The organism is Streptomyces sp. NPDC044984 (genome assembly GCF_040646935.1).
Taxonomy (GTDB): domain Bacteria; phylum Actinomycetota; class Actinomycetes; order Streptomycetales; family Streptomycetaceae; genus Streptomyces.
The window spans coordinates 1-112945 of record NZ_JBEZBE010000019.1 but is presented as its reverse complement, the minus strand read 5'-3'; the positions used below and the strand labels follow the sequence as shown (position 1 = coordinate 112945).

The 112945-nt window shown below is 72.7% G+C and carries 105 protein-coding genes, 1 tRNA gene and 4 pseudogenes (1 of these 110 cut by a window edge); 61 read left to right on the top strand and 49 right to left on the bottom strand.

Annotated features, from left to right (window positions below; translation table 11 throughout):
- The 3 genes in view from AB0A94_RS21660 to AB0A94_RS21650 are tightly spaced (at most 28 nt apart) and all read right to left on the bottom strand, a layout consistent with a single transcriptional unit that may run on beyond the window.
- A protein-coding gene (locus AB0A94_RS21660) for a diacylglycerol kinase family protein (protein WP_361746578.1) crosses the window boundary here: on the bottom strand, positions 1-1079 show its 5' portion. 226 nt of this gene lie to the left of the window's left edge; 1079 of the gene's 1305 nt are visible here — the first part of the coding sequence; the start codon lies at positions 1077-1079; its stop codon lies off the left edge, out of view.
- A gap of 11 nt (positions 1080-1090) precedes the next feature.
- On the bottom strand, positions 1091-1540 hold the full coding sequence (locus AB0A94_RS21655; RefSeq protein ID WP_361746576.1) for a hypothetical protein: 450 nt from the start codon (positions 1538-1540) through the stop codon (positions 1091-1093).
- Positions 1541-1568: 28 nt separating this feature from the next.
- The gene (locus AB0A94_RS21650; protein WP_361746574.1) at positions 1569-2039 is read right to left on the bottom strand and encodes an SHOCT domain-containing protein; all 471 of its coding nucleotides are present in this window, start codon (positions 2037-2039) and stop codon (positions 1569-1571) included.
- A gap of 172 nt (positions 2040-2211) precedes the next feature.
- Here AB0A94_RS21650 and AB0A94_RS21645 point away from each other — a divergent pair, with 172 nt between their 5' ends.
- A complete protein-coding gene (locus AB0A94_RS21645; protein ID WP_361746573.1) occupies positions 2212-3618 on the top strand; it encodes a DUF2252 domain-containing protein in 1407 nt (468 codons plus the stop codon).
- 18 nt (positions 3619-3636) lie between these two features.
- Here the strand turns inward: AB0A94_RS21645 and AB0A94_RS21640 are convergent, their stop codons facing one another.
- From AB0A94_RS21640 to AB0A94_RS21625, 4 genes are all read right to left on the bottom strand, one after another.
- Entirely contained in the window at positions 3637-3834 is a 198-nt protein-coding gene (locus tag AB0A94_RS21640) for a hypothetical protein (RefSeq protein WP_361746571.1), read from the bottom strand.
- 109 nt (positions 3835-3943) lie between these two features.
- On the bottom strand, positions 3944-4447 hold the full coding sequence (locus tag AB0A94_RS21635; RefSeq protein ID WP_361746569.1) for a hypothetical protein: 504 nt from the start codon (positions 4445-4447) through the stop codon (positions 3944-3946).
- Entirely contained in the window at positions 4444-6063 is a 1620-nt protein-coding gene (locus AB0A94_RS21630; RefSeq protein ID WP_361746566.1) for an MFS transporter, read from the bottom strand. The genes AB0A94_RS21635 and AB0A94_RS21630 overlap by 4 nt, the downstream gene beginning before the upstream one ends.
- A gap of 13 nt (positions 6064-6076) precedes the next feature.
- Positions 6077-8746, bottom strand: coding sequence for a LuxR C-terminal-related transcriptional regulator (locus AB0A94_RS21625; RefSeq protein ID WP_361746564.1), 2670 nt, complete (start codon positions 8744-8746; stop codon positions 6077-6079).
- On the opposite strand from AB0A94_RS21625, the gene AB0A94_RS21620 reads away from it, so the two are divergent.
- From AB0A94_RS21620 to mmuM, 4 genes are all read left to right on the top strand, one after another.
- Positions 8745-8906, top strand: coding sequence for a hypothetical protein (locus tag AB0A94_RS21620; RefSeq protein WP_361746562.1), 162 nt, complete (start codon positions 8745-8747; stop codon positions 8904-8906). The two genes, AB0A94_RS21625 and AB0A94_RS21620, sit on opposite strands and share 2 nt — an antisense overlap.
- A 143-nt stretch (positions 8907-9049) precedes the next feature.
- Positions 9050-9931: an ABC transporter ATP-binding protein gene (locus AB0A94_RS21615; RefSeq protein ID WP_361746560.1), complete on the top strand. Its 882-nt coding sequence runs from the start codon at positions 9050-9052 to the stop codon at positions 9929-9931.
- Positions 9928-10584: a hypothetical protein gene (locus AB0A94_RS21610; protein ID WP_361746558.1), complete on the top strand. Its 657-nt coding sequence runs from the start codon at positions 9928-9930 to the stop codon at positions 10582-10584. The genes AB0A94_RS21615 and AB0A94_RS21610 overlap by 4 nt, the downstream gene beginning before the upstream one ends.
- Positions 10585-10717: 133 nt before the next feature.
- Complete coding sequence (gene mmuM, locus AB0A94_RS21605; protein ID WP_361746557.1) at positions 10718-11629, top strand: homocysteine S-methyltransferase; 912 nt, start codon at positions 10718-10720, stop codon at positions 11627-11629.
- Here mmuM and AB0A94_RS21600 read toward each other — a convergent pair.
- The gene (locus tag AB0A94_RS21600) at positions 11514-12143 is read right to left on the bottom strand and encodes an ATP-binding protein (protein ID WP_361746556.1); all 630 of its coding nucleotides are present in this window, start codon (positions 12141-12143) and stop codon (positions 11514-11516) included. The genes mmuM and AB0A94_RS21600 overlap by 116 nt on opposite strands.
- On the opposite strand from AB0A94_RS21600, the pseudogene AB0A94_RS21595 reads away from it, so the two are divergent.
- From AB0A94_RS21595 to AB0A94_RS21575, 5 genes and pseudogenes are all read left to right on the top strand, one after another.
- Positions 12142-12960: pseudogene (locus tag AB0A94_RS21595) on the top strand (helix-turn-helix transcriptional regulator). The gene AB0A94_RS21600 and the pseudogene AB0A94_RS21595 sit on opposite strands and share 2 nt — an antisense overlap.
- A complete protein-coding gene (locus AB0A94_RS21590) occupies positions 12957-13220 on the top strand; it encodes a DUF397 domain-containing protein (RefSeq protein WP_361746555.1) in 264 nt (87 codons plus the stop codon). The pseudogene AB0A94_RS21595 and the gene AB0A94_RS21590 overlap by 4 nt, the downstream one beginning before the upstream one ends.
- A gap of 106 nt (positions 13221-13326) precedes the next feature.
- Positions 13327-14700, top strand: coding sequence for a hypothetical protein (locus tag AB0A94_RS21585; RefSeq protein ID WP_361746553.1), 1374 nt, complete (start codon positions 13327-13329; stop codon positions 14698-14700).
- Between the two features lie 77 nt (positions 14701-14777).
- Positions 14778-14850: transfer RNA gene (locus AB0A94_RS21580), tRNA-Gln, on the top strand.
- Positions 14851-15041: 191 nt separating this feature from the next.
- Positions 15042-15497: a hypothetical protein gene (locus AB0A94_RS21575; protein WP_361746551.1), complete on the top strand. Its 456-nt coding sequence runs from the start codon at positions 15042-15044 to the stop codon at positions 15495-15497.
- A 283-nt stretch (positions 15498-15780) separates the two neighbouring features.
- Here AB0A94_RS21575 and AB0A94_RS21570 read toward each other — a convergent pair whose 3' ends face one another.
- Entirely contained in the window at positions 15781-15957 is a 177-nt protein-coding gene (locus AB0A94_RS21570; protein ID WP_361746548.1) for a hypothetical protein, read from the bottom strand.
- A 119-nt stretch (positions 15958-16076) separates the two neighbouring features.
- Here AB0A94_RS21570 and AB0A94_RS21565 point away from each other — a divergent pair, with 119 nt between their 5' ends.
- The gene (locus AB0A94_RS21565) at positions 16077-16904 is read left to right on the top strand and encodes an MOSC N-terminal beta barrel domain-containing protein (RefSeq protein WP_361746546.1); all 828 of its coding nucleotides are present in this window, start codon (positions 16077-16079) and stop codon (positions 16902-16904) included.
- Positions 16905-16927: 23 nt separating this feature from the next.
- On the opposite strand, the gene AB0A94_RS21560 is transcribed toward AB0A94_RS21565, so the two are convergent.
- Complete coding sequence (locus AB0A94_RS21560) at positions 16928-17896, bottom strand: LysR family transcriptional regulator (protein WP_361746544.1); 969 nt, start codon at positions 17894-17896, stop codon at positions 16928-16930.
- A 222-nt stretch (positions 17897-18118) separates the two neighbouring features.
- On the opposite strand from AB0A94_RS21560, the gene AB0A94_RS21555 reads away from it, so the two are divergent.
- The 3 genes from AB0A94_RS21555 (at position 18119) to AB0A94_RS21545 (ending at position 20646) form a co-directional block, all read left to right on the top strand.
- A complete protein-coding gene (locus AB0A94_RS21555) occupies positions 18119-18961 on the top strand; it encodes a serine hydrolase (RefSeq protein WP_361746542.1) in 843 nt (280 codons plus the stop codon).
- Between the two features lie 83 nt (positions 18962-19044).
- Positions 19045-20109, top strand: a complete 1065-nt coding sequence (locus AB0A94_RS21550) for an MBL fold metallo-hydrolase (RefSeq protein WP_361746540.1) — start codon at positions 19045-19047, stop codon at positions 20107-20109.
- 108 nt (positions 20110-20217) lie between these two features.
- Positions 20218-20646: a VOC family protein gene (locus AB0A94_RS21545; protein WP_361746538.1), complete on the top strand. Its 429-nt coding sequence runs from the start codon at positions 20218-20220 to the stop codon at positions 20644-20646.
- Between the two features lie 208 nt (positions 20647-20854).
- Here AB0A94_RS21545 and AB0A94_RS21540 read toward each other — a convergent pair whose 3' ends face one another.
- The gene (locus AB0A94_RS21540) at positions 20855-22402 is read right to left on the bottom strand and encodes a carboxylesterase family protein (protein ID WP_361746536.1); all 1548 of its coding nucleotides are present in this window, start codon (positions 22400-22402) and stop codon (positions 20855-20857) included.
- Positions 22403-22577: 175 nt separating this feature from the next.
- On the opposite strand from AB0A94_RS21540, the gene AB0A94_RS21535 reads away from it, so the two are divergent.
- Both AB0A94_RS21535 and AB0A94_RS21530 read left to right on the top strand, forming a co-directional pair.
- The gene (locus AB0A94_RS21535) at positions 22578-23639 is read left to right on the top strand and encodes a substrate-binding domain-containing protein (RefSeq protein ID WP_361746534.1); all 1062 of its coding nucleotides are present in this window, start codon (positions 22578-22580) and stop codon (positions 23637-23639) included.
- A gap of 434 nt (positions 23640-24073) precedes the next feature.
- A complete protein-coding gene (locus AB0A94_RS21530; protein WP_361746532.1) occupies positions 24074-25300 on the top strand; it encodes an MFS transporter in 1227 nt (408 codons plus the stop codon).
- Here AB0A94_RS21530 and AB0A94_RS21525 read toward each other — a convergent pair.
- On the bottom strand, positions 25275-25982 hold the full coding sequence (locus AB0A94_RS21525; RefSeq protein ID WP_361746530.1) for a ThuA domain-containing protein: 708 nt from the start codon (positions 25980-25982) through the stop codon (positions 25275-25277). The genes AB0A94_RS21530 and AB0A94_RS21525 overlap by 26 nt on opposite strands.
- 102 nt (positions 25983-26084) lie before the next feature.
- On the opposite strand from AB0A94_RS21525, the pseudogene AB0A94_RS21520 reads away from it, so the two are divergent.
- A pseudogene (locus AB0A94_RS21520) lies at positions 26085-26372 on the top strand (NADAR family protein); the annotation flags it as partial.
- A gap of 24 nt (positions 26373-26396) precedes the next feature.
- Positions 26397-26801, top strand: coding sequence for a VOC family protein (locus tag AB0A94_RS21515; RefSeq protein WP_361746528.1), 405 nt, complete (start codon positions 26397-26399; stop codon positions 26799-26801).
- Here the strand turns inward: AB0A94_RS21515 and AB0A94_RS21510 are convergent.
- Positions 26796-27470 (bottom strand): annotated as a pseudogene (locus tag AB0A94_RS21510) (helix-turn-helix transcriptional regulator); the annotation flags it as partial. The gene AB0A94_RS21515 and the pseudogene AB0A94_RS21510 overlap by 6 nt on opposite strands.
- A gap of 9 nt (positions 27471-27479) precedes the next feature.
- A complete protein-coding gene (locus AB0A94_RS21505; RefSeq protein ID WP_361746526.1) occupies positions 27480-28415 on the bottom strand; it encodes an AraC family transcriptional regulator in 936 nt (311 codons plus the stop codon).
- Positions 28416-28496: 81 nt separating this feature from the next.
- Between AB0A94_RS21505 and AB0A94_RS21500 the strand changes: the two genes are divergently transcribed.
- Positions 28497-29330 (top strand): NmrA family NAD(P)-binding protein, encoded by an 834-nt coding sequence (locus tag AB0A94_RS21500; protein ID WP_361746524.1) that lies wholly within the window; start codon positions 28497-28499, stop codon positions 29328-29330.
- 117 nt (positions 29331-29447) lie between these two features.
- Here AB0A94_RS21500 and AB0A94_RS21495 read toward each other — a convergent pair whose 3' ends face one another.
- On the bottom strand, positions 29448-30587 hold the full coding sequence (locus AB0A94_RS21495; protein ID WP_361746523.1) for a YihY/virulence factor BrkB family protein: 1140 nt from the start codon (positions 30585-30587) through the stop codon (positions 29448-29450).
- A 90-nt stretch (positions 30588-30677) separates the two neighbouring features.
- On the opposite strand from AB0A94_RS21495, the gene AB0A94_RS21490 reads away from it, so the two are divergent.
- The 18 genes and pseudogenes from AB0A94_RS21490 to AB0A94_RS21405 all read left to right on the top strand — a co-directional run bounded on the left by AB0A94_RS21490 (position 30678) and on the right by AB0A94_RS21405 (position 48101).
- Entirely contained in the window at positions 30678-32312 is a 1635-nt protein-coding gene (locus tag AB0A94_RS21490) for an acyl-CoA dehydrogenase family protein (RefSeq protein WP_361746521.1), read from the top strand.
- A gap of 243 nt (positions 32313-32555) precedes the next feature.
- Positions 32556-33845: a GAF domain-containing protein gene (locus AB0A94_RS21485; RefSeq protein ID WP_361746519.1), complete on the top strand. Its 1290-nt coding sequence runs from the start codon at positions 32556-32558 to the stop codon at positions 33843-33845.
- A gap of 199 nt (positions 33846-34044) precedes the next feature.
- Positions 34045-35316 carry a hypothetical protein gene (locus tag AB0A94_RS21480; protein ID WP_361746517.1) on the top strand — a complete coding sequence of 424 codons (1272 nt, stop codon included), beginning with the start codon at positions 34045-34047 and terminating at the stop codon, positions 35314-35316.
- 188 nt (positions 35317-35504) lie between these two features.
- Positions 35505-36773, top strand: a complete 1269-nt coding sequence (locus tag AB0A94_RS21475; RefSeq protein WP_361746515.1) for a hypothetical protein — start codon at positions 35505-35507, stop codon at positions 36771-36773.
- Between the two features lie 3 nt (positions 36774-36776).
- A pseudogene (locus tag AB0A94_RS21470) lies at positions 36777-36947 on the top strand (IS630 family transposase); the annotation flags it as partial.
- A gap of 243 nt (positions 36948-37190) precedes the next feature.
- On the top strand, positions 37191-37652 hold the full coding sequence (locus AB0A94_RS21465) for a suppressor of fused domain protein (RefSeq protein WP_361746664.1): 462 nt from the start codon (positions 37191-37193) through the stop codon (positions 37650-37652).
- 300 nt (positions 37653-37952) lie between these two features.
- Positions 37953-38525 carry a GNAT family N-acetyltransferase gene (locus tag AB0A94_RS21460; protein ID WP_217134631.1) on the top strand — a complete coding sequence of 191 codons (573 nt, stop codon included), beginning with the start codon at positions 37953-37955 and terminating at the stop codon, positions 38523-38525.
- 127 nt (positions 38526-38652) lie between these two features.
- Entirely contained in the window at positions 38653-38736 is an 84-nt protein-coding gene (locus AB0A94_RS21455) for a putative leader peptide (protein ID WP_310887545.1), read from the top strand.
- A 129-nt stretch (positions 38737-38865) separates the two neighbouring features.
- Complete coding sequence (gene sirA / locus AB0A94_RS21450; RefSeq protein WP_361746513.1) at positions 38866-40581, top strand: sulfite reductase SirA; 1716 nt, start codon at positions 38866-38868, stop codon at positions 40579-40581.
- Positions 40578-40757, top strand: coding sequence for a hypothetical protein (locus AB0A94_RS21445; RefSeq protein ID WP_361746511.1), 180 nt, complete (start codon positions 40578-40580; stop codon positions 40755-40757). The genes sirA and AB0A94_RS21445 overlap by 4 nt, the downstream gene beginning before the upstream one ends.
- Positions 40754-41464 (top strand): phosphoadenylyl-sulfate reductase, encoded by a 711-nt coding sequence (locus tag AB0A94_RS21440; RefSeq protein ID WP_361746509.1) that lies wholly within the window; start codon positions 40754-40756, stop codon positions 41462-41464. Before AB0A94_RS21445 ends, AB0A94_RS21440 begins: the two co-directional genes overlap by 4 nt.
- A 43-nt stretch (positions 41465-41507) precedes the next feature.
- Positions 41508-42044 carry an adenylyl-sulfate kinase gene (cysC, locus tag AB0A94_RS21435; protein WP_361746507.1) on the top strand — a complete coding sequence of 179 codons (537 nt, stop codon included), beginning with the start codon at positions 41508-41510 and terminating at the stop codon, positions 42042-42044.
- Entirely contained in the window at positions 42041-42976 is a 936-nt protein-coding gene (cysD, locus tag AB0A94_RS21430; protein WP_361746504.1) for a sulfate adenylyltransferase subunit CysD, read from the top strand. The genes cysC and cysD overlap by 4 nt, the downstream gene beginning before the upstream one ends.
- A 2-nt stretch (positions 42977-42978) precedes the next feature.
- Positions 42979-44313: a GTP-binding protein gene (locus tag AB0A94_RS21425; RefSeq protein ID WP_361746502.1), complete on the top strand. Its 1335-nt coding sequence runs from the start codon at positions 42979-42981 to the stop codon at positions 44311-44313.
- A 230-nt stretch (positions 44314-44543) separates the two neighbouring features.
- On the top strand, positions 44544-45647 hold the full coding sequence (locus AB0A94_RS21420) for an aliphatic sulfonate ABC transporter substrate-binding protein (protein ID WP_361746500.1): 1104 nt from the start codon (positions 44544-44546) through the stop codon (positions 45645-45647).
- A gap of 36 nt (positions 45648-45683) precedes the next feature.
- Positions 45684-46472: an ABC transporter ATP-binding protein gene (locus AB0A94_RS21415; RefSeq protein ID WP_361746498.1), complete on the top strand. Its 789-nt coding sequence runs from the start codon at positions 45684-45686 to the stop codon at positions 46470-46472.
- Positions 46459-47355, top strand: coding sequence for an ABC transporter permease (locus AB0A94_RS21410; RefSeq protein ID WP_361746496.1), 897 nt, complete (start codon positions 46459-46461; stop codon positions 47353-47355). The genes AB0A94_RS21415 and AB0A94_RS21410 overlap by 14 nt, the downstream gene beginning before the upstream one ends.
- Before the next feature lie 8 nt (positions 47356-47363).
- A complete protein-coding gene (locus tag AB0A94_RS21405; protein ID WP_361746494.1) occupies positions 47364-48101 on the top strand; it encodes a sirohydrochlorin chelatase in 738 nt (245 codons plus the stop codon).
- Positions 48102-48103: 2 nt separating this feature from the next.
- Here the strand turns inward: AB0A94_RS21405 and AB0A94_RS21400 are convergent, their stop codons facing one another.
- Positions 48104-48655, bottom strand: coding sequence for a DUF1697 domain-containing protein (locus AB0A94_RS21400; protein ID WP_361746492.1), 552 nt, complete (start codon positions 48653-48655; stop codon positions 48104-48106).
- 269 nt (positions 48656-48924) lie between these two features.
- Here AB0A94_RS21400 and AB0A94_RS21395 point away from each other — a divergent pair, with 269 nt between their 5' ends.
- On the top strand, positions 48925-51180 hold the full coding sequence (locus tag AB0A94_RS21395; protein WP_361746489.1) for an MMPL family transporter: 2256 nt from the start codon (positions 48925-48927) through the stop codon (positions 51178-51180).
- 203 nt (positions 51181-51383) lie between these two features.
- On the opposite strand, the gene AB0A94_RS21390 is transcribed toward AB0A94_RS21395, so the two are convergent.
- The 5 genes from AB0A94_RS21390 to AB0A94_RS21370 all read right to left on the bottom strand — a co-directional run bounded on the left by AB0A94_RS21390 (position 51384) and on the right by AB0A94_RS21370 (position 57053).
- Positions 51384-52577 (bottom strand): glycosyltransferase, encoded by a 1194-nt coding sequence (locus AB0A94_RS21390; RefSeq protein ID WP_361746487.1) that lies wholly within the window; start codon positions 52575-52577, stop codon positions 51384-51386.
- A 180-nt stretch (positions 52578-52757) separates the two neighbouring features.
- A complete protein-coding gene (locus tag AB0A94_RS21385) occupies positions 52758-54038 on the bottom strand; it encodes a sugar ABC transporter substrate-binding protein (RefSeq protein ID WP_361746485.1) in 1281 nt (426 codons plus the stop codon).
- Positions 54038-54871, bottom strand: a complete 834-nt coding sequence (locus AB0A94_RS21380; protein ID WP_361746483.1) for a carbohydrate ABC transporter permease — start codon at positions 54869-54871, stop codon at positions 54038-54040. Before AB0A94_RS21380 ends, AB0A94_RS21385 begins: the two co-directional genes overlap by 1 nt.
- Positions 54868-55806 carry a sugar ABC transporter permease gene (locus tag AB0A94_RS21375; RefSeq protein WP_361746481.1) on the bottom strand — a complete coding sequence of 313 codons (939 nt, stop codon included), beginning with the start codon at positions 55804-55806 and terminating at the stop codon, positions 54868-54870. The genes AB0A94_RS21380 and AB0A94_RS21375 overlap by 4 nt, the downstream gene beginning before the upstream one ends.
- An 83-nt stretch (positions 55807-55889) precedes the next feature.
- Complete coding sequence (locus AB0A94_RS21370) at positions 55890-57053, bottom strand: transposase (RefSeq protein ID WP_361746479.1); 1164 nt, start codon at positions 57051-57053, stop codon at positions 55890-55892.
- 112 nt (positions 57054-57165) lie between these two features.
- Here AB0A94_RS21370 and AB0A94_RS21365 point away from each other — a divergent pair, with 112 nt between their 5' ends.
- On the top strand, positions 57166-57324 hold the full coding sequence (locus tag AB0A94_RS21365; RefSeq protein ID WP_361746477.1) for an Arc family DNA-binding protein: 159 nt from the start codon (positions 57166-57168) through the stop codon (positions 57322-57324).
- A 244-nt stretch (positions 57325-57568) separates the two neighbouring features.
- A complete protein-coding gene (locus tag AB0A94_RS21360; RefSeq protein ID WP_361746475.1) occupies positions 57569-58432 on the top strand; it encodes an aminoglycoside phosphotransferase family protein in 864 nt (287 codons plus the stop codon).
- Between the two features lie 28 nt (positions 58433-58460).
- Here the strand turns inward: AB0A94_RS21360 and AB0A94_RS21355 are convergent, their stop codons facing one another.
- Both AB0A94_RS21355 and AB0A94_RS21350 read right to left on the bottom strand, forming a co-directional pair.
- Complete coding sequence (locus AB0A94_RS21355) at positions 58461-59183, bottom strand: 3'-5' exonuclease (RefSeq protein WP_361746473.1); 723 nt, start codon at positions 59181-59183, stop codon at positions 58461-58463.
- A gap of 116 nt (positions 59184-59299) precedes the next feature.
- Positions 59300-60571: an SAV2148 family HEPN domain-containing protein gene (locus AB0A94_RS21350; RefSeq protein WP_361746662.1), complete on the bottom strand. Its 1272-nt coding sequence runs from the start codon at positions 60569-60571 to the stop codon at positions 59300-59302.
- A gap of 271 nt (positions 60572-60842) precedes the next feature.
- Between AB0A94_RS21350 and glgX the strand changes: the two genes are divergently transcribed.
- The 3 genes from glgX to AB0A94_RS21335 all read left to right on the top strand — a co-directional run bounded on the left by glgX (position 60843) and on the right by AB0A94_RS21335 (position 66781).
- Complete coding sequence (gene glgX, locus AB0A94_RS21345; protein ID WP_361746471.1) at positions 60843-62981, top strand: glycogen debranching protein GlgX; 2139 nt, start codon at positions 60843-60845, stop codon at positions 62979-62981.
- Positions 62982-63101: 120 nt separating this feature from the next.
- Positions 63102-65465 (top strand): malto-oligosyltrehalose synthase, encoded by a 2364-nt coding sequence (treY, locus tag AB0A94_RS21340; RefSeq protein WP_361746469.1) that lies wholly within the window; start codon positions 63102-63104, stop codon positions 65463-65465.
- Between the two features lie 65 nt (positions 65466-65530).
- Positions 65531-66781 (top strand): M14 family zinc carboxypeptidase, encoded by a 1251-nt coding sequence (locus AB0A94_RS21335; protein WP_361746467.1) that lies wholly within the window; start codon positions 65531-65533, stop codon positions 66779-66781.
- Positions 66782-66812: 31 nt separating this feature from the next.
- On the opposite strand, the gene AB0A94_RS21330 is transcribed toward AB0A94_RS21335, so the two are convergent.
- From AB0A94_RS21330 to AB0A94_RS21320, 3 genes are all read right to left on the bottom strand, one after another.
- Positions 66813-67223: an SSI family serine proteinase inhibitor gene (locus AB0A94_RS21330; protein WP_361746465.1), complete on the bottom strand. Its 411-nt coding sequence runs from the start codon at positions 67221-67223 to the stop codon at positions 66813-66815.
- A gap of 11 nt (positions 67224-67234) precedes the next feature.
- A complete protein-coding gene (locus tag AB0A94_RS21325) occupies positions 67235-68623 on the bottom strand; it encodes a M14 family zinc carboxypeptidase (RefSeq protein ID WP_361746660.1) in 1389 nt (462 codons plus the stop codon).
- A gap of 83 nt (positions 68624-68706) precedes the next feature.
- Entirely contained in the window at positions 68707-69258 is a 552-nt protein-coding gene (locus AB0A94_RS21320) for a DUF1707 and FHA domain-containing protein (RefSeq protein WP_361746463.1), read from the bottom strand.
- A gap of 175 nt (positions 69259-69433) precedes the next feature.
- On the opposite strand from AB0A94_RS21320, the gene treZ reads away from it, so the two are divergent.
- On the top strand, positions 69434-71179 hold the full coding sequence (gene treZ / locus AB0A94_RS21315) for a malto-oligosyltrehalose trehalohydrolase (protein WP_361746461.1): 1746 nt from the start codon (positions 69434-69436) through the stop codon (positions 71177-71179).
- A gap of 276 nt (positions 71180-71455) precedes the next feature.
- Here the strand turns inward: treZ and AB0A94_RS21310 are convergent, their stop codons facing one another.
- From AB0A94_RS21310 to AB0A94_RS21280, 7 genes are all read right to left on the bottom strand, one after another.
- Complete coding sequence (locus tag AB0A94_RS21310; RefSeq protein WP_361746460.1) at positions 71456-72421, bottom strand: aminoglycoside phosphotransferase family protein; 966 nt, start codon at positions 72419-72421, stop codon at positions 71456-71458.
- A gap of 47 nt (positions 72422-72468) precedes the next feature.
- The gene (locus AB0A94_RS21305) at positions 72469-73602 is read right to left on the bottom strand and encodes an aminopeptidase P family protein (RefSeq protein WP_361746458.1); all 1134 of its coding nucleotides are present in this window, start codon (positions 73600-73602) and stop codon (positions 72469-72471) included.
- 227 nt (positions 73603-73829) lie between these two features.
- The gene (locus tag AB0A94_RS21300) at positions 73830-74267 is read right to left on the bottom strand and encodes a PDZ domain-containing protein (RefSeq protein WP_361746456.1); all 438 of its coding nucleotides are present in this window, start codon (positions 74265-74267) and stop codon (positions 73830-73832) included.
- Positions 74268-74448: 181 nt separating this feature from the next.
- Positions 74449-76608, bottom strand: coding sequence for a germacradienol/geosmin synthase Cyc2 (gene cyc2 / locus AB0A94_RS21295; protein ID WP_361746454.1), 2160 nt, complete (start codon positions 76606-76608; stop codon positions 74449-74451).
- 94 nt (positions 76609-76702) lie between these two features.
- Positions 76703-77881, bottom strand: a complete 1179-nt coding sequence (locus tag AB0A94_RS21290) for a damage-control phosphatase ARMT1 family protein (RefSeq protein WP_361746452.1) — start codon at positions 77879-77881, stop codon at positions 76703-76705.
- A 41-nt stretch (positions 77882-77922) separates the two neighbouring features.
- The gene (locus AB0A94_RS21285) at positions 77923-78570 is read right to left on the bottom strand and encodes a ScbR family autoregulator-binding transcription factor (protein ID WP_361746450.1); all 648 of its coding nucleotides are present in this window, start codon (positions 78568-78570) and stop codon (positions 77923-77925) included.
- Positions 78571-78825: 255 nt separating this feature from the next.
- Positions 78826-80628 carry a S8 family serine peptidase gene (locus AB0A94_RS21280; RefSeq protein ID WP_361746448.1) on the bottom strand — a complete coding sequence of 601 codons (1803 nt, stop codon included), beginning with the start codon at positions 80626-80628 and terminating at the stop codon, positions 78826-78828.
- Between the two features lie 756 nt (positions 80629-81384).
- Here AB0A94_RS21280 and AB0A94_RS21275 point away from each other — a divergent pair.
- Genes AB0A94_RS21275 through AB0A94_RS21255 form a run of 5 tightly spaced genes read left to right on the top strand, consistent with a single transcriptional unit; the run spans position 81385 to position 86249 of the window.
- A complete protein-coding gene (locus AB0A94_RS21275; protein WP_361746446.1) occupies positions 81385-82395 on the top strand; it encodes a substrate-binding domain-containing protein in 1011 nt (336 codons plus the stop codon).
- 51 nt (positions 82396-82446) lie between these two features.
- A complete protein-coding gene (locus tag AB0A94_RS21270) occupies positions 82447-84837 on the top strand; it encodes a nitrate- and nitrite sensing domain-containing protein (RefSeq protein WP_361746444.1) in 2391 nt (796 codons plus the stop codon).
- Between the two features lie 36 nt (positions 84838-84873).
- Entirely contained in the window at positions 84874-85305 is a 432-nt protein-coding gene (locus AB0A94_RS21265; protein ID WP_217134567.1) for a roadblock/LC7 domain-containing protein, read from the top strand.
- A 1-nt stretch (position 85306) separates the two neighbouring features.
- Positions 85307-85666 carry a DUF742 domain-containing protein gene (locus AB0A94_RS21260; RefSeq protein WP_361746442.1) on the top strand — a complete coding sequence of 120 codons (360 nt, stop codon included), beginning with the start codon at positions 85307-85309 and terminating at the stop codon, positions 85664-85666.
- The gene (locus AB0A94_RS21255) at positions 85653-86249 is read left to right on the top strand and encodes an ATP/GTP-binding protein (protein WP_361746440.1); all 597 of its coding nucleotides are present in this window, start codon (positions 85653-85655) and stop codon (positions 86247-86249) included. Before AB0A94_RS21260 ends, AB0A94_RS21255 begins: the two co-directional genes overlap by 14 nt.
- A gap of 43 nt (positions 86250-86292) precedes the next feature.
- Here AB0A94_RS21255 and AB0A94_RS21250 read toward each other — a convergent pair whose 3' ends face one another.
- From AB0A94_RS21250 to AB0A94_RS21235, 4 genes are all read right to left on the bottom strand, one after another.
- Positions 86293-87252: an ABC transporter substrate-binding protein gene (locus AB0A94_RS21250; protein ID WP_361746439.1), complete on the bottom strand. Its 960-nt coding sequence runs from the start codon at positions 87250-87252 to the stop codon at positions 86293-86295.
- A gap of 74 nt (positions 87253-87326) precedes the next feature.
- A complete protein-coding gene (locus AB0A94_RS21245) occupies positions 87327-87992 on the bottom strand; it encodes an ABC transporter permease (protein ID WP_361746437.1) in 666 nt (221 codons plus the stop codon).
- Positions 87989-88690 carry an ABC transporter permease subunit gene (locus AB0A94_RS21240; protein WP_361746435.1) on the bottom strand — a complete coding sequence of 234 codons (702 nt, stop codon included), beginning with the start codon at positions 88688-88690 and terminating at the stop codon, positions 87989-87991. Before AB0A94_RS21240 ends, AB0A94_RS21245 begins: the two co-directional genes overlap by 4 nt.
- Positions 88687-89811: an ABC transporter ATP-binding protein gene (locus tag AB0A94_RS21235; protein WP_361746433.1), complete on the bottom strand. Its 1125-nt coding sequence runs from the start codon at positions 89809-89811 to the stop codon at positions 88687-88689. The genes AB0A94_RS21240 and AB0A94_RS21235 overlap by 4 nt, the downstream gene beginning before the upstream one ends.
- Positions 89812-90056: 245 nt before the next feature.
- Here AB0A94_RS21235 and AB0A94_RS21230 point away from each other — a divergent pair, with 245 nt between their 5' ends.
- The 5 genes from AB0A94_RS21230 to AB0A94_RS21210 all read left to right on the top strand — a co-directional run bounded on the left by AB0A94_RS21230 (position 90057) and on the right by AB0A94_RS21210 (position 94480).
- Entirely contained in the window at positions 90057-90317 is a 261-nt protein-coding gene (locus AB0A94_RS21230) for a hypothetical protein (protein WP_361746431.1), read from the top strand.
- 387 nt (positions 90318-90704) lie between these two features.
- A complete protein-coding gene (locus tag AB0A94_RS21225; protein ID WP_361746429.1) occupies positions 90705-91547 on the top strand; it encodes an aminoglycoside phosphotransferase family protein in 843 nt (280 codons plus the stop codon).
- A gap of 139 nt (positions 91548-91686) precedes the next feature.
- A complete protein-coding gene (locus tag AB0A94_RS21220) occupies positions 91687-92271 on the top strand; it encodes a TetR/AcrR family transcriptional regulator (RefSeq protein ID WP_361746427.1) in 585 nt (194 codons plus the stop codon).
- 78 nt (positions 92272-92349) lie between these two features.
- Positions 92350-93696 carry an MFS transporter gene (locus AB0A94_RS21215; RefSeq protein WP_361746425.1) on the top strand — a complete coding sequence of 449 codons (1347 nt, stop codon included), beginning with the start codon at positions 92350-92352 and terminating at the stop codon, positions 93694-93696.
- 25 nt (positions 93697-93721) lie between these two features.
- Positions 93722-94480 (top strand): SDR family oxidoreductase, encoded by a 759-nt coding sequence (locus tag AB0A94_RS21210; RefSeq protein WP_361746423.1) that lies wholly within the window; start codon positions 93722-93724, stop codon positions 94478-94480.
- A gap of 513 nt (positions 94481-94993) precedes the next feature.
- Here AB0A94_RS21210 and AB0A94_RS21205 read toward each other — a convergent pair.
- From AB0A94_RS21205 to AB0A94_RS21195, 3 genes are read right to left on the bottom strand one after another with little or no spacing between them, the layout of a single operon-like run.
- Positions 94994-95734: an FAD:protein FMN transferase gene (locus AB0A94_RS21205; RefSeq protein ID WP_361746421.1), complete on the bottom strand. Its 741-nt coding sequence runs from the start codon at positions 95732-95734 to the stop codon at positions 94994-94996.
- 1 nt (position 95735) lies between these two features.
- Complete coding sequence (locus AB0A94_RS21200; RefSeq protein WP_361746419.1) at positions 95736-96134, bottom strand: FMN-binding protein; 399 nt, start codon at positions 96132-96134, stop codon at positions 95736-95738.
- Between the two features lie 28 nt (positions 96135-96162).
- Positions 96163-97503 carry a ferredoxin reductase family protein gene (locus AB0A94_RS21195; protein ID WP_361746417.1) on the bottom strand — a complete coding sequence of 447 codons (1341 nt, stop codon included), beginning with the start codon at positions 97501-97503 and terminating at the stop codon, positions 96163-96165.
- A gap of 149 nt (positions 97504-97652) precedes the next feature.
- Here AB0A94_RS21195 and AB0A94_RS21190 point away from each other — a divergent pair, with 149 nt between their 5' ends.
- Both AB0A94_RS21190 and AB0A94_RS21185 read left to right on the top strand, forming a co-directional pair.
- On the top strand, positions 97653-98342 hold the full coding sequence (locus AB0A94_RS21190) for a response regulator transcription factor (RefSeq protein WP_361746415.1): 690 nt from the start codon (positions 97653-97655) through the stop codon (positions 98340-98342).
- A gap of 38 nt (positions 98343-98380) precedes the next feature.
- Positions 98381-99784: a HAMP domain-containing sensor histidine kinase gene (locus AB0A94_RS21185; RefSeq protein WP_361746413.1), complete on the top strand. Its 1404-nt coding sequence runs from the start codon at positions 98381-98383 to the stop codon at positions 99782-99784.
- Positions 99785-99879: 95 nt separating this feature from the next.
- Here AB0A94_RS21185 and AB0A94_RS21180 read toward each other — a convergent pair whose 3' ends face one another.
- The 3 genes from AB0A94_RS21180 to AB0A94_RS21170 all read right to left on the bottom strand — a co-directional run bounded on the left by AB0A94_RS21180 (position 99880) and on the right by AB0A94_RS21170 (position 101446).
- Positions 99880-100059 (bottom strand): hypothetical protein, encoded by a 180-nt coding sequence (locus AB0A94_RS21180; protein WP_361746411.1) that lies wholly within the window; start codon positions 100057-100059, stop codon positions 99880-99882.
- Positions 100060-100151: 92 nt separating this feature from the next.
- Complete coding sequence (locus tag AB0A94_RS21175) at positions 100152-100913, bottom strand: hypothetical protein (RefSeq protein WP_361746409.1); 762 nt, start codon at positions 100911-100913, stop codon at positions 100152-100154.
- The gene (locus AB0A94_RS21170) at positions 100910-101446 is read right to left on the bottom strand and encodes a sigma-70 family RNA polymerase sigma factor (protein WP_361746407.1); all 537 of its coding nucleotides are present in this window, start codon (positions 101444-101446) and stop codon (positions 100910-100912) included. Before AB0A94_RS21170 ends, AB0A94_RS21175 begins: the two co-directional genes overlap by 4 nt.
- A gap of 428 nt (positions 101447-101874) precedes the next feature.
- On the opposite strand from AB0A94_RS21170, the gene AB0A94_RS21165 reads away from it, so the two are divergent.
- Positions 101875-103383, top strand: coding sequence for a DUF4246 domain-containing protein (locus AB0A94_RS21165; RefSeq protein ID WP_361746405.1), 1509 nt, complete (start codon positions 101875-101877; stop codon positions 103381-103383).
- A 91-nt stretch (positions 103384-103474) separates the two neighbouring features.
- Here AB0A94_RS21165 and AB0A94_RS21160 read toward each other — a convergent pair whose 3' ends face one another.
- From AB0A94_RS21160 to AB0A94_RS21135, 6 genes are all read right to left on the bottom strand, one after another.
- Positions 103475-104587, bottom strand: coding sequence for a HAMP domain-containing sensor histidine kinase (locus AB0A94_RS21160; protein ID WP_361746403.1), 1113 nt, complete (start codon positions 104585-104587; stop codon positions 103475-103477).
- 2 nt (positions 104588-104589) lie between these two features.
- The gene (locus AB0A94_RS21155) at positions 104590-105318 is read right to left on the bottom strand and encodes a response regulator transcription factor (RefSeq protein ID WP_361746401.1); all 729 of its coding nucleotides are present in this window, start codon (positions 105316-105318) and stop codon (positions 104590-104592) included.
- Between the two features lie 205 nt (positions 105319-105523).
- Positions 105524-105931, bottom strand: coding sequence for a peptide-methionine (R)-S-oxide reductase MsrB (msrB, locus tag AB0A94_RS21150; RefSeq protein WP_361746399.1), 408 nt, complete (start codon positions 105929-105931; stop codon positions 105524-105526).
- A gap of 14 nt (positions 105932-105945) precedes the next feature.
- Positions 105946-107334 carry a UDP-N-acetylmuramate--L-alanine ligase gene (gene murC / locus AB0A94_RS21145; protein WP_361746397.1) on the bottom strand — a complete coding sequence of 463 codons (1389 nt, stop codon included), beginning with the start codon at positions 107332-107334 and terminating at the stop codon, positions 105946-105948.
- Positions 107335-107414: 80 nt separating this feature from the next.
- Positions 107415-107888 carry an indole-3-glycerol phosphate synthase gene (locus AB0A94_RS21140; RefSeq protein ID WP_361746395.1) on the bottom strand — a complete coding sequence of 158 codons (474 nt, stop codon included), beginning with the start codon at positions 107886-107888 and terminating at the stop codon, positions 107415-107417.
- Between the two features lie 202 nt (positions 107889-108090).
- Positions 108091-108885 carry a pyrimidine reductase family protein gene (locus tag AB0A94_RS21135; protein ID WP_361746393.1) on the bottom strand — a complete coding sequence of 265 codons (795 nt, stop codon included), beginning with the start codon at positions 108883-108885 and terminating at the stop codon, positions 108091-108093.
- Positions 108886-108922: 37 nt separating this feature from the next.
- On the opposite strand from AB0A94_RS21135, the gene zapE reads away from it, so the two are divergent.
- The 4 genes from zapE to AB0A94_RS21115 all read left to right on the top strand — a co-directional run.
- The gene (zapE, locus tag AB0A94_RS21130) at positions 108923-110026 is read left to right on the top strand and encodes a cell division protein ZapE (RefSeq protein ID WP_361746391.1); all 1104 of its coding nucleotides are present in this window, start codon (positions 108923-108925) and stop codon (positions 110024-110026) included.
- 394 nt (positions 110027-110420) lie between these two features.
- Entirely contained in the window at positions 110421-111002 is a 582-nt protein-coding gene (locus AB0A94_RS21125) for a carbonic anhydrase (RefSeq protein ID WP_361746389.1), read from the top strand.
- A gap of 8 nt (positions 111003-111010) precedes the next feature.
- Positions 111011-112477: a SulP family inorganic anion transporter gene (locus AB0A94_RS21120; protein WP_361746387.1), complete on the top strand. Its 1467-nt coding sequence runs from the start codon at positions 111011-111013 to the stop codon at positions 112475-112477.
- Between the two features lie 154 nt (positions 112478-112631).
- Positions 112632-112945, top strand: a 314-nt coding sequence (locus AB0A94_RS21115) for an SPFH domain-containing protein (protein WP_361746386.1), incomplete at its 3' end; no start/stop codon positions are given.

Below are 112945 nucleotides of genomic sequence, written 5' to 3'. Positions count from 1 at the left end.
CGCAGCAGACCGGCCGCGCGGGGACCGCGGGCCAGCCCCGCGGCCCGCACCGCGCTCTCCACCCGTACACCCAGTACCCCCAGCCGTCCGGAGTCCAGCCGCTCCCTGCGCCCCGGCCGGGACGCGTCGACCGCCCGCCGGTACGGGTTGTTGCTGACGAGCAGGGCCTGCAGCCCGTCCGCCCGGGCCCCGTCCGCCCGCATCCGCAGCCGGGGCGCCGACGGGCCGGACAGCAGCCCGGGCATCATCCGGAGCGTGGTCTGCCGCTTCTCCTCCCGGTACCCGGGCTCGCCCACGACCGCCGCGTACGTGCCGAAGGAGGCGTTGTTGACGAACACCCGGTCCGCGGCGAACCCGAGGTCGACGCGGAGTTCGACGCCGTCCGCCAGGGCGTCCAGGGCCTTCGCCGGGTCGTTCCGGTCGAGCCCGAGGTCGAGCGCGAAGTGGTTGCGGGTGCCGGCCGGGATCACCATGAACGGCACGTCGTGCCGGGCGGCCACCTCCGCCACCAGGGCCTGGGTGCCGTCCCCGCCGGCCACCGCCAGCAGGTCGGCCCCGTCGCGCACGGCGTCCTCGGCGAGCCCGGCCACGTCCTGGTGCCCGTCCCCGAGCAGCACCACCCGGACGCCCGCCGCGCGCGCCCGGTCCGCCAGCCGGAAGCGGTCGACCTTGCCGCCGCCGGAGCGCGGGTTCATCACCGCCCAGGGACGGCCGGGCGGCGGGGCGGACACCGGCTCGGCGCGTCCGGGCGCCACCGCCGTCCGCGCCGCGCCGACGGCCAGCGCCCACAGCGCCAGGGACAGCGCGGCCGGTCCCAGCATCCCGCCCGCGGCGTACAGCGCCAGCACCGTCAGCGGAGCCGCCGCGCACAGCGCCGCGCCGGCGATCCGCACCGCGCCGGAGTGGGCGAGGGTCCACCACAGTCCCACGGCCGCCAGGGCCAGTCCGGCGAGGCCGAGCAGCGCCCAGAGCACGCTGCGCAGACCGGCGGCCACGAACGGGACCAGCACGCCGGCCGCGAGGGCGAGCAGGGCCAGCCGCGCCCACGCCGTGTCCCGCCGGACGCCGGTCCGGGACACGGTGCCGTGGCTCAGTGCTCGGCGCGGGTGCCCGAACGCGGCGCGCACAGTGCCCAGATGATGAACCCGGAGAAGGCGATCATCACGACGGACCAGACCGGGTAGTACGGCAGGGACAGGAAGTTGGCGATGACGAGGAGCCCGGCGATCGTCACGCCGGCGACGCGGGCCCACATGGCTCCCCGGGCCAGGCCGAGGCTGACGAGCACCGCGAGGACGCCGAGCGCCATGTGGATCCAGCCCCAGGCGGTGAGGTCGAACTCGAAGACGTAGTTCCGCGTCGTGACGAAGACGTCGTCCTCGGCGATGCCCATGATGCCCCGGAGGATGTCGAGCACCCCCACGATCATGAGGGTGACGGCGGCGAAGACCGTCAGGCCTTCCGCCCACTGCCGCTTCGCCGACGGCGCGTGCGCGCCGGTCGCGCCGCGTGCGCCGTGTGTCGGGTGTGTCGCTGTCATTGCGGTGCCTCGATTCGGTGTCGTGCGGTCAGCGCCCTGCGGACGAAGCGAACGGACCCGCGTGTTCCGCCGGGCCGTGGCCGCTCAGGACCAGTTCCTTCGCCCTGCGGAACTCGTCGTCCGAGATGTCGCCACGGGCCTTGATCTCGGACAGCCGGGCGAGTTCGTCGACGCTGCTGGTGCGGCCGCCGGTGCCCCTGGCGGTCTCGCGGACGTAGCTGTCGAACGCCTCCTGCTGGGCGCGCGCCTGCGCGATCTCGCGGCGCCCCATGTTCTTGCCGCGGGCGATCACGTAGACGAAGACGCCCAGGAAGGGCAGGACGACCGTGAAGACCAGCCAGCCGGCCTTGGCCCAGCCGCTCAGGTCGTCGTCGCGGAAGATGTCCATGACGACCCGGAAGAGCAGGACGAACCACATGATCCACAGGAAGAAGACCAGGATGGTCCAGAAGGCGCTCAGCAGCGGATAGTCGTACGCGAGGTACGTCGCACCACTCATCTCATTCCTCCGTTCCGGGCCGCCCGTGCCCGACATGTCATCCGGCCCCGTGCTCAGCGTCCGCTCGACGGGCGCCCACCGCCTCACCCACGACGGGTGATCCGGTCGGGGCGCGGGCGCGGTGGGATGGGCGGCGGGCAGTCTTCGTTCGCGGTGCAGGCGGGAGACAGTGATGGCCGTACCGAGCAGCGCGTTCGGCACCTGCCCCTCCCCGGCCGAGCGGGCCGCGTACGGCAGGGAGGCGCGCGGCCGGGTGCCGCGCTCGTCCCACGGCCGGTTCGAGGCGGCCCAGGACCGGCCGGACCCCGTCGGCGTGATCGAGCGGCAGTCGGCGACCCGGCTGCCCGAACTGGTGCCGGTCCGCCACGGCAGGATGCTCGAGTCCTCCTTCCGGTTCTACCGGGGAGCCGCGGCGATCATGGCGGCGGACCTCGGGGCCGTCCCGGACACCGGCCTGACCGTGCAGCTGTGCGGAGACGCCCACCTGCTCAACTTCCGCCTGCTGGCCTCCCCGGAGCGTCACCTGGTCTTCGACATCAACGACTTCGACGAGACGCACACCGGTCCCTTCGAGTGGGACGTCAAGCGGCTGGCGGCGAGCTTCGCCGTCGCCGGCCGGGCGAACGGCTTCCCGGTCGAGGCGCAGGACGAAACCGTGCGGGCCTGTGTGAAGGCCTACCGCCGGCGCATGCGGGAGTTCGCCGGCATGCGCACCCTCGACATCTGGTACGCGCAGGACGACGCCGACCGGCTGCGGGAGCTGATGTCGTCGTCGACGGACCGCGAGGTCCGGCGCCGCGCCGCCCGGGCGGCGGCACGCGCCCGGACCCGCACCCACCTCCAGGCCTTCGAGAAGCTCACCCGCGTCACGCCCCGCGGGCGGCGCATCGCCCCGGATCCGCCGCTGATCACCCCGCTGCGCGACCTGTCGGCCGACCTCTCCACGGAGGAGAAGGCCCTGCGCGAGGTCCTGGACGGGTACGCGCGCTCGCTGTCGTCGGAGCGCCGGCACCTGCTGGGGCGCTACCACCTGGTCGACGCGGCCCGGAAGGTGGTGGGCGTCGGCAGTGTCGGCACGCGCTGCTGGATCGTGCTCCTGCTCGGCCGGGACGACGACGATCCCCTGCTGCTGCAGGCCAAGGAGGCGCAGGAGTCGGTGCTCGCCCCGCACACGGAGGGCGAGCGGTACGACAACCAGGGCCGCCGGGTCGTGGCGGGTCAGCGGCTGATCCAGACGACCGGCGACATCCTGCTCGGCTGGACGCACGCCGTGGGCCTCGACGGACGCCCCCGGGACTTCTACGTACGGCAGCTGCGCGACTGGAAGGGCATCGCCCGGCCGGAGACCATGGACCCGGGGCTGCTGCGGCTGTTCGCGCGGCTGTGCGGGGCGAGCCTGGCGCGTGCCCACGCCCGTTCCGGCGATCCGGTCGCCATCGCCGCCTACCTGGGGCGCGGCGACCGCTTCGACCGGGCGCTCGCCGGGTTCGCGCAGGACTACGCCGACCGCAACGAGCGGGACTTCGAGGCGCTGGGCGAGGCCGTGCGGTCCGGCCGGGTGCGCGCCGAGAGCCCGTGACCCGGCCGGCCGGGGGTGTCACTCCGGCGTCTGGCGCATCTCCAGGACGCGCAGGCCCAGGGACTGGCAGCGGGCCAGCAGCCCGTACAGGTGCGCCTCGTCGACGACGTGCCCGAACAGCAGGGTCTGGCCGGACATCGTCACGTGGTCGAGCTCCGGAAAAACCTTGATCAGCGGTTCCGAGAGATGTCCTTCCACACGGATCTCGTAGCGCATGAGCCGCTCCCCGGGTGGCCTGGGACGGGCGGGCCGTGCCCGTACCCCGCGATCGTCCGCCGCCGGGCGGCGGCCCGGCTCACCCGGTACAGGTGAGAGGCCGCTCCTCTCAGTGCTTCAGCCAGAGCTTGCACGAGAGGATCACCAGGCCGAGCACGAGGTTCACCGCCGCCGACAGGGCCATCAGGCGCCGGCCGGCGCCGGCCCGGCGGGCGGCCGCCGCCGACCAGCCCACCTGCCCCGCCACGGCGACGGACAGCGCGAACCACTGGGTGGCCTGCACACCGAGGCCGAGCACGGGGCTGACGGCCACGGCGGTCGCAGGCGGCACGGCGGCCTTGACGATCGTCCACTCCTCCCGGCACACCCGCAGCACGACGTGCCGGTCCGGGGTGCGCTGCGCCAGCCGTGCCCCGAACAACTGCGCGTGCACGTGCGCGATCCAGAACACCCCGCCGGTGAGCAACAGCAGCAGCACCATCTCCAGCCGCGGGAACGAGCCGAGCGTGCCGGCCCCGACGATCACCGAGGCCGCGAGCAGGGATCCGTAGACGCCGCCCGTGTAGTCGGCGTGCGCCCGGTGCCCGGCGGCCCGCCCGGTGCCGGACGTCACGGCGTCCTCCGGCCGGTCCCGTTCCGCCCGCCGGTCCTGGTGTGCCCGGGCGGCGGGCCCGGCAGCCGGGGCGTGACCAGGAAGCTCGCGAGGGTGATGCCGCCGGTGGCGAGGACCGCCGCCTTCAGGCCGTCGAGCTGCGCCGACGCGTAGGAGTCCGTCACGGCGTCCACCTCGGACGGCGGCAGCCCGGCGCGGGTGGCCGCCGCGCGCACCTGCTCGGTGGGCACGAAGGTGACCCCGGCCTCCAGGGCGACGCCGACCTGCTGCCGGGCCTCCCGCGACAGCCGGGGGTCGTCCTCCACGTGCGCGGTGAAGGCGTGCGCCAGAGAGCCGACGAGCAGCGATCCGATCAGCGCGGTGCCGAGGGCCGAGCCCAGGTTCTGCGCGGTGTACTGGAGCCCGCCGGCCTCGCTGCGTTCCTCCTCGCCCGCGGCGGACTGGACGACGTTGCCGAGCTGCGAGGCGAACAGGCCCATGCCGACGCCGAGCAGGGCCATCGCCCCGGCGAAGTTCGCGTCGTCGATGACCGGGTCGATGGTGGCCAGCAGCCACAGGACGGCCGCCGCGACGGTGAGCAGGGCCAGCCGGACGACGCGCCGCGGTCCGACCGTGCGCCCCAGCCGGGCCGCGCCCAGCGAGGTCACCAGCATCGTCGCGGACACCGGCAGCAGCCTGAGCCCCGTCTCGAAGGCGTCGAAGCCCTGCACGACCTGGAGGTACAGCGGGATGGTGAAGAACAGCCCCAGCAGGATCAGGTTCTGGCTCACCAGCGACATCAGTCCGGAGCCCAGGGCGGGTCGGCGCAGCAGGGACAGGTGCACCAGCGGCTCGTCGCCGCGCTCGTCCCGGTGCCGCTCCCACCGGTGGAAGAGCGCGAGGACGGCCACTCCGGCCCCGACCACGAACAGCGTCGGCGCGAAACCGAGGACGGTGAAGGGTGGATTGCGCGGTCGCACCCAGCCCCAGGTGCCGCTCTGCAGCACCCCGAGCACCCCGAGGGCCAGGCCCGCCGCGGAGAGCACGGCGCCGACGCCGTCCAGCCGGGGCCGCGCCCCGGTCCTCGGCGCCTCGGTGATCGCGCGGCGCAGGAGGAGGACGGCCAGGACGACCACGACCTCCCCCGCGAAGACCAGCCGCCACGTGAGGTACGTCGTCACCCAGCCGCCCAGCAGGGGGCCCACGGCGATACCGGCACCGGCCAGTCCACCGACGACGCCGTACGCGACGGCCCGGTCGCGGCCCCGGTAGGACTCGGCGACGAGGGCCGCCATGGCGGGCAGCACCAGCGCGGCGCCGAGTCCCTCGACGACCGACCAGCCGAGGAGCAGCACCCACAGGGTGGGCGCCACGGCGGTCAGGGCCGAGCCCGTGGCGTAGACGACGAGCCCGCCGAGGAAGACGCGCCGCCGCCCGAGGATGTCCCCCAGCCGCCCCCCGATGATCATGAAGGCCGCCATGACCAGCGCGTACAGGGTGATGACGGCCTGGATGGCGGTGACCTCGGTGTCGAAGTCGTCGACCAGTTGGCTGATGGAGACGTTCATGACCGAGGTGTCGAGGACCATCAGGAACTGCGCGGTCCCCAGGACGATCAGCGCCCGCCAGTGGGCCATGGCATTCCCTTCGTCACAGCAGGTCCAGTTCGCGGGCGCGGCGCACCGCCTCGTTGCGGCGGTTGACGGACAGCTTCCGGTAGACGCTCTTGAGGTGGGTCTTGACCGTGTTCACCGACACGTACAGGTCGGCGGCGATCTCCTCGGTGGACATCGTCAGGGCCAGGCGGCGCAGGACGTCGCACTCGCGCCCGCTCAGATCCTCGACGACCGGTGGCGGCGGTTCGGGCCGTCGCGGGGAGGGGCGGCCGGTGCCGGGGACGAGCCGGCCGTCCGTCAGCCAGTACGGCGACGCCGTGCCCAGATAGGGCCGGATCCACGGCCCGGCCTCGCGGAAGGGCCGGCGCAGCCGCTCCCGGCGCGCCTCCGCCAGCGCCCGCGCCACGAGTCCGCGCGCGGTCGCGCCGTCCCCCGCCTCGTCCGCCGCCTGCGCCCGCACCAGCGCGGCCCGGACGGTCACCGCGGGACCGGCCCGCCCCTCCGGACGCACCCGGTCGAGCAGCCGTACGGCCGCCGCGGTCCGACCGGTGGCGAGCTGGACCCGCGCGACCCTCACCGCGCACGCCGGCCGATCGTCGGGCACCTCCCGCAGCAGCCCGGCGGCCGTCTCCGTACGGCCCTCGGCGAGATGGGCGGCGGCCGCGACGAGCGCCGTCTCCCCCCGCGCCCACGGCGAGACGACGTCGGCCGGCACCTCCGGTTCCACCGCCTTCAGCGCGGCCCCCGGATCGCCGCGCGCCAGATGCAGGCGCGCGGTCGTCAGCGCCCGTCCGGCCTCCAGTACGGGGTCCCGCATCGCCGGGTGCGAGTCGGCCGACGTGTCGAGCAGGGCCTGGGCCCGCCCCAGTTCGTCGCGGTCCACGGCGACGGCGGCCAGGACGAGCCGCTCGACACCGGAGCCGGACGGCCGGGGCAGCCCGAACCGCTCCGTCTCCAGGAGGGCCTCGCGCGCCTTGCGTTCGGCCCTGCCGAGCCAGCCGTTCAGATAGTCGATCAGGGCGAGCCGGCCCAGCGAGTCCTCGCGCGGGAGTGCCGTGGCCGCGCCCGGGGCACAGTCCGTCACCGTGGACAGGGCGGCCCGGGCCTCCTCGAAGTGCCCGGCCCACAGCCGTGCGGAGCCCAGGTGGTCCAGCAGCAGCGCGCCGAGTTCGGGATGCCGCTCCAGCAGGTCGTCGGGAACCGCCTCCCACAGCCCCTCGGCCGCCCGGACCGCGCTCTCCGCCCGGTCCGGCGCACCGGCCAGCCGGGCGGCGAGGGCCTCCAGCAGGGCGCAGCTCAACCGGGCCGCCGCCGCGCCGTCGTACTCGGCCGGCACCGCCAGCTCCTGTTGCGCGCGGCGCAGATGGACCAGTCCGCCGTCGACCTCGCGCCGGGCCAGCCGGCCGGCCGCCCGCACCAGCTCCGGGGCCGGCCCCGTGTTCTCCCGCCCCATCCGGGAGAACAGCCCGGTCACCACGTCGGAGCGCGGCCCCGTGAAGAACTGGCCGATGGCGAGGTCGTCGACCAGGGCACCGGCGGTGAACTCCCAGTCGTCGGCGGCGGCCCCGTACCCCAGTGCCTCCGGAAGGTGTCCGGACCGCCGCAGCCACTCGGCGGCCCGCCGGTGCAGCCCGGGTTCCAGACCGGGTCGCCACATCCGCAGGTGGGCGCGGAGGATCTCGGCGAACAGGGGGTGGAGCCGGTACAGCCCGTGCCCGAGGTGCTCGACGAAGGCGTTGTCCCGGCTCAGCCGGGCCAGAATGGCCTCGGCGTCGTCCCGTCCCGTGACCGCGTTCGTCAGGCCGGGGCAGAACCGGTCGAGCACGCTCACCCGCAGCAGCAGGTCCTGGGTCTCGGCGTCCTGCCGCTTGAGCACCTCCGCCAGCAGGAAGTCGGCGATCGTGCTGCGGTCCGCCTCGAACTCCTCGAGGTACGCCTCCGGGTCCGGGCTCTGTCCCGCCGCCAGGGCCGAGAGCCGCAGCCCGGCGGCCCACCCCCGGGTGCGCTCCACGAGCGCGCGGACGGCGGCCGGGGGCAGCCGCAGCCCGTGCAGCTCCATCAGCCCGGCGGCCTCGTCCGGGGTGAAGGCCAGCTCCGCGCCCCTGATCTCCGTCAGCTCGCCCGCGGCCCGGTAGCGGTGCAGGGGCAGCAGCGGCTCGGTACGGGTGACGAGGACCAGCCGCAGTCCCGGCCCGGCGTGACGCAGCACGAATTCCAGCTGCCCGGCGATCTCCGGGGAGGTGACCCGGTCGAACTCGTCGAGCACAACGACCACGGGCCGCTCCCGGGCACTCAGCCCGGCGGCGAGCCGGGCCGGCAGGACGGGGCTCACCCGGTTCGCGTCCGCCGGGACACCGATGTCCGCGGGCAGCGGGACACCGACGGTGTGCAGCGCCCGCAGCAGGTACGCCCAGAACATCCCGGGCCCGTCCCCGGCCGCGTCGGTGGTCAGCCAGGCGACCGGCTGCCCGTCCAGCCGCTCCGCCCAGTCCGCGACCAGCAGGGTCTTCCCCGCGCCCGCCGCGCCGTTGACCATGGTCAGCGGCGTCCGCAGGGCCTGGTCGAGATGCCTGGTCAGCCGCTCCCGCCGCAGGTACGTCACCGGGAGCGCGGGCACGGCGAACCGGGTGCGCAGGAACGGGTCCCCGTGTGGGTCGGCGCGTTCGTCCGCAGCGGGCGGGACGTCCTCTTCAAGCCCCGTCATGGCACTCACCGCCCTGTCCGGCTGGGCTTTCTCCCAGCATCCCAGCGCCGGGGCCGAAGGGCGCGCCGTGACCGGTGCCCCGGCGGCCGTACCGGTGGACGGCGGTGGTGCCACCACCGGAGCCGGCCGCGCGCTGGACACGTCGGCACCCGCCGGGTAGACAAGCACCCGAGGCCTCCGGTGGAGACGGTTCTCCTGGTCGGGAACCCGTCCACCAGGGGCTTCATCCGCCTGTCGGCTGCACTGCCGCACTCGCTCGCCAGGCCGGAGGAGCCGGCGCGCAGACCACGTCGAGGAGTCGGGTTGTTACGTTGTGAGGCGGTCGGCAAGCGTCACGGCGGAGGACGGTGGGTCCTGCGCGACGTGAACCTGCGGGTCTCGGCCGGCGACGTCCTCGCGGTCGTGGGCGCCAACGGTTCGGGGAAGTCGACCTTGCTGAGGATCCTCGCCGGACTGTCGCGGCCCACCACCGGGAGCGTGTCGGGCCGGCCACCGCACATCGGTTACGTACCGGACCGCTTCACCGCCCACGACCGCATCTCGGCGATCTCCTATCTCACGCACCTGGGGCGTATCCGTGGTCTGTCGGCCTCCGCCGCCCGCGCCCGGGGCGAGCACCTGCTGGAGCGGCTGGCCCTGGTGGGCGGGCGGAACGCGTCGCTGCGCACGCTCTCGAAGGGCAACGCGCAGAAGGTGGCGCTCGCCCAGGCCCTGCTCGTCCGGCCCGACCTGCTGGTCCTCGACGAACCCTGGTCGGGTCTCGACGTCTCGGCCCACGGTGTCCTCGCCGAGTTCATCGGCGAGGTGGCCGGGCGGGGCGGTGCGGTGGTCTTCACCGACCACCGCGAGGCCATCGCCGAGACGCACGCCAACGGCACCTGCGTCATCCACGACGGCCTGCTCACCCGGCGCGGCGCCCGGCCTGCCCGAAGCCGCGCCTCGACGGTCGAGCTGGTCCTGACCGTGCCGCCCGACGGTGCCGTGCCGGACAAGGTGAACTGGTCCGCGTTGCCGGGTGTGATGGCCACCTCCCGGCGCGACGGAGAGGTCGTCCTGCGGGTGACGCGGGAGCACTCGGACGCCGTACTGCTGACGGCGTTGCGGCACCGGTGGTCGGTGGCCGGCCTGACCGGAGCCGCGGACGGACCCGCTTCCCGGGTCGATGGGAGAAGGCCCGCTCCGTGATCGCCCTGATCCGCTACCTGTCCACGGTCCTGCTGCTCTCCCAGCGCTACCTCGCGCCGCTGCTGCTGTTCCTCGGCCTGGTGGCCGTGCTGACCAGCAGCGACAGCGGGCCGCTCACCGCGACCTACGCCTCGGTGGCCGGGGCCATGCTGCCGTGCTCGGTCTGGCTGACCATGGCACTGACCGGTCTTGAGGACCGGGCGCACCGCTCGATCGTCGCCGTCAGCGCCGGCGGCCATCTGCGCGTCCTGCTCGCGACGGCCGGAACGGCAGCCGTGTGGTGCCTGCTGCTCACGGCCACCGGCCTGGTGCTGCCACTGCTGTCCGGGACCCACGCACCCGGCCTTGCGGACCTGGTACTGGGGACCGTGGCCCAACTCGTCTGCGCCTTCACCGGCATGGCCGTCGGACTGGTCTGCTCACGGCTGGTGTTCCGGCGCCGGGGCCACGCACTCGTCCTCGCCCTGGTGCTCCTGCTGGCCCTTCTCCTGGGCAAGGGCGTCTCCCCGGTCAACATCATGCTCACCCGCCTGCAGAACGCGCCGGACGCGGCGTCCGCGGTGGCGCCCACGAGCGTCCAGCTCACCGTCGCCGCGGGCCTGTTGGCGACCGCGGTGGCCGTCACACAGGCGATCACCCGCAGAAAGGCATGAGCCCCATGGGGGTGCGCCCCCGCCGGTGCGCGCCCGACGATGCCGCGTGCGGCGGACATCACCGCACGGATCAGCACGCCCTCCCGGCCGACGGACCGCAGTGCACGGAACCACCTCGACTAGCGTCGTCGGTATGAGCACCTCTCCCGCCCTCGCCGAGGCACTCGCGGACGGCACGGTCGTCCTCGACGGTGGCATGTCCAACCAGCTCGCGTCGGCCGGACACGACCTGAGCGACGAGCTGTGGTCGGCCCGGCTGCTCGCCGAGGACCCGGAGGCGGTGACGACGGCCCACCTCGCGTACTTCGAGGCGGGCGCGGACGTGGCGATCACGGCGAGCTACCAGGCGACGTTCGAGGGGTTCGCGCGGCGCGGGACCGGCCGGGAGGAGGCCGCCGGTCTGCTGGCCCTGAGCGTGGAGTGCGCCCGTACGGCGGCCCGGCGGGCCCGGGTGACGCGCCCGCTGTGGGTGGCGGCGTCGGTCGGCCCGTACGGCGCGATGCTCGCGGACGGCTCGGAGTACCGGGGCCGGTACGGGCTGGGCGTGACGGAACTGGAGCGCTTCCACCGCCCGCGCATGGAGGTCCTGGCGGGGGCCGCCCCGGACGTACTCGCCCTGGAGACGATCCCCGACACGGACGAGGCAAAGGCCCTGCTGCGTGCGCTGCGCGGCCTGGACGTACCGGCCTGGCTCTCGTACTCGGTGTCCGGCGACCGCACCCGCGCCGGCCAGCCACTGGAGGAGGCCTTCGCACTGGCGGCGCGGGCGGACGAGGTGATCGCGGTCGGCGTGAACTGCTGTACCCCGCAGGACGCGGACCACGCCGTCGCCCTCGCGGCCCGCGTCACCGGCAAACCGGTCGTGGTCTACCCCAACAGCGGTGAGACGTGGGACGCCGGGGCGCGGGCGTGGACCGGCCGGTCGACGTTCAGTGCCGGGCAGGTGAAGGGCTGGCGTGAGGCGGGGGCCCGGCTGATCGGAGGGTGCTGCCGGGTGGGACCGGAGACGATCGCGTCGGTGGCGTCGGTACTGCGGACCCCGTAGCGAACTCGCACCACACGACCTTCCCGGGGGCCCGCTCCCCCACCCCCCACGTGTCCGCCACCCCGGCCACGAGCAGCAGCCCGCGCCCGCCCTCGTCGAGTTCCCCCTGCGGCACGGCGGGCACACCGCCCCCGCTGTCGTGCACCTCGACGCGGACGCCGTCGGTGTACGGCAGGAGGCGCAGGAGGAATCCCCGGCCGGGCGGTACGCCGTGCAGCAGGGCGTTGGTCGCCAATTCACTGACGCACAGCAGCACATCGTCCGTGCGCCCGAGCGCGCCCCAGTCCTCCAGCACCCGGCGCGCGAACGCCCGCGCACCGGGCACGGAGCGACGCTCACGGCCGAAGAAACGCTCCCGTGGGGAGGGGGACGGGATCGGGGGTGAAGTTTCCTGATTCACGGGACGAGAATGACTCTCCGTACCCACCATGGAACAGTCCGCGCACCCGTACGGCCCGTAAGTACGCGTACGCGACAGTGAACGTACGCGCACGGGTGGGGAGTTCGACCTCATGGGCACCACGACACGGCGGAACGCCTCGGCAATGAAGATGGTGGGCGCACTGCTCGCCCTGTACCGCAATGCCGCCGGCCACACCCAGCGCTCGCTGGGCGAACGGTTCGTCATCAGCGAGCAGCAGATCGCGTCGATCGAACAGGGCAGACGGCCGTTGAAGCCGGACCTCGCCGAGCAACTCGACGAACTCCTCTGCACCAAGGGCGCGTTGTCGGTCGCGCTGAGCCGGATGCCCGAAGTGGACCTGGTTCCGCTGTGGGCGGAGGAGTTCCTGGACAGGGAACGGGAGGCCATCGCGATCTCGTCGTACGAGAACCAGGTGCTGCCCGGATTGCTTCAGACGGAGGCGTATGCGTGGGCCGTGTTCCGCAGTCGTGTGCCGTTCTACGACGACGACACAATCGCTCGGCTGACGGCAGCCCGTATGGAACGTCAGGCGATCCTGCGGGGCAGAGAAGCGCCGATCACCTGTTTCGTCATCTGGGAACCGGTGGTACGCGCGCCTATCGGCGGGAAGGACGTCTGGACCGAGTAACTTCGCCACTTGCGAGCATGCTCGGAACTACCCGGCGTCATGATTCAAGTCCTGCCTCTGGACCGGACAAGTCACGCAGGTCTCAACGGCCCGTTCGTGCTGCTGGAGACACCGGAGCACCAGCGACTCGCCTACACGGAGAACCAACGCGGCAGCCAACTGATCGCGGACCCCGATGAGGTGGCGATCCTCACGCAGAAGTGTGCGATGCTGCGGTCACAGGCCCTCACCCCCGAGGACACAAGGGATCTGCTGGACCGTCTTCTAGGAGACCAATGAGTGGCACCGCACTGAGGTGGTTCAAGTCGAGCTACAGCGGCAGCGACGGCGGCAACTGCGTGGAAGTCGCCTACACCTGGCGCAAGTCGAGCTACAGCGGTGATGAAGGCGGCAACTGCCTCGAAGTCGCCACCCACTCCACCGCCATCCACATCCGCGACTCCAAGACCCCGGACGCTCCCCACCTCACCGTCACCCCGAAGGCCTGGGCGGCCTTCCTGTCCGTACCCTCGGAGGACACCGGCCCGGCGTCGGCGTAGAGCGGGATCGCTCCTGTCCAGGAGATCCCCGGAACGTCGAGCCGACCACCGGCGGCATGCGGATAAGTAGTGGAGGCCTGGTCATGGGAATGACAGGGTGAGGCTCATGCCGTCGCCCGCATTCGAACAGGTCCTCCGTGAGCTGCACGCGTCGCTCACACTGCGCAAGCGTCCGGAAGACGTGGCCCGGCTCATCCAGGACATGTACGCCGCCCAGGGCACGGACCTCGATACGGCGACGGAGGCGGCGCTCGCCAAGGCCGCCGAGCACTCGCTGCGCAACCTCTGGCACGGCTACACCTCCATGCGGGAGGAGTTCGCCCGTCCGGTCGGCGCACAACGCCAGCTCGCCCGGGCGGCAAGCCTCTTCACGAACGTACCGGAACTCCCGGACGGCGCCGGGGACGATCCGGCCCGGATCGAGGCGGTGATCCGGCGGGCGGGTGAGGAGATAGGCCGCTCGTACGGGCAGAACGACTTCGGCATGGACCGCCTCAACCGAGCCGGGCGCACGGCGGCGGGCCTCGGGGAGATCTCAAAACGCCAGTACAACAAGCGTTTCCGGCTACTGCGCCGGATGGAAGCCAAGCTGGCCCGGCTCATCCACGAACAGCACCGCCGCGAGGTGACCGTCACCGGCAAAGGCGCCCTCGCCCACGCCCTGCCGTACGAACTGTTCGCCACGGACCCGGACACGGCGGCCTTCATCGCCTACGTCACGGCGCGCGGCTACATGCGCAGCGTCTTCACCAACGGCCGGCAGCGTCGGGTCTACGACGAGGTCGCCGAGGCCCTGTTCCAGCGCCTGAGGGATCTCCCCGAGCGGACCTGCTGGTACGCGGTAGCGCATGTGCACCCCACGACCGAAGTGCTGGCCCACGTGTCCGACCGGGACCTCACCCGGCTGCTGGTCCGGTGGAACGGATTCCTGCGCCAGGTCGCGGATCTGCTGGAGGACGCCTGGAACCGGCATCCGCTGGAACGCGACACGATGATCGTGCGCCGCGGAGACGACTCGTCGACGTGGAACCAGGCCGCACAGGCGTGGAACACGGCCCGCGCCCACTGGTTCGCGCTGCTGACCGAGCTGGGGCAGGACGAGGTCCTGGACCGGATCTGCCCGGGCAAGGTGCCCCGCCTGATGGCGGCCGACGTGGCGTACTGGCACCGCATGAGCGGCGGCGGGCTCCACCCGGACACCTACGTCTGGGCAGAGCTTCCCCTGCCCTGGGAAGTGCTCCGGGGGGAGAAGGAATGCCCGCGCTCGCTCGTCGAAGCGGTCTGCGCCCGGCATCGGGTGGACCCGGTGGCCGGCGCCTGGACCGCTCCCAGGCCGGCGGCCGAGGCCGTCGCCTTCCGGCGGACGCCCGAGCTGGTGCACGGAGTCGCCGTCGCCGACCCGCTCATGGCCGGCGCCCTGCGGTCGGCAGGAGTCTTCTCCGGCAAGGACAAGCGTGCCGCCGCCCAGGAGTGGACGTGACCGGTAGCAGCCCCTGCGCGCGTCCGCCCTGTAAATCAGTTGACCCGCACAGCGGCCCAAACAATGATCACGGTGGCGACGGGGAAGCTCTGCGGAGGAGCGCCCGGCTCTGATCCCGGGTGGACGCAGGTTCGAATCCTGCCCTCGTCGCCTCCTCACCCACTCCCCCGAACACGACGTCGCCTGCGTCACTTGGGCGGCCGGGGGCTCCAGCCGGACACGGTCGAGGGCCGCCGTCGGGGCCGTCAGGACCGCATGCGCAGCCGAGGTGGTCCGTCGATCAGACGGCTGAGACCGACCACGCAGCGCCCTCGTCTGCCGCGGGCTGCCATCATGCTCGAATGGCCCACGACGTAGTGTTCTTCCTCGCCCCTGACGACGAGACGGCCGCCTTGACGCGCCTGCAGGGACCTGGCGAGAGCTTTGAGTCTGTGACCTGCCGTTTTATTGAGCCGGACAGCGCCATCGCCGAGTGGGACATGTACTTCGAGGCGCCTTCGGCCGAGATCCCGCCGCTTGAGCAGCTCCATGCGTGGCGGCCGTGGCCGGAGTGGGTCACCGCCCCCTTGAACGATGGCGTCGAGGTGTTCGCTCTGCCGAAGCGGCTGACCCGAGCGCTCGGCAAAGCGAGTCCCGCCGAACTCGAGGAGCTCGCAGGGCGCTGGACTACGCGGCTCCGGTCCGAGGACGGCGACGATATGACCGACGATGACCTCCTTGCGGTCTTGCAGGGCGTTGCCCGCCTCGCAGCGTCTGCGGTGAATACGGGTGGCGGCCTCTACAGCTGGAGCTTCTGACCTTCCCCCCGCGTGGGCCGCTCGTTCCTGACGCCGCTGCGCGCCGGGCCCATGGCGGGACAGGTGCAGTGGTCACAGGACGTGTAGGGGTAGGTGGCAACGCACTGCTGGTCATGAGGCCGACTCCCTTTTCGTGGACCGGTTGTGACATCCCGGAGGCTGTCACGCACCCTCGCGCGGACACATCCGTCCCCAAAGTGGGAGTACATGCACCTTTGGGTGCATGCGCCCAAAACGGAGTCAGACCCTGGAGTCAGGAACAGTCATACGCCGGTCGGAGTACTCACGCCGCGCTGAGCTCGGGACGTTCGACGAGCTGACCGCCTTCGAAGCGAGCGCCGACCCGGACGGTCTCGTCGATCAGGGAGCCGTTCGGCGTGGTGTCGTCGTCGTTTACTACGCTGAGCACGAGCGTGCCTTCCCGATCAGCGCTGCGAACGCCGACCTGCTCGATGACCACCAGTCGATCACTCGGGAAGGTACGCCCTTCGCGTGCTCCCCGATCTCGATCCACAGGTCTTGAGCATGGCTCCTGCTGATGCAGTCGGCGAAGCAACGGAACAGAACGGAAACGCCACCATGGCCAGCGTTGTCGAGCTGACGTACTACCCGATCAAGGGCTGCGCCGGGACATCGGTGGGCGAGGCGCTGCTCACCCCCGCCGGGCTCGCGCACGACCGCACGTTCATGGTCGTCGGCGAGGAGGGGGTGGGGCGGACCCAGCGCCGGGATCCCCGGCTCGCCCTGGTCCGGCCCGCGGTCGGTGACGGGGGCGAGCGGATCGCGCTGCACGCACCGGGCGTCGAGGCGCTGGAGCTCCGTGTGGACACGGCCGGGGCCCGGCGGAAGGTGGACCTGTTCGGGGCGGTCCACCAGGGCATCGACCAGGGTGACGCGGCAGCCGACTGGTTCTCGGAGGTGCTCCGCGCGCCGAGCCGGCTCGTGCGCGTACCGCCGGAGCACGACCGGGTGACCGACGGCCGGACCCCCGGCACCTCCGCCTACGCCGACAGCTGCGCCCTGCACGTCCTCTCCCGCGCCACCCTCGGCCTGCTCGACCGCGAACTGGCCGGACGCGGCCTCCCGCCCCTGCCGATGAACCGCTTCCGGCCCAACATCGTGATCGACGGCTGGGACGAACCGCACACCGAGGACCGCGCCCACCGCCTCCGCATCGGCGACACCGAACTCGGCTACGCCAAGCTCGCCATCCGCTGCGCGGTCCCCCTGGTCGACCAGGGCACGGGGCGGCGGGCCGGCCCGGAGCCGCTCCGTACCCTTGCCGACTACCGACGCGCCACCGAGGGCGGCGTCGCCTACGGGACCAAGTACGCCGTCGTCCGCACCGGCAGGCTGTCCGTCGGGGACACCGTGCACGTCACCTCGTGGGGTGAGTCCGAGCTGTAGGGCACCGGCCGGTGTGCGGGTGTTCAGCCGTACACCACCGACCACGGACGCGGGGTGTCGTCGGGTGGGTGCGTGGTGCTCCCGCGCCGTGGGGTGGCGGTGTGGTGGCGGGCCAGGACCTCGGCGGCGAGTTCGGCGAAGCGGCGGGCGGCCGGGTGGGCTCCGCGGCCGGCGGGCCAGGCGCCGCCGATGCGCAGGGTGAGGGGGCGGCCCGCCAGGGGGGACCAGGCGACGCGGGGTTCCTTGCGGGCCGCCGGTCCCTGGTCGAAGGCGACTCCGTGCCCCGCCGTCACGAGGGCGAGCAGGAACTCGGGGTTGGAGGCGTGGCGGAGGCGGCCGGGGACGAAGCCTTCGGCACGGCACACGTCGAGGATGCGGTCGTGCCAGCCGGGGGCGTGCGCGCGGGGGAAGAGCACCAGGTCGTGGCCGGAGAGGTCGCCGAGCGTCACTTCCGGCAGCCGGGCCAGGGGGGAGGTTCGGGGGAGGACGACGCCCAGGTCCAGTGAGACGGCGGGGCCGAGCCGTAGTTCGGTGGCGTCGACGGGGTGGTGCACGAGTCCGACGTCCAGGCCGCCGGAGGCCAGCAGCCGCAGCTGCTCCACGGTGGTGACCTCCTGCAGGTCGACGGAGAGCTCCGGGGCGTGTTCGGCGCAGGCGGAGAGCAGCGCGGACAGTACGGCGGCCGTGGTGTCGGGCGGCACGCCCGCGCGCAGGGTGCCGAGGCCGCCGTCGGCGGCACGGCGGGCCAGGGTGCGCAGCCTCTTCTCCCGGGCGAGGAGTTCATGGGCCTCTTCCAGCAGCGCCGCTCCGGCGGCGCTGAGCCGGACGGCGCGCTGCGAGCGGTCGAAGAGTTCGGCTCCGAGTTCCTTCTCCAGTCGGCGGATCGCCTGGCTGAGCGGCGGCTGGGCCATGCCCAGCCGCTCGGCGGCCCGGCTGAAGTGCAGCTCGTCGGCTACGGTGACGAAAAGACGCAGGTGGCGCAAGAGATCCACGGTCAAGGATCCTATGCGGAAGCCGCCGCAAGGGGGACGGAGCGGTCGGCCGGAGGCCCGACCGCCCGATGACGGGGAACACGCATGTCCGAGGATGCAGTGATCAGCACGCGAACAACGGCCGAAACCAGCACGCGAACAGCGACCGAGAACCGAATCCGGCGGGTCTTCGCCGAAGCGGGCGCGAGGGGGCAGTTGCACGCCGTTCCCGTCCGTACGCGCATGCCGGCCGCCGGGGAGGCCGGTGGCGAGCGGGAGGCCCGTGAGGTCGCCGTGGGCGCCGACGACGACGTCGTCATCGCTTCGATCTTCAAGGTGCTGCTGGTGCTGGAGTTCGCCCGGCAGGTCGTGGCCGGCCAGCTCGATCCGAGGGAGCGGGTGCGGGTGACCTCGGCCGACCGGCTCGGCGGCTGGGGCACCGCCGGCTGCCTGGACGACGTCGAGCTGTCGTTGCGCGACCTGGCCTACTTCGCGATGTCGGTCAGTGACAACTCGGCCGCCGACCTGCTGCTGGACCGGGTCGGCCTGGACACGGTGAGGCTGCTCGCGAAGGAACTCGGCCTGGACCGGACACGGATCGTGGGCGGCCCGCGGGACCTGCTGGAGTCGATGCTCGCGGAGGTCGGGGCACGCGACGAGAGGGAGTTCGCCGTGCGCTACCCGGCCCTGCCGGACGAGAGGAAGAGACGGTTGGCGGTGCTGGACCCCCGCCACACCACGGCCTCCACACCCCGTGAGATCACCCGGCTGCTCCGGCTCGTGTGGACCGATGCCGCCGGGCCGCCGGAGGCCTGTGCGCTCGTGCGCGATCTGATGGGCAGGCAGGTCTTCCGTCACCGGCTGGTGTCGGGTTTCCCGGACGACGTCGCGGTCGCGGCCAAGACCGGCACACTGCCCGGGCTGCACATGGAGGCGGGCGTCGCCCGCTACCCGGACGGCGAGTGCTACGCGATCGCCGTGTTCGCGCGCACCCACGATCTGACCGCGTCCCGTGCCACGGTGGACGCGGCGATCGGCCGGGCCGCCGGAATCGCGGCCGCTTTCCTCCGCGGCGACGGCCGCTGACCGGGGCACATACGCGTTCACGTATCGGAAGTGCCGGACTCCGGTCTTGGACACGGGACTTCACCTCTTGATCTGCTGACGCCATGACCCAGGACATACACGCCCCGGACGGACCAGACGCCCCCTCCGGCCGCAGGCTCGACCGCCGTACGGTGCTGCGGGGCGCCGCGCTCGGTGCGGCGTCCCCGCTGATCCCGGCCACGGCTGCCACAGCTGCCACAGCTGCCACAGCGACCACGGCGGCCACGGCGTCCGCGACCACCGGCCGCGGCGGAAGCGGTGACCGGGCCGCCCGTTCCGTGTCGTTCCGCTGGCTCGGCACCACGGGCTGGCGCATCGACGTCGGCGGCAGCACCGTGCTCTTCGACCCCTACGTCACCCGTTTCCCCACCGGGCTGTTCGGCAGCGGTCTCGACCCGGAGACCGAACTGAGGACGGACCCCGCCGTCGTGGACGCGCACATCGGCCGTCCCGAACTGGTGCTGGTGAGCCACTCCCACTGGGACCACCTCGGTGACGTGCCGTACATCGCCAGGACCACCGGCGCCCGTGTCATCGGCACCGAGACCACGTACCACCTGCTCACCGCCCTCGGAGTCGACCCGAAGCAGATCTCCGTGGTGAAGGGCGGCGAGGTGCTGGACATCGGCACGGTCACCGTCGAGGTCGTACCCAGCCTGCACAGCCGCAACAAGAACTGCTCGTACTTCGCCCCGGGCACGCTGAACGCCCCGCCCGCGACGGTTCCCCGCACCATCGCCGACCTGCCCGAGGGCGACACCCTGGCCTTCCAGGTCACGGCCGGGGAGCGCGGCCCGTCGGCGTTCCTCATGGGGGCCAGCGACTTCTCCGAGCGGGCGGTGCGGGGCCTGCGCCCCGACCTCGCGATGATCGCCCTGCCCGGCGTCACCGGCACCACCCACCGCTACGTGCCCCGGCTGCTGGACGCCCTGGACTCCCCCGGTGTCGTCGTCCCCGTCCACTGGGACAACTTCGAACTGCCGCTGAGCGGTTCCCCGGTCCGCGACCCGGCGATGGACCTCGACGCCTTCCTCGCCCAGGTCGGGAAGGTCTCTCCGGCCTCCCGGACCGTCGTCCCGGACTACCGCACCGTGTACGACGGCGACATGCGGCCCGCGAGCCGGTAGGCGGGGCCTGCCGGGCCGGTTCGGAGCCGTCGGCCCGGCCCGGGGCGTTCCCGTACGACCCTTGAAAACGGGCGGAGCCGCGGAATCCCTCTTTGGTACGGTGCGCCGATGCCGACGATCAGGAAGTTCCAGGTCACCTTCGACTGCGCCGAGCCTGAGCGCCTCGCTCGTTTCTGGTGCGAGGTGTTGGGGTACGTCGTGCCGCCGCCACCGGAGGGGTTTGCCACCTGGGACGACTTCAAGCAGTCGCAGCCCCCTGAACAGCGGGATGCATGGTTCGCCTGCGTCGACCCCACGGGTGTGGGCCCGCGGCTGTACTTCCAGCGCGTTCCCGAGGGGAAGGCCGCCAAGAACCGGCTGCATCTCGATGTGCGGGTCGCCACCGGACTCGTGGGTGAAGAGCGCCTCGCCGCGCTCGAGGCCGAGTGCGCACGACTGGTCCCGCTCGGCGCGGTGCACGTGCAGACGCTGTACGACGGCAACGACGCGTGCATCCCCATGCAGGACATCGAGGGCAACGAGTTCTGTCTCGACTGAGCTGGGCGTTCGCGAGCCGGAGAGGTGGGACCCACCTTTCCGGCACACGGTTCGGTACGGCGCGTTCGGGTCCGCACGGTGAGCGGTCACCTTGGCCGGCCAGGGCACGGGGCGCAGGCGGGCCCGGAACCGCTCCGTACCCTCGACGGCCGGGGAACGGCAGCAAGTGAACCACCTCCCTCCCCGGCCACGGGGCCGCACGCCCGGGTCAGTCGCGGCGCAGTGCGCCCGCGCGGCGCAGGCGGCGTACGACCGAGCGGAGTTCGGGGGGCGAAGCCGGTGCGGGGCGGTCGGGGGCGGGTGTGCTCCACAGGGCGAGTTCGCGGTCCCGGGGGCCGTGTTCGACGTGCGGGTCGCCGTCGCCGTACACCTGCACCGGGTGGTGCGGGTTCCACCGCTCCCAGCCCGGTGAGCCGTCGGAGACGAAGCGCACCCACGCCCCGTGCATCGCGTCGGCCAGGTCCTGCGGTGCGCCCTCGCCCGCGAGTTTGCGGGCGGCGGGTTCGTCGCCGCTGTCGAAGACGAAGCCGAGTTCCAGGGCGTGGCAGGCGCCCATGCCGGGGCGCTGGGAGGGCCAGGCGAACTCGTAGACGTACGAGGGGTCCCGGCGGCCGTCGGCGAGCCGGTGCAGGGGGATGCGGAGCAGGTGGTCGGTGACCAGCTGGCCGACGAGTTCCGCGGTGCCGGCGTCCGGGCGCAGGGTGCGGTAGCCGCGCGGGACCTCGCTGCCGCAGCGGCAGCGGGCCATCGCACCGGCGAGGGCGACCGCGCCGAGGCGGTCGACGCGTTCCACCAGGCCGCCGGGGACGAGCCAGAGGCGGTACTCGTCGCGGGTCCAGCCGGTCAGCAGCTCCACGCCGGGGGCCGCGCCGTCGGTGAGTGCCTCCAGGGGGTCGCGCGGGACCAGGTCGCCGTCGGTGACGATGCCGAAGGCGGGGCCGCCGAGTATCGGGCTGCCGAGTCGGCCGACGTCGGCCTGGACGCGCAGCAGTTGGCCGCGGTCGGCGGCGGCGAAGGCCTCGGCGGTGGCGGGGATCCTCAGGCGGTTCGCCATGCGGCGGACCATGCGGCGCACCTTGTCGCGGTCGGTGGTCTCGGGCGGGCCGCTCTGCAGGACGGCCCGGCGGACCAGTCCCCGGGTCTGCGGGGCGGCGACGAGCGCGCCCGTGCTGATCGCTCCGGCGGACTGGCCGCCGAGGGTGATGCGGTCCGGGTCGCCGCCGAAGGCCCCGATCGACTCGTGGACCCAGTGGAGCGCGGCGAGCTGGTCGCGCAGGCCGGGATTGGCGGGGGCGTCCGGGAAGAGGCCGTAACCCTCGACGCCGAGGCGGTAGTTGACCGACACGAACACCACGCCGTCGCGGGCGAAGGTGTGGCCGTCGTAGACGGGGACGGCCGAGGAGCCCCTGGTCAGGGCGCCGCCGTGAAGCCATACGAGGACGGGGAGGCGGGCGCCGGGGGCGGGGTCGGGGGTCCAGACGTTGAGGTTGAGGCAGTCGTCGCCGGGGACGACCGGGTCGGAGAGGTACTGCGCGAAGGCCTCCGAGTACGGGGGCTTGGGGGCCGTCGGCCCGAAGGCGGCGGCTTCCCGTACGCCGTCCCAGCGGTCCGGGGGGACCGGCGGGCGGAAGCGGCGGGGGCCGAAGGGGGGTGCCGCGTAGGGGATGCCCCGGAAGACGGCCACGTTCCGCTCCCAGCGGCCGCGCACGGCTCCGTACGGGGTTCTGGTCACGGGGTCGCTTCGGTCTGTCGTCATTCACCCACCAGCCCTTCACCGCGCCGCGTCGCCTCACGCACCGGACGGACCCGCCGGTGACACGAGAGCGCGGCGACGCCCTTCGGTATTCCTGGGTACGCGTGAGAGTTCTTCCCGCTCCGGTGTGCCGGACCTACAGTAGGAAGCGCTTTCTATTGGGAGAGGTGGGTACTCGATGGTCCGTGCGGGGAGTGCCGGCGTGACGGCCGGGCCGACGCTGGCGGTGGTGGCCCGTGAGGCGGGGGTGTCGGTGCCGACCGCGTCCAAGGTGGTCAACGGCCGCGAGGACGTGGCGCCCGAGACCCGCCGCCGCGTCACCGAGGCACTGGACCGGCTCGGTTACATCAGGAGACCCCGGTTCGACGGCGGGAGGGCACCGCGTCTGGTGGACCTCGTGGTCCACTCCCTGGAGACCTCCGGCTCGGGCGCGGTACTGCACGGCGCGGAGGAGGCGGCGGACGACGTGGGGCTCGAGCTCGTCGTCTCGGCGGCCCTGACGCGGAGCCGTGCGGAGCGGCCGGAGCGGGGCTGGCTGGACAAACTCGTCCTGCGGGGATCGTCGGGAGTGCTGTTCCACCTGGCGGAGCTGAGCGACCCGCAGTACGCGTGGCTCAAGCAGCACCGCATCCCGTTCGTGATGATCGACCCGGTGCTCGAACCGCCGCCGGGTGTCGTCTCGGTCGGGGCGGCGGACTGGCGGGGCGGGGTGACGGCGACCGAACACCTGCTGGCCCTGGGCCACGAGCGCATCGCGGTCGTGGCCGGGCACCGGCACACGCTGTGCGCCGACGCGCGGATCGCCGGCTACCGCTCGGCCCTCGCCGCGGCGGGTGTGCGGCACCGCCCCGAGTACGTCCGGCACGCCGGCTCCGGTGAGGACGCGGCCGGCCGCCACGTGCGCGAACTCCTCGACCTGCCCGAGCCGCCCACGGCCGTCTTCGTCTGCGCGGACCGGATGGCGCTGGAGGTCTACGAGGTCCTGGCCGAGCGGGGTCTGCGCGTACCGGACGACATGAGCGTGGTCGGCTACGACGACCTGCCCGAGGCCCGCTGGCTCACCCCGGCCCTGACGACGGTCCGCCAGCCCCTGTCCGAGATGGCCGCGACGGCCCTGCGGCTGCTGCTGCGCATGATGGACGGCCACCGCCCGGAGAGCACCCGCACGGAACTGTCGACCCGGCTGGTGGAACGCGCCAGCACGGCGCCTCCCGGGCCCCGTCCGGGCGGTCACGGCTGACGGACGGCACCGCGCTCCGGTACGAGCCGCCCCCGCCGCGCGGCCGACGGCGGAACCCGGCTCCCAGGACGGGACGGGGCAGGACCGGAGGGGACCGAAGGGCACCGGAGGGGACCGGAGGGGACCGGAGGGGACCGGAGGGGACCGAAGGGCACCGGGCGGGACCGGAGAGGACCAGGCGGGACCGGAGAGGACCAGGCGGAACCGGAGGGCGGCGCCCCGCCCGGTACGCCGTGACACAGCTCACGGCGATATGCGGCTCGATCTTGGAATGCGCGGGCCGCTGTTCTTGCTCCGCTCCTTATGGGCTTCCCCTGTCCCGGGGTGCGCGGGGCAATGGTGCTCGGCGCGACCGGCCACGAGAGCCGGGGACGACCTCGGTCCTTCCCCCTCCCCCGATCCGGCCCGCTGTCTTCGAAAGGTCTCCCCGCACCATGCCACTGGCCCTGCTCGCCCTGGCCGTCGTCGCGTTCGGCCTCGGCACGACCGAGTTCGCCACGATGGGGCTGCTGCCCCAGATCGCCGACGGGGTCGGCGTCTCCGTGCCGGACGCCGGCAACCTCGTCTCGGCCTACGCGCTCGGTGTCGTCGTCGGCGCCCCCGTACTGACGGGCATCGGGGCGCGCATGCCCCACAAGCGGCTGCTGCTGCTCCTGACCGGACTGTTCGTGGCCGGCAACGTCGCGTCCGCGCTCGCCCCCGGCTACGGCACGCTCTTCGGGGCGCGCTTCCTGACGGGGCTGCCGCACGGGGCGCTGTTCGGCGTGGGCGCCGTCGTCGCCTCCCGGCTGGTCGCCCCCGAGCGGGCCGCGCGCGCCGTCTCGAAGATGTTCCTCGGGCTCACCGTCGCGAACATCGTCGGCGTCCCGGCCGGCACGGCCCTCGGCCAGCAGCTGGGCTGGCGGTCCGCCTTCCTCGCGATCGCCGTCATCGGCCTCGCCGCCCTCGCCGCGCTGGCCCTCTTCGTCCCCCACCAGCCCCGCGGCGGGCAGTCCGGCATCCGGCACGAGCTGCGGGCGATGGGCAACCGGCAGGTCGCGATCGGCCTGGCCGTCGCCGTGGTGGGATTCGGCGGCTTCTTCGCCGTCTACAGCTACCTGGTGCCCATCCTGACGAACGTGACGGGCATCGCCGAGTCCTCGACCACCCTGGTTCTCGCGCTCTACGGCGTCGGCATGACGCTCGGCACGCTGGTCGCGGGCCCGCTCACGGACCGCGCCCTGCGCCCGACGCTGTACGCGGGGCTCGCCCTGCTCGCGGCGGCGCTGGTGACGTTCTCCTTCACCGTCCACAGCACCTGGCCCGCCCTGGTGACGATCACCTTCATCGGCGCGCTGGGCTCCCTCATCACCACGCCCGTCCAGATGCTGCTCATGGCCAAGGCCAAGGACGCCCCGACGATGGCCGCGGCCTCCAACCACTCCGCCTTCAACCTGGCCAACGCGGGCGGCGCCTGGCTCGGCGGGCTGGCCCTGTCGGCGGGCTGGGGCTGGACCTCCCCCGCCCTGGTCGGCGCCGCCCTCGCCGTGGCCGGTCTCGGCCTCGCCCTCACGGGCGGCCTCCTGAACCGGGACGGCCGCCGCTCCGAGGTGATCACCTCGTCCGGCACCGGGGCCCCGGCGGAAGCCGCCCCGGTCACGTCGGCCCGCCGCCCGGACTGACCCGCCCGCCCGCCCCGGCCTCCGTCGAAACGGGGCGCGGAGCTGCCGCCCAGGTGATCCCGCCGCGCAGGTGGGCGCGGAAGGCCGGGTCGTCGTAGGCCTCGGCGGCGTGGCCGAGGGCGGTGTAGAAGACGCGGCCGGCGCCCTGCTCGCGGCACCAGGCCAGCGGGTGGTCCTCGCCCATGCCGCCGCCGTCGTACGACGACTCGTCGGCGGAGAGCAGGACCCGGACCGATCCACGGGGATTGGTGCGGAAGTCGTACCACTCGTCCGTGACCTCCCAGACGGCGGGCAGGTGCCGGGTCGCCGGGTGGTCGTGGTCCTCGATCACGGCGCGGCCCGGCTGGAAGGCCGGGTGCCCCTGGAAGCGGGCGCCGAGGAGTTCGCCGTAGTACGGCCAGTCGTACTCCGTGCAGGCGGCCGCGTGCACCCCGGCGAACCCGCCGCCCGCCTCGACGTACGCGGCGAGCCGCCGCCGCCCGGCCGGGGTGAGCACCTCGCCGCTGGTGGAGAGGAAGACGACGGCGGCGTAGCCGTCGAGCGGTTCCTCGAAGGCGGCCGGGTCCTCGGTGGCGTCGACGGTGAGGTCGCCGAGGGCGCGCAGGGCGGCGACACCGGCGGGGATGGAGTCGTGCCGGTAGTCGGTGGTGCGGGTGTACACGAGGAGTGCGGGAGCGGCCATGGGCGGGAGCCTATGCGGCGGGCGCCGGAAACCCGATGCCGGACGGGCGTCGCGGTCCTCCAGCATGTGCGGATGATCGGCAACCGGATCACCTACCGCATGGCGGACGGCGCCTTCGGCGCCCGGAACCTGGCCGCCGACGCCGAGCGGAGCGAGGACTGGGAGCGGCGGCGGACCGCCGTCATGACGGCGCTGCTGCGTGCCGAGTTCACCCGGCATCCGGAACTGGCCCGCGTCCTCCTCGGCACTGGGGACGCGACGATCGTCTACGGCGACTCCGACTCCGCCTTCTGGGGCGACGACCGCGGCAGGGGCCGCAACTGGACCGGTCGGCTCCTCGAACTCGTCCGGTCCGAACTCGCGTGTCCGATTCCTTCAAGACCGTCGTAGGGGCGCGGCCCTACGGTGGGCCGCATGAGCGCACGATTCGATGCCATCGGGATGGTCGTCTCCGACATGGCCGCCTCCGTCGCCTTCTACCGGCGGCTCGGGTTCGCCTTCCCGGAGGGGGCCGAGGAGCAGGGACACGTGGAGGCCGAGCTGCCGGGCGGGCTGCGGCTGCTGCTGGACACGGAGGAGGTGGTCCGGTCCTTCCACACGGGATGGGAGCCGCCGTCGGGCGGGGGCAGGACCTCACTGGCACTGCGGTGCGACAGCCCCGCGGAGGTCGACACGCTCTTCGCGGAGACGGTCGACGCCGGGAGCCGTTTCGAGCTCGAGCCGTGGGACGCGGTGTGGGGACAGCGGTACGCCGTCCTCCTCGACCCGGACGGGAACGGGGTGGACCTGTTCGCGCCGCTGGCCGTGGGCGGCCAGTAGCCCGCCCGGCGGCAGGCCCGTCAAGTCCCGCATCTCGCGGGAGAGGTGGGCCTGGTCCGCGTAACCGGTCCGGGCGGCCGTCTCCGCGAGGGGGACGCCCGCCCGGGCCAGGGCGAGGGCGCGGCGCATCCGGAGGATACGGGCCAGGGTCTTCGGGCCGTAGCCGAACGCGGCCAGCGAGCGGCGGTGCAACTGGCGGGCGCTCAGGCCCAGTTCGTCGGCGGTCGCGGCGACCGGGCGGCCCGCGTCGAGGGCCGCCACGAGAAGGCCGGGCAGCGGGTCGGGCGGGGGTGTCTCCGCCGCCCGGCGCAGGGCCAGGTCCTCCAGGCCGTGTGCCGGATCGTCCGCCGCGTTGACGCGGGCGGTCACGCGGCGCACGTCGGCCGCCGGCCACAGATCGGACAGGGCGACGCGGCGGTCGCGCAGTTCGTGGGCGGGCACGCCCAGCAGCACGGGGGCGGTGCCGGGAGGGAAGCGGACGCCCGCCCAGGCACTCGGCCGGCCTTCGGTGAGGTGGGCACGGGTGTCGGGGCCGGCGACCAGCAGGCGCCCCTCGTGCCAGAGCAGGTCCATGCAGCCGTCGGGGAGCACCCGGCCCTCCCCGCCGGTGGACGGGCTGTTGGTCCACACGACCGCGCCCGTCAGCCGTGACGCCCGCTCCCGGTACACGCCCCCAGGCTACGCCGCCCGGTTCCGCCACTCCTGCGGGCTGACGCCGTACGCCCGCTTGAAGGCCGTGGACAGGGCGAAGGCGCTGCCGTAGCCGACCTGGCGGGCGATCGCGCCGAGGGTGTCGTCGGTGTCGCGGAGGCGGTCCGCGGCGAGGGCGAGGCGCCAGCCGGTGAGGTAGGTCATCGGCGGTTCGCCGACGAGTCCGGTGAAGCGGCGGGCGAGGGCGGCGCGGGAGACGCCGGCCTTCGCGGCGAGTTCGGCGACCGTCCACGGGTGGGCGGGGTCGTCCTGGAGCAGGCGGACGACCGGGCCCACGACCGGGTCGGCCCGGGCCCGGTACCAGGCGGGCGGCTCCGCCTCCGGGCGGGCGAACCAGGCCCGCAGCGCGGCGATGACCAGCAGGTCGAGCAGCCGGTCCAGGACGACCTCCTGGCCGGGGGCGTCGCGCACGACCTCGTCCATGAGGAAGGGGGTGAGCGGGCAGTCCCAGACGTCGGTGGTGAGGGAGAGCAGCGGCGGCAGCGCGTCGAGGAGCCGGCCGCCGATCTCGCCCCGCATCCGGTAGGTGCCGATCAGCATCACCGTCCCGCCGTCCGGCCGGTCGCCCCAGGTGCGGACGCCGAGGTCCATGACGCCGTTGAGGGGGCGTCCGTCGGGGTGGTGGCACTCACCACCGGGCAGGATCAGCCCCTGCGGGGGCGTGGCCGGGTCGTCGGCGCAGAGGTACGGGTCGGGGCCGCGCGCGATGGCGAGGTCGCCGGGGCGCAGGCGCAGCCGCTCCCCGGCGTCGGAGACGATCCACGCCTCGCCGCGCACGAGCAGCATCACCGTCAGCGGAGCGCGGTCCTCCACGCGAATCGCCCACGGCGGGTCGAAGCAGGCCCGGATCATGAACGCGCCCCGGGCGCGCGGGCCCTCGAGCAGGCCGGTGAGAGCGTCCATGGGGTCAGCGTAGACGCGGGCTTATGGGAGTGAGCCGTTCGGCGATGGTTCCGCGGGGGGCACGGGAGTTGACTCGTCGGCATGGCACGGGACATCGAGAACATGACGATCGTGGTGACGGGCGCGACGGGGCGTACGGGGAGCCGGGTGGTGCGGGCCGCCGGGGCGGCGGGGCTGACGGTGCGGGCGGCGTCGCGGGCGACCGGGTTCGACTGGGCGGACCGGTCGACGTGGGCGGACGCCCTGCGGGGCGCGGACGCGGCCTATCTCGTCCACCCCGCCGACGTCGGCGCGCCCGGTACCGCCGAGGCGGTCGGCGCGCTGGCCGGCACGGCGGTCGGGCTGGGCGTACGGCGGCTGGTGCTGCTGTCCGCGCGGGGCGAGGACCAGGCCCTGCCCACCGAGGAGGCGCTGCGGGCGTCGGGCGCGGACTGGACGGTCGTACGGGCCGCGTGGTTCGCGCAGAACTTCAGCGAGGGGCCGCTGGTGGAGGAGGTGCGGCGCGGGGAGCTGGTGTTTCCGGCGGGCGGGGTGGCGGAGCCGTTCGTGGACGTGCGGGACGTCGCGGAGGTGGTGGTGGCCGCGGTGGCGGACGGGGAGCGGTACGCGGGGCGGACGCTGTCCCTCACCGGGCCCCGGCTGCTGACCTGGGGCGAGGCGGTCGCGGAGATCGCGGCGGCGACGGGGCGGCCGCTGACGTACCGGGCGGTGCCGGCGCGGGACTACGGCGAGGCGCTGGTCGGCTTCGGGGTGCCGCAGGAGGAGGCCGCGTTCCTCACGGAGGTGTTCGAGACGCTGCTCGACGGCCGCAACGCGCGGCTGGAGGACGGGGTGCGGCGGGTGCTGGGACGGGAGCCGCGGGACTTCGCCGACTTCGTGGCGGAGGAGGCGGCGGCCGGCGTCTGGAAGGCGTGAGCCTGGGTCGGTTCGCCCCCTCCGCCCCTTCCCGTCCCGGACCCGGGGCTCCGCCCCGGACCCCGCTCCTCGAACGCCGGAGGGGCTGGGACGAGCCGGGCGGGGGCGGGAAACGGCTCACTTCTCCTCGTGCGACGGGCCCTCGCCGTGCCTCTGGTGGGTGGACTTCACATGTGTGCGCAGCCGGGCCGTGACGTCCTCCGGCGGCAGGAAGCGGGACCAGCGTTCGGGGAACTCGGAGGGCATGTCGGGGTCGGCCTCGCCGGCCGCGGCGGTGCGGGCGACGTACTCGGCGACCTGCGCCTGCCGCAGCCGCTCGTTGGCCTCGCGGGCCGCGGCCGTCGCGGCGGCCGGCCAGACCCGGTCGATGGCCGCGTTGACCGCGGCGCCGACGAGCACGGCGAACGCGGACACGCCGATCCACAGCAGGACGGCGACGGGGGCGGCGAGGGAGCCGTAGATGGTGGGGCCCTCGACGGTGTTGGTCAGGTAGAGCCGCAGCAGGAAGCTGCCGAGCACCCACATGGCGAGGGCGACCAGCGCGCCGGGCACGTCCTCGATCCACGGGGAGCGCACGGGCACGGAGACGTGGTACAGCGTGGTCAGGAAGGCGACGGAGAGCAGGATCACGACCGGCCAGTACAGGACCTGGACGAGCGTCGTCGACCAGGGCACCACCCGGACGACCGCGTCCGGTCCCGCCACCATCAGCGGCAGCGCGACGGAGCCGATCAGCAGGGCCACGATGAACAGCAGGAAGGCCAGCAGCCGGGTCTTGACGATGCCCCGCACGCCGTCGAGGCCGTACATGACGGTGATGGTCTCGATGAAGACGTTCACCGCGCGGGAGCCCGACCACACGGCGATCAGGAAGCCGAGGGAGATCACGTCGGGCCGGCCGCCCTTGGTGACGTCCCGCAGGATCGGCTCCGCGATCTCCTTCACGCCCCGGTCGGACAGCACCGTCCGCGAGGCCTCCAGGAGGTTGCGCTGCACGCTCTGGATGGTGTCGGCGCCGGTCCAGGCGTCGACGTAGCCGAGGAGGCCGATCAGGCTGAGCAGCAGCGGGGGCACCGACAGCAGCGTGAAGAACGCCGCCTCGGCCGCCAGGCCCAGGATGCGGTACTCCATGCACGAGTTGACGGTGTCCTTCAGCAGCAGCCAGGCGGTCCTGCGTTTGGAGACGTTCCGGTAGAGGGCCCGGGCCCGGTGGAGGCGACCGGAGGGCGCGTCGGGGGATTCACTTGCTGGCTGCACGACCTAAAGGTATCCGTCGTGCCAGGTCGCACTCACCCGCAGGCCGGATCGGCGGGTGAGGCCGGCGTACCGCGGGGTACGTTCGTGGACATGGCAGGCACCACGCACAGCGTGACCAATCAGGCTCCCCCACTGGTTCAGTACGACGCGTTCGGCGCCGACCGGGCGCTGGTGGAGGCGGTCGAGCGGCATCTGGCGCCGGACGTGCGGGACGAGGGCCTCTCCGAGCTGTCGGGGCTGGGGCGGACCGCCGGGTCCGCGCAGGTGCAGGAGTGGGGGGTGCTGGCCAACGAGAATCCGCCGCGGCTGCGCACCCACGACCGCTACGGTCACCGGATCGACGAGGTCGACTTCCATCCGTCCTGGCACCGGCTGCTCGGCAAGGGCGTCTCGGCGGGGCTGACGGCGGCCTGGGGCCGGCCGGGCGGGCATGTGCGGCGGGCGGCGGCGTTCGTGGTGTGGACGCAGGTCGAGGCCGGCAACGGCTGCCCGCTGTCGATGACCCACGCGGCGGTCCCCGCGCTGCGCACGGACCCGGTCCTGGCGGCGGAGTGGGAGCCGCGGCTGACGTCGGTGGTCTACGACCGTGCCCTGCGGCCCGCGAGGCAGAAGCCCGGTGCCCTGTTCGGGATGGGCATGACGGAGAAGCAGGGCGGCAGCGACGTACGGGCGAACACGACGGCGGCCCGGCCGCTGGCCGAGGACGGCGCGTACGAGCTGACCGGGCACAAGTGGTTCTGCTCGGCGCCGATGTCGGACGCCTTCCTGGTGCTGGCGCAGGCGCCCGGGGGTCTGACGTGTTTCCTGGTGCCGCGGGTGCTGGAGGACGGCACGCGCAACGTGTTCCTGATCCAGCGGCTCAAGGACAAGCTGGGAAACCGGTCCAACGCCTCCGCCGAGGTCGAGTTCGACGGGACGTGGGCGCGCCGGGTCGGGGAGGAGGGGCGCGGGGTGCGCACCGTCATCGGGATGGTGGCGGCGACCCGGCTGGACTGCGTGCTGGGGTCGGCGGGGCTGATGCGGCAGGCCGTGGCGCAGGCGGTGCACCACTGCGCGTACCGGGAGGCGTTCGGCGGGAAGCTCGTCGACAAGCCGCTGATGCGCAACGTGCTGGCCGATCTGGCGCTGGAGTCGGAGGCGGCCACCACGCTGGCGCTGCGGCTGGCGGCGGCGTACGACGACGGCGGCGAGCAGGAGCGGGCGCTGCTGCGGATCGCGGTGCCGGCGGCGAAGTACTGGGTGACCAAGCGGTGCGCGCCGCTCGCGGTGGAGGCGGCGGAGTGCCTGGGCGGCAACGGGTACGTCGAGGAGTCGGGGATGCCCCGGCTGGTGCGGGAGTCGCCGCTGAACTCGATCTGGGAGGGCGCGGGGAACGTCCAGGCGCTGGACGTGCTGCGGGCGCTGCGCCGGGAGCCGGCGGCGCTGGACGCCTATCTGCGCGAGGTGGGGCGGGCGCGCGGGGCGGATCACCGGCTGGACGCCGCGATGAAGAACCTGCTGACCGAACTGGCGGACCTGGAGGGCGTCGAGGGGCGGGCGCGGCGGCTGACGGAGCGCCTCGCGCTGGTGCTCCAGGGGTCGCTGCTGGTGCGGTACGCGCCGCCGGAGGTGGCGGACGCGTTCTGCGCGGCGCGGCTGGGCGGGGACGGGGGCGCGGCGTTCGGGACGCTGCCGCACACGCTGGACCTGGCGTCGGTGGTGGAGCGGGCCCGGCCGGTGTCCTGAGCGGTGGCGGGCGCGACGCGGGGGTGGTGCTGCGCCGACACGGCACCACCCCCCGCCGCACAGGCCCCTTACGAGCCGTGGACGCCGCTCGGGACGGCGTCGTCCAAGTTTCGGACAGTCGAGGGCTCTTCACCAGGGTTGCAGGGGGTTGCAACTTGTTGTCGCCGTGGCCGTACCGGGCGTTCGTCCCCGGGGCAGACGGCAGTATGAGTCCCGACAGCTCTCTTCCTGGAGGACCGACCGGTGGCGCTCTCGCCGATGGACGTGACGCAGCTGGCCGCCGTCGACACGGCGCGTGCGGCGCGGGTGCTCGACGAGGTCCGCTCCGCCGCGCTCTCCGGGCAGCGGGCGCCCGTGGCTCCCCGCCCGGTGATCGGGCAGTCCTGGGAGCGGATGCTGCGCAGTGGTGTGGACCCGGAGCACGACTTCCGCAGTGGGCTGCTGTCCTGGGAGGAGGTGCAGCGGCGGCGGGAGTCGTCGCCGCTGCGGCAGGTGCTGCCGGTGCTGCGGGAGGGGCTGCTGTCGGTCGCGGACGTCGCCCACCACATCATGGTGGTGGCCGACGAGGAGGGCCGGGTGCTGTGGCGGGAGGGCAGCGCGCCGGTGCTGCGCAAGGCCGACGGGCTGGGCTTCGAGATCGGCGCGGACTGGCGCGAGGAGGTCGTCGGCACCAACGGGGTGGGGACGCCGGCGGTGACGCGGCGCCCCGTGCAGGTGTTCGCCGCCGAGCACTTCGTACGGTCGCACGCCACCTGGACGTGTGCCGGGGCGCCGATCACCGACCCCCGCGACGGGCGGCTGATCGGCGTGGTGGATGTGAGCGGGCCGCTGGAGACGATGCACCCGGCCACGCTGGCGTGGGTCGACTCGGTGGCCAAGCTCGCCGAGGCGCGGCTGCGGGAGACGCACCTGCGGTCGCTGGAGCGGCTGCGGGCGGTGGCGGCGCCGGTGCTGGCGCGGATCGACGGGCGGGCGCTGGTCGTGGACCGGCAGGGGTGGACGGCGGCGGTGACGGGGATGCCGTACACGGAGCGGCTGGCGCTGCCCGCGTCGGTGTCGGCGGGCATGCGGTGGCTGCCGGCGCTGGGCCGCTGCTCGCTGGAGCCGCTGGCCGGGGGCTGGCTGGTGCGGGCGGCGGACGAACCGGTGACACGTGCCGCGACCCGGATCGTGCTGGACCTGAGGGGGCCGCGCCGACGGTCGGTGGAGGTGTCCGGCGGGGCGGGCTCCTGGACCCGGGAACTGAGCCCCCGGCACGCCGAGTTGCTGTACCTGCTGGCCGTGCACCGCGCGGGGCGCAGTGCCGCGGACCTCGCCCGGGACGTCTTCGGCGACCCGGCCCGCACGGTGACGGTCCGCGCGGAGATGTCCCGCGTGCGCCGCTACCTGGGTCCCCTCCTGGACCACCGCCCCTACCGCTTCACGGAGTCCGCCGAGGTGGAGCTCGTCCTCCCGGACGACCCCGACGGCCTGTTCCCCCACTCGGCGGCCCCGGTCCCGGGCCGCCGACGGCGGCCGGTGCGGGAGGACTGACTCCCCCGCCCGTCAAGACCGCGCGGGGCCGTACAGACGTGCTCCGGAGTGGCTCGGAAGGTCGCTGTTTCGCATATTTGCAGGGTCTTCCGCTCCCCGGCCGGCCGGCTGCCGTAGCATCCCGCTACGGGCCACCCCAGCTGCTCCACGGTCAACCCTCGGAACACCGGACGCAGTTGGCTCGTCTCGGGAGGACGTTATGAAGCATCGCGGCAGACACCGTCGGCGCAGGCGGGGCAGGGCGCTGCGGGCGGCGCTGGCCGGGACCGCCCTCTCGCTGACCGCGGCCGCCACCATGATCAGCGCCTCCCAGGCCACCGACGCCGGCGACCCCGGGGCGCTGAAGCCGCTCACCGCGTCCGCCGAGACCGCGCCGCTGCGGCTGACCGAGCACCACGTGCCGCGCGACGCGCTGGACCGGCTCTCCGCCGGGATGGGCCGGCCGGTCGGTGTCGGTTCCGTGCTCGCCGATCCCGACGGCTCCCTGGGCGGCGCGGAGGACTGCACGGACGACGACCGGCGGGCCCTGCCGGTGGAGCCCGCGGCGACCCGCGCGTACTGCTGGCCGGGCGCCGACACCGACGGCTGGCGGTCCGGCGCGGTCACCACCTCCGGGGACGCGGACGACGACGGCCGCTGGGGCGGGCACCGGGTGATCCTCTCGGGGTGGAGCCGCGGCACCGGCACGCCGTCCGAGGACGGTCTGGCCCGCGTCGCCTTCGTGGACGCCGGCGATCCGGACGACCTCCGCTACACCTGGGCCCTGCTGGCCGTTCCGGTGGACGGCGGCCGCGACTACCGCGGGCTGGGCTCCGCCGTGTCCGGCATGGTCTGGTACCAGGACAAACTGCTGGTCACCGCGGGTCCGGCGGACGACAGCGCGCTGTACGTGTACGACCTGGCACGGGTCCAGCGGGCCACCGTGGACGGCACGTCGGTCGGGCGGGTGCCCGGCGGCTGGTCGGCGGCGGGAGCGCGGTACGTGCTGCCGGCCGTCGCCTCCTACCGGACGGCCGGGGCCGGCGCGCCCCGGCCGGGCGGCATCTCCCTGGACCGCAGCACCGCGCCCGACAGTCTGGTCGCGCACGAGGCGGTGCCCGCGGACGAGGACGGGCCGACCCGGCTGTGGCGGTACGCGTTCAGCACCGGGCCGGAGCGTGCGGGACTGCTCGACGCGGACCCGGTCGGGGTGTACGAGACGGAGCTGACCGATGTGCGCGGCGTGCTGTCGTACCGGTCGGCCTGGTACCTGGGCCGGACGACCGGGACGCCGGACGAGCGCGGCACACTGTGGCGGCAGGACACGGACGGGGCGCGCCCCACCCGGTGCGGCGCGGACGGGACGCACCGCTGCTGGAGCGGCCCGGCGGCGTCCCTGTCCTACGGGGAGGAGAGCGGCGACGTGTGGTCCCAGTCCGGCCGGATGCTGTTCGCCCTGCCGCTGGCCTCCGTGGACCGGTCCCTGGACTAGTGCCGCATCGGACGGCCTTCGCCCCGCGGTGGCGTGACGGCGCCGTTCGGCGGGTTCGCTCGACGTGCCGGAGGGAGGACCCCCGTACGGCGTGACGAGGTCGACGTCGGTTGAGGCAGTACAAGCGGGCAGACCGTGCCGCCGGTGGGTACGGTCCTTCACCAGTCGCTGTGGAGGGGGGAGCGGGGATGGCGCGGTCGAAGCTACTGGTCGCCCCGGATACCAGGACCGGCCTCGGGCCGGAGGCGCTGGCCGAACTGCGGGCCGCCCTGCGTCCCGTGGACTGCCAGACGTGCGGGCGGCGGTTCGGACGGCGGTTCGGACGGCGGGAGGCTGCCGCCCTGGTCGTCGAGGTGACGGGCGAGGACGCCGTGGCGTCGCTGCACCACCCCGGCTGTCGGCCGCCGACCCAGGTGGAGGTGGCCTCACCGGACGGGTTCACGCCTCTTCCCCATCAGTCGTGGCGCGCACGGCTGCTGAAGCTGCCCGCCCACGAGCGCGACGACCTCGTGTTCCTCGTCAACCCCTCCTACGAGGTCGCCAGGCTGCGGCGGAGAAGGGGGCGGTGGCAAGTCGCCACGCTGGACCTCTACGCAGCCCTCGGGCTGGGGCAGGACCTGCTCGACGGGGTGGTCCCGCTGCCCTCGCTCTCCGCCGTCGTCCACGAGGACCGGTTGTCCGTCCACGTCAGCCGCGGGGAAATCCTCCTGGAGCGCTGGGACCTCGGTGGCCCCTCCTTTCCCCCGGACGTGGCAGGGATCCTCGCGACCAAGGACTGGCTGACGATCGCCGTGACCACCTCGCTCGACGTGGACGAGTCGGTGCGGCGCAACCCCTTGCGGATGCTGGTGGACGCTCGGCAGGCACGCCTCGGCGCGGGAAGGGTCCGCTACACCGACGCCGCGCAGCGTCCACGCGCCTCGGACTTCGCCGACGAGGATCAGCGGGCGAAACTGCTGGCCTATGCGATCGCGGTGATCGCGATGGGGACCGAGGTCGAGGTCGGCTCGAAGGTGGTGCGTGCCGCGGCGGCGACCTGCCTCGGCGACAGCGAGCCGATCACCGGGCTGCTGCCCGAGGACAGGACACGCGCCGCGGCGCTGGTCGCCCTCTCCTACATGGCGCGCGAATACGGAGGCGTACACCTGATGGCAGCCGACCGGGGCGGTGCCGCCGCCCACCACGAGTTGTTCTCCGCTCTGTGCGCGGTCACCGACTACACGACGGCCTTGTTGACCGAAGAGCCGGCGGGCGAGCAGATCCTGGTGCAGTATCAGGCCGATGTGGTGATCGGCACGCCCGAGCAGTTCCGTGCGACGTATGAACTGCACCGGAACGACACGGGCGACTGGGGTCCCGACGAGACCCGCGGCCACCTGGCCCTGCTGGCAGGCGCCGACGTGAGGCGGCGGGCGGGCGACGTCATCGGCCGCTACCCAAGGGTCGCCGTCGTCTAGTGCCGCTTCAGGGGACTCCGGCCGAGGACCTTCTCCCTCCCCGAGCGGCGCGAGATCAAGGAGATCGCCAAGTCCGGGCCGGCCGGCTTCCCGGTCGCCGAGGGGGTGGTCGACGACATCGGCCACGAGGGCCTTCGGGACCTGCTCCGAGGGGAGGGCGTCTTCTTCCGGCGTACGAGCGGCCTCGGGGCCGGCGGGCTCGCATGGTGAGGTACCGCGCATGCGTGCTGACGCCCGCAACTCCGTGACGCGGGGCAAGCCGTCAAGGGTCCGTCGATCGTGGTCTGGGATGATCGCGCGGTGAGCAGTACGAGGGTGCCGGCCGTGGAGGCTGTCGAGTCACATGTCCGGGCGTTCTTCGAGGGACACTCCGTGGAGGGCGTCGACCACGGCCTCGGTCCGGAACGGCGAGCGGTGATGCCCTGTCTGCGAGTTCTCGTCGTGGGCCCCGGCCCCCGCGGCGACGGTTGGGCTTATGTGACCGCTGGGTGCTGGGCCGCGACGGAGAAGGACGGTCACGGACTTGAGTTCGTCATGACCGCTCACGTCCGCGACCAGCGGTTCATCGAGCTCATGGCGATGATCGCCTACTACCACTGCGCAGGACATCAGCTCGACCTGGAGCACAGTATGCCGATCGGTGAACCGTGGGTGCCGGGATCGACCTGCGATCACCTGTTGATCAGCCTCCCCTATCTTCACGGCCCCGACCTGGAACACTGTCCCGTTCCCGGAGGTCACGCCCGCATCCTGTGGACCCTGCCCGTGACAACGGCCGAGATCGAGTTCCGCAGGCGTCACGGGCACGAGGCGTTGGAGCAGCTCTTCGACGCGGCAGGGACCGATCCCCTTGATCCTTTCAGGGCATCGGTCGCCTGAGACACCGACCACGGCGGTCACCGCGTGGGGTCGCCGGGGCGTATCGGCTCCGGGTTCCTCCAGCTTCGGTGGCCGGGCGGGTGGTCGTCCCGTCGTGGTGACCGAGCGCCTTCGCGATGGCGGGGCCGGGGCCCGGAGGGCGAGTCGGCGGATCGTGGAGCGGCGGAACAAGCATGCCTCCGACGAACGGCTGCGCAAGGCGGTCGACGGGGCGAACGCCGCCTGACACGGCACCGGGCTCCGTCCGCGCCTTGGTCAGGCGTTCGACAGAAGCTCGTGCCGGGTGGTTCCCTTTCGGGCATGACGACCATCTCCGTGACCACCTGGTCCCTGGAGCAGACCGCGCCCACCGATCTCCTTCCGGCCGCCGTGCCCGAGGGGGACGTGCGGGTCGTCCGCTCCGAGGTGCCCTCCCCCGAGTTCAGCCGCTTCCTGTACGCCTCGGTCGGCGGGGACATCCGCTGGACCGACCGGCTGGGCTGGACGTACGCGCGGTGGCTGGAGCACCTGGACCGGCCCGAGGTGGAGACGTGGGTCGCCTACGACCGGGGCACGCCGGCCGGGTACGTGGAGCTGGAGGCCCAGGGGGACGGGGTCGTCGAGATCGTCTACTTCGGGCTGCTGCCCGCCTTCCGGGGGCGGCGCATCGGCGGGCACCTGCTGTCGTACGGCACCGCCCGCGCCTGGGACCTGGCGGACCGCCGGCCGGAGCTGAAGCCGACCACGCGGGTGTGGCTGCACACCTGCAGCAAGGACGGCGAGCACGCCATGGACAACTACCGGCGCCGCGGCTTCACCCTGTTCGACACCAAGGTCGAGGAGGAGCCGGAGGCGTCGACGCCGGGTCCGTGGGCCGGGGCCTACCCCGCCTGACCAGCACGGACAAGACCGCCTGCGGCGCTTGTGACCAAGGACACCCTTGTCTCTCATTCCGAGACAAGGGTGTCCGAATTTTGGACGAAGCTGGACTGTGTCCAGATCGCCGTGCCACGCTTCCGTCATGCCTGGAACTGGAATCGCCTTGGTGAGTCGGCGGCACGTCGACCTCGGCCGCATGTCCAGCGCCATCTGTCCGGCGCGCTGAGAGCACCCAGCACCGCCCGACATCCCCTTCTCCGCCGCACTCCCCGCGCAATGACGCGCACTCCTGCCCGTGCGCACACCTGCGCAGGTCAGAGCCGCATTCCCGCCTGTCCCGAAGGACGTATCAACCATGGCCGCCACCCCGCAGAAGCCTGCCCCCGCGCAGAATCCTGCCGCCGCGACTCCCCGCCGCAAGGTGAGCCGTCACCGCGGAGAGGGACAGTGGGCCGCGGGTCATTTCACCCCGCTCAACGGCAATGAGCAGGTGAAGAAGGACGACGACGGTCTCAATGTGCGGACACGCATTGAGACGATCTACTCCAAGCGGGGTTTCGACTCGATCGACCCCAGTGACCTGCGCGGACGCATGCGCTGGTGGGGGCTGTACACCCAGCGCAAGCAGGGCATCGACGGCGGGAAGACGGCCGTCCTGGAGCCGGAGGAGCTGGACGACAGCTACTTCATGCTGCGCGTCCGTGTCGACGGCGGTGCGCTGACCACCGCGCAGTTGCGGGTCATCGGCGAGATCTCGCAGGAGTTCGCGCGCGGCACGGCCGACATCACCGACCGGCAGAACGTCCAGTACCACTGGATCCGCATCGAGGACGTCCCCGAGATCTGGAACCGCCTGGAGGCCGTCGGCCTGTCCACGGTCACCGCCTGCGGCGACACGCCCCGGGTGATGATCGGCTCCCCCGTCGCGGGCATCGCCGAGGACGAGATCATCGACGGCACGCCGGCGCTGGAGGAGATGAAGCGCCGGGTCCTGAACAACCCGGCGTACTCGAACCTGCCGCGGAAGTTCAAGACCGCGATCTCCGGGTCGCCGGTGCTGGACGTGGTGCACGAGATCAACGACGTGGCCTTCGTCGGCGTCGAGCACCCCGAGCACGGGCCGGGCTTCGACCTGTGGGTCGGCGGCGGCCTGTCCACCAACCCCAAGCTGGGCGTGCGCCTGGGCGCCTGGGTGCCGATCGACGACGTGCCCGACGTCTACGAGGGCGTCATCTCGATCTTCCGTGACTACGGCTACCGGCGGCTGCGCAACCGCGCCCGCCTGAAGTTCCTGGTCGCCGACTGGGGGGCGGAGAAGTTCCGCCAGGTGCTGGAGGACGAGTACCTGAAGCGGAAGCTGACCGACGGCCCCGCGCCCGCCGAGCCGACCAGCCGCTGGCGCGACCACATCGGCGTGCACCGGCAGAAGGACGGCCGCTACTACGTCGGCTTCGCCCCGCGCGTCGGCCGCGTCGACGGCACGGTCCTGACCAAGGTCGCCGACCTGGCGGAGGCGCACGGCTCGGGCCGGGTGCGCACCACGGTCGAGCAGAAGATGATCGTCCTCGACGTCGAGGAGGGGCAGGTCGACTCCCTCGTCGAGTCCCTGGAGGCGCTGGACCTCACCGCCCGGCCCTCCACCTTCCGGCGCGGCACGATGGCCTGCACCGGCATCGAGTTCTGCAAGCTCGCCATCGTCGAGACCAAGGCGCGCGGCGCCTCGCTCATCGACGAGCTGGAGCGGCGCCTCCCGGAGTTCGACGAGCCCCTCACCATCAACCTCAACGGCTGCCCGAACGCCTGCGCCCGCATCCAGACCGCGGACATCGGCCTCAAGGGCCAACTGGTGCTGAACGCCGAGGGCGAGCAGGTCGAGGGCTACCAGGTGCACCTCGGCGGCGCGCTCGGCCTGGAGCCCGGCTTCGGCCGCAAGGTGCGCGGTCTGAAGGTCACGGCCGAGGAGCTGCCGGACTACGTGGAGCGCGTCCTCAAGCGCTACCAGGCCGAGCGCGAGGACGGCGAGCGCTTCGCCCGCTGGGCGGCCCGCGCCTCCGAGGAGGCCCTGTCATGAGCGAGCGCGCCGTCCCGTTCCACTGCCCCTACTGCGGCGACGAGGACCTGCGCCCCCATGAGGAAGGCCACGGCGCCTGGGAATGCGGGGCGTGCAACCGCGCATTCCAGTTGAAGTTCCTCGGGCTCCTCGCCCGGGGTCTTCAGCCCGACTCCACCGGAGGGGAACCGATATGACGGCGGTTCAGGAAGAGCGTACGGCCGAGGAACTCAAGGCGCTCGCCGAGCGGGCGGGCCGCGAGCTGGAGGACGCCTCCGCGCTGGAGATCCTCCAGTGGGCGGCCGAGACGTTCGGCAGCCGCTTCTGCGTCACCTCGTCCATGGAGGACGCGGTCGTCGCCCACCTCGCCTCCCGTGCGATGCCCGGCGTGGACGTGGTGTTCCTCGACACCGGCTACCACTTCCCGGAGACCATCGGCACCCGGGACGCGGTGGAGGCCGTGATGGACGTGAACGTCATCACGCTGACCCCGCGGCAGACGGTCGCCGAGCAGGACGCCGAGTACGGCCCGAGGCTGCACGACCGCGACCCCGACCTGTGCTGCGCGCTGCGCAAGGTGAAGCCGCTGGAGGAGGGCCTGAAGGGCTATCAGGCCTGGGCGACCGGCCTGCGCCGCGACGAGTCCCCGACCCGGGCGAACACCCCGGTCGTCGGCTGGGACGAGAAGCGGCGGAAGGTGAAGATCTCCCCCATCGCGAAGTGGTCACAGGAAGACGTGCAAGCGTACGTCGACGAGCACGGCGTCCTCACCAATCCGCTGCTGATGGACGGCTATGCCTCCGTGGGCTGCGCGCCCTGCACCCGCCGGGTGCTTCAGGGCGAGGACGCACGCGCCGGCCGCTGGGCGGGCCGCGCCAAGACCGAGTGCGGGCTGCACGGCTGACATGACGACGACCACCGGACCATCGACATCCAGGGAGAACCACGTGACGACCGGAGCCACCGTCTGGCTCACGGGTCTGCCGAGTGCGGGCAAGACCACCATCGCCCACGAGCTGGCGGGCCGGCTGCGCGAGCGGGGCCGCCGGGTCGAGGTGCTCGACGGCGACGAGATCCGCGAGTTCCTCTCCGCGGGCCTCGGCTTCACCCGCGAGGACCGGCACACCAACGTGCAGCGCATCGGCTTCGTCGCCGAGCTGCTCGCCCGCAACGGCGTCACCGCGCTCGTCCCGGTCATCGCGCCGTACGCGGACAGCCGGGACGCGGTCCGCAAGCGGCACGAGACGAACGGCACGCCGTACGTCGAGGTGCACGTGGCGACCCCGGTCGAGGTGTGCTCCGTACGCGACGTGAAGGGCCTGTACGCCAAGCAGGCCGCGGGTGAACTCACCGGGCTGACCGGTGTGGACGACCCGTACGAGGAGCCCGAGACACCCGATCTGCGGATCGAGTCCCAGAACCAGACCGTGCAGGAGTCCGCGGCGTCGGTGTACGCCGCGCTCAGCGAAAGGGGACTGGCATGACGACCGTCGCCACCGTCGAGGAGGGCACGGACAACCCGTACGCCCTCTCCCACCTCGACGCCCTCGAGTCCGAGGCGGTGCACATCTTCCGCGAGGTGGCGGGCGAGTTCGAGAAGCCGGTGATCCTGTTCTCCGGCGGCAAGGACTCCATCCTCATGCTGCACCTGGCGCTGAAGGCGTTCGCCCCGGCGCCGGTCCCGTTCTCGCTGCTGCACGTCGACACCGGGCACAACTTCCCCGAGGTCCTCGACTACCGCGACCGCACGGTCGCGAAGCACGGGCTGCGGCTGCACGTCGCCTCCGTGCAGGACTACATCGACCGCGGGGTGCTCAAGGAGCGCCCGGACGGCACCCGCAACCCGCTGCAGACCGTGCCGCTCACCGAGAAGATCCAGAGCGAGAGGTTCGACGCCGTCTTCGGCGGCGGGCGCCGCGACGAGGAAAAAGCCCGCGCCAAGGAGCGGGTGTTCTCGCTGCGCGACGAGTTCTCCCAGTGGGACCCGCGCCGCCAGCGCCCCGAGCTGTGGAACCTGTACAACGGCCGGCACGCCCCCGGTGAGCACGTCCGCGTGTTCCCGCTGTCCAACTGGACCGAGCTGGACGTGTGGCAGTACATCGCCCGCGAGGACATCGAGCTGCCGGAGATCTACTACGCGCACGAGCGCGAGGTGTTCCAGCGCTCCGGCATGTGGCTGACCGCCGGTGAGTGGGGCGGCCCGAAGGACGGCGAGCGGATCGAGAAGCGGCTGGTGCGCTACCGGACCGTGGGTGACATGTCCTGCACCGGCGCGGTGGACTCCGACGCCGACACCATCGAGAAGGTGATCACCGAGATCGCCGCCTCCCGGCTCACCGAGCGCGGTGCCACCCGCGCCGACGACAAGCTCTCCGAGGCCGCGATGGAAGACCGCAAGCGCGAGGGGTACTTCTAACCATGAGCACCATCACGACCGAGGAGCTCGCGGCCACCACGCTGCTGCGGTTCGCCACCGCCGGTTCCGTCGACGACGGCAAGTCCACGCTGGTGGGCCGGCTGCTGCACGACTCCAAGTCGGTCCTCACCGACCAGCTGGAGGCCGTGGAGCGGGCGTCGGCCAGCCGCGGCCAGGAGACGCCCGACCTGGCGCTGCTCACCGACGGCCTGCGGGCCGAGCGGGAACAGGGCATCACCATCGACGTGGCCTACCGCTACTTCGCCACGCCCCGGCGCCGGTTCATCCTCGCCGACACCCCCGGCCACGTGCAGTACACGCGGAACATGGTCACCGGCGCCTCCACGGCCGAGCTGACGGTGATCCTGGTCGACGCCCGCAACGGCGTCGTCGAGCAGACCCGCCGGCACGCCGCCATCGCCGCCCTGCTGCGGGTGCCGCACGTCGTCCTCGCCGTCAACAAGATGGACCTGGTCGACTACCGGGAGTCCGTGTTCGCCTCGATCGCCGAGGAGTTCACGGCGTACGCGACCGAGCTGGGCGTCCCCGAGGTCACCGCGATCCCGATCTCGGCGCTGGTCGGCGACAACGTGGTGGAGCCGTCCGCGCACATGGACTGGTACGGCGGTCCCACGGTGCTGGAGCACCTGGAGACCGTGCCGGTCAGCCACGACCTGGCGCACTGCCACGCGCGGCTGCCCGTGCAGTACGTGATCCGGCCGCAGAGCGCCGAGCACCCCGACTACCGGGGCTACGCGGGGCAGATCGCGGCGGGCACGTTCCGGGTGGGCGACGAGGTGACCGTGCTGCCGTCCGGGCGGACGACGACGGTCACGGGGATCGACCTGCTGGGCGAGCCGGTCGACGTCGCCTGGACGCCGCAGTCGGTGACGCTGCTGCTCGCCGACGACATCGACATCTCCCGCGGTGACCTGATCGTCCCCAGCAAGGACGCCCCGGCCACCACGCAGGACGTCGAGGCCACCGTGTGCCACGTCGCCGACCAGCCGCTGACCGTCGGCCACCGGGTACTGCTCAAGCACGGCACCCGCACCGTCAAGGCGATCGTGAAGGACATCCCGTCCCGGCTGACGCTGGACGACCTGTCGCTGCACCCGCACCCCGGGCAGCTCACCGCCAACGACATCGGCCGGGTGAAGATCCGTACCGCCGAGCCGCTGCCCGCCGACTCCTACGCGGACTCGCGGCGCACCGGTTCGTTCATCCTCATCGACCCCAGCGACGGCACCACGCTCACCGCCGGCATGGTCGGTGAGTCCTTCGCCGCACCGGAGCCCGTCAAGGACGAGGCCGAGGACGACGGGTGGGACTTCTGAGCATGAACCCCACCGACTTCTACTCCGGGTTCGCGAAGGAGGGCGGCCGCGTCGGCAGCGGGGCCCTCGGCAGCGGGCAGGGCGGGGTGGCCCGATGTGCGCGATGACGTACGCGCATCGCTCGCGCGTCCTCACCCCCCACCGCCGCAGACGAAAACCCGCCGACTTCCCGGCCATGGCCTGAGAGACCAGGACCGTGACCACCGGGCCCTACGAGAGGAACACCTCCCGTGCCTGCCACCTCCGCCCTGCGCCGTGCCCTCGCGGTCATGGCCGTGCTCCCGCTGCTCACCCTGGCAGCCTGCGGCTACGGCTCCCAGGCCAAGGACGACGACGCCGTGAAGGTCGCCGCCGGGGCGAAGAAGATCGACGGTCTCGACTCCGTCAGGATCGGCTACTTCGGCAACCTCACGCACGGCACCGCGCTGGTGGGCAACAACAAGGGCCTGTTCCAGAAGGAACTCGGCGCCACGGTGGCGAAGTACGCCGTCTTCAACGCGGGGCCGTCCGAGATCGAGGCGCTCAACTCCGGCTCCCTCGACATCGGGTTCATCGGCCCGTCCCCCGCCGTCAACGGTTACACCAAGTCCGGGGGCAAGAACCTGCGGATCATCGGCGGTTCGGCGTCCGGCGGGGTGAAGCTCGTGGTGGACCCGGACAAGGTGAGGTCCCTGGAGGACGTCGAGGGCAAGCGGATCGCGACCCCGCAGCTCGGCAACACCCAGGACGTGGCGTTCCTCAACTGGGCGGCCGAGCAGGGCTGGAAGGTCGACGCCCAGAGCGGCAAGGGCGACGTCACGGTCGTCCGCAGCGACAACAAGGTCACCCCGGACGCGTTCAGGGCCGGGTCGGTCGACGGCGCCTGGGTGCCGGAGCCGACCGCGTCGAAGCTGGTCGCCGAGGGCGGCAAGGTGCTGCTGGACGAGGCGACGCTGTGGCCGGACGAGAAGTTCGTGATCACGAACATCATCGTGCGCCAGGAGTTCCTCGAGGAGCACCCGAAGGCCGTCGAGGCGGTGCTGAGGGCGTCCGTCGAGGCCAACAAGTGGATCAACGCCAACCCGGAGGAGGCGAAGGCCGCCGCCAACGAGCAGCTGGAGGCCGACTCCGGCAAGGCGCTGCCCGCCGAGGTGCTGGACCCGGCGTGGGAGTCGATCGAGTTCACCGACGACCCGCTGGCCGCCACGCTCGACGCCCAGGCGGAGCACGCCGTCGAGGCGGGTCTGCTGGAGGAGCCGGACCTGGACGGCATCTACGACCTCACGCTGCTCAACGAGGTCCTGAAGGCCGCCGGCGGGTCCGCCGTCGAGGACGCCGGACTCGGCGCCGAGTAACCCCGGATCACGAAGAGTTCCCAGGAGGTGACGACCATGGCCACGACCCTCGCCAAAGCCGCCGACGGCATCGGGGCGGCCACGCACGCCGCCCGCATCGAGCACGTCTCGAAGTCGTTCGCGGGCCCCGCCGGACAGCAGCTCGTGCTGGACGACATCACCCTCGATGTCGCGCCCGGTGAGTTCGTCACCCTCCTGGGTGCCTCGGGCTGCGGCAAGTCCACACTGCTCAACCTGGTCGCGGGGCTCGACCGCCCCACGGCCGGCACGATCAGCACGGACGGGCGGCCGGCCCTGATGTTCCAGGAGCACGCCCTCTTCCCGTGGCTGACCGCGGGCAAGAACATCGAACTCGCCCTGAAGCTGCGGGGCGTGCAGAAGAACGAGCGCCGCGAACGGGCCGAGGAGCTGCTCGAGCTGGTCCGGCTGAAGGGCTCCCACGGCAAGCGGGTGCACGAGCTGTCCGGCGGTATGCGGCAGCGCGTGGCGCTGGCCCGGGCGATCGCCCAGGACAGCCGGCTGCTGCTGATGGACGAGCCGTTCGCGGCGCTGGACGCCATCACGCGGGACGTGCTGCACGACGAGCTGACCAGGATCTGGCGCGAGACGCGGCTCTCCGTCCTGTTCGTCACGCACAACGTGCGCGAGGCCGTGCGGCTCGCGCAGCGGGTGGTGCTGCTGTCGTCCCGTCCGGGCCGGATCGCCCGCGAGTGGACGGTGGGCATCCCGCATCCGCGCCGTATCGAGGACACCGCCGTGGCGGAACTGTCCGTCGAGATCACCGAAGAACTCCGTGGGGAGATCCGCCGTCATGGCCAGCACTGAGACGACCGCGAAGGACAAGGACGGGGGCGACCTCGCCGGTCTGGAGGCGGGCCTCGACGCACTGGAGACGGTGCAGACCGGACGCAAGCCGCTGCGGCAGACCTTCGTGGAGAAGGTCCTGCCGCCGGTCATCGCCGTCGCGCTGGTGCTGGCGGTGTGGCAGGCCCTGGTCTCGTTCGAGATCGTCGACGATCCGACCAAGCTGCCCTCGCCGGGCGCCGTGTGGGACGTGCTGCGTGAGGCGTGGCTCCAGGGCGAGCTGCTCGGCTACATCTGGACCAGTGTCTCGCGCGGTCTGCTCGGCTTCTTCCTCGCGCTGCTGATCGGCACCCCGCTGGGGCTGCTGGTGGCGCGGGTGAAGTTCGTGCGCGCGGCGATCGGGCCGATCCTGTCCGGTCTGCAGTCGCTGCCGTCGGTGGCGTGGGTGCCGCCGGCGGTGATCTGGCTGGGTCTGAACAACCAGATGATGTATGCCGTCATCCTGCTCGGCGCGGTCCCCTCGATCGCCAACGGCCTGGTCTCCGGCGTCGACCAGGTGCCCCCGCTGTTCCTGCGGGCCGGCCGGACGCTGGGCGCGACGGGGCTGAAGGGCACCTGGCACATCGTGCTGCCGGCCGCGCTGCCGGGCTATGTGGCGGGGCTGAAGCAGGGCTGGGCGTTCTCCTGGCGTTCGCTGATGGCCGCGGAGATCATCGCATCGTTCCCGGACCTGGGCGTGGGCCTCGGACAGTTGCTGGAGAACGGCCGCAACGCCAGCGACATGGCCATGGTCTTCGAGGCCATCCTGCTGATCCTGACCGTCGGCATCGCCATCGACCTGCTGATCTTCAGTCCGCTGGAGCGGTGGGTGCTGCGCAGCCGCGGTCTGCTGGTGAAGGGCTGAGGGACACCATGCGCCGTCCGGTACTTCTCGTCGTCGCCCACGGCAGCCGTGATCCGCGGCACGCCGCGACCGTGCACGAACTGGTGCGGCGGGTGCGGTCGCTGCGGCCGGGACTGCGGGTGGAGACCGGGTTCCTGGACTTCAACATCCCCTCCGTCCAAGGGGTGCTGGAGTCCCTGGACGCGGAGGGCGTCCGCGATGTGGTCGCCCTCCCGCTGCTGCTGACCCGTGCCTTCCACGCCAAGGCGGACATCCCGGCGGTGCTGTCGGAGGCTCCGCCGCGGCTGCGGATCCGTCAGGCCGAGGTGCTGGGCCCGTCCCCGCTGCTGCTGGCGGCCCTGGAGCGCCGGCTGCACGAGGCGGGCCTCACGCCCGCCGACAAGTCCTCGACCGGGGTCGTCCTGGCCTCGGCGGGGTCCTCCGACCCGGAGGCGATCGCAGTGATCGCAGCAATCGCGCGGGAGTGGCGGCACACCGGTTGGTGCGCCGTGCGGCCTGCGTTCGCCTCCGCATCCCTCCCCCGCACCGAGCAGGCGGTCCGCGAACTGCGCGCCCTCGGCTGCGCACGCGTCGCCGTCGCGCCGTACGTCCTGGCCCCGGGCTTCCTCCCGGACCGGATCGCCCGGGGTGCGGCCGGGGCGGACGTCCTCGCGGACGTGCTGGGCCCGGCGCCGGAGGTGGCGCGGCTGCTGCTGGAGCGGTACGACGGGGCGCGGGTGCCGACGCTGGCCGCGGTCGGCGCCTGAACTCAGTCCCCGGTGAGCTCGACGAGCTTCACCGCGGTGTTCCAGTTGCGGCTGGTGGCGACGACGCCCTTGGTGACGCGGGGCCTGGCCAGGTGCTCCGCGAGTTGGGAGCGGCCCAGGCCGTTCGGGGCGTACAGGTAGAGTGCGCGGTCGCCCAGACGGAACTCCTCGGGCAGATACGCCCCCGGGTCGATCCCGGCGAAGCGCTCGGGGGTGACGGGCGCGGAGAAGTACGTGACGTGGAGCTGCCTGGGCTCCAGCTCGCCGGCCGGGTACGGGCAGGCCTCGACGATCCGCTTCAGGTAGGCGTGGTCGCGCACGATCACGTCCACGCCGAAGCCGAAGTGCCGCTCGATCGCCGCCGACAGCCCTGCGGCCAGTGACTCCTCGTCGCCGTGCGCGGCGGTGAACACCACCTGGCCGCTCTGCAGGTGGGTGCGCACCCCGTCGTGGCCGAGGCCCTCCACGAGGGCGCGCAGGTCGGCCATCGGCACTTTCCTGCTGCCGCCCACGTTGATCCCGCGCAGCAGTGCCGCGTATCTCGTCGTCGCCATGCGCACACCATAGGACGGCCGTCGTACCCCGCGGGGGTGTGCCCGACGGCGGCGGCGTACCGGAACCCCGGTCACCGGCCCCGGCGTCCCCGGGTACGTGTAGGGGGCCGCTGTCCTCCCCAGTGGGGAGGAGACGGGCACCGATGGGATGACCCCGGGTTCCCGAGCTTCACCGGACAGCACGACGAGACGGGCTTATCCGGCCCATACCTTCGAAAGGTCAGGTGGCGGCAGGGGGTCGCTGCCGAACACGAGGGAGCGAGCCCGTCATGGGGAACGGACAATCACGGGTGCGGGGCCTCGCCGCACGGGCCGGCGGCTGGAGCGCCCGGCACCGCTGGGCGGCCGTCGGCATCTGGGTGCTGTTCGTCGTGCTGGCGATGGGACTCGGTTCGGCCGCGGGCCGGGTCGACGTCGGCGACAGCGATCAGCTCAAGGGAGAGACCAGTACCGCCGCCCGCATCATCGAGGACGCCGGCATCGAGGAGCCGGTCGGTGAGACCGTGCTCGTCCAGGCGAAGGACGAGGGTCTCACGGCCACCGACCAGGAGTTCCGGTCGGCGGTCGGCGCGGTCGTCACGGCCGTGGAGAAGACCGGCGAGGTCACGGACGTCATCTCGCCGTACGAGAGCGACACCATCTCGAAGGACGGGCGCAGCGCGCTGGTCCAGTTCGACGTGCGCGGCGACCCGGACACCGCCGGTGAGCGGATCGAGCCGGTGCTGAACGCCGTGGGGGACGTCCAGAAGGACCACGAGTCGCTGCGGATCGAGGAGATCGGCGGCGCCAGCATGATGAAGACGTTCGACGACGCGTTCGGCGACGACTTCAAGAAGGCCGAGTACTCCGCGGTGCCGGTGGCCCTCGGCATCCTGCTGATCGCGTTCGGCGCGCTGGTGGCGGCGCTGCTGCCGGTGGCGCTGGCGATCACCGCGATCATGGCGACGATGGGTCTGATGGGCCTGGTCAGCCATCTGCAGCCGATGAGCGAGACCGCGAACTCGGTGATGCTGCTGGTCGGCCTGGCCGTCGGGGTCGACTACTGCCTGTTCTACCTGCGCCGCGAGCGTGAGGAGCGGGCGGCCGGACGGGACGCGCAGACCGCGCTGCGGATCGCCGCCGCCACCAGCGGCCGCGCGATCGTCGTCTCCGGTGTCACGGTGTGTGTCGCCATGGCGGGCATGCTGTTCACCGGGCTCGCCGAGTTCGAGGCGATGGGCCTGGCCTCGCTGATGGTCGTGGCGGTCGCCATGGTCGGCTCCGTCACCGTCCTGCCCGCGCTGCTCTCGCTGCTGGGCGAGCGGGTCGAGAAGGGCCGCGTGCCGTTCCTGCGCCGGCGCCGCACCGGCGGCGGCGGTGACAGCCGGTTCTGGTCGGCCGTACTGAAGCGGGTGCTCGCCAAGCCGGTGCTGTCGGTCGTGGTGGCGACCGGTGCGCTGTTGGCGGTGGCCGCTCCGGCGGTCGGGATGAAGACGCAGAACCTCACGCTGGACCAGGAGTTCGGCGACTCGCTGCCGATCGTGCAGACGTACAACCGGGTCAACGACGCCTTCCCCGGCGGCTCCGAGCCGGCCGAGGTGGTCGTCAAGGCGGACGACATCAACGCGCGCGAGGTGAAGACCGCGCTCGCCGACTTCCGTGAGCGGGCGATCAGTTCGGGTGCCTCGCGCGGCCCGGTGGAGATCAAGCTGCACGACCAGCAGAACGTCGCGTTCGTCTACGTCCCGCTGGTGGGCGGCTCCGACCAGGACAAGGCGAGTGAGAGCCTGGACACGCTGCGCGACGAGGTGCGGCCCGCCACGCTCGGTGAGGTCGACGGCGTCGAGGCGCCGATCACCGGGCAGGTCGCCGGGAACAAGGACTTCAACGACCAGCTGGTCGGCTCCGTGGTCCCGGTCTTCGCCTTCGTGGTGGTCTTCGCCTTCCTGGTGATGCTGCTGTCGTTCCGCTCGCTGACGGTCGCGGTCACCTCGATCGTGCTGAACCTGCTGTCGGTGGGCGCCGCGTACGGCATCCTCGTGGCGGTCTTCCAGCACGGCTGGGGCGCGTCCCTGGTGGGCGCGGAGGGCGTCGGCGCGATCATCACCTGGCTGCCGCTGTTCCTCTTCGTGATCCTGTTCGGCCTGTCGACGGACTACCACGTGTTCGTGGTCTCCCGGATCCGCGAGGCCCGGCTGCGGGGCCGTACGACGCGGGACGCGGTCCAGCACGGCGTGGTGACCACGGCCGGCGTGGTCACCAGTGCCGCGATCATCATGGTCGCCGTGTTCGGGATCTTCGGAACGCTGTCCATGCAGTCCATGAAGCAGATGGGCGTCGGCCTCGCGGCGGCGGTGCTCATCGACGCGACGATCATCCGGGGAGTGCTGCTGCCCGCGGTGATGACGCTGCTCGGCGAGCGCAACTGGTACCTGCCGAAGTGGCTGCACCGGATGCCCGACCTGACCCACGACGAGTCGCCGGAGGCGGTGGCGGTGGCGCCGCCGACGTCGCGGGACGACGAGGGCGAGCGGGTGCCGGTGTGATCCGGTAGGCGCGACGAGGGCCCGGCGGTTTTCCGCCGGGCCCTTCTTTGTGCGCAGGGGCGGAGGTCACGCTGCCCGGCGCTTTCGGGGCGCCTCCCCCACTCCCGGCTGCGCTCGGGCGGAGGTGCCCCCACCGCCCGCCCGTGCCGCCCTGGGGGTACCTCCCAGGCCTTCAAGGCACTGGGAGGCACGACTGCCCGCAGTCACGCGGGCAGCTCCGCCTCGATGAGGTCGGCCGCCCGGCGCGTACCGCCCTCCTCCGCCATCTCGGCCTGGACACCCTTCAGCCGCCGGGCGACCTCCGGGTCGTCCACCAGGGCGAGGGCCGCCGCCCTCAACACCTCCGCGTTCGCCTCGTCGGCCGGAACGTGCCGGGCCACCCCCAGCCCCTGGAGCATGTCCGCGTTGCCGAACTGGTCCACCGCCTGCGGTACGGCGATCATCGGGGTGGCCGTGGCCAGCCCCTCCTGGCTGCCGCCGGCCCCCGCGTGGGTGACGAACAGGTCGGCCTGCTTCAGGATCGCGAGCTGCGGCACCCAGGACCGCACCTCGACGTTCTCCGGTACGTCCCCCAGCTCGGCGGGGTCGACGTGCCTGCCGACCTGGAGCACCAGGTGCCAGCCGGGCAGATCCGCGAACGCCTTGACGCACTCCCGGTAGAAGGCCGGCTGCTTGGTGAAGGACGACCCGAGCGACACCAGCACGACCTTCTCGGCCCCCGCGGGCCGCTGCCAGTCGCCCTCGGCGCTCCGGTCGCCCTGGCAGGCCCCGACGAAGGAGTGCACGCTCTCGTCGACCCGGTCGGCGTTCGGCTGGAGCGCCTTGGGGATCAGGACGAGCGAGCGGGCGGGGCGGCCCCCGAAGTCGTCGGGGTGCATGGTGATCCCGTTCTCCTCCAGCCAGGCGTGGAAGCGGGCGTAGTACGCCTGCCCCCGCTCGGTCTTCCTCGGCTCCTCCCACATCGGCTCGGCGACCTCCTTCTCGTACCCGTCCCAGGCGACGAGATTCGGCGAGAGGGAGATGACGGGCACGCCCCAGCGGTGGCCGAGCACGCGCGCCGGGTAGGAGGTGATGTCGTGCAGGACGAGGTCGGGGGTGTCCCCCTCGTAGGCCTCGATGAGCTGCGGAAGTGCCTGGACGGCGTCGTTCAGGAACGGCTCCACGTTGTCCAGCAGCGTGGTGCCCCAGGCCTCCGGGTCGTCGTCGGGGCCCGGCAGCGTGCTGTTCCACAGCTTGGGTTCGGCGCCCGTCTCCGCGACCTTCTCGGCGAACAGCGGCGGGATCGCGTACGTGACCCGGTGACCGCGCGCCACGAGCTCGCGGATCACCTCGAGGCTCGGGTTCACGTGGCCGTGGGCGGCGATGGAGAACATGGCGATGTGAGCGGGACTGGTCATGCGCCGACAGTAGACGAGACGATACGTCTCGTACAACTCCTTTGATCTCGTGCCGTCAGCTCCTCGTGCGGCCGCGGCCACCGCACCCGTGCCACTTCGCCGACGGGCACGCCGGGGTCGGGCAGCGGGACGCCACGGCGCCCGACGCGGACGTGGGGCGCGGCGGGGAAACGGCCGCGCTCAGCGCTGGTAGCGGGCCAGGACCAGGTTGCCGTCCTCCTCCAGCCGCTCGCGCAGCTCGTCGAGACCGATCGCGCCGCTGTAGTACTCCTGGAGCGCCGGGGTGGCGACCTTGTCCTTCCACTCGGGGTAACCCCGTACCGTCTGCGCGGGGGCCGGGCGCAGGTGCGCGGCGAGGGCCGTGCCGGTGGCCCAGCCGTGTTCGGCGGTGTGCAGGGCGGGGTCGGCGAGGGCCCGGCTGCCAGTGGGCAGCATCCAGTCACCGAGGGCGAGCCGGACCATGTTCTCCGGCCGGAGCAGGAAGTCGAGGAAGGCCACGGCCTCCTTCTTGTGCGGGCAGTCCTCGGCGACGGAGAGGGTCTGCGGGCTGACGCCCTGGGTGAGTCCGCCGGCTCCGGCCGGGGCGGGCAGCACCTGCCAGTCGAAGCCCTCCGGCGCCTGCTGGACGATCTGCTGGCGGTAGGAGAAGCCGAGCGGCACCATCGCGTACTTGCCGGCGAAGAAACCGGGCAGGGTGTCGGAGCCGCCGCTGCCGAGCGTGGTGGGCGAGGCACTGCGGTCGGTGTTCACCTGCTCGTGGACGGTGCGCGGGACGACCTCGTCGCCCTCCTCGAACCGCACGGTCACCCTGCCGTCGTCGCCCCGGTGGAAGAGCCGGCCGCCGGCCGAGAGGGACAGGTTGAGCGTGGCGGACACCGGCTCCTTGAGCGGCCAGGCGACGCCGTACTTCCCGTCACCGCCGAGCCGCTTCGTCACCCGGCGGAACTCGTCCCAGCTCCAGGGGGCTCCGGGCGTCGGGACGCGGACGCCGGACTCCTTCAGCCAGGTGGCGTTGGCGACGAGCACGCGCGGTTCCTGGAGGAAGGGCACGCCGTAGACGCCGTCGCCGAAGGTGACGGTCTCCCAGCCGCGGGGCGGGATGTCGGACTTCAGCCGCTCGGGCAGCAGGTCCGTCAGATCGGCCAGGTAGCCGCCGTAGGCGAAGTCGGCGAGGTCGTCGGAGGCGTCGTGGATGATGTCGGGGGCCTCGCCGCCCTCGAAGGAGGTGAGCAACTGGTCGTGGACGCTGTCCCAGCTGCCCTGGACGTACTCCACCCGGATGTCCGGGTGGGCCGCGTTCCACTCCTCGACGAGTTCCTCGGTGGCCTCGACGGACTCCTCCTGCCAGGCCAGGGACTGGAACCGCAGGGTGATCCGGCCGTCGTCACGGGTGCCGCCGGAGGAGCAGCCCGCGAGGAGCAGGGCGACGGCGAGCGCCGCCACGAGGATTCTGGTCCGCATCAGCTCTTCACCGCCCCGGCGAGCATGCCGCCCGTGATCCGCCGCTGGATGATCGCGAAGACGACCAGGGAGGGCAGCGTCGCGAGGAACGCGGCGGCCGCCAGCGGGCCGAGGTCGGCGACCCCCTCGGCACCGATGAAGTGGGTGAGGACGACCGGCAGGGTCTGTTTCTCCGGGGTCTTGAGCAGGACGAGGGCGAAGAAGAACTCGTTCCACGCGGTGACGAAGGCGAACAGCGCGGTCGCCACGATCCCCGGCGCGAGCAGCGGCGCGGTCACCGACACCAGGGTCCGCAGCCGCCCGGCCCCGTCGACGGCCGCCGCCTCCTCCAGCTCGGCCGGCACGGCGCGGACGTAGCCGGTGAGCATCCACAGGACGAAGGGCAGCGCCCAGACCACGTAGACCAGCACCAGACCGGGCACGGAGTCGATCAGCCGCAGGTTCTTCAGCACCAGGAACAGCGGGATGATCACCAGCACGAACGGAAACGCCTGGCTGACCACCACCCAGCCGGTGGCGGCCCGGGCGAGCGCGGTGCGGTGACGCGCCATCACATAGGCCATGGGGGTGGCGACGACGACGGCGACGACGGCCGCGGCGAGCGCGGCGAGCAGGGAGTTGAGGGCGGCCCGCAGCAGCGGCTGTTCCTCGAAGGCCTGACGGAAGTTGGCGAGGGTGGGGTCCCGGGGAATCCAGGTCGGGTGCAGACTGGCCAGCTCCGCCGGCGGCTTGAACGCCGTCGAGACCAGCCAGAGGAACGGGAAGGCGAGGAAGACGAGATACGCGAGCAGCGCGGCGTACTGGCCGACGCGGGCGCCGGTGGAGGTCCTCATCCCCTGTCACCTCCCCGGAGCCGGCCGGCGAGGAAGACGGCCAGCGCGATCGAGACGGCGGCGACCATGACGCAGCCCATCGCCGCCGCGTAGCCGAACTGCCCGTAGCGGAAGGCCTCTTCGTAGGCGAAGAGCATGGGCAGCCGGGTGCGTCCGCCGGGGCCGCCGTTGGTCAGCACGTAGACCAGGGCGAAGGAGTTGAAGTTCCAGATCAGGTTGAGTGCCGTGATGGCGAGGGCGATGGGGCGGATGGCGGGCCAGGTGACCGTACGGAAGCGGCGCCAGGCGCCGGCGCCGTCCACCGCCGCCGCCTCGTGCAGCTCGCGCGGGGTGTTCTGGAGCCCGGCGAGCAGCGCGACCGTGGTCTGGGGCATTCCGGCCCACACGCCGACGACGATCACCGCGGGCAGGGCGGTGGCGAGCCCGCTGAGCCAGTCCCGGCCGTCCCCCAGGCCGAGGTCGCGCAGTGTCTCGTTGAGGATGCCGGCGTCCGGGTTGTAGACGATCCGCCACATGATGCCGACGACGACCTCGGGCATCGCCCAGGGGACGATCGCCAGGGCGCGGGCGAGCCAGCGCAGCCTCAGGTCCTGGTCGAGCAGCAGGGCCAGGCCGAGCGCCAGCAGGAACTGGGGCACCGTCACCCCGACGGCCCACACCAGGCCGATGCGGAACGACTCCCAGAACAGGGTGTCCCGCAGCAGGTCCTGGAAGTTCAGGGTGCCGATCCACTGCGTGGGCTCGGTGCGCCCGGACTGGGCGTCGGTGAAGGCCAGCAGGACGCCGTAGAGCAGCGGGCCGACGCTGAGGACGAGGATCGGGATCAGCGCGGGCAGCACCAGGAACCAGGGGCCGTGGTCGACGGCCCGCCCGGCTCCGCGGCCCGGGTCGGGCGCGCGGGGCGCCGGTCTCCTCCCCTCGGTCACCGATGTCACGTAATCAGCCCCTTTGCGCAGCGCGGGTGGGCCAGGTCATGGTCTTGACATCCTCCCCCGCCTGGAGGCGGGGGATTCCTGGCTCAGGCTGCCTCCGGGAGCAGCGCTCCCGGAGGTCTTGCGCCCTCGGCACCAGCCGGGTTGAGACCAGCCCGGACGAGCATCACACGCGCGGAGTTCTTGTCCCTGGGGGACACGGCTCCGCACGCGGTGCAGGTGTAGGTGCGTTCCGACAGAGGAAGTGCGTGCTTGGTTCTCGCTCCGCACGACGCGCAGTCCATGGTGGTGTGCGCGGGGTGCACGAGGCGGATGTCCCGCCCGTGCTCGCGGCCCATCTCGATCAGGGCCGTCTTCGTGGCGCCGATCGCCGCGTCAGCGGCTTTGCGGGCCATGGTGGTCTTGGCGAGGAACTTCGGACGGAAGTCCTCGACGGCGATGGCGTCGTGGTCGGTCACGACGCGCTTGGCCCACTTGCGGGCGGTGTCCTGCCTCTGCCGGGCGACCTTCTTGTGCAGCTTCGCGGCCTGCGCCTGCGCCTTCCGGTATCCCTTGGACGCCGCCTGCCCACGCGCGGGCTTACGGCGGGCCATCATCCGCTGGTAGCGGGCGAGACGCTGGGCGGCGGTCTTCCCGTGCTGGGTGTGGGGAAGGTCGTGGGTGTCGGATGTGGTGGTGGCGGTTTCCCTGACGCCCCAGTCCACGCCGAGCACGCGACCCGTGGCGGGGAGCGGCTGGGCCTTGGTGGCGACGACGAACGAGGCGTACCAGTGTCCGACCGCGTCGCGGTACACGCGCACCGACGAGGGGGCGGCCGGGAGTTCACGCGACCACACCACCGTCAGCGCGATACCGCCCGCCAGATGGAGGCGGCCGTCCTTCAGCCGGAAGCCCCGGGTGGTGTAGTTCAGCGTGGGCAGGGCCTCACGCTTCCTCTTGTGCCGTGGCATCCCGGCGCGCTGCCGCATCGGCAGGCGCCTGTCGATGTCCTTGAGCGCCTTGGAACGGGACGTGGCGAAGTCGCGGATGATCTGCTGCTGCGGCACCGAGGCGCCTTCCCGGAGCCACGGCGTATGGGCGCGGGCCTCGGTCAGCATTTTGTCGAGCTGGGCCGGGCCACACGTCAGTTTGTCGCCGGGGTGCGTGCGGTTGTGGGTGTGCACGGCGCGGGACTTGGCCACGCACTCGTTCCACACCCAGCGGCAGCGGTCCCACTCGGCGAGCAGTGCCGTCCGGGCGGTCGACGACACACGCAGCCGGTAGGTGTACCGGGCGTGCCCGGCACCCCCGGAGCCTTCTGCAGTGTCGCCATGGTGTCATTCTGTCACTAGATATCCATCAGGGAACCACTACTTTGAAATCATGGATGAAGAGAAGCGCATCACGCTCCGACTGCCCGTCGACCTGCATGAGTGGCTGGCCTCTCAGGCCAAGTCCGCCCGGAGGTCCCTCAACTCCGAGATCGTCTATCGCCTGGAGGCCGAGCGCGACGCCGCCGCGGCTGACGCCGAATCCCCCTGACGGCGATTCGACTTTCCCCGCCCTGCTCCGCGGAAGCCCGATTCTCCCCCGCAAGCGGGAGGTACCCCCACCCCGGCCTGAAGACCGGGGCATCGTCGGAGGAACATGGTGAAGGCGCTCTGCCCTCGCAAGGGCGCGCACACCGCCGCCACCTGTGTGAATGCGACACTGGCCGACGGATGGCCGGATCCCGGCGGTCGGACGGGACCGGTGATCGGGCGTGGACGGAGACGGAGGCGGACGGATGGACGAGGCACGGGCGCGGGACGTCCTGGCGGCGGCGGGGGTACTGCCCGGTGCGGCGGCGGACGCGCGGCTGCTCGCCCTGGGGGAGAACGCGGTGTTCGCCGCCGGTGGCCTGGCCGTCAAGGTGGGCCGGGACGCCGAGCTGCTGGAGCGGGCCCGCCGGGAGCTGGCCGTCGCGGGGTGGCTGGCGGAGGAGGGCGTGCCGGCGGTGCGGGCGGCCGAGCCGGAGGCGCTGCTGGTCGACGGGCACCCGGTGACCGTGTGGCACCGGCTGCCGGAGGCGGTGCGGCCCGCCGAACCCCGGGATCTGGCCGAACTGCTGCGACTGGTCCACGCACTGCCCTCTCCCCCCTTCGCACTGCCGCCCCGCGAGCTGCTGGGCGGTGTGGAGCGCTGGCTGCGGCTGGCGGGTGACGCCGTCGACCCCGCGGACGCGGCGTACCTGCGCGAGCGGCGCGACGGCTTCGCGTCGGCCGCGGCGGCGCTGACGCCCCGTCTGCCGCCGGGTCCCGTCCACGGGGACGCGCTGCCCCGCAACGTGCACATCGGGCCGGACGGGCCGGTCCTGGTCGACCTGGAGACCTTCTCGGCCGATCTGCGCGAGCACGACCTGGTCGTCATGGCCCTCTCCCACGACCGCTACGGGCTGCCGGACGAGGCGTACGCGTCCTTCACCGCCGCCTACGGCTGGGACGTGCGCGCCTGGGAGGGCTGCTCGGTGCTGCGCGGCGCGCGGGAGACCGCCAGCTGCGCCTGGGTCGCCCAGCACGCGCCGGGCAACCCCAGGGCGCTGGCCGAGTTCCGGCGCCGGGTGGCGTCGCTGCGGGACGGGGACGAGACCGTGCGCTGGTACCCCTTCTGACTCCTCCGGCTCCGGACCGCCCGGCGCGTCAGACCCGCTCGTCCGCCGGCTCCCGCAGCGGCCAGATGCCGTCGATCACCGCGTCGGCGTTGCCCTTGCGGCGCAGGAAGTCCTGGAAGTCCGCCGCCCACGCGGCGTACCACTCGATCTGGCGGCGGTGCAGCTCCACCGGGCCGAGGGCCGCGACCTTGGGGTGGCGGTCGGCTATCGCGCAGGCCAGCCGGGCCGCGGCGAGGGCGTCGGCGGCCGCGTCGTGCGCCGAGTCGAGGACGACGCCGTACTCCGCGCAGACCGCTTCGAGGTTGCGCTTGCCGCGCCGGTAGCGGTCGACGGAACGGTCGATGGTGTACGGGTCGATGACCGGGGCGGGGTCGGCGCCGCCGAGGCGGTCGCGCAGGGACGGCAGTCCATGGCGCCTCAGTTCGGCGGAGAGCAGGGTCAGGTCGAAGGCGGCGTTGTAGGCGACGACCGGGACGCCCTTCTTCCAGTGGGCGGTGAGGACGCCGGCGATGGCGTCGGCGACCTGGCCGGCGGGGCTGCCCTCGGCGGTCGCCCGCTCGTTGCTGATGCCGTGCACGGCCACCGCGTCCTCCGGGATCGGCACGCCCGGGTCGGCCAGCCACTCCCGGCGCCCCGTCGCCTCCCCCGCCCTGACCTCGATCACGGCCCCCGTGACGATCCGTGCCTCGCGCGGATCGGTACCCGTCGTCTCCAGGTCGAAGCCGATCAGCAGCTCCCGGTGCCAGCCCATGGGCCGTCCCCCTTCTGTGTGGTGCGTTCCCCCAGTGGTCTCCACCTTCGCACGCGCCACTGACAATCAGAGGATCGCATTCCGCTTACTGGCCGGGACGGCTCCCCGCGCCCCGGTCACGACACCGGCCGCGAATCCGCCCACATCAGCTCGAACTCCTCACGGTAGGTGGGGAACAGTCCGCCTTCCTCGGCTTCGCCCGGCTTGACCACCCTGACCCCGTTGCGCAGGACCAGCACCGGTGCCTCCATGCCCCGGGCCCGGCGCAGGTGGTTCTGCACGACCGCTACGCCGTCCGAGCCGTCCCCGTCCACGAGGTAGGCGGTGCAGCGGGGCGTCTCGTCGTAGACCTGGATCTCGAAGGCGCCGGGGTCGCGCAGCCGGGACCGGACCCGGCGCATGTGCAGGATGTTCATCTCGACGCTGCGGCCGAGCTCGCCGCGCTTGAGTCCGAGTTCCCGCTCGCGGCGCTTGACCGCGCTGGAGGCGGGGTTCAGGAACAGCAGCCGCACCCGGCAGCCGGACTCCGCCAGCCGCACCAGACGGCGCCCGGAGAAGTTCTGCACCAGCAGGTTGAGGCCGATGCCGAGGGCGTCGAGCCGGCGGGCCCCGCCGAAGATGTCCTCGGCCGGGAACTGGCGCAGCAGCCGCACCCGGTCGGGGTGGACGGCGACCACGTCGGCGTACCGGTCGCCGACCAGGTCCTCGACCGCGTCGACGGGCAGCCGGCGCGCGGACGGCACGTCGCCGCCGGCGCCGAGCATCTCAAGGAGCCGCGCGGAGGCCCGCTCGGCCTGGCCGAGCACCGCCTCGGACAGCGCGCGGTTGCGGGAGACGACGTTCCGGGTGACCTCCAGCTCGTCCAGGGCGAGTTCGACGTCCCGGCGGTCGTCGAAGTACGGCTCGAAGCAGGGCCAGTGCGCCACCATCAGCTCGCGCAGCTGCGGCAGCGTGAGGAAGGACAGGACGTTGTCGTCGGCCGGGTCGAGCAGATAGCCCTTGCGGCGGCTCACCTCGCGCACCGCGACCGCGCGCTGCACCCACTCCTGCCCGGTGGGCCCGGCGGCGGCGACCACCCAGTCGTCGCCGTGCACCGGCTCGTAGACGGGGCGCAGGACGGCGGCCACGACCGCGCGCAGCCGCTGCTCGACGAGGTTCAGCCAGATGTAGGCGCGGCCGGCCCGCTGGGCGCGGGTGCGCACCTCGCGCCAGGCGTCGGCGCCCCAGTCCAGCTCCGGCCCGATCGAGCCCGCGTCCATCGGCCGTGCCAGGGACACCGCACCGGGCGGGACGTCCGTGGAACTGCTCCCCTCGTGACCGTCGTCACCAGGGGGCAGTTCCAGCCCTCCCGCGCCCACCCGCGTACCGCCTTCCGCTCCCCCGAGCACTCCCGTCCCGACGATCAAGGAGAGTACTCCGCCGACGGCGCACGGTGCAGCCCGATGGACAGGGTCGTTTCCCAACTTCCCGTAATCACGGGACCGTTCCGTTCCGGAGGTGTCCGGGAGTGAGCGGATTCATAGCGGGATCGGCGCCGGGCGGAGGTCATCGGACCCGGGGGGCCTGGGTAGAAGGTGGTTCCCGCCCTTTCGAAGAGACACGGAAACACTCGGAGCCAAGGCGCCCCACCGGCGCCGTACACCTGAAAGAGTCGTATCCATGCAGGTCTGGCCTGGCGAGGCGTATCCGCTCGGTGCCACGTACGACGGCGCCGGAACGAATTTCGCGGTCTTCACGGAGGCCGCGGACCGAGTGGAGCTGTGTCTGCTGCACGACGACGGCTCCGAGACCGCGGTCGAGCTGCGCGAGAGCGACGCGTTCGTGCGGCACGCGTACCTGCCCGGGGTCATGCCCGGGCAGCGGTACGGCTTCCGTGTGCACGGGCCGTACGCCCCCGAGCGGGGGCTGCGCTGCAATTCCGCGAAGCTGCTGCTCGACCCGTACGCGCGTGCGATCAGTGGCTCGATCCAGTGGGGCGAGGAGGTGTACGGCTACCACTTCGACGACCGCGACCGGCGCAACGACCTGGACTCGGCGCCGCACACGATGACGTCGGTCGTGGTCAATCCGTACTTCGACTGGGGCGACGACCGGCTCCCCCGTACGGAGTACCACCACACGGTGATCTACGAGGCCCACGTCAAGGGCCTCACCATGCGCCACCCGGGGCTGCCGGAGGAGCTGCGCGGCACCTACGCGGGTCTCGCGCACCCGGCGGTGATCGAGCACCTGACCGGGCTGGGGGTGACGGCGCTGGAGCTGATGCCGGTGCACCAGTTCGTCAACGACCACCGGCTGGTGGACATGGGCCTCAACAACTACTGGGGCTACAACACGATCGGTTTCTTCGCCCCGCACAACGCCTACGCGTCCTGGGGCGACCGGGGCCAGCAGGTGCTGGAGTTCAAGTCGGCGGTGAAGGCGCTGCACGAGGCCGGGATCGAGGTGATCCTCGACGTGGTCTACAACCACACCGCCGAGGGCAACCACCTGGGCCCCACGCTCTCCCTCAAGGGCATCGACAACCCGTCGTACTACCGGCTGACCGACGACCCCCGGTACTACATGGACACGACGGGCACGGGGAACTCCCTGCTCATGCGGTCCCCGCACGTACTGCAGATGATCATGGACTCGCTGCGGTACTGGGTCACCGAGATGCACGTCGACGGGTTCCGCTTCGACCTGGCGGCGACCCTCGCGCGGCAGTTCCACGAGGTGGACCGGCTGTCGTCGTTCTTCGACCTGGTCCAGCAGGACCCGATCGTCTCCCAGGTGAAACTGATCGCCGAGCCCTGGGACGTCGGGGAGGGCGGCTACCAGGTGGGCAACTTCCCGCCGCTGTGGACCGAGTGGAACGGCAAGTACCGCGACACCGTGCGGGACCTGTGGCGGGGCGAGCCGCGCGCGCTCGCGGAGTTCGCCTCCCGGCTGACCGGCTCCTCCGACCTGTACCAGGACGACGGACGCCGCCCGCTGGCCTCGATCAACTTCGTGACCTGCCACGACGGCTTCACGCTGCACGACCTGGTGTCGTACAACGACAAGCACAACCAGGCCAACGGCGAGGACAACCGGGACGGCGAGAGCCACAACCGGTCCTGGAACTGCGGCGCCGAGGGCGAGACCGACGACCCGGACGTGCTGCGGCTGCGGGCCCGGCAGATGCGCAACTTCATCGCCACGCTGATGCTGTCCCAGGGCGTGCCGATGATCAGCCACGGCGACGAGGTGGCCCGCACCCAGCGCGGCAACAACAACGCCTACTGCCAGGACAACGAGCTGTCCTGGCTGGACTGGCCCGCGCCCGGCGAGGGGGAGGACGACGGGGAGGACCCGCGCCGGCGGCTGCTGGAGTTCACCCGCGCGATGGTGTGGCTGCGCAAGGACCATCCGGTGTTCCGGCGGCGCCGCTTCTTCCACGGCCGGCCGGTGGAGGGCACCCACGACGACCTCTCCGACATCGCCTGGTTCACCCCGGAGGGCGCGGAGATGACCCAGCGGGACTGGGACTCGGCGCGGGCGTCGGCGCTGACGGTGTTCCTCAACGGCAACGCGATCTCCGAGCCCGGTCAGCGCGGGGAGCGCATCACCGACGACTCGTTCCTGCTGATGTTCAACGCCTCCCCCAAACCGCTGGACTTCGTGGTGCCGGTCGACCACGGCCGGCAGTGGCAGGTGGTCGTCGACACCGCCCGCGCGGACGGCGTACCGCCGGGGACCGGTCCGAAGGTGGCGGCCGGCACCCGGCTGACGCTGACCGACCGCAGCATGACGGTGCTGCAGCGGCCGGTGTAGCGCGACACCCGGCGCACCCTGCGCACCCGGCACTTCCGCCGGGCCACCCGTCCGGGCGACGGATGGCTCGGCGGAAGGAGCGATGACAGATGAGGCCGCCACGCGGGTACGTAGGTTCCCATGACCTCTGAGCGACCTGACCCGGCGGTGCCCACGGCCACCTACCGGCTGCAGCTGCAGCCCGGCTTCCCGTTCGGGGCGGCGGCGGACGCCGTGCCGTACGTGGCCTCGCTCGGCGTGTCCCATCTGCACCTGTCGCCCGTCCTGGAGGCCGTGCCCGGCTCGCTGCACGGCTACGACGTGGTGGACCACACGCGCGTGCGCGAGGAGCTGGGCGGCGAGGAGGGCCTGCGGGAGCTGGCGCGCACCGCGCGGGAGCACGGTCTCGGCCTGGTCCTGGACATCGTCCCGAACCACATGGCGATGTCCCCGCGCCACAACCGGGCCCTGTGGGAGGTGCTGCGCGAGGGCCCCGCGTCGCCCTGCGCGCGGTGGTTCGACATCGACTGGGAGGCACAGGGCGGCCAGGTGCTGCTGCCGGTGCTCGGGGGGCCGCTCGGCCAGGAGGCCGGGCACCTGAGGACCGACGGCGACGTGCTGCGCTACCACGACCACGCGTTCCCGCTCCGCGAGGGGACGGCCGGGCTGCCGCTGCCGCAGCTGCTGGACGCGCAGTGGTACCGCCCCGTGTGGTGGCGCCTGGCGCGGACCGAGCTGAACTACCGGCGGTTCTTCAGCATCTCCGAGCTGATCGGGGTGCGGGTGGAGGATCCGGAGGTGTTCGAGGCCACGCACGCCAAGATCCTCCAGCTGCTCCGGGAGGGCGTGGTCGACGGGCTGCGCGTCGACCACCCGGACGGGCTCGCCGACCCCGACGGTTATCTGCGGCGGCTGCACGAGGCCACGGGCGGCCGGTGGACGGTGGTGGAGAAGATCCTCTCCGACGGCGAAACGCTGCCCGCCTCCTGGCCGGTCGCCGGCACCACCGGCTACGACGCCCTGCGGCACGTGGACGGGCTGTTCACGGACCCGGCCGGGTTCGGGGAGCTGCTCGGCCGGTACCGGCGGTTCGCGGCCCCGCAGACGGACCGGGGCGGCGACTGGGACGCCACGGTGCGGCGGGCCGCGTACAAGGTGCTCACGCACGAGCTGGCCACCGAGGTGGACCGGCTGGTCCGGGTGGCGGACCGGCTGTGCGCGACCGCTCCGGAGACCGGGCTGCGCGACCGCGCGCCCTGGGCGCTGCGCACCGCCCTGCAGGAGCTGCTGGTACGGCTGGAGGTGTACCGCCCGTACGACTCCGTGGACGCGTCCGCGGTGGTCACCGAGGAGGCCGCCGCCGAGGCCCGGCTCGCCTTCGCCGTCCCCGAGGAGGCCGGGGCGGTGGACGTCGTACGGGACCTGGTGCTCGGGCGGTACGGGGACGGCGCGCAGTACGTGGAGTTCCGTACGCGGTTCGCGCAGACCGCGTCGGCGCTGCGGGCCAAGTCCGTGGAGGACACGGCGTTCTACCGCTACGTGCCGCTGCTGTCGGCGACGGAGGTGGGCGGGAACCCCGGCGCCCCGGCGGTGTCCCCGGAGCGGTTCCACGCGTACTGCGCGCGCGTGCAGCGCGACTGGCCGTCGTCCGGGACGGTCGTCTCCACGCACGACACCAAGCGCAGTGCCGATGTGCGGGCGGCGCTGCAGGTGCTCACCGAGTGCCCGGAGCGCTGGGCGGACGTCCTGGCGGAGGTCACCCGCGTGGGCGAGGGCGTGCCGGACGCGCAGCTGGCGTGGGCGGCCTGGCAGACGGTGTTCGGGCTCGGCCCGGCGGAGGAGGAGCGGGTGCGGGGGGCGCTGCTGAAGCACGTGCGGGAGGCGGGCCTGTACACGAGCTGGACGGAGCAGGAGCCGCCGTACGAGGAGGCGGTGGCGCGGTTCGTGGCGGCGGGGCCGTGCGGGGTGCCGGGCGAGCGGGTGGCGGCGCTGCGCGCCTCGCTGGGGGTGCACGTCCGGGCGAACGTCCTGGGCACGGCGCTGGTCCATCTGACGATGCCGGGGGTGCCCGACCTCTACCAGGGAACGGAGCACGAGTACCGGGCGCTGGTAGACCCGGACAACCGGCGGACCGTGCGGTTCACGGGCGGCGGGGGCGACGGGAGCAGCGAGGAGAAGGCGGCGGTGACGCGGGCGGCGCTGCGGCTGCGGGCGCGGCGGCCGGACGTCTTCGGCGACACGGCCTCGTACGAACCGCTGTCCGCCGAGGGACCCGCGGCGGCGCACTGCCTGGCCTTCGTGCGCTCCGGCGAGGTGCTCACCGCCGTGACCCGGCTGTCGCTCCGGCTGGCGGAGGCGGGCGGCTGGCGCGACACCCGCCTGCCCCTGCCGCCGGGACGGTGGGCCGACGTGCTGGAGGAGGGGCGGGAGTTCAGCGGGCACGCGCGCGTGGAGGAGCTGCTCGGGCGCTCACCCGTGGCGCTGCTGGAGCGGCTCCCGGACTGAGCGCCCTTGACACCACCTCCCCACCGTGGGGTACTGCGCAGTGCGGATTCGGGTGGTGACGGGGGGTGGGTCCGCTGCCGGAACTGCGCTATCCGACGGTGGCCGAACTGGTCTCCGCCGCCCGCGCGCTGGCCGCCGGGTCGCCCGGTCTGTGCGTCCTGCGGCAGGTGGGGGTCTCCCGCGCGGGCCGGCCGTTGCACCTGCTGTCCGTCGGACACGCGCGGCGGGCCGTGCTGGTGGTCGCCGGCGCCCACGCCAACGAACCGGCCGGCGGGGGCACGCTGCTCGCGCTGGCCCGGCGGACGGTCCGGGAGCGGGAACTGCGCGACGGCACGTCGTGGCACTTCCTGCTGTGCGCGGACCCCGACGGGGCGAGCCTCCATGTGACGCCGACGCCGCGCAGTCTGTACGACTACCACCTGGGGTTCTTCCGTCCGGCGGGGCCGGAGCAGCCGGAGTGGGCGCCGTCGGTGCTGCCGCCCGGCCGGCTGCCGCCCGAGACCCGGGCGCTGACCGGGGTCATCGACGAGGTGCGGCCCTATCTGCAGGTGTCCCTGCACGGCACCGATCTGGGCGGCAGCTGGGTGCAGCTGACGAGGGACGTGCCCGGGCTCGCGGAGCCGTTCGCCAAGTCGGCGGCGCAGTCGCACATTCCGGTGGAGACGGGCGCCTCGGACGCGGCGGGCTGGCCGGTGTCCGGCCCCGGGGTGCGTGTGATGCCGGCGCCCGAGGCCGCGCCGGCCTATCCGAGCCTGACCGACGACGCGCGGCACAGCACCTGGTACCACGCCCACCGGTACGGCGGGATGACCGCGGTGATCGAGGTGCCGATGTGGGCGAGCGACCTGGTCGACGACCCGGCACCGCATCCGGCACCGGACGCGGTGCTGCGCCGGCTCGCGGACCGGCTGCTGCGGGACTCGGGCGAGGTGCGGCGGGTGCTGGAGGAGGCGCGTCCGCGGCACGGGGACGCGGGCGGGCCGCTGCTGCGGGCGGCCACCTGGGGGCTGGAGCTGGTGCCGGGGCTGGCCGCCGACCTGGCCCGCACACCGCCCGCCGACGGGACGCGGGCGTACGTGGGGAGCGTGGACGCGTTCGCGCGCCGGGTGCCGCTCAGGGCGGCGGCGATGCTGCGGCGGGCGCTGCGGGAGAGCGACGCGGGGGCGGCGGCTCGCCTGGAGGGGCTGGTCGCGCGCTGGAGCGCCGCGTTCGCCGACCGCTTCCGCGCCCGCTGGGTGCCGGTGGACCACCAGGTCGAGCACCAGTCCCGCGCGGTGCTGGCAGCGGCCCACCACGCCCGCGAGCAGGCCGGCTGACAGCACCGCCGCAGCCGTGGCGCGGGCGGCGCTACGCCTCGTCCAGGGCGAAGACCGAGCCCGTCCGGGTGGCCAGCACGCAGGTGTTCGAGAAGGTCCCGTTGTACTCGACGGCCCGTCCGCGCCACTTCCCGTGGGCGTGGGCGGTCACCGGGACGTAGTCCGCCGGGCAGTTGGCGTGCTTCGCCGGGATGTCGCCGATGTGCCCGTTCGCCGCGGCCAGCTCCGCGCAGGCGGCGGCGGCGTGCGGGTGCCCCCCGGGCGGGTCGCACCGCAGCATGGTGCCGCCCTTCGCGGCGGACGGCGTTCCCCCGTGGCTGACCGTGAGCATCAGCCAGTTGTCCTCGGCCTCCTCGGCGGAGTGCCCGGCACCGGCCCGCGCGGGCGCCGCGCACGCGAGCAGGACGAGGGCGGTGACCAGTCCCGCCCGTACCGTTTTCACTGAGATGTGTGTCATTCCCGGTACATCGGCACGACGGTGTCCGGACCCCACCCCGGCTCACCCGAACGGAAGGCTCCGCGTCCGGCCAGCCCGAACGCGGCGAGGACGACCCGCGCCTGGTACTCGGCCTGGCGCGCGACCGCGATCCAGCGTGCCCCGAACAGGTCCCGGCAGTCGGCGCACCGCGCGTCGATGAGCCGGTCAAGCTCCGGCAGGGCCCCGGCCGGGTCGTGCCCGGAGCGCGTCACCAGCTGGTGCAGCAGCCCGGCGGTGCGCAGGGCCAGCCGCCGCCCGGAGAGGCGCAGGGCGGCGAAGCGGGCGGTGGTCATGGGCGGCAGCGGATGAGCAGAATCGTTCCCGCGGTCGGGATCCCACGCGTCGGCGAGCCCCGGGCAGACCAGGAGGTAGTCGTCGACCGGGGCGAGCAGCCGCGCCGCGTCGGACACGTCGGCGAGATACGGCCGGATCCGGGCCGTCAGGCCCGCCAGCAGCAGGGTGTCCTGGCGCAGGGTGCGGCTGACGGACCGCAGCTCCGCCTCCACCCCGGCGTACGGGGAACCGTCCCCGACCGCCGTCACCCCCCACATGGGGGCCTCGACGACCGCGGTGACGGTGCCGTACCCGTGCGGGTGGAACCACGTCGACTCGACGGCGGCCTCGGTGATGGCGGCGGCGAGGTCGCGGCGGCGCGGGGGCGGGATGCGGTAGACGGCGGGTCCGAGTCCGGGCCAGTACAGGGCGTCGTAGGCGCCGAGCTCGCGCGGGACGCCGAGGCGGGCGGCGATGCCCGCGACCCGCCGGTCGAGGCCGGGCAGGTCCCGGGTGAGCTCGACGAAGCCGCCGCCGACGTCGACGCCGTGCAGGGAGCACTGGAGGAAGGGCCGCAGTTCGTCCTGGAGGGCGAGCAGGGCGCGGGTCTCGGGCAGCGCCGCTGCGGCGGCGCCGTCGGGCAGCCATTCGGGTTGTTCCAGGAAACCGGGCCGGAAGAAGTGCCGGAAGTGGTGGCCCAGGGTGTACGGGCCGGTCAGCCAGCGCTCGTTGCGGCGCAGTCCGTCGGGGTCGAGGCAGAGCAGCAGGTTCCAGGTGGCGTCGGCGCCCTCGGTGAGCCGGGGGTCGGCCAGGGCGCGCTCGGCCAGCCGCAGCACGGTGGCGCCGCCCACGGGCTCGTTGGCGTGCGGCCCGGCGACGACGAGGGCCTGACGGCTGCCGTGGCCGACGCTGAGCAGCCACAGGGGGGTGCCCGCGCGGGAGGCGCCGACCCGGCGCAGCCGGGCGTCGCGGGGATGCCGGGCGACGAGGGCGGCGGCCCGCGCGCCCAGTTCGTCGACGGTCGGGTAGTGCGGGAGGGGCGGCAGGGCACACCTCCACGAAGCGGCGCCGTCGTCGCACCGGGAGTGCATGGCGTACGCACAGTCAGTCACGACTTCGGGGGTACGTCAACACCGCGACGACCGTGGGGATTTGGCCGGGGATCCGCCGGGTGTCAGTGCGCCGCGAGCCGGTAGGTGATCTGTCCGAAGCCGATCTGGTCGCCCTCGCGGACGACGGCCGCGCCGACCACCCGGCGCCCGTTCACCGTGGTGCCGTTGGTGGAGCCGAGGTCCCGCAGCACCCAGAGGCCGCCCTGGTGGCGGAGTTCGGCGTGCACGCGGGAGACCGTCTCGTGGCTGAGCCGCAGCCCGCTGCCGGGATCGCGGCCTATGCGCAGGGGGTGGCCGGTCGCCGGGTGCGGCAGCAGCAGCTTGGGGAGCTTCTCGGCCTGCCAGGCCCGGCGCAGCCGCACGGTGAATCCGGAGACGGCCTCCACGCTGCCGAACACCAGGCGGGAGAAGCGGCTTTCCCTCGGGAGGTCGGCGACGAGCGCGGCGAGTTCGTCGGAACGGCGCGCCACGAGCGCGAGTTCCATCCGCCGGACGAACGTGTCGTGGGACAGGCGGCCCATGGCGACGCCGTCCCGCAGCACGCCCAGCGCCTTGTCGCGCTCCGCGTCGGAGAGCCGCGCGGGATACGTGTGGAACTCGAAGGACGACGTCACGCCGCCGATTGTCGGTCAGTGACGGCCGGGCTGTCCAGAAAGCGGGGAAACGGCCGCACGCGCGCGCCCGCCCGGCGACACCTGCCGCAAAAGGGCGGATCCACCGGCGAATTGATCTCCCATGGAGCACGATGGACGGGCTACATCACGGTGAGCAGACGAAGGGGAACCGTCCGTGCAGTTCGAGGTGTGGGCACCGCAGGCCGGCCGAGTGACGCTCGAGTGCGACGGCGTCACGCGGGTGTTGGAGCGTGATCCGGAGCGGGAGGGGTGGTGGCGGGGGGAGGCCGTGGCGCACGACGGCTCCCGGTACGGCTTCGCGCTGGACGACGGTCCCGTCCTGCCCGATCCGCGCTCGCGCCGGCAGCCGGACGGTCCTGACGGCCTGAGCGCCGTCGTCGACCACGACCGGTTCACCTGGCGCACGGAGTGGCCGGGGCGCCCGCTGCCCGGCGCGGTGCTGTACGAGCTGCACGTGGGCACGTACACGCGTGAGGGCACCTTCGACGCCGCCGCCGAGCGGCTCGGCCATCTCGCGGAACTGGGCGTGACCCATGTGGAGCTGATGCCGGTGTGCCCGTTCCCGGGCCGGCACGGATGGGGGTACGAGGGAGTCTCGCTGTGGGCGGTGCACGAGCCGTACGGCGGACCCGAGGGACTGAAACGGTTCGTCGACCGGGCCCACGCCCTCGGCCTCGGCGTCGTCCTGGACGTCGTGCACAACCACCTGGGGCCGTCCGGGAACCACCTGCCGCGGTTCGGGCCGTACTTCACGGACACCCACCACACCCCGTGGGGGGCGGCGGTCAACCTGGACGCGCCCGGCTCCGACGAGGTGCGCGCGTTCCTCGTGGGCAGCGCGCTGGCCTGGCTGCGGGACTACCGGTTCGACGGGCTGCGCCTCGACGCGGTGCACGCGCTGGCGGACACGCGCGCGTGCCACTTCCTGGAGGAACTGTCCGAGGCCGTGGACGCCCTCGCCGCCGACACCGGCCGGCCCCTCTTCCTGATCGCCGAGTCGGATCTGAACGACCCCAGGATCATCCGGCCCCGCGCGGAGGGCGGCCTCGGGCTGCACGCACAGTGGAACGACGACTTCCACCACGCCCTGCACACCGCGCTGACCGGTGAGGCGCAGGGCTACTACGCCGACTTCGCGCGCGCCCCGTTCGCGGCCCTCGCCAAGACGCTCACCGGCGGCTTCTTCCACGACGGGACGTACTCCAGCTTCCGGGGCCGGCACCACGGCCGCCCCCTGGACCGCAACCGGGTGGCCGGGCACCGGCTCCTCGGCTACGCCCAGACCCACGACCAGGTCGGCAACCGCGCCCGGGGGGACCGGCTGACCGCCCTGGTCCCCCCCGGAGTGCTGGCCTGCGCGGCGGCCCTCACGCTGACCGCTCCCTCCACCCCCATGCTGTTCATGGGTGAGGAGTGGGGGGCGGGCACGCCCTGGCAGTTCTTCACCGACCACACCGACCCGGAGCTCGCCAAGGCGGTGAGCGACGGCAGGCGCCGGGAGTTCGCGGCGCACGGCTGGGCCGAGCAGGACGTGCCCGACCCGCAGGACCCCGCCACCCGCGACCGCTCCTGCCTCGACTGGTCGGAGCCGGAACGCGAACCCCACGCGCGCGTGCTGTCCTGGTACCGGCTCCTGATCGCCCTGCGCCGGGAACAGCCGGACCTCACCGACCCCGACCTCGGCGACACCAAGGTGGCCTACGACGAGGAGCGCCGCTGGCTGGCCTTCCGGCGGGGGGACGTCCGGGTCGCGGTGAACCTCGGCGCCGAGCGGACGGCGATCCCCCTGGGCGTCCCCGGGGCGCGCGTCCTCGCGGCGTGGGAGCCGGTGGAGACTCCGGGCGCGGACGGGGTGCTGCGGCTGCCGGGCCGGTCGGCGGTCGTCCTCCTCCAGGACTGAGGTCCGCCCGACGCCCGTCCTCCTCCGGGACCGAGGTCCGCCCGACGCCCGTCCTCCTCCGGGACCGAGGTCCGCCCGACGCCCGTCCTCCTCCGGGACCGAGGTCCGCCCGACGCCCGTCCTCCTCCGGGACCGAGGTCCGCCCGACGCCCGCGAAGGCCGCGACACGCCTGTCCCGGCCACACGGTCCGGTCCCGGAGCGGCCCCGGCGGCGGCCGGCGCGGGCGGGCCGCGCCGTGGCCGGGGCCCCTTTGGCGGATCGTGCCGGAGGGGCCTCTACCGCGCGTCGTCCGCGCGGCCGAAGTCCGTCACCCTCTCCAGCATGATCGGCTCCCAGGCGCGGCCCAGCCGGGCGCGCAGGCCGGGCGGCGGGGCGGTGGTGCGGCCGGTGAGGGCCTCGGCGAGGTGGAGGACGGAGTCGCAGCGGGCCAGCCACAGGCCGCGCAGACAGGGGCGGGCGCCGTAACCGGCGAGGGTGGCGGCGCGCACGGCGGCCGGGGCGCCGACGGCGAGCGCGAGGCCCGCGATGTCCTCGGCGGGGTCGCCGACCACCGCCGCGTCCCAGCCGAGGACGCCGCGCACCCTGCCGTCCGCGCTCACCACGAGGTGTCCGCAGGTGAGGGCGTGGTGGACGACGACGGCCGTGCCGGGCTGGGCGGCGAGCTGGACCGCGGCGGGCGGGGTGAGCTGGTTCAGCCGGTCCGGGTCGAACTCGTCGGCCTCGGCGAGCCGTCCGGCGGCCTCCGCGGCGGCCCGGCGCAGGGCTTCCAGGGAGCGCGGGGGGACGCGCGGCACGCCGAGCGTCTCCGCCTGCCGCACCGGCACCTCCCGCAGCCCCGTGAGCAGCCCCGCCAGGTCGGCCTCGCCGACGGCGGAGACGGCGTGCTCCTCCCCCGTGCCACCGGCCAGCCGGGTGTCCAGGCTGCAGAACAGACCGGGCGCCCACTCGCCGTGCGCCACGGCGGACGGCAGCGCGACCGGGACGTGCGGGCGGACGAGGTCGCGCAGCCGCAGTTCGCGGCGGCGGCGCACGCTCGCCTCACGGTCCGGGGCGAGGCGCAGCACATGGCGGGTGCCGACCCACCAGGTGGCGGGCCCGGCGCCCGGGGTGACGGGCCGGACGTCGGGGTCCGCGGCGGAATCCGCGCCGCCGCCCTTGCCGCCGCCCTTCCCGCCGTCCTGCAGCAGGGAGCGGGCCAGTCGGCGGACGGTGTCCGCGGTGGGTGTCGGTGCCTGGGTCATGAGCGCGCCGTTGCCGTTCGGGGAGGCAGGGAGGGGACGGGGGCCGTTCAGTCCACTATGACCATCTCCCGCGCGGTGTTGTTCAACCGCCGTCCGCCGTCCTCGGTCACGGTCACGATGTCCTCGATGCGCACGCCGAACCGGCCGGGCAGGTAGACGCCCGGTTCCACGGAGAAGCACATGCCGGGGACGAGGGGCCGCTCCTCGCCCTCGATCATGTAGGGCGGCTCGTGCGTGGTGACACCGATGCCGTGCCCGGTGCGGTGGATGAAGTACTCCCCGTACCCGGCGTCGGCGATGACCCCGCGGGCGGCCCGGTCGACCTCCTGGCAGGCGGCTCCGGGCCGCACCGCGCGGAAGCCCGCCTCCTGCGCCTCGCGCACGAGGTCGTGCACCCGGCGCTCCTCGTCGGTGGGTTCGCCGACGTGGACGGTGCGGGAGGTGTCGGACCCGTAGCCGTCCTTGAGGCCGCCGAAGTCGAGGACGACCATGTCGCCGCGTTCGATGACGCGGTCGCCGATCTCGTGGTGCGGGTTGGCGCCGTTGGGGCCGGAGGCGACGATGGTGAAGTCGACCTGGGAGTGCCCGAACCGGCGCAGCAGGGCGGCCAGGTCTGCGGCGACGTCGGTCTCGCGGCGGCCGGCGAAGGCGACGCCCCTGATCTCCTCGAAGGCCGCGTCCGCCGCGGCCCCGGCGGCGGCCAGGAGCTCCAGCTCCGCCGCGTCCTTGACGGCGCGGAGCATCGGCAGGGCCTCGGTGAGGGAGGCGTACGAGGTGCCGGGCAGCGCCTTCTGCAGGCCCAGCAGGTGCATGGCCCAGGCGTTGTCGCTGATGCCGAACCGCCCGCCGGTGTCCAGCAGGGCGGCGGCGGCGGCGGTGGCGTAGGGGTCCTTGCCGTCGGTCCAGTCGCGCAGGGTGAGAGCGGAGGCGCCCGGGGCGCGCTCGGCGTCCGGGGCCTCCAGGGTGGGGACGACGAGCACGGGGTCCCGGCCGGCCGCCAGGACCAGCAGGGTGAGCCGCTCGGTGACGGCGGTGGGGGTGTAGCCGGTGAGCCACACCAGGTCGGGGCCGGGTGCCACGAGCAGTCCGGCGAGCCCGGCGCCGGCGGCCTGCCGCGCCGCGCGCTCCATGCGGGCCTCGTAGTCGTCGGCGGTGAAGGACGCGGGCACGGCGCCGGTCATTCGGGGGCCTCCCTGGGCGACAGCGGGTTACGGGCAGCATCCTGCCCGGCGGGCGGGGGCGGCGCGAGCCGGTTCGCGGTGTTCGCCCCGCGAACCGCCACGGCCAAGGGCTGGGCGGGAGCGGGTCCGCCGATCCGGTGAACGGGTCCCCGGACCCGGACGCCCCGGTCGGGCCCGCCTTCCCGTACGGGACGCCGAGGGTCGGCTCACCGGTCTCTTCCGCGTGGTCATGTGACGATGCCGGGGACGGCCGTCAGCTGCTGGTAGCCGCCGCTCCGGCGGCGCACCGTCAGTCTCACCTCGTCTCCCGGGCGGGCCCGGGAGACGGCGCGTGCCAGGTCGGCGGCCGAGTCGACACGGGCGGTGCCGAAGGCGAGGAGGACGTCGCCGCGCACGAGACCGGCCGAGGCCCCCGGGCCGGGCACGTGCACGGCGACGACCAGTGCCCCGGGCCCCCTGTCGTTGGCCACCTCCACGCCGAGCCTGGTGACCACCGGCGCGGGCGGGGCGGACCGCGGAGCCGGAGCCGGGGCCGGGGCCGCCCCGGTCTGCCGCTTCAGCTCGGCGAGCCCGCCCGCGCCGGCGACCGTGGCCCCCACCGCCCCCAGCCCGGCCCCCGCGAGCACCAGGACCGTCCCCGCCAGCACCCCGAGCAACACGGCCACCGGCCGCCCGCGCCGGCGCCCGGGGCGCCTGCCGGGCGGTCCGGAGCCCGGCCCGCGCCCGGATCCGCCACCGCCCCCACCCCCGTCGCCGGGCATCGGCCTGGGCCGTAACGCGGTCTGTTCCATGGTTCGCCTCCGGCGGCGGTGCGGTCGGTACGGGCTGTGCCGGCAGTACCGGGCGTCAGACGGGGAGCGGCGGTGCCGGTGCGCGGTCCGGGAGGAAGCCGTGGACCCGGCCGGACAGATACTCGTCCTTGTAGCGGTCGACGCTGCGGTGCCAGTTGAGGATGCCCGCCATCCAGTTCCGCAGGTCCGTCACATAGCCCCGCATGATCGCCCGTGCCTCGTCCGACAACTGGAAGTCGTCGTAGACGACGGGCAGTTCGTGCTCCACGACATGCTCGAACTGGCGCATGCGCTGGTTCATCAGGTCCTGCACCACGGGCAGCGCGGTCGGGTAGTCGACACCGAAGAAGTTCTGCACGACGAGGACCGCGTTGTGCATCTCGCCCTCGAACTCGATCTCCTTCTGGTACGAGAAGATGTCGTTGAGGAGGCACGCGTAGTCGATCGCCGCGTTCTCCAGGGAGCGGACGGGACCGCTGCGGTAGACCTCCGGCGGCACCGCCGGTCCGTGTCCGGCGCGGCAGAGCCCCAGGGTGAGGTCGGAGCCGAAGGTGGCGCGCCGCATCTCCAGGTAGTCCACGGGGTCCGGGACGCGGTGCTGGATCTGGTTGGACAGCTCCCACACCCAGGCCTCGGTCATCGTGTCGACGGCCGACTTCAGGGGGCGGCGCTCATCGGGCGTCATACCGGCCGTCGTACGCCTCCACAGGTCGATCAGCGCCCTCTCCATGGCGTTGACGGGCGGCGGCGGCACCTCGCCGGAGTCGAGGGGCATGCAGGCCGACAGGCGGGCCGTGGTCAGCCGCGCGGCGGCCAGATCGCGGCGGTGGCCGTAGACGAGCGGGTAGTAGTCGTCGCCGTAGGTGCCGAAGGCCAGCCAGCCGGAGGCGAGGTCGAGCTGCTCCTGGGTGGCGTCCGGGTCGAGGCCCGCCGCGCACAGGGGGAGGTCGCAGCTCTCGAGCTTGTCCTCGTCCCAGACGCCCTCGTTGAGGAAGCCGATCCGCCGCGACCACTCCAGCAGGTGCCGCCGCGCGCCGTCGAGTGCGGGGCTGAGCTCCAGCGGGAACGGCATGCGGATGTCGGGGATGATCGACGGGCCGACCTTCCGGAACGGCACGTGCGTGTACGCGCGCAGTCTCCCGGCCCCCGCGCCGGCGAGCAGTGCGCCGACGTCGGCGGCGGACGTCCCGGGGCCGGACGGGGACTGCCAGGGGGCGGCGGACCGCGCGCCCTCGTTCATGTAGCGGCTGGAGCGCAGGTGCCATTCGTGGCCGCCGGACTGCCAGTCCTGCAGGCCCTTGGTGTACGCCCCGACGGCCGCGGTCTCGGCCGGGGTGAGCCCGTTCTCCAGGGCCACGGCGGGGACTTCGGTGAACGCGGTGTGCTCGAACTGGTGGAGCCGTGAGGTGAGGACGTCGCCCACGATGTCGGCGGCCTCCTGGGTGGTGCAGCCGAAGAAGGTCTCCAGGACGAGTACGCCGTTGCTGAGTTCGCCCTCGTCCTCGACCTCCCGCTGGTAGGAGAACAGGTCGTTGCGCAGGTGCACGGCGTCGGAGAAGGTCTCCATCAGCACCCTCAGCGGCCTGGTCCCGGCGACGGCGGCGGGCACTTCGGCGGTCGCGTACTCCACGAGCCCGGCGGACCAGGGAGCGCCGCCCACCTTGCGGCGCATCTCGATGTACTCGACGGGATTGGCGATCCGCCCCTCGTTGATGTTGGACAGTTCCCACATCGACTCGTTGAGGAGGTGTTCGGTGGCGAGGGCGAACCGGCGGCGCCAGCCGGCGGACATCGCCGGCACGGTGCGCGCCCACAGGTCGGCGAGGCCCGCCTCGACCGGGTTCTGCGGTTCGGGCACGGGAGCCGCCGGGTCGAGCGGCATGAACAGCGGCAGCCGGTCCAGGTGGGCCTTGCCGGCGGCGCGGTCCTGGGTGCGTTTGAACTTCTCCAGGAAGTGGTCGTCGAAGAAGAAGACCCACACGTACCAGTCGGTGATGAGCGAGAGGGCGGGCCCGTCGCAGTCGGGATGGGTGTAGGCGCAGAGCAGGCCGTAGTCGTGCGCGTCGAGGTCGGCCTGCTCCCATACCCCGCTGCCTTCCAGCATGCCCATGTCGCGCGCCCACCCGGTCGAATGGGCGCGGGCCTCGTCGACATGCGGGTTGAGCCGCGCGGGATGCGGCAGGTAGAAGTGCGGGAGTTCGAACGGCTGCGTCATGGCCGGGGGCTACCCGTGGCCCGGTGGCGGCATCCGCCGGCCGGGACGTGATCACACCATCGCGTGAACAGTGCCCGGTTCGGGAGTTCCCGGCCTATGTCCGGACCTGGATCAGCGCGTGGGTGCCGCCGGTGCGCCAGCGCTGCCCCTCCGCCGCGACCAGTGCCGCCTCGGTGCCGGCGGTCAGACCGGTGATCACGTCGGACTTCAGGGTGCGCAGGGCGGCGACCGGGCCCGGGAAGTAGGCCGTGGCCCCAGCGAACGGGGTGGTCGGGGGCCAGTACCGGTCGCCCACGAGGCGACGGTAGTTGAGGTCGCCCTTGACGACGGTGAGCGCGGCGGCGGCGAAGTCCGCGCGCAGGTCGTCCGGCATGTCCTCGTACGGCAGCGGCGCGCAGGAGAACGGGTGGGCGCGGAGGGTGAGCCGGCCGTCGGTGAGGGCGGCCCACAGGCCGCGGCCGTACTCGGCCGCCGTGCCCTCGGCACCGGTGAGCCGGCGCACCGCGTCCACGACGTCGGCGGTGGTGGCGTCGGAGACGTAGTACGGGTACGGCTTGACGTGCAGCACCGCCCGGGCGATCCGGCCGTGCGCCAGCAGGTGGGCGATGAGCAGCAGGTCCGGGACGAGTTCGCGGCCCGCGTTGTCGGCGACCAGGCACAGCGTGCCCGCGGGGGAGGCGCCGAGCAGGGACCACAGCCGTTCGCTGTCGTCGGCCACCAGGGCGGGTACGGCGGCCGTCTCCTCGGTTCCCCCGGCGGACAGCCGGAAACCGAGGTCGGCGCGGTTGCCCCACAGGGAGCCGTGCAGCAGGGCGCGGGCCCGTTCGTCCGCCGGGCGTGCGGCGAGGCCGTCGAGCGCGGCGAGTTCCTCGTCCGTGGCGGGCGAGTCGAGTTCGGCGAGCTTGGCGGGGCGGAACGGGTCGATGCCCTGCCAGGGACCGGGGGCGAAGTAGCCCACCGCGTGCAGCAGTCGGCGGTAGAACCAGCTCTCGGACCACAGCCACGGCACGTCGTACCAGGAGCGGCCGGCGTAGGTGTCCATCCCCCAGGTCTCCCAGTGCCGCCGGTCGTGCGCGTCGGCGGGGAGGGGGTCGATCGTGCCCCCGGCGCAGTCGGCGAGCAGGGCGTCGAGCGCGCGGTGCTGCTCGGGCCCGTACGGGAAGGCCTCGCGCACCTGCCGGATGATCGCGGGGTGGCGCTCGGCCAGCACGCTGTGCGGGAAGGTGCCGGGCTGGTCGGCGACGATCACGGGCGGGGTGGGGTGGTCGGACATGCGGCTCACCGTAACGCGCGCCGGTCGTCGCGCGCCGCGGGTCACACCGGCGCGATCTCGCGCTCCAGCCGTGCGGCCAGGCTGAGGTAGCGGGCGCGCCGGGTGACGGGGACCAGGCCCCGGATGAGGATCTGCCACATCTCGGCCGTACGGCGGGGCTGCCGGGCGACGGATTCACGGGAGTGGCCGACGACGCGGGTGCCGACGAAGAAGCAGACCAGGGAGTGCGCCACGACGTCGATGTCGACGTCCGGGTGGACGTCGGACTCCTTGACGGCGCCGAGGAGCCGGGCCGTGACGATGTCCAGCCACTCGGTGAAGGGATGGCTCAGCGGGGGGCGCGGGCGGGTGCCGCCGGTGGCGAGCCGCAGTCCGGCCCGCAGGACGGGGTCCTCGGCCGACATCCTGGCTATGCAGAAGGTGAGGCGCATCAGCGCCTCCAGGGAGGTGTGCCCCCGCAGCTCGGTGTCCCGGGCCAGCCGGCGGCTGGTCGCGGACTGGAGTTCCAGGATGGCGTGGGCGAGGTCCTCCTTCGCGGCGAAGTGGAAGTAGAGGGCCCCCTTGGTGACCTGGGCGTGCTCGACGATGTCGCTGAGACTGGTCGATTCGTAGCCCTGCCGGTCGAACAGCTCGGCGGCGGCCGTGATGATCGTCGCGCGGGTCTGCTCGGCGCGTACCTGCCTCGCCATCGCCTGAACTCCTGAGCCGGAAAGGAACGGGTCATGCTGTTTGTTTTCACGCCGGGTACACGATAGCTCACACTGTGATGACTCCCATCACTCGGCTATCCCACCGGACTTGGGTACATCGGGCAAAGCAAACGCGCTCTCCGAAAGAAAACAGCGCGTCCGGTATCTAAGTGTGTCAGGTGCGGGGGCAAAAGAGAACGGCGGGCCGGCCGGTGCCCCATCCGCACCGGCCGGCCCGCCCTTTTCGGGGGTGGATCAGAAGGTCAGCCGCCAGCCGTTGAGCCGGCCGGTGTCGTAGGACGCCGTGTCCTGGACCCGCAGCTTCCAGGTGCCGTCGGCGGTCTCGGCGGAGGCGTTCACGGTGTAGGTGGTGTTGACGTCGTCCGCGGAGTCCGAACCGTCGGCGGACTTCAGGCGGTACACCGAACCGTCCGGCGCCACCAGGTCGATCACCAGGTCACCGCGGTAGGTGTGGGTGATGTCCACGCCGACCTGGAGGGTCGAGGGCGCGTAACCGCCGCGGCCGCTGACGCCGATCGGCGACTCGACCGCCGAGCCGTTGTCCGGGATGGACATCGCGGTGGTGCTGGAGTACGTGGCGCCCGTGGACGTACCGCCCTTGACCGCCTGGACCGTCTTGGCGGCGTCCGCCAGGCCCGCGCCGCAGCCGCCGGAGCAGGTGCCGGGCAGCGCACGGGCGTTGGACTTGACCGCCGACTCGATCTGGGCCGGGGTGAGGGCGGGGTTGGCCGACTTCATCAGCGCGGCGAGGCCCGCGATGTGCGGGGTGGCCATGCTGGTGCCCTGGTAGTAGGCGTAGTTCTCGGTCGACGGGGTGCGGGTGCCGGAGTTCAGCGTGGACAGGATGCCGTTGGCCGCGGTCGCGGTCTCACCGCCGGGCGCGGCGATGTCCACGATCGTGCCGTAGTTGGAGTAGGAGGCGCGGTTGCCGGAGCGGTCGGTGGCGGCGACGGTGATGACGTTTCCGCAGTTCGCCGGGGAGGAGTTGGCGGCGTTCTGGTTCTCGTTGCCGGCCGCGACGACCACCGTGGTGCCCCGGCTGACGGCGCCGTTGATGGCGCTCTGGGTGGCGGTGGAGCAGGCGCCGCCCCCGCCGAGGCTCATGTTGATGACCTTGGCGACGTTGGCGTTGGCGGGCACACCGGAGACGGTGCCGCCGGACGCCCAGGTGATGGCGTCGATGATGTCGGAGTCGTAGCCGCCGCACTTGCCGAGCACCCGCACCGGGGAGATCTTCGCGCCGTACGCGACGCCGGCGACGCCCTTGCCGTTGTTGGTGGCCGCGGCGATGGTGCCGGCCACGTGGGTGCCGTGCCAGGAGGAGGAGCCGCCGGTGGTCTGGCCGCACTCGCCGGCCGCGTACCAGTCGCCCGGGTCGGCCGGGTTGCTGTCGCGGCCGTTGCCGTCGACGGAGACGGCGGTGTCGGAGATGAAGTCGTAGCCGCCGACGATGTTCGCGGCGAGGTCGGAGTGGGTGACGTATCCGGTGTCGATGACGGCGACGGTGACGCCGCTGCCGGTGGCGAGGTCCCAGGCGCCCGGCACGCGCATGCCGGCGGTGGTCTCGAACAGGTCCCACTGCTTGGCGTACTCGGTGTCGTTCGGGGTGGCCAGCGGCTTGTTGAGGCGGTCCGGCACGACGTAGGCGACCTGCGGGTCGGCCCGGTACTCGGCGACGACGTCGGCGACGTCCGCCGTGGTGGGTCCGGTGCCCAGGTCGACGAGGGCGGCGCCGGTGCCGAGGCGGCGCCGGAAGTCGACGTCCTCCCCGGCCTTCTCGCCCTTGGTGGCGGCGTCCGCGGCGGCGGCCTTGTCGGACGTGGCCTCGGCGGCACCGGACTTGTAGCCGACGATGAGCCGTTCGGCCGGGGTGCCCGGGGCGGCCTCGGTGCGGGCGGCGGGCGTCCCGGAAGGGACGTCCTGGGCGACGGCGGCCTGGGCGGACGCGGCCGTCAGCAGGGCGGCGGAGAGCGCGGCGACGGATATCAGCTTCCGTCTCGGGGAGGAGCCGCGGGGAGAGCTCGATGAGGTGCGCAAGGGGGTGCCTTTCGTGCCGGGACTCCGGGCAGCGCGGAGCGTGGGGAGGGAAGATCGATTCGCTTCGTCCTCGAAGCGGCGTGGGGTGAATCGACGTGCGGCGAATCGGCCGGCCGGGCCCGAGCAGCGGCCCGTCCGGGGTTACCGGCGGGTCGACTGCGGTCGAACGATAGGCAGCGCGCAGGCTTCCCGGATACGGGGGAAACCCTCGATCCGCCCGGGGAACCACCCTCGCCGTAAGGCGGTTGACCAGGAACGGACCGCTATGCCCGCATCGCCGCGGAGGTGAACCCGCCGGGCGTCCGCCCCGTACCGCGCGGAAGGAGTTCCCCGCGTTCCCCGCCCTCCGGAGGAGGCGGCCCGAACGCCCCGGACGACCGCACACCGGTACGTTCCGCGGGTACCCGACGGAGCCCGGCCACGCCCCGCGCCGTCGCGCGCGCCACCGCGGTCGCCGCCGTCCCGGTGCTCACCGGTGGTGCCGCGCCGGCGCTGAACGGCGGTTGCCCGAAAGGGAGTCGGGGCGGCTCCGTACCGTCCGTTCGGTTCGGCGGCGCGAAGCGGCCGCCCCGTACTCACGGTTCATCACAATGCGGCAGCATCGCCTCACTTCACGTGGCTGTTCACTTGACGACCGGTGGTCCCACAGGGTTGGCTCCGGGCCAACGATGGTCACCCGTTCGGCGCACGCCCCGTGGTTCCGTCGGTGCTCTCCCCCTGCTCTTGCTCGGCCGTACAGCGAGGTCCGCACTCCTCATGAACACTCGTCCCCCGTTCCGCCGCCTCCCGAGACACCGTCTGGTGGTGCTGGCGGCCGCGGTCGGTCTGCTGGCGACCGGCTGTTCCGCCTTCGGTTCGGCCGACGACTCCCCGGACTCCGACGGCGCGGGCGCCTCCGGCGCCGGAGGGATCAGGGTCGCGATGGTCACCCACGGCAGCGAGGGCGACGCGTTCTGGGACCGGGTGAAGCGGGGCGCCGAGGCGGCGGCCGCCAAGGACGGCATCGAGCTGACGTACGTGAGCGACCCGGACCCGGCGGGGCAGGCCGAGCTGGTCCGCGAGGCGGTCCGCGACGGTGTCGACGGCATCGCGCTGACGCTGGCCAAGCCGGCAGCCATGAAGGGCCCGGTCAACGAGGCGCGGGCCGCGGACATCCCCGTGGTCGGGCTCAACTCCGGTATCGACTCCTGGAAGTCGGCGGGACTGCTGGAGTTCTTCGGCCAGGACGAGGGCGTGGCGGGCCGGGCCGTCGGCGACAAGCTGGACGAGCTGAAGGCCGAGCACGCCCTGTGCGTCGTCCACGAGCGTGGCAACGTTGCCCTGGAGGCCCGCTGCGCCGGCGTGAAGAAGACGTTCGGCGGGATCACCGAGAACCTCTACGTGGACGGCACCGACATGCGCGCCGTCTCCGGCATCATCGCCGCCCGGCTGCGGCAGGACCCGACCATCGACGAGGTCGTCACCAACGGGGCGGACTTCGCGCTCACCGCGGTCGAGGCCGCCGCGGAGGCGGACAGCGACGCCGACGTCGCCACCTTCGACCTCAACGACGACCTGGTGGACGCCGTGCGCGGCGGCAACGTCCAGTTCGCCGTCGACCAGCAGCCCTATCTGCAGGGCTACCTCGCCGTCGACGCGCTGTGGCTGTACCGGACCAACGGCAACATCAGCGGCGGCGGGGTGGCGCCCGTGCTCACCGGGCCCGCGTTCGTCACGAAGGCCAACGCGGACTCGGTCGCCGGGTTCGCCGCCGACGGAACCCGCTGACGGGCCGGCCCGTGCGTACTCCTCCCACCATCCGACCGCTCTAGGACCACGATGTCTCCACGGACAGGTGCCCGGCGCCGTCTCGGCTCCATACGTCTCTCGCTGTTCCTCCTCGCCCTGGTGCCCAGCGTCACCCTCGCCGGTATGTGGGGACTGACGACGATCCAGATGTTCTCCGAGGGCCTGCAACTGCGGTCCCAGACGGAACTGAGCCGGTCCACCGGCGCGATGGGCACGCACGCCACGCTCGCGCTGCAGCAGGAGCGGAGGCTGACCGCCGCCTGGCTGGCCGAGCCGGACGGCTCCCGGACCGCCCTCGAGGCCCAGCGCAGGAGGACCGACCATGCGGTGGCGAAGCTGGTCGGTCAGGCGGACGCGATCGCCGAGGCGCCGGCGCGCGTCTCGGACCGGCTGTACGGGGTGCTCGGCTCCGTGGGCAGCCTGGAGTACTACCGGGACCAGATCGACAACCCCAGCGACATCACCGCCGAGCAGGCGCTCGACCAGTACACCTCGATCAACGACGACCAGATCCACGCCTTCCAGGAACTCTCCCAGGTCGACGACGGGGACCTGACCTCGCAGGCCGGACCGCTGGTCGCGCTGGAGCACGCGGCGGAGCTGGTCTCCCGGGAGAACGCGCTGCTCACCCTCGGCTGGCCCTCGGGACGCCTGGACACGCAGCGCTGGAGCGAGTTCGCGGAACTGGTGCACACCCGCCGCTGGCTGGTCGAGGACCAGATCGTGCCCTCCCTGCGCGGTGAGGTCAAAACACAGACCGAGCGGATCCTGCAGAGTACCGAGTGGCGTGCCCTTCAGGCGGTCGAGGACCAGGTGCTCGCGACCGCGCCCACGGGCGAGAAGCGCAGCGTCGACCTGCCGGACCTGAAGGAACAGTGGGACGAGGCCATGAGCCGGGTCGTCCCGCAGTACGCCACCATGATCCGGGAGCAGACCGACGCGCTGCTCACCCGCAGCGCCGACGAGGCCCGGGGCCTGCTGATCACGGCCGCCTCCCTGAGCGCCGGCGGACTGCTCGCGCTGCTGCTGTGCGTCGGCCTGTCCTGGCGCATCACCCGCTCGCTGTCCCGCCGGCTGCGCGGTCTGCGGGTGGCCACCCTCGGCCTGGCCGAGGAACGGCTGCCCGATGTGGTGGCCCGGCTGGAGCGGGGCGAGAAGGTCGACGCGGAGTCGGCGACGACCCCACTGGACTACGGACACGACGAACTGGGCCAGGTGGCACAGGCGTTCAACACCGCGCAGCGCACGGCCGTGCACACCGCGGTCGAACTCGCCGACACCCGGCGCGGTTTCCAGAAGGTCATCCTCGGTATCGCGCGGCAGAGCCAGAACCTGGTCAACCTCCAGCTCAGCAAGCTCGACGCGCTGGAGCGCCGGCACACCGACCCCGAGGTCCTCAAGGGCCTGTACGAACTGGACTCCACGGCCAGCCAGTTGCGGCGCTACGAGGAGAACCTGGTCATCGTCAGCGGTGAGCGTCCCGGCCGTACCTGGAGCGAGCCGGTCGCGCTGATCGACATCGTGCGCAGTGCCGTCGGTGAGGTCGCCGAGTACCAGCGGGTGGAGGTGCTCACCGAGGAGGAGGTGTCGCTCGCCCCGCCCGCGGTGGCCGACGTCATCCATCTGCTGGCCGAGCTGATCGACAACGCGACGGTGTACTCGCCGGCGCCGAGCCCTGTCGGGGTGCGGGCGGCGATGGTGGCCAAGGGCCTGGCCGTCGAGATCGAGGACCGGGGCCTCGGCATGTCGGAGGACGACTACGCCTCCCTGAACGCCCAGTTGGCCAAGGCGCCGCAGTTCGACGTGGTGGCGCTCGCCGACGACCTCCGGCTCGGCATGTTCGTGATCTCCCAGCTCGCGCACCGGCACGGCATCTCCGTGACCCTGCGTCCCTCGCCGTACGGCGGGACGACGGCGATCGTGCTGATCCCGCACGAGGTCGTGGTGCGGGACGTGCCGTCCGACGGTGACCGGCGGGAAACGCGCACCGGGGCCGCGGCGGACCGGGCCGACGGCAGGCGCGAGGAGACCGTGACCGCCGGCGTGGCACAGGCCGCGGCGCCCCGGTCGGCGACCCCCGTCCGGGCCGCCCCCGCACCGGCCGCACCGGCCGCGCCGGTGCCCGCGCCCCGCCGGGACGGGCTCACCCCGCTCCCCCGCCGGGTGCCGCAGACCAGCCTGGCCGCCGAACTCCGCGAGGAGTCCGTCCCGGACGCCGAGGACGACTCCGGCGACTTCACCGCGGAACACGCCGCCTCCTCCCTCGCCGGCTTCCAGCGCGGCACGTCCCAGGCACGGGACGACGACACCGACGAGGCCGGGCCGCCGGACGACGCGGACGGGACGGCCGCACCGGTGCACGTTCCCGCCGAGCTCCCGGCTCCGCCCGACGAGCTCCCGACTTCGCCCGCCGACCGCTGACCGCTGACCGCCGACCGCTTACAAAGGAACACCGTCATGACACGCCCCGTACCCGCCACCCACGCCCAGCTGGACCAGCTGCTGACCGGACTCGTCGAACGGGTCGCCGACGTGAACCAGGCCGTGGTGCTCTCCGAGGACGGGCTGGTGGTGAGCAAGTCCACCGGCTTCCTGCGGGACGACGCGGAACGCCTGGCGGCGACCGCCTCCGGTCTGATGAGCCTCAGCAAGGGCGTCAGCATGGACTTCCGCGGCGGTCCGGTGCGCCAGGCCCTCATCGAGATGGCGCACAGCTACCTGATCCTCACCTCGGCCGGTCCCGGCGCCCACCTGGTGGTGCTGACCGGTCCGGGCGCGGACGTCGGCGTGGTGGCGTACCAGATGAACATGCTGGTGAAGAAGATCGGCGAGCACCTCAGCGCGGCCCCGCGGGACATCGCGGGGCCGGCCGTCGACCCCGGCGCGTGAGGTGGGCGGGAGCGACTCGGCGGGCCGGCTCGTACGGCCGTTCACCCTGACCGGTGGCCGGACCCGGCCCAGCCGCGCCGACTTCACGCTCATCACGACGGTGACGGCGGCGGATCCGCAGCCCGAGGGGGCGGCCCGGCCGCAGCCCGAGCACTCCCGGATCCTGCGGCTGTGCGCCGAGCCGATGGCGGTCGCCGAGCTCGCCGCGCGTCTCGACCTCCCCATGAGCGTGGTCGTCATCATGCTGTGCGACCTGCTGGAGGCGGGCCGGATCACCGTCCGCCCGCCGCACCCCGTCGACCGCACCACCGTGGACCTGGATCTGCTGCAGAAAGTGAGGGAGGGCCTTGGCCGGCTCTGACACCACCGCTCGGGCGTCCGCCGGGCGTCCGGCACCCGACACGGTCAAGATCCTGATCGCCGGCGGCTTCGGCGTGGGCAAGACGACCATGGTCGGCTCGGTCAGCGAGATCGCCCCGCTGCGCACCGAGGAGCCGCTGACCATGGCGGGCCTGGACGTCGACGACCTGAACGGCGTCGAGGAGAAACGTGCCACCACGGTCGCCCTGGACTTCGGCCGGATCTCCGTCTCGGACGACCTCGTGCTGTACCTCTTCGGCACGCCGGGGCAGCAGCGGTTCTGGTTCATGTGGAACGACCTGGCCGTCGGTGCCCTGGGCGCGGTGGTCCTGGTGGACGTGCGCAGGCCCAGGACCAGTTTCGCCGCGATCGACTTCTTCGAGCGCCGGGGCATCCCGTTCGTGATCGCCGTCAACGGCTTCCACGGGGAGCACCCGTACCCGGTCGAGGACATCCGGGAGGCACTGGCGCTGCCGGACGGCGTGCCGGTGCTGCTGTGCGACGCGCGGGAGCGGGAGTCGTGCCGGGACGTGCTGATCGCGCTGATCGACCGGCTGATCGCGCAGGCGGCCCCGGCGCGGTGAACGGCCCGCGGGGTGCGGCCCGTCGGCCGCACCCCGGGCGGGATCAGTCCAGGCCGGCCGACTTCAGCCAGGCCTTCGCCACGTCCAGCGGGTCCTTCTTCTCCAGCTGCACCTGGGCGTCCAGGTCGAGGAGGGTCTCGGTGTCCAGTTTCGCGGAGACCGCGTTCAGCGCCTCCACGCCCTCCTGCGGCAGCCCCTCCTTGCTGACCAGCGGGGTGACGTTGGCGAAGCCGAAGAGGTTCTCGGGGTCCTTCAGGACGACGAACTTCTCCTTGACGATGGTCGGGTCCGTGGTGAAGACGTCCGCGGCCTGGACCTCGTTCTGGGCGAGGGCCGCCTGGGTGAGCGGGCCGCCCGCGTCGAGCGCCTTGAACGACTTGAACTTCAGGCCGTAGACGGTCTCCAGGCCCTTCAGCCCCTGCTGCCGGGTCTGGAACTCGGGCGAACCGCCGATCACCATCTCCGGCGCGACGTCCTTGAGGTCGGCGAGGGTCGACTCCGCGGTGAGGCCGTACTTCTTCGCCGTCTCGGCGTTGACGCTGACCGAGTCCTTGTCCTCGGCGGGCGACGGCTCCAGCAGCGTCAGCGACTTGTCCAGCTTGGCCTTGGCGGCCTCGTTCACGGCGTCCGCCGACTGCTGTTCGGCCCCGGGGTCGAGGTAGGCGAGCAGGGAGCCGTTGTACTCCGGCAGGACGGTGATGGAGCCGTTCTTCATCAGGCCGTACGTCGTCTCACGGCTGCCGATGTTGTGCTTGTAGTCGACCTTGAGGCCGGCGGCGCGGAGCGCCTCGCCGTAGATGTCGGCGAGCAGGGTGGACTCGGCGAAGTTGTTCGAGCCGACGACGACGGTGCCGGCCTCGGCCTTCTCGCCCTCGAGGGGGTTGTCGGAGGTGCCCTCGGAGGAGGAACAGCCCGCGAGCAGCGCCGCCGCGGCGGCGAGCGCGACGGCCGCCGCGCCGGTGTGCCTCGTCCTGGACCTGCTGCTCTTCGCGGTGAAAGTCATTCGCCGATCCAATCCAGCCGTTCACGGTGAGTCAAGAACGTCCGGGTCACGTTTGTCGCACATCTGATCGAACGTCAGCGCCTGCGCACGCCAGGTGACACCGCCAGTCGTCCCGCCGCCCAGAACACCGCGAGGGTGAGCAGCGCGAGGACGGCCACCAGGGTGGCGCCGCCGACCACCTTCTCGTAGTCGCGCTGGTAGAGCCCGTCGATGATGTACCGGCCGAGTCCGCCGAGACTGACGTACGCGGCGATGGTGGCCGTCGACACGATCTGGATGGCCGCGGAGCGCAGGCCGCTGAGGATCAGCGGGAGCGCCACGGGCACCTCGACCCGGAAGAGGATCCGCGACTCGTGCATGCCCATGCCCCTGGCGGCGTCCACGGGGGCGGGGTCGACGGAGCGGACCGCCTCGTAGGTGGTCACCAGGATCGGCGGCACGGCCAGCACGACCAACGGGATCATCACGGGCAGCAGACCGAAGCCGATCAGCAGCACGGCGAGGACCAGCAGGCCGAAACTGGGCAGGGCGCGGGCGGCGTTGGCGATGAAGGCGAGCGCGTTGCCGCCGCGCCCGGTGTGGCCGGTCAGCAGGCCGACGGGCAGCCCGATCGCGGCGGCGACGGCGAGGGCCAGCAGGGAGTACTGGAGGTGTTCCCAGAAGCGCTGCGGGATGCCGTCGTAGCCGTGCCAGTGGGCGCTGTCGCTGAAGAAGGCGTTGACGAAGTCGAGGACGTTCACCGGACCGCGCCCTCCGGGGTGATCTCCGCCCGCCGCACGGCGGACTTCGGGCGGACGCCGCCGCGCGGCATCCACGGGGTCAGCAGCACCCGCAGCGCGACCAGCAGGGCGTCGCAGAGGATCGCCAGGGCGGCCATCGTGACCACGGCGTTCACCGCGAGTTCGGGCCGATCGTACTTCTGCGCGGCCGCGAGCAGGTTGCCGAGGGCGCCCTGGTTGCCGATCAGCGCGCCGACGCTGACCAGGGAGATGCTGGACGCGGTGGCGACCCGGAGCCCGGCGATGACGGCGGGCGCGGCGATGGGCAACTGCACCTGGAGGTAACGGCGTACGGGGCCGAAGCCCATGGCGGTGGCCGCGGCGAGGGTCTCGTCCGGCACCGAGCGCACGCCGTCGACGATGGCCGGAACCAGCACCACGAGGCTGTACAGGGCCAGCGGGATCATCACGGTGAGTTCGGTCTGGCCGGTGTAGTCGATGAGGACGACGAAGAACGCCAGGGAGGGGATGGCGTACAGCACGGTCGTCAGGCCGAGCACGGGCGGGTACAGCCAGCGGAAGCGCCCGCACAGCTGCGCGATCGGCAGCGCGAGGAGCAGCCCGGCGGCCACCGGGAGCAGGGCCTCCCTCATGTGCAGGCCGATCAGCCCGGCCCAGCTGTGCTGGAGGTCGCTGGGGACGTCGAAGAAGCCGGTCATCCCGCGACCTTCTCCTCGTCGGCGCGGCCGGCCGTGTGGGCGGCGCGGATGGCCTCGCCGATGGTCTGCTGGGAGACGACACCGGTCACCCGGCCGTCGCCGTCCACCGCGACCGCCCAGCCGACGGGCGAGAGCACGGCGCAGTCGAGCGCGACCCGCAGGGAGTCGACACCGGGCACGAACGGCCGTCCGTACGGCAGCAGTTGCCCGGTCCGGAGGTCACCGGCGGCCAACTCCTCGCGTGCGGCCCAGCCGAGCGGGCGGCCGTCGGCGTCGGTGACGAGGAGGTGGGGTGCCTTGGTGGCGGCGATCCGTCCGGCGGTGGCGTCGGCCGGGATCACGGCGTCGGTGGTCGGCTCCAGTGCGGCGGAGGGGAAGAAGGACAGCCGCCGGATGCCGCGGTCGGCGCCGAGGAAGTCCTCGACGAAGCCGTCCGCGGGGCTCGACAGCAGCTCGGCGGGCGGCGCGTACTGGGCGAGCCGGCCGCCCTCGCGCAGTACGGCGACCATGGTGCCCAGTGTGATCGCCTCGTCGATGTCGTGGGTGACGAAGACGATGGTCTTGCCCAGCTCGTCCTGGATGCGCAGGAGTTCGTCCTGCAGTCCCTTGCGCACCACGGGGTCGACGGCGGAGAACGGCTCGTCCATCAGCAGCACCGGCGGGTCCGCGGCGAGCGCCCGCGCCACGCCGACGCGCTGCTGCTGCCCGCCGGAGAGCTGGTAGGGGTACCGCTTGGCCAGCGAGGGGTCCAGACCCACCCGCTCCATCAGCTCCGCCGCCCGCTCCCGGGCCCGCTGCCTGCCCCAGCCGAGCAGGCGGGGCACGGTGGCGATGTTGTCGACGATCGTGCGGTGCTGGAAGAGCCCGGCGTTCTGGATGACGTACCCCATGGACCGGCGCAGAGTGGTGACCGGCTGCCGCTGAACGTCCTCGCCGTCGATCAGGATCGTTCCCTCGGTGGGTTCGACCATCCGGTTGATCATGCGGAGGGTGGTCGTCTTGCCGCACCCCGAGGGCCCGACGAGGACGGTGATCGAGCGGTCGGGGATCTCCAGCGACAGCCGGTCGACCGCCACCGTGCCGTCCGGGTACCGCTTCGTGACTGAATCGATCCGTATCAAGACGCGGAATACCCTTCCGGTGGGCGGACGGTTCTGGCCAGAGCCTGACGCCGGTCGAGTCTAGACGCCGCCCCTGACAAGCGCCTCGAAGCACCGGACGCCCGTGTCGCCACCGGGACGGGCGTCGGGGCGCGTTCGGGAAGCGCCGTGGGTCAGCGCTTGACCTCCTTGATCTTCAGCATGCGCATGATGACCTTGTCGAGCTCACCCACCTCGGTATTCGCCGATACGAGCGGGTCATCCCGATGTCCACTGAGCTGTCCCTCTTCCGGCGACAGCCGGGCACCGTCCGGGGCGTCATCGCCCCAGCCACGGTCCTCGACATGATCGGACGCCGCCGCGAAGAGATCGCCGAGACGAACCCGGCCTTCGCGGGCACCAGGTTCACTCTCCACGACTTCCGCCGGCTCTTCGCCGAGGACGTCGTCAAGCACTGCCAGGAGTTCCTCGACCACCGCCGAGCCCTGCGTCCCGAGGGCGAGTACACCGACGTCACACCCGGGTAACGGACGGAGTTCGAGAGCACTTCGACAAGCGCAAGGCCGAACTCGGCAACCGCGCCCGCCTCTGCGGATCACCCTGCCGGCACGAGCGCGCCTGCATCCGATGCCCCATGCTCCAGGTCAGTACAAAGATGTTGCCCAGGCTCGCCGAGCTGAAGAAGGATCTCCCACTGAGACGCAAGAGGGCCCACGAGGAGCAATGGTCCGGCGAAATCGAAGGAATCGACATGCCACCCGCCTTCCTCCGGACCAAGCAGGCAGATGCCGCACGACTCACCCGCCGTGTCCCCGTGGACCTGGGAATCACACGGCCACGTAACCAGGAAAACGTACCGAACCGCCCTGCTGTCCCCAGACAGGTATGTGTACACAACGATGAGGGAGGACTGTATGGAGCCATCTGAACTCCGCCGAGCAGTTGAGGCAGCACGGGCGACCGCTTCGGAGCTGGGCCTTCAGGTCGACGATGTGGTCGTCATCCACAACTCGGACCGCGTCGCGCTGCGCCTGGTCCCTTGCGATGTTCTGGCTCGGGTCGCACCTTCGGGGCATCTGGCCGATTCCGCGTTCGAAGTAGAGGCTGCTCGCCGTCTCGCCGACGTCGACGCTCCGATGGCCGAGCTCGACCCTCGTGTCGACCCCCGGGTCTATTCGCGTGATGCCTTCGTCATCTCGCTCTGGACCTACTACGAACCCGTGGGATCAGAGATCGCGCCGGCCGACTACGCGGACACGTTCATGCGGCACCACGCCGCCCTGCGGCAGATCGATCTGGACGCACCGCATCTCACCGATCGAGTCGCCATGGCACTGAGAGAGGTGAACGACCGGGACCGGTCCCCCGAACTGTCCGATTCCGACCGGGAACTCCTCAGCGACACTCTCACCGGTCTGAGCGCCGCGATCAGCGTCGGCAAAGCCGATGACCAGCTGTTGCACGGCGAGCCGCATCCGGGCAACCTCCTGAACACAAGGAGGGGGCCGCTCTTCGTGGACCTCGCCACGTGCTGCCGTGGACCGATCGAGTTCGACCTCGCCCACGCACCCGAAGAAGTGGCAAAGCACTACGCGGGGGCCGACCACGACCTGATCCACCGATGCCGCGCCCTGAACTGGGCGATGTTCTCCGCCTGGCGCTGGCGCCGAGACGACCAGATGCCCGACCGGGACCACTGGAGAGTCGAAGGGCTCGACCGAGTTCGTGCCGCACTCGATCGTTGCGGACTGGACTGAACCGGAGACAGAGGGGCTGTCGGGCCGGCCCCGATCCGCTGCACCGCGTACGGCATCCCGAAACCAGGAGTCGTCACGGACCCGGCCACGATGCACAGTTATTTGACCGACCGTTCCAGATACATCTATGGTCTTCGACGTGGCCAGGACCAAGGAATTCGATCCGGACGCCGCGCTGCAGTCGGCCCTTGAGCTGTTCTGGCGGCGCGGCTACGAAGCGACGTCGATAACGGACCTCGTCGAGCACCTCGGCATCGGCCGCGCCAGCATCTACGCGACCTTCGGCAGCAAGCACGAGCTGTATCTGAAGGCCTTGGACCGGTACTCCGAGACGCGCGACCCGGCTCTCCTCTCCGAGTTGTCCCAGCCGGGCCCCGCACTGCCTGCGGTGCGGGCGGTGGTGCGTCGCTTCGCCGCAGAGGCCGCCTCCCCGGAAGGCCGGCTGAACGGCTGTTTCGTCACCAACACGGCAGCCGAACTGGCTCCGCACGACCCTGCGGCGGCCCGACGGGTCGAAATCAGCTGGGAGCACGTCGAGACCCTGCTGCACTCCGCGCTCGTACGGGCCCGGGCTCAGGGCGAGCTGCCCGAGGGCCGCGATCCGCACGCGCTGGCCCGCATGCTGCTCGTCCTGCTGCAGGGGGTACGGATCGTCGGCAAGGCGTCGAACGATCCCGCCCGGGTGCGGGACGCGGCTGAACAGGCCCTGGCCCTGCTGGACTGACTCACACCCGCCAAAACCACCGGGCCCCTTCCGCATGCCCAAATAATGAACCGATCGGTCAAATATCAGGAGGCCAGCATGACCGCCACGGGCGCTGCCCGCGTCGCCACTGCGCAGCAGCGGTACGCCTTCGTCCTCCTCGGTAGCGTCCAGACCACGCTGATCTTCACGCTCGCTGCGCTCGCCATACCGCTTCCCCTCATCGGGCGCGAATTAGACCTGCACCGCGCCGACTTGATCCTGCTCAGCGCCGCCTACGGACTGACCTTCGCCGGACTGCTGCTCTTCGGCGGACGCCTCGCGGACCGCTATGGCGGGCGGCGTGCCCTCACCTCAGGCCTGGTCCTCTTCGCCGCCGCCTCGGCCGCCGCCCCACTCGCCTCCGGCATGGGGACACTGCTCGCAGCGCGCTTCGCGCAGGGCGCGGGGGCAGCTCTGATCGCGCCCGCCGCCATGGCCTTGCTGCGAGCCGTCTTCCCCTCCCCACCCGCGTACGGCAGGGCGATGGCCACCTGGGGCGGGCTCTCGGTACTCGGCGCGACCGCGGGCAATCTGCTCTCCGGCGTCATCTCAGCTCTGCTGTCCTGGCGTTGGACTTTCGCGATACCACTCGTGGTGACCCTCGCAGCCCTCCCCCTCACTTTCCGGCTGCTGCCGGACATCACTCCGAGCCGGGGCAGGGCTCTCGACCTGCCGGGCGCCCTGCTCGCCACCGCCGGGATCACCCTCGCCAGTTACGGACTCGTCGTCACCGACACCCTCCCCTGGTCGTCGGCCGGCGTGCTCGTGCCGCTGCTCTGCGGGGCCGCGCTGCTGGCCGCCTTCTGGTATGCCGAGCGCCGCGCCCGCGACCCGCTGCTGCCGCCCCGCTTCCTGCTCGGCCGGCGGCGGGTCCTCGCTCTCACTGCCATCGCACTGAGCGCTTGCGGGACCGCGCTGACCTTCGTGGTCCTCTCGCTCCACCTCCAGCAGGCGCGCGACTGGTCACAGCTGCAGACCTCGGCGGCGTTCGTACCGTTCGCTGTCGCGCTGATCGCCTCGGGCCGGGTGGCAGGGCCGCTCATCGGCCGGTACGGGGCCCGAACCGTCACAGCGGCCGGGCTCTGCACAGGCGCGGGCGGGCTCGCCCTCCTCGCGCTCACCGGGATCGACGCACACGTCTCATACGGGTACGGACTGCTGCCGGGCCTCGTGCTGCTGCCGACCGGCACGGCGGCCTCCTTCGCGGGAGCCGCCGTGCTCGCCACCGAAGACGTGCCGCAGCAGCAGACCGGGCTCGCGGGCGGCGTGCTGAACACCGCGATGGAATTCGGCCCGACCGTCCTGTTCGCGATCCTGCTCACGCTCGGCAGCGACGCATGGTCGCTCGCCGTGGCGGGGGCTGGCCTGGCCCTCCTGACCCTCCTGACCCACCGCACCAAGTAATCCATCACTCAAGGGAGCCACCGAAATGAACCGCTTCACCGGCAGGACCGTCCTCGTCACCGGCGCGGGCTCCGGCCTCGGCCGCGCGATCGCGCTCGCCTTCGCCGCCGAGGGCGCGTCCGTGGTCGCCGCGGGACGCACCGCGGCCTCCCTGGACGAGACGGTCGGTCTCATCGAGGCCACCGGCGGCACGGCCGCCGCCGTCACCGCCGATGTCACCGACTCCGACCAGCTCCAGAACCTCGTACGTGAGAGCGTCACCCGCTTCGGCGGACTGGACATCGCGGTCAACAACGCCGGAATACTCCGCGGCACCGTACCCGTCGGCGAGGTGAGCGAGGAGGACTGGGACGCGGTGCTGCGAACCAATGTCACCGGCGTCTGGCTGGCCATGAAGCACGAGATCGCGCACATGAGGGAGAACGGTGGCGGCGCCATCGTCAACATCTCCTCCAACCTGGGCGCACACCTGCGGATCCCGAACACCGCCGCCTACATCACGTCCAAGGCGGCGGTCTCCGCGCTGACCCGCGCCGCCGCTCTCGACCACATCCACCAGGGCATCCGCATCAACGCCGTCAGCCCCGGCGCCTCCGCCGCCCCCATGTCGCTGCGGCCCGGTGAGACCGAGGCCGACCGCGCCGAGCGAGTGAAGACAGAAAACCCGCTCGGCCGGGTCGCGGAAGCCGAAGAAGTGGCGGCCGCGGTGCTCTACCTCGCCTCGCCCGCGGCCGGCGCGGCGGTCGGCGCCGACCTGGTCCTCGACAGTGGGTCCTCGGCCTGACGGTTCGTAGGCTTCGGCGGCACCCTTCCCCAGCGAGGAACTCCGCCACGACGGGCTGGAACGCGAGCCGCATCCCCACCAGAGCGGCCGTACCGCGGTGCGGCCGGCGAGAACACCGACGACGGACGGTCTGGTGGCTTGCCGCCTCCACGACCGGGACGGTGAGCACCGGATCGTGGTCGTACGGCGGAGGCCCGCTCGGCGCTTCCGGTACCGACGCGCGCGTCGGTACCGGAAGCGCCGAGTGAGCCGGAGCCCCCGACGCTCCGCTGATCATGTGGCGTACAGGTCCCGGCACAGGGTTCGTCAGGGGAGTGTGGCCCGGAGAGGATGGCGTCAGAACGAGGGCTCGGTGGAGAAAGTGCCCGTCCGGACAGGTGTGACCGGCTCGGACGTGCGCTGCTGAAGGAGCGCCACGGCGTCCTTGACCCGGCCGCGATCGCCTCGTCGCCCCGGCCGTGCCAGGCCAGGAACTGCGCCGGTTCGACCGCACCACGGCGCCGCGGCGGGCGGCTACGCCGCCTCCCCCGTCGCACCCGCCGCCGGGAAGCCCGGTGAGCGCACCACCCGCCGGTCCGCCCGCACCGCGAACACCTCGCAGCCGGGGCGTGCGGCCGCCCACGCGATCCCCTCCGCGCCCAGCGCGAAGGCCGCCGTGGCGACCGCGTCCGCCTCGGTCAGGGTGGGGGCGGTGATGGTCAGGGCCAGCAGGCCGGTCGCCGGGCGGCCGGTGCGCCCGTCGATGATGTGGTCGCCGCGTTCGTAGCGCGCGGAGGTCGCGACCGCGCCGTCGGTGAGCTCCAGGACGGCGCACAGCCGGTCGGCGTGTTCCGGGTGCCGCACGCCCACACGCCACGGCCCGCCGGCGGCGACCACGTCACCGCCGGCGTTCAGGCAGAACCGCCGCGCTCCCGCCGCCCTCAGCAGATCGGCGCCCTTCTGCACCGACCAGCCCTTCACCACCGCGCACGGATCGAGACGCCGGCCCGGCAGCCGTACGTCGAACGCGCCCCCGGTGGAGATCCGGTACCGCTCGCACAGGGCGAGGACCTCGGTCAGTTCGGGGCTCAGCCGGTCCGGGGCCGGCTCGCCCCGGTCCAGGCGGGACACCTCGCTGTCCTCACGGAACGGGCTGAAGCGGGCGTCGACCTCGCGCAGCCAGGCGAAGAGGCCGTCCGCCACGGATTCCCGGAACCCTTCGTCGTCGACGCGGAGCGACACCGGGAACCCCATGACGTGTTCGACGCGCCGCACGTCAGGAGCCCTGCGCGTCGAGGGCGGCCTGCAGGGACTCCCGGTAGCCGTCGCTGGTGACGGTGGCGCCGGAGACCGTGTCGACGTCGGCGCTCTGTGCCGCGAGGGTCTCCTCGATGAGGGTCGGCACGGCGGCCGTGGTCTGCGGGTGGTCCGGCTGCTGGAGCATCCGCACGGCGCTGATGCGGTCGCCGTCGAGGGTGACCTCGACCTGCACGGGGCCCTTCTCGGTGTCGACGGTGGGGCCCGCGACGACCCGGACGGTACTGCCCGGGGAGGCGGACACCGAGGGGGCGGGCGCGGGTTCGGCGACCGCCGGCTCCGGGGCCGACGGGCTGTGGCGCCAGACCGGGATCAGTCCGGCGACGGTCAGGACCAGGACGGGCAGTGCTCGCTTCACGTTCTTCTCCTCGTTCGTCCCGTGCTCGTCATCCGGCCAGGCTGAAGCGCTCGTAGTGGATCTGCCGCTTCGGTACGCCCAGCCCGCGCAGGGTGCGCAGGACCGCGGTGGTCATGCCGGGCGGGCCGCAGACGTAGACGTCCCGGTCGGTGAGGTCGGGCACGAGGCGGGACAGCTCCGCGGGGGCCAGCCGGTCGGGCACGGACGGGCCGGTGATCAGGTGCAGCTCGGCACCCTTGGCGCGGGCGAGTTCGCGCAGTTCGTCGTGGAGGACGGCGTCGGTCTCCGTGCTCACCCGGTGGAGGACGACGGCGTGACCGTGCAACTCCTCCAGCAGGGCCCGGATCGGGGTGACGCCGACGCCGCCGGCGATGAGCAGGGCGTCCGGACGGGTGCGGTGCAGGGTGGTGAAGGCGCCGTAGGGGCCCTCCGCGAAGACACGGGTGCCGGGCTTCAGGTGGCGCAGGGCCGCGCTGCCGTCACCGACCGCCTTCGCGGTGAGCCGCAGGGTGCGGCCGTCGGGCGCGGCGGACAGGGAGAACGGGTTCGCCTGCCACCAGCGGTCCTTCGTCAGGAACCGCCACAGGAAGAACTGGCCGGCGCGGGCGGGCAGCCGGTCCAGATCGCGGCCGGTGACGTGGACGGACACCACGTCGTCGTTCTCCGGGACGACGGCGGTGACCCGCAGCCGATGGCGCCGGTTCCGCCACAGCGGAAGGACCAGCCGGCCGGCGAACACCGCGGCGAGGGCGGCGCCCCACAGCCCGTACCAGTAGGCGGTGGCGGCGGCCGAGGCGGTGAAGGTGGAGCCGACGGCGACCTGGTGGGTGAAGGCCAGCACCACGGCGACGTAGGTGTACAGGTGGATGAAGTGCCAGGTCTCGTAGGCGAGGCGGCGTCGCGCGCGGCGGGCGGAGACCGCGCCGACGACGAGGATCAGCACCAGTGCGACGACCGCGCGCAGCACGCCCTCGACGGTCTCGGCGAGGTCGACGAGCTGGTTCACCGGGTCCATGGAGGACATCTCGGCGTAGCCGAAGGTGATGAAGACCGCGTGGCCGAGGAGCGTCCACAGCAGTCCGAAGCCGACCCAGCGGTGCCACAGGGTCAGCCGGTCCATGCCGATCCGGCGGTCCAGCCAGGGCAGCCGGGCCACCAGCAGCAGCTGGAACGCCATCAGCAGGGCGGCGTACAGGCCGGTGAGGCGGCCGAGGACGACGAGGGCGTTCGCGCCGAAACCCGCCTGGACGAAGAAGACCGCCACCACCGCCGCGTTCGCGGCGAGCAGGCCGTACAGGCCGGTGCGCGCCACCGCTTCGGGGCGTCGCCTCGCGGTGGGGGGTGCGGGAGGCGATTGGACAGCTGTCACGCCGGAAACTCCTTGATCGGGTCCTGGGTCTCCGAGCTTGGTCACAGGCGCTGTCGATTCCCTGTCGGTCAACTTTCAAGTTTTTATCGATCAGGACGCGGAGGCGCACCGCCTCTGGTGCCGCGGGCGTTGTGCCGCAGTATGGGCGGGTGGAAAAAGTACGACTCCTCGTCGTGGACGACGACCCGCCGATAGCCGACCTGGTGGCGACGGTCGCCCGCTACGAGGGCTGGGAGGCGGTCACCGCCAACTCGGGTGCGGAGGCGCTGCGCCGCGCCGCCGAGTTCCGCCCGGACATCGTGGTGCTGGACCTGATGCTGCCGGACGTCGACGGCTTCGGCGTCCTGGACCGGCTGCGGCGTTCCGGGACGATGGTGCCGGTGGTGTTCCTCACCGCCCGGGACGGGGTCGCCGACCGGGTGGCGGGGCTGACCCGGGGCGGGGACGACTACCTGGTCAAGCCGTTCGCCGTGGAGGAGCTGATGGCGCGGCTGCGCACCGTGCTGCGGCGCAGCGCGGGGCCGGGGTTCCAGCGGTCGGTGCTGCGGGTGGCGGACCTGACGATGGACGAGGACACCCGTGAGGTGCGGCGCGGTGAGCGGCTGCTGTCGCTGACGCCGACCGAGTACGAGGTGCTGCGCTATCTGATGCGCCGGTCGCCGACCGTGCTGACCAAGGCGCAGATCCTGGACCACGTGTGGGAGTACGGTTTCGGGGGCCGCTCCAACGTGGTGGAGCTGGTGGTGAGCCGGCTGCGGCGCAAGCTGGACGACACCGGTGCGCCGCTGATCCAGACGGTGCGGGGCTTCGGGTACGTGATCCGGCAGGCCGCCGAGTGAGGGCGTGCCTCCGGCGGCCGCGGGACACGTACCGGCGGATGCGGCTGGGCACCCGGCTGGCACTGGGCCTCGGGGTGCTGTCACTGGCGGTGTTCGCGGTCGTCGGCACCGCGCTCACCACGTACATGCACGACTATCTGGAACGGCAGCTGGGCGACCAGCTGAAGCTGATCCAGACCGTGCAGGCCAAGGACGCGGCGGCGCACGGCACGGTCAAGCGGAAGCCGTACTACGGCTGGTACACGGCGGTGTACGACGTCTCCGGCGACGCGGTCAGCCTGCGCAGGCCCTCCGACGTGCCCGAGGACACCCGCGCCCTGGCCGACCTCGCGCGGGCGATGGCGCACTCCGACACGGACCTGACGCGCACCGCGCGGATCAGGGGGGAGGGCACCTACCGGCTGCGCGGCTGCGAGGTCGAACCGGGGGTGGTGCTGGTGAGCGCCGCGCCCGTGGAGGACATCGAGGAGACCGTCGGGCAGCTGATCACGGTGCAGGTCGTGGTGTTCGCGCTCGCGCTGCTGGCCCTGGTGGTGTTCGGGCGGCGGATGCTGCGGCGCGGGCTGAAGCCGCTGAGCGACATGGCGCACACCGCGCACGGCATCGCCTCGCACGACCTGAGCGAGTCGGCGGCGCGGCTGCCGCTGCGCGCGGACGGCCGGGACGGCGGTCTGGAGGTGGCGGAGCTGCGCACCGCGTTCAACACGATGCTGGAGCACATCGACGACTCCCTCGCGGTGCGCGCGGAGGCGGAGCTGCGGCTGCGCCGGTTCGTCGCGGACGCCTCGCACGAACTGCGCACCCCGCTGATGTCGGTGCGCGGCTACGCGGACCTGTTCCAGTACGCCGCCGCCAACGAACCCGCCGAACGGGAGCGGCACCTGGCCCGGCTGCGCGCGGAGGCCGCCCGGATGGGCGTGCTCCTGGACGATCTGCTGCTGCTCGCCCGGCTGGACGCGGCGGAGGTGGAGGCGCCGCTGCGGACGGCGGACACGGACCTGGCGGAGCTGGTCCAGCAGGCCGCCGACGCGTTCCGGGCGAGCCACCCGGGCCATCCGCTGACGGTGACGGCGGGCTCCGGGCCGCTGAGGCTCCGGCTCGATCCGCAGCGCGTACGGCAGGTCCTGGACAACCTGCTCACCAACGCGGCCGTGCACACCCCGGCCGGCACCCAGGTGTCCGTGGCGGTCTCCGTCGCCGCCGGCTCGGCGCTGGTGCGGGTCGCCGACGCGGGTCCCGGTGTCCCGGCGGAGGACCGGGAGCGGGTGTTCGACCGCTTCTACCGGGTCGACAAGGCCCGCAGCCGGGACCGCGGCGGCAGCGGGCTGGGCCTCGCGGTCGCCCGGTCCCTGGTGCGGGCGCACGGCGGCGACATCGAGCTGAGCAGCGAACCGGGGGCGACGGTCTTCACCGTACGGCTGCCGCTGGACGGCGGCGCCTGACGGGCCCCGGCCGCCGCGGGCGGCGCGTGCCGCCGGTGCGTCCGGGGCGTGTGCGGGGCTGGTGACGGCCCGGATCCTCGGCTCGGATCCTCGGCTCAGATCTTCTGGCGGAGCCACCAGAAGACGAGGCCTACGGCTCCGGCGCCGGAGCCGTAGGCGGCGCCGCGCAGGGCGCTGGAGACGACGGCGTCGCGGCGGCGGCGGATCCAGGCGGACGACCGGTCGAAGCGGCCGGGGCCCTGCGCGGTGGGGGTGGTGCGGTGGGGCTCGTTCATGGCGGCGCTCTCTCGAGTGGGTGCTGTCCTTGGGTCCGATGGGGCGGGCGGCCCGGAAACCCTCGTCCCCGCCGGGCTTTCCCCGTGTGGGGTCAGTGCGGGGCGGACAGTTCGTGGATGCGGTCGGGCAGCCGGCTGTCGGGCCGGCAGACCAGCCCGTCCTCGCCGTGGCGTTCGGCGAGCGCCTGGTAGCGCTTGCGCAGGTGGCGGGTGGGGATCGGCGTGGGTTCACGGTGGCGGGCGCAGTAGGTGGTGAAGGCGTCCACTGCGCCGACCAGGTCGCGGGTGTAGTCGTTCGGTGGCCCGTCGAACCACTGTTGTGCGGTGCCGTCGCGCATGACGCTCATCTGCCGCTTCCAGAAGGCGGCTTCCCGGATCTCGCCCTGGCTGACGTGGCGCAGGTGGAGGCAGTAGGCGGCGCCGGTGTGTTCGGCTCCGGCCGCGATCTGCCACCAGAAGACGGCGCTCTCGGGGTGGTCGACGAGGTGGAGGATGCAGGCGAAGACGTGGATGCCATGGACGTCGACGGGCAGCCACTCGGTGAAGTCGTCGGGCGTGGGCTCGCCGTCGCCGTCGTCGCCGATGAGCGCGGCCAGTTCTTCGACGTGGTCGGCGGCGCCGGCCTCGGTGACGGTCCAGCGGGAGATGAGGTCGAGCTGGTGGCGGGCGCGGGTACCGGCGGGCCGGGACGGCGCGGGCCGGGTGTACCCGGCGTCCGCGGCCAGGCGGCGCAGCCCCTCGGCGGCGTCGAAGGGGCGCCGCTCCTCCCGGACGAACGGGTCGGTCTCGGCCAGGCGCCTGGTCCACGTCGCCTCCGCTTCGGCCAGGCGCTTGCTCCACACGGGAGGTGTCACTGGTCTGTCTCCTTCTCCTTCGTCGGTGTCGTCCCGCGGTGGTTGTGGTGGACGGGGGCGAGGCGCTTGCGGGCCTCGCGGAGGTGGTAGTCCACGGTGCTCACGGTGATGCCGAGGTACCAGCTGGTCTTCTGGCTGCTGTAGTGCAGGACGTACCGCAGGATGATCACGTCGAGCTGCCGCTGCGGCAGGTTCAGCAGCGCCGCGTAGAGGCCGATCCCGCTCTCCATGGCGGTGATCTCGTCGCGCGCCGCGGCCAGCGCCTCGTCGCCGACGACGCGCCGCAGGATGCTCCAGGTCTGCTGCGGGAGGTTGGCCTCGGCGAGCAACTCGTCCCAGATTCGGAGAACTTCCAGGAAGGCACGGTGGACCGCGCGCTCCGCGGCGTCGTTGGTGCGGAGCCGGTACAGCGCGTAGGAGTGCCAAGCCTCCTGGTTCATCACGTAGTGCGCCTCGAAGTCCAGCGGCAGGGGAAGCGGCGCCTGCGTGGAGGAACCGGAGCCGTCGTCGGCCCGGAAGGCGTCTTCGTGCATGGATCCTCTTCGTTGAGGGTGATTCGGGTGCCCGGCGTGCGCCGGTGAGGATCACTCAACCGGGCCGGCGCCTAGAACACGCATACACGCGACCCCAAATATGACCATCCGAATTTCAACAGTCACCTACAGTGATCATGAAACGAGGTCGGGCACCTCATCTGAGCTGCGACGTCGACCTCCCGGGAGGGGCGGAGATCCACCCCGCGAAGTCGCGCCGGGTGACGGGCGTCACAAACCAGGGACGAAGCCTCTCGGCCAAATCCATTCGAATCAGCCACTGTTGCGCTCGATCGCGCGGTCCCGGGGCGGACGAGTCGGCGACCGACCGGGGCGCCGCCACCCTGTGCCGCCACGAGCGGGCTGCGGTGTCAGTCCGCTGAAGTATCCTTCCCGCCACCGCACACCGACCGGGGGGACCAAGAGAATTGTCTGGCCTGTCTGCTTTCCCGCTGCCTTTTCACGCTGCCCGTTCCATGCCGTTCGCGACCCCCCGAACGCTGCGGGAACTCCAGATGATGCAGTGCAGCGCGCTCATCCGGGCGAAGCCCGGGTGGTTCGACAAGATGAACGATGCCGACATCGTCGCCAGGTGGACGCGGGAAGCGGTCGCCCAGGGCCTCACCGAGGCGCAGGTGCGTTACGTGCTCGACGAACTCCGGCACTACGCCGCGCTGCGGGACGGGCGAACCGGCGCCGAGGTGTCCGCCGTCGACGGGGTGTGGCAGTCGGACACACTGGTCGACGACGAGCTCAAGGCCCGACTGCGCGAGGCGGTCCGGGTCCTGGAGGAGGTCCCCGAAGCGGAGCGGGACTGGCATCCCGGCTCCGACGGCCAGGTGCTGGATCTGGTCCATCCCTCACTGTTCTGCCTGGTGAGGGAGGCGAGCGGGGCGCCCGAGGAAACCTGGCGCAACCCGACGGACAGCTACTCGAAGCACGAGTTCTCGGAGAGGTTCCAGTGGCTGCCCACGGACGTCGACGTCAGTGAGGACGGCGATGTCGTCTTCCGGTCGTACGTCAACAACCTCCACCCCGAGCGGCATCGCGAACTGGCCGCCGTGCTGCCGGAGTTGTTCGCGCGCTTCCGCCCGCTGTGGGAGAACGTGCTCACCGACCTGCGCTGTCCGAGGCCGCTGCGGATCGACGTCGATCCTTACCGCTGGTACGACTCGAAGCCGGTGTATCCGGACAAGTCCTTCTTCAGTGACGCCGCGGCCCACGCGGAAGCCGTCCGCGAATGGGAGAAGGCCTCGGACGACTGGTGGGAGAACCGTCGCCCGGTCGTTCCGGATGCCCCGGTCTTCACTCCGCCCGAGCCGCCCGACGCATCCGCCCGGGTCGACCTGCGCGGCCGCCGTCTCCAGGTCATCGTCAAACTCGCCACCATTCACCTCACCCCGGACAAGCCCGAGTACCCCGGCGGTTCCTGGCACGTCGAGGGGATGCTGAACGAGCGGATCGTCTCGACCGGCATCTACTACTGGGACAGCGAGAACATCACCGAGAGCCGGCTGAGCTTCCGGGCGGCACTCGACGACCCGGAGTACGAGCAGAACGACGACGACGGCCTGCGTGAGGTCTACGGCCTGGAGGACGAGGACGCGCTGAACCAGGTGCTGGGATCGACGTCGACCCCGACGGGCCGCTGCCTGGCGTTCCCGAACGTCCTGCAACACCGCGTCGGTTCGTTCCGCCTCGCCGACCCCACCCGCCCGGGACATCGCAAGATCCTCGCGTTCTTCCTGGTCGACCCGTCGGAAAGGATCGTCTCGACGTCCGATGTGCCACCGCAGCAACCATGGTCCGAGACCTCGACCATGACGCTCGAACAGGCCAGGGACTACCGCGAACAGCTCATGCGGGAACGCAAGTTCTTCGTCGACGAACACAACGAGCAGCTCTACGAGCGGGAGTTCTCCCTCTGCGAGCACTGAACCCCTTAGCGCCCCGCCGGGCAGGTCACCCGGCGGGGCGCGTCCGACGGACCGGTGACGTGCCCGCCGGGGCCCCGCGGGGTGGGGTGGGTCAGCCGTCCGTTGCCGGGAGCGTCACCTCGAAGCGGCAGCCGCCCGTGACGTTGCGGACGGCGGCGCTGCCGCGGTGGGCCTCGACGATGCCGCGGACGATGGCGAGGCCGAGTCCCGCGCCGCCCGGCGGGGTCCGGGCGTGGGTGCCGCGCCAGCCGGTGTCGAAGACGCGGGGCAGGTCCTCCTCGGGGATGCCGCCGCAGCCGTCCGTCACGGACAGCACCACGCCCTCGTCCGAGCGCCGCGCGGAGACGGCGACCGTGCCGTCGGCCGGGGTCCGGCGGATCGCGTTGACCAGCAGATTGCCCAGTACGCGGCTCATCTCCCGCCCGTCCACCTCCACCGGCACCGGCTCCACCCGGTCCCCGACGAGCCGTACGCCGTGCTCGCGGGCGAGCGGGTCCGCGCCGGCGAGGGCGTCGCCGATCAGGTCGTACAGGGAGATCCGGGAGAGCGAGAGGGGCAGCGTGCCGGCGTGGATGCGGGAGAGTTCGAAGAGGTCGCCGACCATGTCGTTGAGCCGCTCCACCTCGGTGCGGATCTGTCTGAGGTAGCGGTCGGGTTCGGCGGCGACCCCGTCCTCCAGCGCCTCGGCCATCGCGCGCAGTCCGGCGAGCGGGGTGCGCAGGTCGTGGGAGATCCAGGCGACGAGTTCGCGGCGGGAGGACTCCAGGGCGCGTTCGCGGTTCCGGGACTCGGCGAGTTTGACGCTGGTCGCCTCCAGTTCGCGGCTGAGCGCGGCGAGTTCGGCGGTGGACGGGCGCTCGGGCGCGGCGAAGTCCCCGCCGTCGCCGAAGGAGCGGGCGGCGAGCGCCAGTTCGCGGCTGCGGGCGACGACCCAGCGGCCCAGCAGCAGCGCGGTGACCGTGGAGACCACGGCGGCCATGGCGACGACCGTCGTCACCACGCTCAGGTCGTGCGCCGACAGGAACATGGCCTGGGCGACGGCGAGGGTGCCCGCGAGCATCGCCGCCACCGCGACCCCGGCGACCACCGCGAGGTGCGCGATGAGCGACCGGCGCCGGATCAGCAGCAGCACGCACGCGCCGAGCGCTCCGGCCGCGGCGGCGCCGAGGAAGGCGAACAGGGCGATGAGCAGCATGTCCCGCACGCTCACTCCTCCCCGGAGCCGGCGGCGGGGTCGAAGCGGTAGCCGACGCCCCACACGGTCTGGACGATCCGGGGCCGCGCCGGATCGTCCTCCACCTTGCCGCGCAGCCGCCGCACGTGGACGGTGACGGTGGACAGGTCGCCGAAGTCCCAGCCCCACACCTCCCGCATCAGCTCCTCCCGCGAGAAGGCCCGCCCGGGGTGCCGCAGGAAGAAGGCGAGCAGGTCGAACTCGCGGATGGTGAGGGCGAGTCCGGTGCCGTTCTTGGTGGCCCGGCGGGCGGCGGGGTCGACGGCGAGACCGGCCGCCCGCAGCAGGCCGGACGCGGCGGCCGGCGCGGGGCGGGTGCGGCGCAGTACGGACTCGACGCGCAGGACGAGTTCGCGCGGGCTGAAGGGCTTGGTGACGTAGTCGTCGGCGCCGACCTCCAGACCGAGGATGCGGTCGTCCTCGTCGCCGCGCGCGGTGAGCATGATGACCGGCACGGGCCCCTGCCCGCGCATCCTGCGGCACACCTCCAGACCGTCCATGCCGGGCAGCATGAGGTCGAGGACGACGAGGTCCGGCCAGTGGGCCGCCGCGCGGGCGAGCGCGTCGGGGCCGTCCCCGGCCCGGTCGACGACGTATCCGGCGCGGTCGAGGTAGCCCGTGACGATCTCGGCGACGGTGGGGTCGTCGTCGACGACGAGGACCCGGGCTCCGGCCTCGGCGTTCGGTGGTCGCTGCTCCATGCGGCCAGCCTCGCACCCCGCGCGCGCGAGCGGTGTGGCCGGGCCGCCGACGTCCGCGTTCCGTAAGGAGCCGATGCCCCCGTCCGCGGACGTCGTCCCCCTGTCCCGACGAGGCCGCGGCGCGCCCGGCCGGCCGGACCGTCCTCGTGCTGCTCCCCGACCGCCCTGCCGCCCACCGGCCGGTGGGCGGCAGGGCGGGTACGGATCAGCTCTCGGCGGGCTGCAGCCTCAGCGAGATGCTGTTGATGCAGTACCGCTGGTCCGTGGGCGTCGGATACCCCTCACCCTCGAACACGTGCCCGAGGTGCGAACCGCACCGCGCACACCGCACCTCGGTGCGCACCATGCCGTGCGACCGGTCCTCGACCAGTTCCACGGCGTCGGTGTCCTTCGGGTCGTAGAAGGACGGCCAGCCGCAGTGCGACTCGAACTTGGTGGTCGAGGTGAACAGCTCGGCGCCGCAGGCGCGGCAGGAGTAGACGCCCGTGGTCCTGGTGTCGGTGTACTCGCCGGTGAAGGCGGGTTCCGTGGCCGCCTGGCGCAGAACGGCGTACTCGGACGGGGACAGTTCCGCGCGCCACTGCTCGTCCGGCTTCTCCACGTCGTACGGCATGAGCTTCCAGCCCCTTACTTCGACAGACGGTCCAGGATGCGCGGGCCGAGGTCGGTGACGTCGCCCGCTCCCATGGTGAGAACGAGATCACCGGGCTTCGCCATTCCCGCGATCACCTCGGGGATCTCCGCCTTGTCGTGGACGGCGGCGACGTCCGCGCCGGCGGTCCGGGCGGCGTCGATGATCAGCTCGCTGGTGACGCCGGGGATCGGGTCCTCGCGGGCCGGGTAGATGTCCAGCACCACCGAGGCGTCGGCGAGGGACAGGGACTGGCCCATCTCCTCGCCCAGCTCGCGGGTGCGGGAGAACAGGTGGGGCTGGAAGACGACGAGGATGCGGGCGTCCCCGGCGGCGGCGCGCATCGCCTCCAGGTCGGCGGTCATCTCGGTCGGGTGGTGCGCGTAGGAGTCGATGACCTGCACGCCGGCGGCCTCGCCCGTGAGCTGGAGGCGCCGCTTCACGCCGGTGTACGCGGCCAGCGCCGGGGCCAGCTCGGCGGCCGGGATGCCGAGCGCCGCGCCCGCGGCGAGCGCGGCCACCGCGTTGTGCGCGTAGTGCCGGCCGGGGACGGACACGGTGAAGGTGAGCGGGGCGCCGTCGAACTCGACGGTCACCTCGCTCTTCAGCCCCTGCGGGACGACCGACAGCACCCGCACGTCGGCGTCCGCCGACTCGCCGTACGTCACGGTCCGCACCGAGCCGTCCAGCCGGCGGGTCAGCTCGCGGGCGCCCTCGTGGTCCGCGGAGATCACCAGGGTGCCGCCGGGCACGATCCGGCCGACGAACGTCTCGAAGGACTGGTGGATCTCCTCCATGGAGGCGTAGTTGGCGTGGTGGTCCAGCTCCACGTTGAGGATGATCGCGACCTCGGGCGCGTACTTGTGGAAGCTGCGGTCCGATTCGTCCGCCTCGGCGACGAAGATCTCGCCCGCGCCGTGCAGCGCGTTGGAGCCGGGGGCGTCCAGGTCGCCGCCGATCGCGTACGACGGCTTCCGTCCCAGCTCGGTGAGGGAGACGGCCAGCATGGAGGTGGTGGTGGTCTTGCCGTGGGTGCCGGCCACCGCGATCGGCCGCAGTCCGTCCATCAGGGCGGCGAGGGCGTCGGAGCGGTGCACCACCGGGACGCCCAGCTCGGCCGCCCGGACCAGCTCGGGGTTGTCCTCGCGGATCGCGGAGGAGACGACCACGCAGCTGGCGTCGTCGGCGAGGTGCCCGGCGGCGTGGCCGATGTGCACGGTGGCGCCCAGCGCGCGCAGGGCGTCGGCGGTCGGGGAGTCCTTGGCGTCGCTGCCGGCCACCTTCGCGCCGCGCTGGGCGAGGATCTTGGCGATGCCCGACATCCCGGCGCCGCCGATGCCGATGAAGTGCGGTCGGTCCATGGCGGTAGGAAGGCCGGGTGCCATGCGTGTTCTCCCAGTGGTGCGACGAGCGGGACGGCGGTCTTCGCGCTCTCGCGGGAGAGCCGGGAGAGCGCCGCCCCAGCCTATGCCTTGCTGTGCGAGAAGAGTTTCAGCACCGGCACCCCGACCTTGTGCCGGGCCCGGGAGGCCCAGTCCCGGTGGAAGAACTCCTCCACGTAGTGCGGGTCGGTCAGGACGATCACCTCGTCCGCCCCGACCTCCTCCACCATGGCCTTCAGCGCGTCCAGGGGGTGGTCCCCGATGAGGCGGCCGTCCGCCGTGTCGCCGGTCGCGCGCAGGGCCTGCAGGGAGACCGCCAGGGCCCGCTCCCCCATGCTCCTGGCCTCTTCGCCCTCGGGGGTCTCGCCCTCGCGGACGGCCTCGTCGAGCTCGCCGAGCGCGACGTCGTCGATCGCTCTCAGCAGCCGGTCGGCCTGTTCGCCGCGCGGCTGGAGCAGCACGTGGAAGGAGACCGGCTCGTCGCCGTGCAAGGTGGTGACGAACTCCACGTCGGCGGACGTCAGGGCCTTCTCGATCATCAGTACGCTTGTGAACACCAGGCGCCCCTTCTCCTCGGAGGACCCTAGGGCCCCTCTCTGCTCCGTGGGCCGGCCCAGGCCCCGCGGAAACCCTTCTGCCCCGTGTGCACACGGGTACTGCCGGATTCAGTGTCGCCCCTTCCCGCACCGGCCGGACGGATGTGTTCCGCCGATCACCGGACAAGCGGCCCTCACCGGGCGTTCCCGCGGACGCGGACGTTCAGGACCGCTGGTAGCGCGTGAACAGGAAACCGTCCTCCTCCAGCATCGACTTCAGCGCGAAACGCCGTGGAAATGTTACGGAAGGTCCGCCGGCGATGCGCTGTGCGTCACCGGCGGTGAGCATCGGCGAGACGGTCAGGCAGAGCTCGTCCAGCACCCCGGCCGCCACCAGCTGGCCCAGCAGTCGCGGCCCGCCCTCGGTCAGCAGCCGGGTGTGTCCGAGGTCCGCGAGGGTCCGCACCGCCCGCGCGGGGTCCACCGCTCCCCCCTCCCCGGCGGTGATCACCCGGGCGCCCGCCCGTTCGGCGGCGGCCACGCGGTCCGGGGCGGCCCCGGCGCCGGTCAGCAGCAGCGTGGGCACCAGGGGGGAGGTGAACAGCGGCAGCGAGAAGTCCAGGTCCAGGCCGGCCGTCACCACCGCGATCACGGGCGCGGGCCCCTGCCCGGCCGCCTCCCGCGCGGCCGCGAACTCCGCACGCGCGCGTGCCGGACGGTAGCCCTCCTGCCGTACCGTCTGCGCGCCGACGACCACGACGTCGGCGAGCGCCCGCAGCGTGCCGAAGATCCGCATGTCGGCCGGGCAGGAGATGGGCTGCGAGCGGCCGTCGTGCTGGGCGGCCCCGTCGAGGGTGGACACCATGTTGGCCCGCAGCCACGGCTCCCGGCCGCCGGGCCCCGGCTCGGGGTAGGCGTACGCGGCGGCCAGCTCGGCGAGGCTCCACTCACGGCCCTCCTCCCCGCCGGGAGCTGCGGTTTCGTCGGTCACGTCGGTCACGGGGAACAGGCGTCGCATGCCGAGCAGTGTTCCACGGCCCGTAGCATGGGGGACCGTGTCGTCCTCCTCCCCCGCCTCCCGTCCCGGTCCGGCAGCCGACGTGGCTCCGCTGTCCCTGTGCGCCCGTGAGCCGCACGTGCCCGCGGACCGGCTCGTAGCCGAGATGGTGCCGCCGCCGCGGTTCGACTCGGTCCGCTTCGCCAGCTACATACCGGACCCGAACCAGCCGAGCCAGACCGAGGCCGTGCGCGTCCTCGAGGGCTTCGCGGCCGGTCTCGACGGGGCGGCGGCCGGCGACCCGGGCCGGCGCCGGCTGTTCGGCTTCGGCAGGGCACCGAAGAAGGCCCCGGCCGGGCCGCGCGGCGTCTACCTCGACGGCGGCTACGGCGTCGGCAAGACCCACCTGCTGGCCTCCCTGTGGCACGCCACCCCCGCCGAGCCCTCCCGCAAGGCGTTCGGCACCTTCGTGGAGCTGACCAACCTGGTCGGCGCCCTCGGCTTCCAGCAGACCGTGAAGACCCTCTCCGGGCACCGCCTGCTGTGCATCGACGAGTTCGAGCTGGACGACCCGGGCGACACCGTTCTCGTCTCCACCCTGCTGGGCAAGCTGGTCGAGGCCGGTGTCGCGCTCGCCGCCACCTCGAACACGCTGCCGGGCAAGCTCGGCGAGGGCCGGTTCGCCGCCGCCGACTTCCTGCGCGAGATCCAGGGCCTGTCGGCCCACTTCCGCGCCCTGCGCATCGACGGCGAGGACTACCGCCACCGGGGTCTGCCCGAGGCGCCGGCGCCGTACTCCGACGAACTGGTGACGCGGACCGCGCACGCCACCGAGGGCGCCTCGCTCGACGCCTTCCCCGATCTGCTGGACCATCTCGCGCGGGTCCACCCCAGCCGCTACGGCGCCCTGACCGACGGGCTCCGCGCGGTGTGCCTCACCGGGGTGCGTCCGGTGCCGGACCAGTCGACCGCGCTCCGGCTCGTCGTCCTCGCGGACCGGCTCTACGACCGTGAGGTGCCCGTACTCGCCTCGGGGCTGCCGTTCGACCGGCTGTTCAGCGAGGAGATGCTCGAGGGCGGCTACCGCAAGAAGTACTTCCGGGCGATCTCCCGGCTCACCGCGCTGGCCCGCGACGCGGGACGGCTCACCGAGTCCCGCTGAACCGCACGTCGGACACCTGATCGAACCGTCGCCGATCAGGGACGCATTCGCGCCAATCCACCCTTTCTTTTCAGGCTCTCTCCGCCACGAAACATTGAGTTAACCCTGCAAACGACTTTGCAGGGTTAATGTGTTTCTTGACCAACCGTTGACCAAGCCTTGGTGTGCGGAAGAGGTGCGAACCGCCTTGCGAAACACGCATGTCCCGAGGTCCGGCGACCGCGGCCCCACCCCGGCCCTCGCTGTTGCTTTACCCGCGCTTCACTTCTTCGCATTTCCTTCACCCTTCACACCCGCGTATACATTTCGTGAGGCAAGGGCCACGGGTCAGCGGAGTCCGACCTTTGTCATGCCCGTCCGACGCGCCCCCACGCGCGCCAGGAGGAATCACCAGATGCAGCCCCTCATCGACAACGCCCGCACGTTCGGACAGCGCCCTGAGGAGTTCGCCCGCCTCGCCGAGGGGCAATCCCCCGACGTCCTGTTCATCACCTGCTCCGACTCCAGGGTCGTACCGGCCCTGATCACGGGCGCCCGGCCCGGCGAGCTCTTCGAGCTGCGCACCGCGGGCAACATCGTCCCGCCCTACGCCCCCGGGCGCCCCACCGCCGAGGCGGCCACCGTCGAGTACGCGGTGGAGGTCCTCGGCGTGACGGACATCGTGGTCTGTGGCCACTCCCACTGCGGGGCCATCGGCGCGCTGGTGCGCGGCGACGACCTGGACGCCGTGCCCGCCGTGCGCGACTGGCTGGCGCACGCCGCCGACGAGCCGGCGTCGGCCGACGCGACGGACCCGGCCTGCGCGGAGGCGGTCCAGCACCACGTCCTGGCCCAGCTGCTGCGGCTGCGCTCGTACCCGTGCGTCGAGCAGCGGCTGGCCTCGGGCCGGCTCCGGCTGCGCGGCTGGTACTACGAGGTGCACACCGGAGCCGTACGCGAACACCGCGCGGACACCGACGCCTTCGAGGCGCTGTGAGCACGGCCGTGTCCAGGTTCCCCCACCTGCGGCAGGACTTCGCCGCCTCACTCGTCGTGTTCCTCGTCGCGCTCCCGCTGTGCGTGGGCGTCGCCGTCGCCTCCGGTGTCCCGGCCGAACTCGGCCTGGTCACCGGCATCGTGGGCGGACTGGTCACCGGAATGCTGCCGGGCAGCAGCCTTCAGGTGTCCGGTCCGGCCGCCGGGCTGACCGTGCTGGTCTTCGAGGCCGTCGACACCTACGGACTGCCCGCGCTCGGCGTGATCGTGCTGGCCACCGGGCTGCTCCAGCTGGCCATGGGCGCGCTGCGGCTCGGCCGCTGGTTCCGCGCGATATCCCTCTCGGTGGTCGAGGGCATGCTGGCCGGCATCGGTCTCGTGCTCATCGCGGGCCAGCTCTACGCGGCTGCCGGGCTGCAGGCGCCCGCCTCCGGCGTCGACAAGATCCTCGGGCTGCCGGGGGCCGCCGCGGACGCGCTCGGCAGCACCGAGGCGCTCGCCTCGCTCGCGGTCGGCGCGGGCACCGTCGCCGTGATGGTGCTGTGGCGCCGGATGCCGGGCCCCGCCGGCGCCGTACCGGGCGCGCTGGCGGCGGTCCTGCTGGCGACGGCGGTCACCCTCGCGTTCGGCGTGCCCGTCGCGACGGTCGAGGTGCAGGGCCTGCTCGACGCCGTCCAGCCGCCCGGCGCGGACGTCTTCGGCGGGCTGGAGATCGGCATCCTCGGCACGATCGTCGCCTTCACCCTGATCGCCTCCGCCGAGAGCCTGTTCAGCGCCGCCGCGGTGGACCGGCTGCACGACGGTCCGCGCACCCAGTACAACAAGGAGCTGATGGCGCAGGGCGCGGGCAACACGGTCTGCGGGGTCCTCGGCGCGCTGCCGATGACCGCGGTCATCGTGCGCAGCTCGGCCAACGTCCACTCGGGCGCCAGGACCAAGGCGTCCCGGGTGCTGCACGGCGTGTGGCTGCTGCTGTTCGCCGCGCTGCTGCCGTCCGCGCTGGCGCTGATCCCGCTGCCCGCGCTGGCCGGCATCCTGGTCCACGCCGGCTGGAAGCTGATCCCGTTCCGAGCCGTGGCCGCGCTCTGGCGGGGCCACCGGGGCGAGGCGCTGATCCTGGTGGTCACCGCCGTGTCGATCGTCGTGGTCAACATGTTCGAGGGCGTGCTGATCGGTATGGCCCTGTCGGTCGCCAAGACGGCCTGGGCGGCCTCGCAGGCGAAGCTGGAGGTCATCGACAAGGGCGCGGGCCCCCTCCAGGTGTACCTGTCGGGCAACGCGACCTTCCTGCGCCTGCCGAAGATCCTGGACACCCTGGAGTCCCTCCCCCAGGACCGTCCCGTCGAACTGGACCTCACCGGCCTCCACCACCTGGACCACGCCTGTCACACGGCCCTGAAGAACTGGTCCGAACGCCACAGCACACCGGGCACGGCCCCGGTGAAACTCACGGAGACACCGGTCGCGACACCTTAGGGGCGCTTCCCAGGGGCGCGGGGCCGTGTCGGCATACGGCTCCGCCGCCCCTTCCCGCCCCACCGCCCACCCGGCATGGCCCCGCACCGAACACCGGGCATATCGTTGCAGCAGCGGACGAAAGCACAGCGGGCCTCTGCACCGGGAGGTCACCATGGTCGAGGAACTGCTCACCGCAGCCGCCGGCACCGCCGCGGCCGCAGCCGCCTACCTCCTCGCGGCGGCCCGGGTCGTCAAGCAGTACGAGCGCGGCGTCGTCCTCCGCCTCGGCCGCCTGCACGGCACCGCGCGCCCGCCCGGCTTCACCCTCGTCGTCCCCGTCGTGGACCGGCTGCACAAGGTGAACCTCCAGATCGTCACGATGCCGGTCCCCGCCCAGGAGGGCATCACCCGGGACAACGTGACCGTACGGGTCGACGCGGTCGTCTACTTCAAGGTCGTCGACGCGCCGGCGGCCATCATCAACGT

Coding starts and splice junctions, on each gene's coding strand:
- AB0A94_RS21425 (WP_361746502.1), top strand. CDS start 42,979: ATGAGCACCATCACGACCGAGGAGCTCGCGGCCACCACGCTGCTGCGG.
- AB0A94_RS21240 (WP_361746435.1), bottom strand. CDS start 88,690: ATGACCGGCTTCTTCGACGTCCCCAGCGACCTCCAGCACAGCTGGGCC.
- AB0A94_RS21565 (WP_361746546.1), top strand. CDS start 16,077: ATGGCCAGCGTTGTCGAGCTGACGTACTACCCGATCAAGGGCTGCGCC.
- glgX (WP_361746471.1), top strand. CDS start 60,843: ATGCAGGTCTGGCCTGGCGAGGCGTATCCGCTCGGTGCCACGTACGAC.
- AB0A94_RS21545 (WP_361746538.1), top strand. CDS start 20,218: ATGCCGACGATCAGGAAGTTCCAGGTCACCTTCGACTGCGCCGAGCCT.
- AB0A94_RS21215 (WP_361746425.1), top strand. CDS start 92,350: ATGACCGCCACGGGCGCTGCCCGCGTCGCCACTGCGCAGCAGCGGTAC.
- cyc2 (WP_361746454.1), bottom strand. CDS start 76,608: ATGACGCAGCCGTTCGAACTCCCGCACTTCTACCTGCCGCATCCCGCG.
- AB0A94_RS21550 (WP_361746540.1), top strand. CDS start 19,045: ATGACCCAGGACATACACGCCCCGGACGGACCAGACGCCCCCTCCGGC.
- AB0A94_RS21540 (WP_361746536.1), bottom strand. CDS start 22,402: ATGACGACAGACCGAAGCGACCCCGTGACCAGAACCCCGTACGGAGCC.
- AB0A94_RS21575 (WP_361746551.1), top strand. CDS start 15,042: ATGGCCCACGACGTAGTGTTCTTCCTCGCCCCTGACGACGAGACGGCC.
- AB0A94_RS21170 (WP_361746407.1), bottom strand. CDS start 101,446: ATGCACGAAGACGCCTTCCGGGCCGACGACGGCTCCGGTTCCTCCACG.
- AB0A94_RS21650 (WP_361746574.1), bottom strand. CDS start 2,039: ATGAGTGGTGCGACGTACCTCGCGTACGACTATCCGCTGCTGAGCGCC.
- AB0A94_RS21385 (WP_361746485.1), bottom strand. CDS start 54,038: ATGCGGACCAGAATCCTCGTGGCGGCGCTCGCCGTCGCCCTGCTCCTC.
- AB0A94_RS21210 (WP_361746423.1), top strand. CDS start 93,722: ATGAACCGCTTCACCGGCAGGACCGTCCTCGTCACCGGCGCGGGCTCC.
- AB0A94_RS21275 (WP_361746446.1), top strand. CDS start 81,385: ATGAACACTCGTCCCCCGTTCCGCCGCCTCCCGAGACACCGTCTGGTG.
- AB0A94_RS21270 (WP_361746444.1), top strand. CDS start 82,447: ATGTCTCCACGGACAGGTGCCCGGCGCCGTCTCGGCTCCATACGTCTC.
- AB0A94_RS21625 (WP_361746564.1), bottom strand. CDS start 8,746: ATGACGGGGCTTGAAGAGGACGTCCCGCCCGCTGCGGACGAACGCGCC.
- AB0A94_RS21360 (WP_361746475.1), top strand. CDS start 57,569: ATGGACGAGGCACGGGCGCGGGACGTCCTGGCGGCGGCGGGGGTACTG.
- AB0A94_RS21590 (WP_361746555.1), top strand. CDS start 12,957: ATGAGTGGCACCGCACTGAGGTGGTTCAAGTCGAGCTACAGCGGCAGC.
- AB0A94_RS21390 (WP_361746487.1), bottom strand. CDS start 52,577: ATGACCAGTCCCGCTCACATCGCCATGTTCTCCATCGCCGCCCACGGC.
- AB0A94_RS21515 (WP_361746528.1), top strand. CDS start 26,397: ATGAGCGCACGATTCGATGCCATCGGGATGGTCGTCTCCGACATGGCC.
- AB0A94_RS21230 (WP_361746431.1), top strand. CDS start 90,057: ATGTCCACTGAGCTGTCCCTCTTCCGGCGACAGCCGGGCACCGTCCGG.
- AB0A94_RS21525 (WP_361746530.1), bottom strand. CDS start 25,982: ATGGCCGCTCCCGCACTCCTCGTGTACACCCGCACCACCGACTACCGG.
- AB0A94_RS21455 (WP_310887545.1), top strand. CDS start 38,653: ATGCCTGGAACTGGAATCGCCTTGGTGAGTCGGCGGCACGTCGACCTC.
- AB0A94_RS21265 (WP_217134567.1), top strand. CDS start 84,874: ATGACACGCCCCGTACCCGCCACCCACGCCCAGCTGGACCAGCTGCTG.
- AB0A94_RS21460 (WP_217134631.1), top strand. CDS start 37,953: ATGACGACCATCTCCGTGACCACCTGGTCCCTGGAGCAGACCGCGCCC.
- mmuM (WP_361746557.1), top strand. CDS start 10,718: ATGAGCACCTCTCCCGCCCTCGCCGAGGCACTCGCGGACGGCACGGTC.
- AB0A94_RS21445 (WP_361746511.1), top strand. CDS start 40,578: ATGAGCGAGCGCGCCGTCCCGTTCCACTGCCCCTACTGCGGCGACGAG.
- AB0A94_RS21285 (WP_361746450.1), bottom strand. CDS start 78,570: ATGGCGAGGCAGGTACGCGCCGAGCAGACCCGCGCGACGATCATCACG.
- AB0A94_RS21480 (WP_361746517.1), top strand. CDS start 34,045: ATGAAGCATCGCGGCAGACACCGTCGGCGCAGGCGGGGCAGGGCGCTG.
- AB0A94_RS21135 (WP_361746393.1), bottom strand. CDS start 108,885: ATGCGACGCCTGTTCCCCGTGACCGACGTGACCGACGAAACCGCAGCT.
- AB0A94_RS21290 (WP_361746452.1), bottom strand. CDS start 77,881: ATGTCCGACCACCCCACCCCGCCCGTGATCGTCGCCGACCAGCCCGGC.
- AB0A94_RS21155 (WP_361746401.1), bottom strand. CDS start 105,318: ATGGAGCAGCGACCACCGAACGCCGAGGCCGGAGCCCGGGTCCTCGTC.
- AB0A94_RS21645 (WP_361746573.1), top strand. CDS start 2,212: ATGGCCGTACCGAGCAGCGCGTTCGGCACCTGCCCCTCCCCGGCCGAG.
- AB0A94_RS21355 (WP_361746473.1), bottom strand. CDS start 59,183: ATGGGCTGGCACCGGGAGCTGCTGATCGGCTTCGACCTGGAGACGACG.
- AB0A94_RS21440 (WP_361746509.1), top strand. CDS start 40,754: ATGACGGCGGTTCAGGAAGAGCGTACGGCCGAGGAACTCAAGGCGCTC.
- AB0A94_RS21465 (WP_361746664.1), top strand. CDS start 37,191: ATGCCCTGTCTGCGAGTTCTCGTCGTGGGCCCCGGCCCCCGCGGCGAC.
- AB0A94_RS21405 (WP_361746494.1), top strand. CDS start 47,364: ATGCGCCGTCCGGTACTTCTCGTCGTCGCCCACGGCAGCCGTGATCCG.
- AB0A94_RS21310 (WP_361746460.1), bottom strand. CDS start 72,421: ATGACCCAGGCACCGACACCCACCGCGGACACCGTCCGCCGACTGGCC.
- treY (WP_361746469.1), top strand. CDS start 63,102: ATGACCTCTGAGCGACCTGACCCGGCGGTGCCCACGGCCACCTACCGG.
- murC (WP_361746397.1), bottom strand. CDS start 107,334: ATGGCACCCGGCCTTCCTACCGCCATGGACCGACCGCACTTCATCGGC.
- AB0A94_RS21535 (WP_361746534.1), top strand. CDS start 22,578: ATGGTCCGTGCGGGGAGTGCCGGCGTGACGGCCGGGCCGACGCTGGCG.
- AB0A94_RS21475 (WP_361746515.1), top strand. CDS start 35,505: ATGGCGCGGTCGAAGCTACTGGTCGCCCCGGATACCAGGACCGGCCTC.
- AB0A94_RS21415 (WP_361746498.1), top strand. CDS start 45,684: ATGGCCACGACCCTCGCCAAAGCCGCCGACGGCATCGGGGCGGCCACG.
- AB0A94_RS21555 (WP_361746542.1), top strand. CDS start 18,119: ATGCCGGCCGCCGGGGAGGCCGGTGGCGAGCGGGAGGCCCGTGAGGTC.
- AB0A94_RS21180 (WP_361746411.1), bottom strand. CDS start 100,059: ATGAACGAGCCCCACCGCACCACCCCCACCGCGCAGGGCCCCGGCCGC.
- AB0A94_RS21585 (WP_361746553.1), top strand. CDS start 13,327: ATGCCGTCGCCCGCATTCGAACAGGTCCTCCGTGAGCTGCACGCGTCG.
- AB0A94_RS21400 (WP_361746492.1), bottom strand. CDS start 48,655: ATGGCGACGACGAGATACGCGGCACTGCTGCGCGGGATCAACGTGGGC.
- AB0A94_RS21185 (WP_361746413.1), top strand. CDS start 98,381: ATGCGGCTGGGCACCCGGCTGGCACTGGGCCTCGGGGTGCTGTCACTG.
- AB0A94_RS21305 (WP_361746458.1), bottom strand. CDS start 73,602: ATGACCGGCGCCGTGCCCGCGTCCTTCACCGCCGACGACTACGAGGCC.
- AB0A94_RS21640 (WP_361746571.1), bottom strand. CDS start 3,834: ATGCGCTACGAGATCCGTGTGGAAGGACATCTCTCGGAACCGCTGATC.
- AB0A94_RS21380 (WP_361746483.1), bottom strand. CDS start 54,871: ATGAGGACCTCCACCGGCGCCCGCGTCGGCCAGTACGCCGCGCTGCTC.
- AB0A94_RS21500 (WP_361746524.1), top strand. CDS start 28,497: ATGGCACGGGACATCGAGAACATGACGATCGTGGTGACGGGCGCGACG.
- AB0A94_RS21505 (WP_361746526.1), bottom strand. CDS start 28,415: ATGGACGCTCTCACCGGCCTGCTCGAGGGCCCGCGCGCCCGGGGCGCG.
- AB0A94_RS21125 (WP_361746389.1), top strand. CDS start 110,421: ATGCAGCCCCTCATCGACAACGCCCGCACGTTCGGACAGCGCCCTGAG.
- sirA (WP_361746513.1), top strand. CDS start 38,866: ATGGCCGCCACCCCGCAGAAGCCTGCCCCCGCGCAGAATCCTGCCGCC.
- cysD (WP_361746504.1), top strand. CDS start 42,041: ATGACGACCGTCGCCACCGTCGAGGAGGGCACGGACAACCCGTACGCC.
- AB0A94_RS21395 (WP_361746489.1), top strand. CDS start 48,925: ATGGGGAACGGACAATCACGGGTGCGGGGCCTCGCCGCACGGGCCGGC.
- AB0A94_RS21410 (WP_361746496.1), top strand. CDS start 46,459: ATGGCCAGCACTGAGACGACCGCGAAGGACAAGGACGGGGGCGACCTC.
- AB0A94_RS21600 (WP_361746556.1), bottom strand. CDS start 12,143: ATGAGGTCGAACTCCCCACCCGTGCGCGTACGTTCACTGTCGCGTACG.
- AB0A94_RS21490 (WP_361746521.1), top strand. CDS start 30,678: ATGGCAGGCACCACGCACAGCGTGACCAATCAGGCTCCCCCACTGGTT.
- AB0A94_RS21225 (WP_361746429.1), top strand. CDS start 90,705: ATGGAGCCATCTGAACTCCGCCGAGCAGTTGAGGCAGCACGGGCGACC.
- AB0A94_RS21530 (WP_361746532.1), top strand. CDS start 24,074: ATGCCACTGGCCCTGCTCGCCCTGGCCGTCGTCGCGTTCGGCCTCGGC.
- AB0A94_RS21325 (WP_361746660.1), bottom strand. CDS start 68,623: ATGCACTCCCGGTGCGACGACGGCGCCGCTTCGTGGAGGTGTGCCCTG.
- AB0A94_RS21365 (WP_361746477.1), top strand. CDS start 57,166: ATGGATGAAGAGAAGCGCATCACGCTCCGACTGCCCGTCGACCTGCAT.
- AB0A94_RS21620 (WP_361746562.1), top strand. CDS start 8,745: ATGGCACTCACCGCCCTGTCCGGCTGGGCTTTCTCCCAGCATCCCAGC.
- AB0A94_RS21655 (WP_361746576.1), bottom strand. CDS start 1,540: ATGACAGCGACACACCCGACACACGGCGCACGCGGCGCGACCGGCGCG.
- msrB (WP_361746399.1), bottom strand. CDS start 105,931: ATGCCGTACGACGTGGAGAAGCCGGACGAGCAGTGGCGCGCGGAACTG.
- AB0A94_RS21250 (WP_361746439.1), bottom strand. CDS start 87,252: ATGACTTTCACCGCGAAGAGCAGCAGGTCCAGGACGAGGCACACCGGC.
- AB0A94_RS21630 (WP_361746566.1), bottom strand. CDS start 6,063: ATGGCCCACTGGCGGGCGCTGATCGTCCTGGGGACCGCGCAGTTCCTG.